Annotated in this window: 90 protein-coding genes, 1 tRNA gene and 3 pseudogenes; 58 read left to right on the top strand and 36 right to left on the bottom strand. The window is 61.8% G+C overall.

All coding sequences use genetic code 11. From position 1 onward, the window contains the following. Positions 1 to 1,007 (top strand): glycosyltransferase family 2 protein (locus BN2476_RS25240; RefSeq protein ID WP_328590365.1); only part of this gene is annotated, 1,007 nt, incomplete at its 5' end. Between the two features lie 146 nt (positions 1,008 to 1,153). Continuing rightward, on the top strand, positions 1,154 to 1,978 hold the full coding sequence (locus BN2476_RS25235; protein ID WP_087736890.1) for a phytanoyl-CoA dioxygenase family protein: 825 nt from the start codon (positions 1,154 to 1,156) through the stop codon (positions 1,976 to 1,978). Here BN2476_RS25235 and BN2476_RS25230 read toward each other — a convergent pair. Next, positions 1,975 to 2,766, bottom strand: a complete 792-nt coding sequence (locus tag BN2476_RS25230) for a class I SAM-dependent methyltransferase (protein WP_087736889.1) — start codon at positions 2,764 to 2,766, stop codon at positions 1,975 to 1,977. The two genes, BN2476_RS25235 and BN2476_RS25230, sit on opposite strands and share 4 nt — an antisense overlap. Positions 2,767 to 3,743: 977 nt before the next feature. Between BN2476_RS25230 and BN2476_RS49735 the strand changes: the two are divergent. The 3 genes and pseudogenes from BN2476_RS49735 to BN2476_RS25210 all read left to right on the top strand — a co-directional run. Next, a pseudogene (locus tag BN2476_RS49735) lies at positions 3,744 to 4,106 on the top strand (Ig-like domain-containing protein); the annotation flags it as partial. Positions 4,107 to 4,154: 48 nt separating this feature from the next. Further along, positions 4,155 to 5,144 carry a Kelch repeat-containing protein gene (locus BN2476_RS25215; RefSeq protein ID WP_235850955.1) on the top strand — a complete coding sequence of 330 codons (990 nt, stop codon included), beginning with the start codon at positions 4,155 to 4,157 and terminating at the stop codon, positions 5,142 to 5,144. A gap of 181 nt (positions 5,145 to 5,325) precedes the next feature. Further along, positions 5,326 to 5,682, top strand: a complete 357-nt coding sequence (locus tag BN2476_RS25210; protein WP_087736886.1) for an SOS response-associated peptidase family protein — start codon at positions 5,326 to 5,328, stop codon at positions 5,680 to 5,682. 83 nt (positions 5,683 to 5,765) lie between these two features. On the opposite strand, the gene BN2476_RS25205 is transcribed toward BN2476_RS25210, so the two are convergent. From BN2476_RS25205 to BN2476_RS48415, 3 genes are read right to left on the bottom strand one after another with little or no spacing between them, the layout of a single operon-like run. Beyond that, positions 5,766 to 6,062 (bottom strand): hypothetical protein, encoded by a 297-nt coding sequence (locus BN2476_RS25205; protein WP_087736885.1) that lies wholly within the window; start codon positions 6,060 to 6,062, stop codon positions 5,766 to 5,768. Between the two features lies 1 nt (position 6,063). After that, positions 6,064 to 6,765: a hypothetical protein gene (locus BN2476_RS25200; RefSeq protein WP_235850954.1), complete on the bottom strand. Its 702-nt coding sequence runs from the start codon at positions 6,763 to 6,765 to the stop codon at positions 6,064 to 6,066. Further along, on the bottom strand, positions 6,752 to 7,015 hold the full coding sequence (locus tag BN2476_RS48415) for a hypothetical protein (protein ID WP_235850953.1): 264 nt from the start codon (positions 7,013 to 7,015) through the stop codon (positions 6,752 to 6,754). The genes BN2476_RS25200 and BN2476_RS48415 overlap by 14 nt, the downstream gene beginning before the upstream one ends. 317 nt (positions 7,016 to 7,332) lie before the next feature. Here BN2476_RS48415 and BN2476_RS46570 point away from each other — a divergent pair. After that, positions 7,333 to 7,414: transfer RNA gene (locus BN2476_RS46570), tRNA-Ser, on the top strand. A 229-nt stretch (positions 7,415 to 7,643) separates the two neighbouring features. Here BN2476_RS46570 and BN2476_RS25195 read toward each other — a convergent pair. The 6 genes from BN2476_RS25195 to BN2476_RS25165 form a co-directional block, all read right to left on the bottom strand. Further along, complete coding sequence (locus BN2476_RS25195; RefSeq protein WP_235850952.1) at positions 7,644 to 7,946, bottom strand: site-specific integrase; 303 nt, start codon at positions 7,944 to 7,946, stop codon at positions 7,644 to 7,646. Positions 7,947 to 8,446: 500 nt separating this feature from the next. After that, positions 8,447 to 8,995, bottom strand: a complete 549-nt coding sequence (locus BN2476_RS25190) for a DUF1643 domain-containing protein (protein ID WP_087736884.1) — start codon at positions 8,993 to 8,995, stop codon at positions 8,447 to 8,449. Between the two features lie 817 nt (positions 8,996 to 9,812). Further along, positions 9,813 to 10,283, bottom strand: a complete 471-nt coding sequence (locus BN2476_RS25180) for a ribonuclease (protein ID WP_087736882.1) — start codon at positions 10,281 to 10,283, stop codon at positions 9,813 to 9,815. Between the two features lie 103 nt (positions 10,284 to 10,386). Next, the gene (locus tag BN2476_RS46565; protein ID WP_160111752.1) at positions 10,387 to 10,557 is read right to left on the bottom strand and encodes a hypothetical protein; all 171 of its coding nucleotides are present in this window, start codon (positions 10,555 to 10,557) and stop codon (positions 10,387 to 10,389) included. Between the two features lie 397 nt (positions 10,558 to 10,954). Continuing rightward, the gene (locus BN2476_RS25170; protein WP_087736881.1) at positions 10,955 to 11,857 is read right to left on the bottom strand and encodes an SDR family oxidoreductase; all 903 of its coding nucleotides are present in this window, start codon (positions 11,855 to 11,857) and stop codon (positions 10,955 to 10,957) included. 373 nt (positions 11,858 to 12,230) lie between these two features. Then, positions 12,231 to 13,196, bottom strand: a complete 966-nt coding sequence (locus BN2476_RS25165; protein WP_087736880.1) for a GlxA family transcriptional regulator — start codon at positions 13,194 to 13,196, stop codon at positions 12,231 to 12,233. 250 nt (positions 13,197 to 13,446) lie between these two features. Here BN2476_RS25165 and BN2476_RS25160 point away from each other — a divergent pair, with 250 nt between their 5' ends. Then, positions 13,447 to 14,145, top strand: coding sequence for a GNAT family N-acetyltransferase (locus tag BN2476_RS25160; protein ID WP_087736879.1), 699 nt, complete (start codon positions 13,447 to 13,449; stop codon positions 14,143 to 14,145). A 257-nt stretch (positions 14,146 to 14,402) separates the two neighbouring features. On the opposite strand, the gene BN2476_RS25155 is transcribed toward BN2476_RS25160, so the two are convergent. Together BN2476_RS25155 and BN2476_RS25150 are read right to left on the bottom strand one after the other, a co-directional pair. Further along, on the bottom strand, positions 14,403 to 15,047 hold the full coding sequence (locus tag BN2476_RS25155) for an FMN-dependent NADH-azoreductase (protein WP_087736878.1): 645 nt from the start codon (positions 15,045 to 15,047) through the stop codon (positions 14,403 to 14,405). Next, positions 15,044 to 15,481: a GNAT family N-acetyltransferase gene (locus BN2476_RS25150; protein ID WP_087736877.1), complete on the bottom strand. Its 438-nt coding sequence runs from the start codon at positions 15,479 to 15,481 to the stop codon at positions 15,044 to 15,046. Before BN2476_RS25150 ends, BN2476_RS25155 begins: the two co-directional genes overlap by 4 nt. A 90-nt stretch (positions 15,482 to 15,571) precedes the next feature. Between BN2476_RS25150 and pdxR (BN2476_RS25145) the strand changes: the two genes are divergently transcribed. Then, complete coding sequence (pdxR, locus tag BN2476_RS25145) at positions 15,572 to 16,996, top strand: MocR-like pyridoxine biosynthesis transcription factor PdxR (protein ID WP_087736876.1); 1,425 nt, start codon at positions 15,572 to 15,574, stop codon at positions 16,994 to 16,996. A 139-nt stretch (positions 16,997 to 17,135) separates the two neighbouring features. Here the strand turns inward: pdxR (BN2476_RS25145) and BN2476_RS25140 are convergent, their stop codons facing one another. The 7 genes and pseudogenes from BN2476_RS25140 to BN2476_RS25115 all read right to left on the bottom strand — a co-directional run bounded on the left by BN2476_RS25140 (position 17,136) and on the right by BN2476_RS25115 (position 22,185). Beyond that, positions 17,136 to 17,600: a DUF3331 domain-containing protein gene (locus BN2476_RS25140; RefSeq protein WP_087736875.1), complete on the bottom strand. Its 465-nt coding sequence runs from the start codon at positions 17,598 to 17,600 to the stop codon at positions 17,136 to 17,138. A 321-nt stretch (positions 17,601 to 17,921) separates the two neighbouring features. Beyond that, positions 17,922 to 18,617, bottom strand: coding sequence for a glutathione S-transferase N-terminal domain-containing protein (locus tag BN2476_RS25135; RefSeq protein ID WP_087736874.1), 696 nt, complete (start codon positions 18,615 to 18,617; stop codon positions 17,922 to 17,924). A 43-nt stretch (positions 18,618 to 18,660) separates the two neighbouring features. Then, positions 18,661 to 19,371: an SDR family NAD(P)-dependent oxidoreductase gene (locus tag BN2476_RS25130; RefSeq protein WP_087736873.1), complete on the bottom strand. Its 711-nt coding sequence runs from the start codon at positions 19,369 to 19,371 to the stop codon at positions 18,661 to 18,663. Positions 19,372 to 19,766: 395 nt separating this feature from the next. After that, complete coding sequence (locus tag BN2476_RS25125) at positions 19,767 to 20,312, bottom strand: carboxymuconolactone decarboxylase family protein (RefSeq protein ID WP_087736872.1); 546 nt, start codon at positions 20,310 to 20,312, stop codon at positions 19,767 to 19,769. Between the two features lie 188 nt (positions 20,313 to 20,500). Further along, positions 20,501 to 21,136 carry a nitroreductase family protein gene (locus BN2476_RS25120; RefSeq protein ID WP_087736871.1) on the bottom strand — a complete coding sequence of 212 codons (636 nt, stop codon included), beginning with the start codon at positions 21,134 to 21,136 and terminating at the stop codon, positions 20,501 to 20,503. A 167-nt stretch (positions 21,137 to 21,303) separates the two neighbouring features. Beyond that, positions 21,304 to 21,669: pseudogene (locus BN2476_RS45665) on the bottom strand (carboxymuconolactone decarboxylase family protein); the annotation flags it as partial. A 210-nt stretch (positions 21,670 to 21,879) separates the two neighbouring features. Beyond that, positions 21,880 to 22,185, bottom strand: coding sequence for a carboxymuconolactone decarboxylase family protein (locus BN2476_RS25115; protein WP_087736870.1), 306 nt, complete (start codon positions 22,183 to 22,185; stop codon positions 21,880 to 21,882). An 85-nt stretch (positions 22,186 to 22,270) separates the two neighbouring features. On the opposite strand from BN2476_RS25115, the gene BN2476_RS25110 reads away from it, so the two are divergent. Next, complete coding sequence (locus tag BN2476_RS25110) at positions 22,271 to 23,218, top strand: helix-turn-helix domain-containing protein (protein ID WP_087736869.1); 948 nt, start codon at positions 22,271 to 22,273, stop codon at positions 23,216 to 23,218. Positions 23,219 to 23,570: 352 nt separating this feature from the next. Here the strand turns inward: BN2476_RS25110 and BN2476_RS25105 are convergent, their stop codons facing one another. Beyond that, positions 23,571 to 23,987: a cupin domain-containing protein gene (locus tag BN2476_RS25105; RefSeq protein ID WP_087736868.1), complete on the bottom strand. Its 417-nt coding sequence runs from the start codon at positions 23,985 to 23,987 to the stop codon at positions 23,571 to 23,573. Positions 23,988 to 24,128: 141 nt separating this feature from the next. On the opposite strand from BN2476_RS25105, the gene pdxR (BN2476_RS25100) reads away from it, so the two are divergent. From pdxR (BN2476_RS25100) to BN2476_RS25080, 4 genes and pseudogenes are all read left to right on the top strand, one after another. After that, entirely contained in the window at positions 24,129 to 25,487 is a 1,359-nt protein-coding gene (gene pdxR, locus BN2476_RS25100) for a MocR-like pyridoxine biosynthesis transcription factor PdxR (protein WP_328590364.1), read from the top strand. 378 nt (positions 25,488 to 25,865) lie between these two features. Further along, positions 25,866 to 26,105: pseudogene (locus BN2476_RS25095) on the top strand (LysR family transcriptional regulator); the annotation flags it as partial. Between the two features lie 262 nt (positions 26,106 to 26,367). Next, positions 26,368 to 26,862 (top strand): GFA family protein, encoded by a 495-nt coding sequence (locus BN2476_RS49965; RefSeq protein WP_087736865.1) that lies wholly within the window; start codon positions 26,368 to 26,370, stop codon positions 26,860 to 26,862. A 393-nt stretch (positions 26,863 to 27,255) separates the two neighbouring features. Further along, positions 27,256 to 27,630, top strand: coding sequence for a hypothetical protein (locus BN2476_RS25080; RefSeq protein ID WP_143811035.1), 375 nt, complete (start codon positions 27,256 to 27,258; stop codon positions 27,628 to 27,630). Positions 27,631 to 28,732: 1,102 nt separating this feature from the next. Here BN2476_RS25080 and BN2476_RS45655 read toward each other — a convergent pair. The 5 genes from BN2476_RS45655 to BN2476_RS25060 form a co-directional block, all read right to left on the bottom strand. After that, positions 28,733 to 29,014 carry a hypothetical protein gene (locus BN2476_RS45655; RefSeq protein ID WP_143811034.1) on the bottom strand — a complete coding sequence of 94 codons (282 nt, stop codon included), beginning with the start codon at positions 29,012 to 29,014 and terminating at the stop codon, positions 28,733 to 28,735. A gap of 229 nt (positions 29,015 to 29,243) precedes the next feature. Further along, positions 29,244 to 29,684: a hypothetical protein gene (locus BN2476_RS25075; RefSeq protein ID WP_087736863.1), complete on the bottom strand. Its 441-nt coding sequence runs from the start codon at positions 29,682 to 29,684 to the stop codon at positions 29,244 to 29,246. Further along, complete coding sequence (locus BN2476_RS48405) at positions 29,665 to 31,722, bottom strand: hypothetical protein (protein ID WP_235850951.1); 2,058 nt, start codon at positions 31,720 to 31,722, stop codon at positions 29,665 to 29,667. The genes BN2476_RS25075 and BN2476_RS48405 overlap by 20 nt, the downstream gene beginning before the upstream one ends. Beyond that, entirely contained in the window at positions 31,719 to 33,356 is a 1,638-nt protein-coding gene (locus BN2476_RS25065; protein ID WP_087736862.1) for a site-specific integrase, read from the bottom strand. The genes BN2476_RS48405 and BN2476_RS25065 overlap by 4 nt, the downstream gene beginning before the upstream one ends. A gap of 9 nt (positions 33,357 to 33,365) precedes the next feature. Beyond that, positions 33,366 to 34,640: a site-specific integrase gene (locus BN2476_RS25060; RefSeq protein WP_218274539.1), complete on the bottom strand. Its 1,275-nt coding sequence runs from the start codon at positions 34,638 to 34,640 to the stop codon at positions 33,366 to 33,368. Between the two features lie 134 nt (positions 34,641 to 34,774). Here BN2476_RS25060 and BN2476_RS25055 point away from each other — a divergent pair, with 134 nt between their 5' ends. From BN2476_RS25055 to BN2476_RS24990, 14 genes are all read left to right on the top strand, one after another. Beyond that, a complete protein-coding gene (locus BN2476_RS25055; RefSeq protein ID WP_087736860.1) occupies positions 34,775 to 34,972 on the top strand; it encodes a Flp family type IVb pilin in 198 nt (65 codons plus the stop codon). A gap of 281 nt (positions 34,973 to 35,253) precedes the next feature. Beyond that, on the top strand, positions 35,254 to 35,802 hold the full coding sequence (locus BN2476_RS25050; RefSeq protein WP_087736859.1) for an A24 family peptidase: 549 nt from the start codon (positions 35,254 to 35,256) through the stop codon (positions 35,800 to 35,802). 100 nt (positions 35,803 to 35,902) lie between these two features. Further along, positions 35,903 to 37,306, top strand: coding sequence for a DUF8689 domain-containing protein (locus BN2476_RS25045; protein WP_087736858.1), 1,404 nt, complete (start codon positions 35,903 to 35,905; stop codon positions 37,304 to 37,306). Positions 37,307 to 37,362: 56 nt separating this feature from the next. Continuing rightward, entirely contained in the window at positions 37,363 to 38,211 is an 849-nt protein-coding gene (cpaB, locus tag BN2476_RS25040) for a Flp pilus assembly protein CpaB (protein WP_087736857.1), read from the top strand. Between the two features lie 101 nt (positions 38,212 to 38,312). Further along, on the top strand, positions 38,313 to 40,256 hold the full coding sequence (locus BN2476_RS25035; RefSeq protein WP_087736856.1) for a type II and III secretion system protein family protein: 1,944 nt from the start codon (positions 38,313 to 38,315) through the stop codon (positions 40,254 to 40,256). A gap of 21 nt (positions 40,257 to 40,277) precedes the next feature. Then, a complete protein-coding gene (locus BN2476_RS25030) occupies positions 40,278 to 40,580 on the top strand; it encodes a hypothetical protein (protein ID WP_087736855.1) in 303 nt (100 codons plus the stop codon). 89 nt (positions 40,581 to 40,669) lie between these two features. Continuing rightward, the gene (locus BN2476_RS25025) at positions 40,670 to 41,902 is read left to right on the top strand and encodes a pilus assembly protein TadG-related protein (RefSeq protein ID WP_160111751.1); all 1,233 of its coding nucleotides are present in this window, start codon (positions 40,670 to 40,672) and stop codon (positions 41,900 to 41,902) included. Positions 41,903 to 41,913: 11 nt separating this feature from the next. Further along, the gene (locus BN2476_RS25020) at positions 41,914 to 42,396 is read left to right on the top strand and encodes a TadE/TadG family type IV pilus assembly protein (RefSeq protein WP_087736853.1); all 483 of its coding nucleotides are present in this window, start codon (positions 41,914 to 41,916) and stop codon (positions 42,394 to 42,396) included. Then, entirely contained in the window at positions 42,393 to 42,863 is a 471-nt protein-coding gene (locus BN2476_RS25015) for a TadE/TadG family type IV pilus assembly protein (protein WP_087736852.1), read from the top strand. Before BN2476_RS25020 ends, BN2476_RS25015 begins: the two co-directional genes overlap by 4 nt. A gap of 26 nt (positions 42,864 to 42,889) precedes the next feature. After that, a complete protein-coding gene (locus BN2476_RS25010) occupies positions 42,890 to 44,068 on the top strand; it encodes a CpaE/TadZ family protein (RefSeq protein WP_087736851.1) in 1,179 nt (392 codons plus the stop codon). Between the two features lie 17 nt (positions 44,069 to 44,085). Continuing rightward, positions 44,086 to 45,453, top strand: coding sequence for a TadA family conjugal transfer-associated ATPase (locus BN2476_RS25005; protein WP_087736850.1), 1,368 nt, complete (start codon positions 44,086 to 44,088; stop codon positions 45,451 to 45,453). A gap of 65 nt (positions 45,454 to 45,518) precedes the next feature. After that, complete coding sequence (locus BN2476_RS25000; protein ID WP_087736849.1) at positions 45,519 to 46,496, top strand: type II secretion system F family protein; 978 nt, start codon at positions 45,519 to 45,521, stop codon at positions 46,494 to 46,496. Between the two features lie 39 nt (positions 46,497 to 46,535). Then, positions 46,536 to 47,510 carry a type II secretion system F family protein gene (locus BN2476_RS24995; RefSeq protein ID WP_087736848.1) on the top strand — a complete coding sequence of 325 codons (975 nt, stop codon included), beginning with the start codon at positions 46,536 to 46,538 and terminating at the stop codon, positions 47,508 to 47,510. Between the two features lie 17 nt (positions 47,511 to 47,527). Continuing rightward, a complete protein-coding gene (locus BN2476_RS24990) occupies positions 47,528 to 48,013 on the top strand; it encodes a MarR family winged helix-turn-helix transcriptional regulator (RefSeq protein WP_087736847.1) in 486 nt (161 codons plus the stop codon). Between the two features lie 93 nt (positions 48,014 to 48,106). On the opposite strand, the gene BN2476_RS24985 is transcribed toward BN2476_RS24990, so the two are convergent. From BN2476_RS24985 to BN2476_RS24975, 3 genes are read right to left on the bottom strand one after another with little or no spacing between them, the layout of a single operon-like run. Beyond that, positions 48,107 to 48,580: an Hcp family type VI secretion system effector gene (locus BN2476_RS24985; RefSeq protein WP_087736846.1), complete on the bottom strand. Its 474-nt coding sequence runs from the start codon at positions 48,578 to 48,580 to the stop codon at positions 48,107 to 48,109. A gap of 60 nt (positions 48,581 to 48,640) precedes the next feature. After that, positions 48,641 to 49,135: a lysozyme inhibitor LprI family protein gene (locus BN2476_RS24980; RefSeq protein WP_087736845.1), complete on the bottom strand. Its 495-nt coding sequence runs from the start codon at positions 49,133 to 49,135 to the stop codon at positions 48,641 to 48,643. Then, entirely contained in the window at positions 49,122 to 49,700 is a 579-nt protein-coding gene (locus BN2476_RS24975; RefSeq protein WP_087736844.1) for a lysozyme, read from the bottom strand. The genes BN2476_RS24980 and BN2476_RS24975 overlap by 14 nt, the downstream gene beginning before the upstream one ends. Before the next feature lie 220 nt (positions 49,701 to 49,920). Between BN2476_RS24975 and BN2476_RS24970 the strand changes: the two genes are divergently transcribed. Beyond that, the gene (locus BN2476_RS24970; RefSeq protein ID WP_087736843.1) at positions 49,921 to 50,193 is read left to right on the top strand and encodes a hypothetical protein; all 273 of its coding nucleotides are present in this window, start codon (positions 49,921 to 49,923) and stop codon (positions 50,191 to 50,193) included. A gap of 49 nt (positions 50,194 to 50,242) precedes the next feature. Here the strand turns inward: BN2476_RS24970 and BN2476_RS24965 are convergent, their stop codons facing one another. After that, positions 50,243 to 50,929 carry a DNA alkylation repair protein gene (locus tag BN2476_RS24965; RefSeq protein ID WP_087736842.1) on the bottom strand — a complete coding sequence of 229 codons (687 nt, stop codon included), beginning with the start codon at positions 50,927 to 50,929 and terminating at the stop codon, positions 50,243 to 50,245. Positions 50,930 to 51,239: 310 nt separating this feature from the next. Here BN2476_RS24965 and BN2476_RS24960 point away from each other — a divergent pair, with 310 nt between their 5' ends. The 7 genes from BN2476_RS24960 to BN2476_RS24930 all read left to right on the top strand — a co-directional run bounded on the left by BN2476_RS24960 (position 51,240) and on the right by BN2476_RS24930 (position 66,579). Then, positions 51,240 to 52,802: a multicopper oxidase domain-containing protein gene (locus BN2476_RS24960; protein ID WP_087736841.1), complete on the top strand. Its 1,563-nt coding sequence runs from the start codon at positions 51,240 to 51,242 to the stop codon at positions 52,800 to 52,802. 67 nt (positions 52,803 to 52,869) lie between these two features. Continuing rightward, the gene (locus tag BN2476_RS24955; RefSeq protein ID WP_087736899.1) at positions 52,870 to 54,459 is read left to right on the top strand and encodes a multicopper oxidase family protein; all 1,590 of its coding nucleotides are present in this window, start codon (positions 52,870 to 52,872) and stop codon (positions 54,457 to 54,459) included. Between the two features lie 19 nt (positions 54,460 to 54,478). Beyond that, positions 54,479 to 62,665 (top strand): cadherin-like domain-containing protein, encoded by an 8,187-nt coding sequence (locus BN2476_RS24950; RefSeq protein ID WP_087736840.1) that lies wholly within the window; start codon positions 54,479 to 54,481, stop codon positions 62,663 to 62,665. Continuing rightward, positions 62,662 to 63,210 (top strand): hypothetical protein, encoded by a 549-nt coding sequence (locus BN2476_RS24945; protein ID WP_087736839.1) that lies wholly within the window; start codon positions 62,662 to 62,664, stop codon positions 63,208 to 63,210. The genes BN2476_RS24950 and BN2476_RS24945 overlap by 4 nt, the downstream gene beginning before the upstream one ends. A gap of 39 nt (positions 63,211 to 63,249) precedes the next feature. Further along, entirely contained in the window at positions 63,250 to 64,059 is an 810-nt protein-coding gene (locus tag BN2476_RS24940) for a LolA-like protein (protein WP_087736838.1), read from the top strand. Between the two features lie 25 nt (positions 64,060 to 64,084). Continuing rightward, positions 64,085 to 64,906, top strand: a complete 822-nt coding sequence (locus tag BN2476_RS24935; RefSeq protein WP_087736837.1) for a LolA-like protein — start codon at positions 64,085 to 64,087, stop codon at positions 64,904 to 64,906. Between the two features lie 2 nt (positions 64,907 to 64,908). Further along, entirely contained in the window at positions 64,909 to 66,579 is a 1,671-nt protein-coding gene (locus BN2476_RS24930) for a c-type cytochrome (protein WP_087736836.1), read from the top strand. A 34-nt stretch (positions 66,580 to 66,613) separates the two neighbouring features. Here BN2476_RS24930 and BN2476_RS24925 read toward each other — a convergent pair whose 3' ends face one another. Together BN2476_RS24925 and BN2476_RS46560 are read right to left on the bottom strand one after the other, a co-directional pair. After that, a complete protein-coding gene (locus BN2476_RS24925; RefSeq protein ID WP_087736835.1) occupies positions 66,614 to 67,252 on the bottom strand; it encodes a lytic transglycosylase domain-containing protein in 639 nt (212 codons plus the stop codon). A gap of 125 nt (positions 67,253 to 67,377) precedes the next feature. Then, on the bottom strand, positions 67,378 to 67,608 hold the full coding sequence (locus tag BN2476_RS46560) for a hypothetical protein (protein WP_160111750.1): 231 nt from the start codon (positions 67,606 to 67,608) through the stop codon (positions 67,378 to 67,380). A gap of 200 nt (positions 67,609 to 67,808) precedes the next feature. On the opposite strand from BN2476_RS46560, the gene BN2476_RS24920 reads away from it, so the two are divergent. Continuing rightward, a complete protein-coding gene (locus BN2476_RS24920; RefSeq protein ID WP_087736834.1) occupies positions 67,809 to 68,600 on the top strand; it encodes a response regulator in 792 nt (263 codons plus the stop codon). Positions 68,601 to 68,666: 66 nt separating this feature from the next. Here the strand turns inward: BN2476_RS24920 and BN2476_RS24915 are convergent, their stop codons facing one another. After that, positions 68,667 to 69,809 carry a sensor histidine kinase gene (locus BN2476_RS24915; RefSeq protein WP_087736833.1) on the bottom strand — a complete coding sequence of 381 codons (1,143 nt, stop codon included), beginning with the start codon at positions 69,807 to 69,809 and terminating at the stop codon, positions 68,667 to 68,669. Between the two features lie 276 nt (positions 69,810 to 70,085). Here BN2476_RS24915 and BN2476_RS49960 point away from each other — a divergent pair, with 276 nt between their 5' ends. From BN2476_RS49960 to BN2476_RS24825, 18 genes are all read left to right on the top strand, one after another. Next, positions 70,086 to 71,090, top strand: coding sequence for an SCO family protein (locus BN2476_RS49960; protein ID WP_087736832.1), 1,005 nt, complete (start codon positions 70,086 to 70,088; stop codon positions 71,088 to 71,090). Between the two features lie 22 nt (positions 71,091 to 71,112). Further along, positions 71,113 to 71,805, top strand: coding sequence for a response regulator (locus BN2476_RS24905; RefSeq protein WP_087736831.1), 693 nt, complete (start codon positions 71,113 to 71,115; stop codon positions 71,803 to 71,805). Positions 71,806 to 71,958: 153 nt separating this feature from the next. Beyond that, positions 71,959 to 72,408, top strand: a complete 450-nt coding sequence (gspG, locus tag BN2476_RS24900; RefSeq protein ID WP_173819662.1) for a type II secretion system major pseudopilin GspG — start codon at positions 71,959 to 71,961, stop codon at positions 72,406 to 72,408. Positions 72,409 to 72,451: 43 nt separating this feature from the next. Then, positions 72,452 to 73,654 carry a type II secretion system F family protein gene (locus tag BN2476_RS24895; protein ID WP_087736830.1) on the top strand — a complete coding sequence of 401 codons (1,203 nt, stop codon included), beginning with the start codon at positions 72,452 to 72,454 and terminating at the stop codon, positions 73,652 to 73,654. A gap of 14 nt (positions 73,655 to 73,668) precedes the next feature. Beyond that, positions 73,669 to 75,420 (top strand): GspE/PulE family protein, encoded by a 1,752-nt coding sequence (locus tag BN2476_RS24890; protein WP_087736829.1) that lies wholly within the window; start codon positions 73,669 to 73,671, stop codon positions 75,418 to 75,420. Then, positions 75,401 to 76,354 (top strand): hypothetical protein, encoded by a 954-nt coding sequence (locus BN2476_RS24885; RefSeq protein WP_087736828.1) that lies wholly within the window; start codon positions 75,401 to 75,403, stop codon positions 76,352 to 76,354. The genes BN2476_RS24890 and BN2476_RS24885 overlap by 20 nt, the downstream gene beginning before the upstream one ends. After that, positions 76,351 to 76,881, top strand: coding sequence for a hypothetical protein (locus tag BN2476_RS24880; RefSeq protein WP_087736827.1), 531 nt, complete (start codon positions 76,351 to 76,353; stop codon positions 76,879 to 76,881). Before BN2476_RS24885 ends, BN2476_RS24880 begins: the two co-directional genes overlap by 4 nt. 11 nt (positions 76,882 to 76,892) lie before the next feature. Next, positions 76,893 to 77,459 carry a hypothetical protein gene (locus BN2476_RS24875; protein WP_087736897.1) on the top strand — a complete coding sequence of 189 codons (567 nt, stop codon included), beginning with the start codon at positions 76,893 to 76,895 and terminating at the stop codon, positions 77,457 to 77,459. Further along, positions 77,456 to 78,061 (top strand): hypothetical protein, encoded by a 606-nt coding sequence (locus tag BN2476_RS24870; protein WP_087736826.1) that lies wholly within the window; start codon positions 77,456 to 77,458, stop codon positions 78,059 to 78,061. The genes BN2476_RS24875 and BN2476_RS24870 overlap by 4 nt, the downstream gene beginning before the upstream one ends. A 98-nt stretch (positions 78,062 to 78,159) precedes the next feature. Continuing rightward, a complete protein-coding gene (locus tag BN2476_RS24865) occupies positions 78,160 to 80,388 on the top strand; it encodes a secretin GspD/PilQ domain-containing protein (RefSeq protein ID WP_438942900.1) in 2,229 nt (742 codons plus the stop codon). A gap of 3 nt (positions 80,389 to 80,391) precedes the next feature. Next, positions 80,392 to 80,937 (top strand): type II secretion system protein, encoded by a 546-nt coding sequence (locus BN2476_RS24860; protein ID WP_087736824.1) that lies wholly within the window; start codon positions 80,392 to 80,394, stop codon positions 80,935 to 80,937. A gap of 22 nt (positions 80,938 to 80,959) precedes the next feature. Then, the gene (locus BN2476_RS24855) at positions 80,960 to 81,352 is read left to right on the top strand and encodes a type II secretion system protein (protein WP_087736896.1); all 393 of its coding nucleotides are present in this window, start codon (positions 80,960 to 80,962) and stop codon (positions 81,350 to 81,352) included. Beyond that, positions 81,349 to 81,972: a type II secretion system protein gene (locus BN2476_RS24850; protein WP_087736823.1), complete on the top strand. Its 624-nt coding sequence runs from the start codon at positions 81,349 to 81,351 to the stop codon at positions 81,970 to 81,972. The genes BN2476_RS24855 and BN2476_RS24850 overlap by 4 nt, the downstream gene beginning before the upstream one ends. A gap of 289 nt (positions 81,973 to 82,261) precedes the next feature. Beyond that, entirely contained in the window at positions 82,262 to 83,662 is a 1,401-nt protein-coding gene (locus BN2476_RS24845; RefSeq protein WP_087736822.1) for a sigma-54 dependent transcriptional regulator, read from the top strand. 618 nt (positions 83,663 to 84,280) lie between these two features. Beyond that, entirely contained in the window at positions 84,281 to 85,324 is a 1,044-nt protein-coding gene (locus BN2476_RS24840) for a glycosyltransferase family 2 protein (RefSeq protein ID WP_087736821.1), read from the top strand. A gap of 252 nt (positions 85,325 to 85,576) precedes the next feature. Further along, positions 85,577 to 86,605, top strand: a complete 1,029-nt coding sequence (locus tag BN2476_RS24835) for a Gfo/Idh/MocA family protein (protein ID WP_087736820.1) — start codon at positions 85,577 to 85,579, stop codon at positions 86,603 to 86,605. A 155-nt stretch (positions 86,606 to 86,760) separates the two neighbouring features. Continuing rightward, positions 86,761 to 87,318, top strand: coding sequence for a carboxymuconolactone decarboxylase family protein (locus BN2476_RS24830; protein ID WP_087736819.1), 558 nt, complete (start codon positions 86,761 to 86,763; stop codon positions 87,316 to 87,318). 37 nt (positions 87,319 to 87,355) lie between these two features. Beyond that, positions 87,356 to 88,192 (top strand): helix-turn-helix domain-containing protein, encoded by an 837-nt coding sequence (locus BN2476_RS24825; RefSeq protein ID WP_087736818.1) that lies wholly within the window; start codon positions 87,356 to 87,358, stop codon positions 88,190 to 88,192. A 23-nt stretch (positions 88,193 to 88,215) separates the two neighbouring features. Here the strand turns inward: BN2476_RS24825 and BN2476_RS24820 are convergent, their stop codons facing one another. The 3 genes from BN2476_RS24820 to gcvA form a co-directional block, all read right to left on the bottom strand. Further along, positions 88,216 to 88,932 (bottom strand): GNAT family N-acetyltransferase, encoded by a 717-nt coding sequence (locus BN2476_RS24820; RefSeq protein WP_087736895.1) that lies wholly within the window; start codon positions 88,930 to 88,932, stop codon positions 88,216 to 88,218. 109 nt (positions 88,933 to 89,041) lie between these two features. Continuing rightward, on the bottom strand, positions 89,042 to 89,335 hold the full coding sequence (locus BN2476_RS24815; protein ID WP_087736894.1) for a muconolactone Delta-isomerase family protein: 294 nt from the start codon (positions 89,333 to 89,335) through the stop codon (positions 89,042 to 89,044). A 184-nt stretch (positions 89,336 to 89,519) separates the two neighbouring features. Beyond that, the gene (gene gcvA / locus BN2476_RS24810) at positions 89,520 to 90,440 is read right to left on the bottom strand and encodes a transcriptional regulator GcvA (protein WP_087736817.1); all 921 of its coding nucleotides are present in this window, start codon (positions 90,438 to 90,440) and stop codon (positions 89,520 to 89,522) included. Between the two features lie 139 nt (positions 90,441 to 90,579). Here gcvA and leuC point away from each other — a divergent pair, with 139 nt between their 5' ends. From leuC to BN2476_RS24790, 4 genes are all read left to right on the top strand, one after another. After that, the gene (gene leuC, locus BN2476_RS24805) at positions 90,580 to 92,010 is read left to right on the top strand and encodes a 3-isopropylmalate dehydratase large subunit (RefSeq protein WP_087736816.1); all 1,431 of its coding nucleotides are present in this window, start codon (positions 90,580 to 90,582) and stop codon (positions 92,008 to 92,010) included. Between the two features lies 1 nt (position 92,011). Beyond that, complete coding sequence (gene leuD / locus BN2476_RS24800; RefSeq protein ID WP_087736815.1) at positions 92,012 to 92,602, top strand: 3-isopropylmalate dehydratase small subunit; 591 nt, start codon at positions 92,012 to 92,014, stop codon at positions 92,600 to 92,602. Positions 92,603 to 92,642: 40 nt separating this feature from the next. Beyond that, a complete protein-coding gene (gene leuB / locus BN2476_RS24795; RefSeq protein ID WP_087736893.1) occupies positions 92,643 to 93,713 on the top strand; it encodes a 3-isopropylmalate dehydrogenase in 1,071 nt (356 codons plus the stop codon). A 99-nt stretch (positions 93,714 to 93,812) separates the two neighbouring features. Then, positions 93,813 to 95,231, top strand: a complete 1,419-nt coding sequence (locus tag BN2476_RS24790) for an MFS transporter (protein WP_087736814.1) — start codon at positions 93,813 to 93,815, stop codon at positions 95,229 to 95,231. 91 nt (positions 95,232 to 95,322) lie between these two features. On the opposite strand, the gene gspG (BN2476_RS24785) is transcribed toward BN2476_RS24790, so the two are convergent. After that, on the bottom strand, positions 95,323 to 95,732 hold a 410-nt coding region (gene gspG, locus BN2476_RS24785; RefSeq protein WP_143811033.1), incomplete at its 5' end, for a type II secretion system major pseudopilin GspG.

The following is a 95,732-nucleotide window of genomic DNA, read 5'->3' as shown; positions in this document are numbered from 1 at the left end:
GCCGGGTCGTCCCATGGCCATTCCGCAAGTCAACTCGATCAGAGGACATCACCCGTTTCATAAAGTTTCTTCTGAGACAGAACACTAGTGCTTCAGCCCGGCAGTTGGTGGGGACGGACTACGAGATCATTCTTGTGAACGACGGGTCACGCGACGATAGCCTTGATGTGGCCGTCAGGCTTAGCGAAATGGATTCCCATCTTGTGGTGATCGATCTTTCGCGAAACTTCGGTCATCACAAGGCCATGATGACGGGATTGGCTGCCGCGAAGGGCGAACGGGTATTTCTGATCGATAGTGATCTGGAGGAGGAACCTGAATGGATGCTCCGCTTTGCCGAGCAGATGGCTGCCGAGTCGAGTGACGTCGTCTATGGTGTTCAGGAGAAACGCAAAGGTGGTGCTTTCGAGGGAATATCCGGCGCGCTTTTTTATCGACTGTTTCGTCTGTTGACCGGGATAAGACAGCCGAACAACATTGTGACTGCGCGCCTGATGTCGCGTCGATACCTCGATGCGCTGCTGTTGCATCGCGAGCGAGAGCTTAATATAGGCGGACTCTGGATCATTACGGGTTTTAAACAATCGAGTCAGTTGGTGCGTAAACATGATACCAGTCCGACTACGTATTCCATTTCGCGAAAATTCAGTCATCTTGTTAATGCGGTGACCTCATTCAGCAGCCTGCCGCTTGTATTTACATTCTATTGCGGGATTTTAATATCGATTTCCGCATCGTTATACATCTTGTACCTTTTCATTAGATATTTCTTTATCGCGTCGCCGCCGAGCGGTTATACTTCGATCGTGGCTTCCATATGGCTATTTTCTGGGTTGATAATATCTTTTATTGGGGTGCAAGGTATTTATATTTCGAAGATTTTTGTCGAGGTTAAGGCGCGCCCTTATACGATTGTCCGGCAAATATACCAGCGCGGGCAGGAGCGGTCGTGTGAGAGAGGTGGCGACCTGGAGGCGCAGCCCCCCTTCGGAGTCGATCGAGAATAACTGATTTTCAAGCTTTGGCATCAACAGCCAACGTGCCAATCGCGCACCAGGACGGGTGGTGTATATGCTGGTTGTGATGCGATATGATCTGCTTGAATGACTGATCCTTTATGGTGTCGTTGAATCTGCAACTTAGAACCTAGCCGATGCCTCAAAACAAAAACCAACTCAGCTATGGCGTAACGGAACGCTTGCCTGCCGCCGACCTTTACGACGAAAGGGTCGCGGACTTGCGAATTAACGGCTACACCGTCTTGGATAGTGGCCTTGACGCTGGTTTCGTCGATGGCCTGAAAAGTCGATTGGACGGGGTCTATCAGCGGCAAGTAGAGGAAATGGGTGGGGAAAGCGTCCTTAAAGGAATTGGGGATTCCGATGTCGTACGCTGCGTCCTGTCTTATGATGCCGACTTCCTGCGAGTGGCGACTTCAGAGCCACTGCTGCAACTGGCACGGCGAATTTTCGGGACCGAATTTGTCCTGACTCAACAGAACGGGATCATCAACCGGCCTGACCGAGATAACAATCAGGGTAAGTGGCATAGAGATTTGCCGTATCAGCACTGGATCAGTTCGAAGCCGATCGCCATCAATGCGTTACTTTGCGTGGACGATTTCACTTTCGAAAACGGTGCGACCTTCGTCCTACCGGGCACTCATCATGTTGAGGAGTTTCCGACCGAAGGATTCATCGGCAGAAGCGAAAAACAACTGGCGGTGCCGGCCGGCTCGTACTTGGTGCTAGACGCGATGCTTTATCACCGGGGAGGTGCGAATCGTGTAGCGACTGCAAGGCGCGCAGTCAATCACGTGATTGGATTGCCGTTTCTGGCGCAGCAGATTGACATTCCCTCAGCGCTGCGAAGTACGGGACAAACTGTCCCGGACGACCCCGCAATTCGAAAATACCTCGGCTTTCAATGGACTCCCGCTGCGAGTGCCAAGGACTGGCGGGGACGTCGCGAATCCTAACCGCGATGCGGAACTGGATTGTGCAACGGCTCAGTTTCAACGTACAAGACAAGTGCACTATCCGATTTCACGAACAGCTTTTGCAGTAAATGCAGCGGCAACAGGCTTCGCTCATTCAGTAAAAATTTAAGAATCGTCGGAAATGTGGTTTTCATCGGCACGTTCCTAATGCCGGATTGTTTCGTGCGCTCGATCATGCTCAATGAAAGCTTTCGAGCCTCGCTTCGTCGAACCAAGAAGTTCGACAAAGGGAGTAAAACGTTCGAAACCGGAAAAGTGAGGCCTGCTGCGTGCTTGATTTGCCAGCCTGAAGCCGCGAATAATTCCGCCACTGATCGCGATGTGTAGCGTCGGAAATGCCCAGCGATTTCGTCTTCGATTCCCCAGTGTTTGGGCGAGCCGGGAACGATTGTGATCATCGTGCCATCGGGCGAAAGATTGCGCCGGGCAACATCGATGAATATCCGTTCCCCGGCGTCGTCAAAGTGCTCAAGGACCATGCAGGACAGCACGAGATCGAACTTGTCCGAACTATCGAGTTCCAGCCAGTTACCATGCACTGGTCTGTATCGACCCGATGCGATTTCCGTTGGGAACCGGGCTTCCAGGGCGGCGACTGTTGACGCCTCCAGATCATAGGCAACACCGGACCATCCGGCGTCAAGGAGGAGTGCCGAGATATGTCCGGCGCCTGGGCCAATCTCGACGAAGCGGCCTGGACGTAACCGGCGAAGCCGGTCTTTTAGGTACATGAGTTGAAGCAGAGTTCCAGGCGGCAGGATGGGCATGGATGGATGCACGTACGTTGACGCAAGATTTTATCAGTTTGTCCGTGGGGGCGAGCGATGCCAAGGGCGCGTCGCACTTAAGCACGTTGCCTGTTTGGATATGCAGCAATCTAGCCGCCCGCATAGTGCAAGGGCTCCGGCTATCATGTCGGCTCAAGGAGGTCGACGTGTGCACCAGCTACGAAGCCAATCCGAATGACGCTCGTTGGGACGTTTTCAGCCTGTTCCCGCGGACAGACTTCGATTACAAGCCCGAGATCTACACGCTTCCATCTTCTTAATCGCATTTGCCGCCAATGAAATTTCTCGACGCGCGGCGTCAAGTTTTTTCCCCATTAAGTTCTCGCGATATAGTCGTTTGAACTCGCGATTTCCGTCTAACATCAATCAATGCAACTCGCACTTGTGTGGGATTCGAATGCACAAAACTTATGCAGGCATTAGACGGTATTATCGGCTTGCCAATCATGGAGCGCTTCGCGGACGAGTGAAAGCCCGCATGGGGTGCAGGTGGTCGGAGGTTCAAATCCTCTCGCCCCGACCAGATGGACAAAAGGACTTACGGTGTCATGCCGTAAGTCCTTTTTAATTTGTGCCGCCCATTTGCCTGGCGCCGGCCCCACGCACGCGTTTCGGCAGTGACACTCTGAAGCTCGAAGCCGCAAGCGCATCGGTCTCCTGATTAACTTCGGGCGATCGTCGGCGTCACTTCCCCGCCTGAAACTGTGCAGGGGCGTGATTCTAGCAGAGGGAAGGGCCGCCGAATTCTTGCGTTGCATTGCAGCAATTTCATCCGCCCGACAGGTAGTCGGGCGCTAAACGGGCACCGCGCTACCAGCACTGCTATCATTTTGCCGACATCAGCCTCTGTCCCGGGGTGACGACGGAGGAGTGCATTAACATTGAGCTGGCAACGATGTGCCAGTGATGCGCTATCGCCCTTAGAGCACCAGAGCCAAAAGCGGCACGAGAGAGAAATGAGAGTTCCCCTTTTGAACACGGCGCAACGGTTTTGCCCGCAGATCACAGTCATGATCGCCCTCTTGCTGAGTGCGTGTGGCGGTGGCGATGATGCAGGGTCGGGAGGAGGATCTCCGCCTCCGGCGTCCGCTGTATTGCAATCGATTTCCGTCACGCCGGATCCTTTCACAACGGGGGTCGGGATAACACGTCGCCTAACGGCTACCGGCACTTTTTCCGACGGCAGCAAGGCCCTACTGGGTACCAACGCAACATGGTCGTCCCTCACACCCTCCATTGCAACGGTATCCGGCGGATTGGTCACCGGCGTGTCGCTTGGTGCAGCATCCGTCAGTGTCTCCTCTAGCGGGGTATCGAAAACTGTCTCGCTGAACGTGACAAGCAATGCCTGGGCGCCAGCGGGGACCATGCTTAAACAGTTGTCGGTGTTCCCGATGACGCTATTAACGAATGGAAAGGTGCTTTCTTCGGGCGGCGACGCACTTGCCGGCGACGCGGAAATTTACGACCCCGTCCAGGAAAGTTGGGCGGGGGCGGGCGCACCGATCGTGCGCGTGGGTCACAACTCCACGCTGTTGGCAAGCGGCAAAGTCCTGGTTGCCGGTGGTCAGAACCATACGCAAAACGTAGCATCCAGTACCACGTACGATCCGACTTCCAACAGTTGGTCGACACCGTCGGCGCCAATGTTGTCCGGACGAAGCGGACATACCGCAACGCTGCTGCCGGACAACAGCGTACTCGTTGCTGGCGGTGCCACTTTTCCTCTGGCGGCCGTGCCGTCTGAAGAGCGGTACAACCCGACCACCGATTCCTGGTCGGCGGTCGCGCTCATGGGAATACCCAGACTCTGGCATACAGCCACGTTGCTGAGCAATGGGAAGGTGCTCATTGTCGGTGGGCTTGCCCTTCCCAGTACCACGCTCGCAAGCTCCGAAATCTATGATCCGGTCGCGAACAGCTGGTCGCCGGCCGCGAGTCTGGCGGTTGCCCGCAACAACCACACGGCGACACTGTTGTCCGATGGAAGAGTGCTGGTCGTGGGCGGACAGGCGACGTCGGGAAATCCAAACGCCCCGCTTTCGAGCGCGGAGCTCTACGACCCCGCTACGAATACGTGGTCTCCCGCCGGCACCCTGGCGTCGGCGCGGTGGGGGCACGCAGCCATCGTCCTGCCGAGTGGAAAGGTCCTGGTAATGGGCGGGTCCGCCGCGACGCTGAATGGCGCGCTTGCCTCGGCGGAGCTGTACGACCCGGCAACCAATACTTGGTCCGCGGCGGCAAGCATGTCCACACCGCGCGCCACACCGGCTGCCGTTCGGCTGCAGAGCGGGGTCGTCTTTGTGTGCGGGGGCGGAACGCCGGGGCAGCCGACGACTTGTGACTATTATTGGTAGCGATACCGAGTAGGACGCGCACGGGCATGTCATTCGCGCCGAGCGCGTAGAACCGGTCAGCGTTTTGGTTGAGCGGACGTGGTGCGTAGGGAGCCTGACCTCGCGAGGCGATGATTTCTCACCCCCATTAGCGAGGAGCAAGTAGACGCCCCAATGTCGTGGGAATACCCCGGAAAAATCCGTGCGGTGGCGTATCGGGACGGCCGACAGATCGCCCCTCGCGATTGCGGGACTGTGGCGGCAATGGAAAGAGTCGGACGGATCGCCGTCGCTTACATTTACGATGCTGACGGTCAATTCAGACGAGCGCCCGCTGATGAAGCGGTTTCACAAGCCAATTGACGAAAAGCGCTCGGTCGTCGTCGTGCCGCCGACCGAGTACGGCGTCTGGCTCTCGTGCAGTTCGACCGACGAGGCGCGGTCTTTTCTCCAACTCTATCCGGCCGAAGCAATGCACGTCGAGCCGTACCCGTTACCACCGCGAAAGCCCAAGGCTATACCGAACGGTGGCGAAGTAGCCGATGGTCTCTTTGAATAGTCCGCCTGTCGTCGGCAAGCGCGCGCATGAACGGGCAAGTCGAGCCGCCCTTGCAAGGGGCGGCTTTTTCGTTGCGCTCGCGCTTAGTCGCGCGGTGGTGTCGGCGGGTTCCAGTCCACAGGCGTATCTGTCTTGAATTGAAGCCGCTCGCGTAAATCCGGATTGGAGAATCCTTGCATGAGCATCAGCATTCCGCCGAGTTTGCGGGCGTCTTCATCCGTTATCGGCTCCCGGGAATGCTCTGCCGCGTCGGGTGGAATGGTGACAGCCATTGCCTGGTCAATTGTCGATTGAACACGTGAGCGCAACACCGTGCACATCTTGAGTTGTTGTGTCTCTTCGTCATAAAAAACGATGCTTGCGCGTGGAGGCTTCGTCATCTCAGTATCCTCTGCATTGCTGGTATTTCTCGAATGCCCGTTGTGTGCAAAGCGCATAAGTACGGGAGTCTTTATACATCGCGCTCGCGACCTGGCATTGTTCCATATCCACCTCATATTCGGCGTAGCACTCGGCCTCGTGCACTTCGCTCACGCCGCGCGCCGCAACGCTCTCCGCTTCGTCGCTTGCCGCGTCCGGCCCGTACTCGAACGGCTGCCCATCGCCGAGCGGCGTCGATGCGTCGTCATCTGTACCGACGTCGTCCGCGAGGCTCTCAGCCATGTCGGGTGTGCCGTCGCCATCGTCATCATCCGTATCTGAATCGCCGCCGAGTACCGATCCGGCCACGGCTTCCACTACGCTGGACAGGCTACCGCCATCGTCGCTGCTGCCCGCACTCAACGCGGCGCGCGCAGCTTTCAACTGAGCCTCTACGGTAGAGGGATCGTATGGCCCTCTCAGGACCGGTTCACCATCCCAAATCAAAGGCCCCGGCCCCGCGTTCCTGAAGGCGGCCCACATCGTTCCGCCACCGCGGCCGAACCCGCCACCGCCTGATGTCGGCGGCCAGCGCAGCGGCGCGGGAGTAGGCCGGAACGTCATCGGAAGCGACCGCCAGTCACGGTTGATGACCGGCACAAGCATTCCTTTGCGGGCGGCCTGTTTGAGAGCCCGCTCGATACCCTCGTTATCGGTCGGCATCCCAATGAACGACGTTCAGATGATCTCTCAGGAATGATCGGATCGCGTCGATATCCGGGGCAATCGTTCTTCGGAAATCGTAACCGGGGCGGAAATGCCGGTCGAAGGTGCGCTTGTCGTCTTCGATTTCGCGCTCCCGTTCACGACGCGTGTCCCAGTCGGCAAAGCGGTCCACATATCCACCAGAGAGGCTGTAGAACTCCCTGGCGGGTACAAGCTTGCATTGCCACGTGCCAATATCGAGCGGCACATGAAGCGCGTTATACGACACCTACTCTCCCACAGCGTTGCATTTGGCTTCCTGTCGTTGTTTGCTGGGCGGGGTATATACGTAGCACGGAACCGGGGCGCGACCGGGCATCGTGACAATTTATGACACCAACTGCGTATGAAAATTGGCGGAAAGAGCAGGAAGGGCGGCAACGTGCCGCTACGCAGCGATGCAAGCGGCGGCAAGTGCGCCCAAAGTGTGCCCACAGCACACCGGATATCCCCCGAATCCCCCCAATATGAGCCCAACCGCGAGTTGACCGGCGCGTGGCAGAGCCTTTGAAAATCAATAACATAGGGCCGGTACGGGAAATTTCGGGCGCTCTCATAATCCGCCTCCGAAAGGACACCGTGGGTTCGAATCCCACCCGGCTCACCAAGCGATTCCGGCTTTTACACGCCGGATTTCTCGTTCCGCGAAAAACCCTCCGCTCCGCAATTCCTCCTATCGGGTCGGTCCGACCTTGTCGCCGGGGCGCTTACGAACATAGTGTTCGGTCATGCTGATCGAGCCGCGTCAGAGCTGCTTCTGGGCCTGCCTGATGTCGCCAGTCGAATCCGTCTTGTCCGTTCTCGCCTTCGCCCGAAGAAGCCTGAACTGGAACTCCTCAGATGGAATTCCAGCCGCTTCCCGGGCTGTCTTGAACGGGTACTGAGCGTGTACGTAGCGTCATGCGCTGACCGGTTTCGGTGATCTCCAGAGCTGCGCTGACCACCTTGTAAGTCGCTATGCGAGCCTTGATGCGGTCGATCACGGTCTTCAGTTCGCCCGTCACTTCCAACCTAAGCTTCTTCTTCGTCTTTCCAGGATCGATCAGCAGGAATCCATCGCGGATATCCCGCTCGTCACGATTGAGCGTGTCCTGTGGCCATTTGTGGGCGCACCGGGTCGACGACCTGGTAGCGTCCATCGATCACCGCACGAGCTATGATGGGGCGGTCGCGCGGAAACGTATCGGTCATTCGATACCCCCAGTGTTTTCTCGTTGTTTCGATTACACGTTGTGCTGCTCCAATGAATAGCGCGGTTCGAACTCGCCGCAAAATCCGTGGAAGCAACATGCTTCGTAACCGTTCCTCCATTTCGACCGGACAGTGCCATGAATAAGACGAAGGGACGACTGTCACAAAGACACGCGAACGCGAGGTCCATACGTACGCAGAACTTTGGCGCAGCGATAATGAGCTGCGAGACAAGGCCAATGAAGATCCGTCCGGGACTACATGGGTCTTCATGAGTTGTCTTCTGCTGTATGCGTTCTCCGTCGAGGCGTGTTGCAACTACGTCGGACCGATCGTGTTTGCCGAAAGATGGCCCGAATACGACCGCCTCTCTCCCATGGAGAAACTTGAGAGCATTGCGCAGGACGTGGGTGTAGTTTCCTTGGGATTGCACCGCGTCGACCGTTATTCAAAATCTCGACTCCTGAAGATCGTGGGTGTGGACTCGCGCCCTATCTCCTCGCTGACGGGATGCCTCGACCGGACACCATTCGACAAGCCGCTGATCTGAGCGCACATAAAGCGGGTGACGTGGCGAGCCGTCGCTAGTCGTGCCGAGGCACCACAATCGAGCACCGGCGTCAGTCAGGATGCTGGCGACGTGTGCGGCGCGCTCCGGCTTTGCATTCGAACCCCACGCGCAAACCACGTCGCCGCACTCGCGCGCGAAGTTCCGCAGGTAGTCGTCGTTATCTGGGCCGACGGGATCGGGATGCGACCAGAGCGCGGCAGGATCAGTCGAGCGCAGCGCGTAGAGATTTGCCACGGCGAGACCATTGCAGTCCCACAGCTTTGCGAAGCAGCGGCAGCGACGAATGGTCGGATCGTCGAGCGTCGCATCGGCCGTGCTCGGGTTCAGCATCACAAACAGCGCAGCCGACTTCGTAGGCGACATCGACTCGGCGTGACGCTTCAGGAGGTAGCGGTATTGTCCGCAAGGGCTAATGATCGCGCTCATGCTACGACTCCTCCGAACGATAGGGGACCATCACGGCCTTCGATCTCACGCAGCTCTGCGCGCGTTGTCTTCCGATGTACAGCGATCCGAGCTTCTCTGGCTCGTACTCGCACCTTGATACACAGGGTTTCGCGCGCGAACCTATTGGGCGTCGCATCCAGCCATTTTTCTGCCCGGAATGCGGCGCGGATTGGGTCCGTTCCGAAGAGACCGTCAGCGGCGACAAAGTCGCTTGGACGCTCGGCTGCCGGACAATCCTCGATCGTAGTTCGGTAGTTTTCCCTCATGCCTCATCTGCCTTTGCTGCGGATGCCGAGATAGCTGGAATGTCGTCGGCGCACGCCTTGCACGCGGCCTTCCGGATATGCGCCTGATCGCCACTCGCCTCGTAGGCGTTCTCTCGCAAATCTGCGCGGCACGCTCGAATCGATCGGCCGTTTCCGCTTCGACGCGATCTGTCTATATGGGCGGACGCCTTTGTCAATGCGATGGCGAGGCGAGGGCACAATGACGCCATTGGATTACGCGCCGCTCGCGCAGCGCGCGTATTCGACGCCGCCGGCGATCGGACTCGAAGCAAGCGCAGTGCGCGATTGTCGAAGGCAACGCGGTCGCATTCCCCAGCACGAATAACGCGTGTTGTCGCACCGACGAGACGCGGTATGTGGCGGGTCGATCGAATACGAGTGGGAAGAAGCGGCAGAAGACAGTCGCCGTTACCTCTGCCACGGATCGTGCCATCGCGGTACGGTCTCTGAGAACATAACGCCCCAACGTCTCCTTTATAGACGCCCCGGGGCGTTTTCAGTGGCTCAATTCAATCTGCGATGCGTTTGAAACTGGCGTAGTAATCGTCGGTGTAGTAGCAGTCGCCGGTCTGCCTGCGCGGGCCACCACATACGATCCGGCGCTGCCCGCGATCCGTCGAGCCAGGCGTGCGGACTGTGTATGTGTGGTAATAGCCGCGCGGCTGCTTCGGCAGCAAAAGCGCACTGTTACGGAACAAGACGCCGTCCTCGCTAAAAGGGAAAGGGCCGCCCGCTTTGATCAGCCGAAGTGTTTCGGCTGCTTCCCCAGGCAACTGTGTCCTGGTGACGGCGCCCAGTGCGCCCGTCCCTTGTGCGCCTGATGCGGCGGGTGTACCGCTCGCGCCCTGCGCTGGCTGACCCGGCGCCTGGCTCGCGGATGCGCCCGATGCCTCAGTGACGTTTCGCGATCCATCCTTGCCGCATCCGCCGAGGATCGCGCTCAAGGTGACAATGCAGGAGAAAGCCAACGCTCTCTTCACGAAACGGTTCTCCTCTCGTTGACCAGAATTCGACGACCAGGATAGGTGTAAAGGTATCGCTAATGGCAGAGCGAATCAATGTTCGGCGGGGAACAGGAATTTTTTACTCGGCAACCAGGCCGATGCGCGGTTCTCGGCGTTCGAGAAGTAAGCAAATCAAGCCGATTGCGGCGAGGCTCGTTGCATCGTCGAGTTGCTTCGGGAAACTTATGCGATGAAGCCTCGAAAGATCCATTGATTCTTTGGCCGCGTCTGGAGCAGCAATCGGACTCATCGCGGACATCCTTCACCGCGTGCACTTCACATCTATCGCATTTCAGATGGTCGAGCTAGAGCGTGGACTCATTACCGCTATGAGCACACGCCCTGGTTCGGTCCTGACCCAACAAGCGGTCAGTAGTCCCAGAAGACCGGCACCCAACGAAAGACGTCGCCGATGACCGCCACCCGGCCGACGGATGGGAACGGCAGGTGAGTGGCCACCCGCAGCTCGCCGGTTGCCGCCACGTCCCGCAACAGACGGACGTGAACGCCGAGGGACTCCTCGGGGTCATGTACGAACTGAGGGCACTGTAAGATCGGCCGGGCAGAAAACGACCCATTGGCACAGACCGGGCCTATCACGGCCCGCGACGTGACGGCCCTCCTTTCGAAGGCCGTCAGACAGTCACTCACTGCGCCTCGTCTTTTTTCAGGAGGCTCGGCGTAGAGTCGAGGTGGAATCCTTCGAAGGGCACGCTGTTTTTGTGCTCCTGCAACCTCCACGACCTGCGTGCGTTCGGTGCGCCACCGTCTACACGAATGCAGGTGCCAGTGATGAAGGACGCCGCGGGCGAAAGAAGGAATACGATTGCCGCCGAGAGTTCCGACACGGTTCCATAGCGCTGCGCCGGTATTGTCTTTGTGTAGTTCAGAAGCGTTTCAGCTGCCTCGCCAGAATAGTTGTCGAATCCGCTCGACGCGATAAGCCCAGGCGCCACGCTGTTTACCCGGACACCTGAAACCGCCCATTCGCATGCGGCGCTCTCGGTCAGGGAATGCATGGCGGCGCGCGCCGCTCCGGAATGTGCGACGCCGGGCAACCCGTTCCACATGTCCGCTGTAATGTTGACGATCGCGCCGCCGTGCTTTTCCATCCAGCGGTTGTACACCTCGCGCATGAAAATGAACCCGCCCACCAGATTGTTACGCACTACCGCTTCGAAGCCTTTCGTCGGAATGGCCTTCAGGTGCGCCCAAAACTGTCCCCCGGCGTTGTTGACAAGCGCATCGATGCGGCCATGGGCAGCCAGCACGGACTCGATGGTGGCGATCACGGCGGCATCGTCGCGAATGTCACAAACATACGACGACACGAGGCCGTCCGCGGCCTCAATCTCTGCCTTTACCTGTTCGAGCTTCTCTGGATTGCGACCAACGATCACAACTCGTGCACCGAGTGCCGCCAGTTCATGTGCCGTGCAACGCCCGATGCCGCTGCCGCCACCCGTCACGATAATGACCTGGCCTTCGAACAGTGCGTCCTTGAAGATCGACTGGTAGCTCGTGACACCGCCACGCGAACGATGAATCATAGGGTCCCCTGGTTTGTAGCGCGTCGCTCCTGTGTGATGGCACGCGCAGTGTTCCCGAAGCCGGATAAGCCGAGTTCCGGGAAGAAGCTCGAACGGCCGGACGATGTCTTGCCGTGTGCCGTTGCCGATCCGGGAAAGCTCAACGACCAGAATAGGGCTCCACACAAACAACGGCACCTGTCCGATCGAGGGGACTCTTAACGAAGCGTGGCGCAAGAGCATCCTCACGGACCTTGGCGACAGGTCGCCAGCAGTGCTACTGACGATCTGCATCTCCGGGCACTTCAAACGGACCCGGTCGAGTCGTCGTCTGGGGCGCGGCGCAAACGCAATGTCGAGTTGACGTGGCTCACGGTTGCCCGCTTACTGACGATCAGCGCGCATCGCGGCGCAATTCACGCACGCCTCGTCCGAGGCGTCTGCGAAGCAGTGTACGCAGCGTCACGCCATCGGCGTAGCCAACCTCAGCAGCGATCGCCTCGATATCCAGGTGAGTTGTTCGAATCAGGTGAAGCGCACGCTCGACGCGCAAATCCTGGAAGTACGACAGAGGCGATTTGCCAAGCACCGACTCGATACGACGCTGCAGGGTTCGCTTGCTCGTCGCCAGAGCGTCGGCCGCTGCTTCCAGCGAAAAGCCTTGCGCGAGCCGCGAACGGGCCCAGCGCTCAAACCGTTCGACAAGTGGATCAGCGCGCGCCAGATGCTCCGGGATCATGTACGGCGCCTGCGATGGCCGTCTGTCTACAAGCATATAACGTGCGACAAGAGCGGAAAGCTCGGGGCTCGACTGACGTATCAACCACAGTGCGAGGTCGAGATGCCCCATTGCGGCTCCCGCTGTAACGAAATCGCCCGAGGGAACCAGCATTCTCGATTCGTCGAGACGTACGTCCGGATAGCGCTGGCGGAACAGGGGGCTAAGCCACCATGTCGTCGTGGCATCGTGGTCCTGCAGCAGTCGCGATTCCGCCAGCACGAACGTGCCGATGCATGACGCCGCAATGCGCGAGCCACCGGCATGCCAGGCATGCAATCGGGCCATGGCGTCGACGACGTCGCGCCGCCCCAAGGCCAGCACCAACTCCTCGGGCTGCTTCGTGCTCAGCCCAGGCACAATGACCCAATCGGACCCGTCGGCTGCGCTCGCCGCCTCTACCGACATCCGCATCCCGAGCGCCGTGCGCACCTGACGCTTCATTCCCACCACACAAAGATCGAAAGGCCGCGCGTGCGGATCTTGCAGCGCCGCCAGCTCGTTCGCGGTGTTGAAGGCGTTCAGTACCGCAGTAAGGCCGGTATCGAACACGTTATCGAGGGCTAGGACGCTCAGCTTCATGGCGTAAACGCTATCAAAGTTGACATTTACCGCAATGGTACAGCGGGGACGCGGCACATACATTACTCGTCAACGAAACCCGTTTGACGAGCGAAGGCGCCCGAGTGGTGAGCGGACTCAGAGTAATTTTCCCTGCCGGGAAATTTGCTGACCATTGAGCTGCCGCCGGAGCTGCTCCTCCTGCCCGGCACGCTGATCAGCGCGGCTTAGCGGCATCCTCAAACACTTAACGCACGCACAAGGAATCGATATGAATTACCCGTCTCAACATATCCTGGACACCCCCATCTGGTCGGCCTTGGCGACCCGACACGGGCATCTCCGGCAAGGCGGTTCGTTTGCGCGTCGCTATCATCCGGAAATGGCTCCGTTCGCAGCCGTCGTGTCGGACACTGCGACGGCCTGGCGGGAGCTTCGCGAGCTTCTGCAGCCCGGCGAGCAGGCGAGGTTGATGACACCCGATCCCATAGAACCGGTCCAGGGACTGCAAGCCGAGCAGGTTGGCATACTCCATCAAATGGTGGCCGCGATTCGCGTGCCCGACAGCACGCATGATGCGGCGGTGCTCCGCCTGAGCCACCTCGATGCCCAGGATATGCTCGACCTCGCAACAATGACCAAGCCTGGTCCTTTCTCCAGACGCACGCACGAGACGGGCAACTACATCGGAATCCGCGAGCGAGGACAGCTCATAGCGATGGCGGGTGAGCGCATGCACATCGATGGTTACGTCGAGATAAGCGCGGTTTGCGTGCATAACGAGTATCGCGGCAAGGGCCTGGCAGGTCGACTCGTGAATGTCCTGCGCAGGGATATCGAGGCACGCGGGGATACGGTGTTCCTGCATGTACGCAGTGACAATCGAGCCGCGATCGGGTTGTATGAACGCCTTGGGTTCGAGTTAAGGCGGGCCTTTCACCTGACCAGGATTACGCTCGATTCGGCGTGAGTTTAAGGCACGCGGCATGAACCGCGCGCCGATCTTCGCATGCCGCGCATTATCAGTCGAATGGGTTTGCATCAACCGGCTGGATGCATGCCACCGCCACAGGATTCCACGCATTGATCACTGCCATGGCTCACGTCAACTCGACGATTTCAGCGTCACTGAAGTGCTCTCGCACCGCCTGGTATTCGGCGTCACGTTCCGAGTGAGCGTCCGCGAGGCAGGAGATGCGCTCCCGAAGCGATGGGTTAAACCATGAGTTAAACGATAGAAGGAATGGTTTGTCCGAACGACGCCTCGCGTAGCCACTGCCCCGCCTTCGCCTCCACGACGGAAAGCGGTTCGTCCGCAAATGCGAGGCCCGTGGCGTGTACGAACGTGATGTCCTTGAATCCGATCACGCCGAGCGCCGCTTTCAGATACGGACGGAAGAAGTCGGGCTGTAGCGTCGGCTCGCGGAACATGGCGCCGCCGGAAGTCACCGCGACGAATGTCGGCCTGTCGCGCAACAGGCCGACCTTGCCGTTCTCCGTCGTCTTGAAAGTCACGTCGCGACGAACCACGAGATCGATCCAGTTCTTCAGCACGGCGGGCACCGTGAAGTTGTGTACGGGCGCCGAGATCCAGAGTACGTCTGCATCATCGAGCTCCTGGATCAACTGGTCTGAAAGCGCGAGTGCCGGACCGAACCGCGCCTTCGCTTCGGCAATGGGCAACACCAGCGACTCCGCGTACTCGGCCGTGATCGGCGGCAGCGGCTCGGCACCAAGGTCGCGCCGGTTGACCTGGATGTCTCGCCCGAGACGCTCAGCCATTGCGGGCAGCAAATGATGGGTGAAATGCCGGCTCGTCGAGTTCTCGCGCCGTGGGCTGCAATCGAGTTGCAGCAACTTGAGACTGTTCATTGCAGATCCATGCTGAAGTGAAGACCGCGGGCCAACAAGCCAAAGCGGAAATAGAAACGTTGCGCCAGTGCATTGGCGAGCGCCGTGTCGAGCACCATCCGGTTGCAGTTGTCCGCGCGGCCAAGCGTGCGCAATTCTTCCAGCAAGCGCTCGCCATGCCCGCGGCCGCGCCCCGCCGCATCCGTGATCAGATCGTCGACATAGATGAAACGGCCGTGAATCAGGTTGTCGATGCGTCGATAGCCTGCGAGCGCCACGGGCTTGCCGCCTTCCCAAACGGCAAGCAGCCGATAACCCTGTGCGCGTTGCGACGCGACACGGGCGAGCAAGTCTTCGGATGATTGCAAATGCGGACGCAATTGCTGCATGACGCCGAAACACGCCATCACGTCGGCGTCTGTTTCGGCATGTCGGAGAATCGGGGCGTCTGTCATGATGCCAATGAACGAAGGTTGGTGTAGGCTTCAGTGTCGTCGTTCGGTGACATAGCTAACAGGGACATTTTCTTTGCTTTGGACCAGGCCATGACCCAGCCAATGGCCCGCGCGGCGGCGCCCATTCACGAGCAGATCTACGCGCGCTTTCGCTCGATGATCGAACAGGGGCAGCTGAGCCCCGGCCAGAAGGTGTCGTCGTTGCGAGCGCTCGCTACCGAGCTTGGTGTCGCGCGTGGCACGGTGCAGGTCGCCTACGACCGCCTGCTCGGAGAGGGCTACCTCGTTGCCCGAGGTCCTGCAGGGACATTCGTTTCGGAGCACACGGCTCCCGCCAAACCCGCTCACGCGAAGAAAGCGCCCGTCGCCGCACGCCCGTTGTCAGTGCCCGAAGCGGTCATCGAAACGGAAGGCGGCAATCCCGCGCCGTTGCAGATGGGCCTGCCGGCGCTCGACGAATTTCCGAGGAAGCTCTGGGCGAGGTTGACGGCGCGGCAGGCACGCAAGGTGGGATCGCTGAACAAGCCGCCCCCCGCGGGATACATGCCGTTGCGCGAGGCGCTGGCGGCTTATCTGCACCGCTCTCGCGGCATCGACGCGCACGCCGCGCAGGTCTTCGTCGTCCCGGCCTACACCGCGAGCCTTGCGCTAATCGTCGACGCACTTGGGCTGGCACGCGAGAGCGCGTGGATCGAACATCCGGGCTATCCGCCCACCGCGCAAACGCTAAAGCGCATGGGTCTACGAGTCTGCAACGTGCCCGTCGACGAACATGGCCTCGACGTCGGTTTTGGGCGAAAGCGATTCAAGAACGCAAGGCTTGCTGTCGTGACGCCATCGCATCAGAGCCCAACGGGTGTTGCCATGCCGCTGCAACGGCGCGTCGAACTTCTCGATTGGGCGGACGCGCACGATGCATGGATCGTCGAGGACGATTATGACGGTGAATATCGTTATCGCGGCCATCCGTTGCCCGCTTTGAAAAGCATGGACGCATGCGGTCGCGTGATTTATTTCGGCTCACTCAGCAAGGTGTTGTTCCCAGGACTTCGATTGTCATATGTGGTCGTCGCGCCGAACCTCGTGCCGCAATTCGAACTGGCGTGCAGACGTACCGTGCATGGCGGTTGTCCCGAACTCATGCAGGCGGTGGTCGCCGATTTCATCGCCGAAGGCCACTTTTCCCGGCATATCAAGCGAATGCGGACGCTTTACGCACGGCGGCGCGCGATGCTTGCCGAATCGCTCGCGCCTTATGCGGCAGATGGCTTTGTCGTTCATCTGCAGGACGGCGGCATGCATCTGCTGGTCGACGTGCGCGAAGATCTCGACGACGTCGTTCTCGCCAGCCGGGCGCGCGACGCAGGCTTCGCCGTGCGTGCGCTGACGACATGGCGCAACGGCTCGCCCGGGCGTCGCGGCCTGTTGATGGGATTCACGAACATCAACAGTCAGGCCCAGGCGCAGCGTCTGGTGACGGAGCTGTTTCGTGCATTCGGCCTGCGAGCCAGATAGCCAGTCTCATCGGTAAAGGAGGCGCTTCGCCGCGCGCCAATGGTTTCCGGTGGCAGCGGTTCCCGGCCGTCAGCCGAAGGCCATCGTGGCGCGGGAACGCAACGCAATTCACTGTATCCTTTCGTCTGGTTGCGCAACGCTAGGCCGCGCCTGATGCCTGTCGAGGCAACACACCGGCGCAGCAAAAATCATTCACGACGCAAGCAAGGATCATCCGATTGTATTCGTGAGCGAGAGAGCCTTGATGCGTCAGAGGTCGAAAGACTTTGTCGCCATATCGAATCCGTTTGCCAGTCAACAGGCAATACGAATCGATACGCGCACGTCCCAGTCGCCATGCCTGTTCAGAGCGGCCCAACGTCGCGTCGCTCCAGAATACGCTCACCGTTTCCGATGACAGCCGTTCGACAATGGAAATGCGAGCGGGGACCGGTTCGGCAACGACAGGCTCACATGTCCTGGTTGCAGCGCGACCGCTTTGGCGATACTTCTTTTTGCGGATGTGCGTGTTCGAAGTGGTCTCCGCCTCCGACGCAAACGGCTTCGGTGCCAAAAGAGCAATCAGTGCGCGTCGAACGATATTGTCCTCATTTCGACAGGTCATAGATTCACCTTTTCAGAAGTATTCTGCGCCATCGGCGCAGTCGCCGCGGGAAGTCACGATGAAGCCGACGTCGATAGACGTATGTTCGTCGGCGCGAATTTCATCGCATGAGCCGGAATCTCATCGCGCCGCGTGGATCGCTCGCCGGTGGTTCGGATCGACGTTCGGCACACTTGCCGACGCGTACCGCGCATTCCCTCCCGCACGCCCAATCCGAACCCTGCGCGTACAGTGAACGCGCTCCATTCGATCGACCCATGCGGTGAACAAGAAAGGGTTCACGTCCGAAAAGCCGAACGTGTCTGCTGGCGGCATCCCTTTTTAAGCCGCTGTCACCTCCAGCCCGCGCTGCGCCGCCGGCCGCGCGAGACCGCGGTCGAACCAGCGCTGAACATGCGTGAAGCGGTCGAAACCGACGATCTCGCGCGCCTCATAGAAGCCGATCAGATTGCGCACCCAGCCGAGCAGCGAGATGTCGGCGATGCTGTAGCCGTCGTCCATTACCCAGTCGCGGATCGCCAGCCGCGAGTCGAGCACACCGAGCAGCCGCGCCGACTCACTCACGTATCGGTCGCGCGGCCGCTTGTCTTCATAGTCCTTGCCGGCGAATTTGTTGAAGAAGCCGACCTGGCCGAACATCGGCCCGACACCGCCCATCTGCCACATCAGCCACTGGATCGTTTCATTGCGCGTGTTGGGATCAGTGGAGAGGAACTGCCCCGTCTTGTCGGCGAGATAGATCAGGATCGCTCCCGATTCGAACAACGCCAGCGGCCGGCCGCTAGGCCCATTGGGATCGTAGATCGCTGGAATCTTGCCATTGGGGTTGAGCGCGACGAAGGCCGGATCGTGGTTCTCGTTCGCCAGGATGTCGATGCGGTGCGGCTCATAGGCGAGGCCCGACTCTTCCAGCATGATGCCGATCTTCACTCCGTTAGGCGTCGGCAGGGAAAAGAGCTGGAGCCGATCGGGGTACTGCGCCGGCCAGCGCGTGAAAACTGGATGATTGAATGTCACTTTCTCCCTCCTTGGTGATTCCATCGATCAGTGATGGCGCATCTCAGCGACCAGCACTTTGCCCGCCATCGACGTGCAGGATCTCTCCAGTGATGAACGGTGCCGAGTCGAGAAAGAGGATGGCGTTAGCAATGTCGCTTGTTTCACCCATGCGTCCGATAGGGTGGAAAGCTCCCAGCGCTTCGTGAGTTTCAGGCGCGTGCATCGGCGTCTTTATGATCCCAGGAGCGACGGCGTTCACGCGAATGCCCTTCCTGGCGTACTCGATCGCCAGTGACTTCGTGGCCGCGTTGAGGCCGCCCTTCGTCAAAGCCGCCAGGACCGAGTAGATCCCGCTGATTGCAGCGTGGTCTATGCTGGCCGTGACGCTCACCACATGGCCACTCGAATGCTTTTCCATCTCGGCGATCGCGAGTTGCGTGATGTGATAGAAGCCCGCCATGTTCACATTCATCACGGCGGCGTAGTCTTCGGCGGTGTGTTCGGTGAAAGGCTTTCCGATGTAGATGCCGGCGTTGTTCACCAGCGTATCGATCCGGCCAAATCGTGCGACGCCTTCGGAAATGACACGTTGGGCGGTTGTGGGATCGCCGATGTCACCGGCGATGTTCAGGATGTTCTCGTCGTCCGACTGCTTGATCGAACGCGAGGTTGCGACAATGCGGTAATCGAGCTTTCGGAATGCCTTGACGACTTCAGCGCCGATGCCTTGTGACGCGCCGGTGACGACAACAACCTTCTGTGACTTGTCCATGCTCTACCCAGGAAAATATGGTTCAGCTTCAATCCCGATCGAACTGACGTCTTCGGACCCAAGCAAATGTAGACGCGTTGATTCAGGTTTCGCACAAACCTGAATCAACCGTTTTTGGCCTGCGCCGGTGAGTGGTCGAGCCTGATGCGGCGGATCTGCGCGTCGCCGGGCGGCACGGCGACTTTCCTCGACAAGGCCGCCGTCGTACCGCGCCCGGCGATTCCGTCACAGTGGAATCCTGATCTGGTGTGAAAGTGTCCTAACCTTGTCGGCGCGTACAAAATGCCCGAACACGTTCCCCAAAAACTCTCCTGGGCGCATCCGGGCTTTGGCGTCAGGCCTGCATCACATCAACCTCCCAGGCCCCGGAGATGGTCCATGCGACCGGATAGAGTTCAGATCGAGCCAGCCGGCGTAACGGCGGGAAAGTCCTTCTCGGGATCGAACACGTTATTGAAAAAGTTCGTCAGGGAGTACATGGCCACCAGCGCGACGATCTCCATGATGTTCGCATCCGTGTAGCCGGCGTCGCGGACGGCTTTCAGATCGGCGTCAGTGACCTGGCCGCGGGTCTCGATGACTTTGCGCGCAAACTGGACGGCGGCGTCGCGCTTCGGGTCGCTGGCATGGCCCTTCCGGGCGAGAATGATTTCATCGGCCGGCAACTGGGCCATATGCTTGGCCGTAAAGCTGTGAACCGTCAGGCAGTAGTTGCAGCCATTCACTTCGGAGACAGCGAGACCGATGCTGTCACGCGTCTTCACGTCGAGCGCCTTGCTCAAGGAGCCGAGCAGAGTGGCCCATGAGTTGAACGCGATCGGGCTCTGCGCGAAGCTCGCCATCATATTTGGGGTGAACCCGATGTTTTTGGTGAAGGCATCGAGAGTCGGCTTCGAATCGGCCGGCACCTGGTCCGGCTTTAGAACTGCAGTTCGTGGCATCCTGGTTTCCTTAAGTTACTGGTTTCACAAATTGGAGAGAAAGCCCATGTGGGCACCGTCGCTCGGCTTACTTCGTGCCGAGGTGTTCGGTCGTAGCTGGTAAAGCTTCAAGTCGGAGGTGGCTTGTGGTTGCCTCTCACCTGGTAGCCGTTTAACCGGTTGGCGCGATCACTGCTGCGGCGACGCGCCTATACCAGATCCAGCACATCGGCCACGGGACGGCGCGGCTTCTGCGCCCAGTTTCCCGGACGCTCCGTCCCTACGGACAGCAGCATGACGGGTACTTCGTCTTTGGCCAGTCCGAACTCGCGGTGCACCGCTTCGGCATCGAAACCGATCATCGGCGTCGAACCCAGGCCCAGCGAGCGGGCCGCATAGATCATCGCCGCCGCGCCGAAGGTGCCGGTGCGTACCGCCTCGTCGCGCTGGCGCTGCGGGTAATCCATGTACAGATCGCGTGCCGGGATTTCCCACTCCGGCACCATCGTTGCCGGCATGACGCCCGCTTCCACCAGCGGAGCGAGGCGCTCCGGTATTACGCTGGAATCGGCCAACTGGCCACAGACGATGAAGGTAACGGCTGCTTCGGTGATCGCGGGTTGATTCCACGCGATCGGACTTAGCCGAGCTTTAGCTTCCGGCGTGCGTACGGCGATGAAGCGCCAGTTCTGCAGGTGGAAGGATGTCGGCGCGGAGGTGCCGATTTGCACCAGTTCGCGGATCTGGTCGTCGCTCAAGGTGGCGGCAGGGTCGTAGTACTTCGCGGCGCTTCGGCTCAGGATGCATTCGATGACGGCGTTAGTCATGGTGGTTCCACTGCTCATGGTGATTCCTATGCGTGAAGGGATAAGTTGAGGTACAAGAGTGCTTTCGCTCTATGAGGACCTGCTTTCGTTCAAGGTGTTCGGCGACGTTGTCTCCTCTGCTTCTGCTGGTTGCTGAACGGATGAGTCTCTTGCAGCCGGCCCGCGGTACTTCGGCAAGCGCGGATGTTCCGGAAGCTGATTGCCGTACTGTTATAAGCGTTCATCTGGTTGATCGCGACCGTCAGATCCACGATTTCCCGCTCATAGAACGCTGCAACAGATACTTCGTAGTCCAAATCGTTAATATCAGTCTGCGTGACACGAATGACCGACTCGACTCACGCGAGGGCGGCACGCTCACACGTTCGTCAAACAGAACGGCGGCTTCCGCCCATGCTTGTAACACCGCCAGCTTTTCGACCTTTCTTCAGCAGATCGCGCGTATGGATGTCGAGGCAGTAAGCGCAGTTGTCGATCTGTGAGACATGAGGCTAAGCCAGTTCGACGAGAACAGGCGAATGGCCGCTCCGCATGACGAAGGACAATGGCATGCCAGGAATGTTGAGGATGGCATGCCCGAAGTTGGGCGTGACGGTTTCACCGGTCCTGTGCGCAGCGGGAAAGGACAGATCGAATGTTCATGAGGATGTTTCCTGATGGCCCTTGTATTGTGGCTGCGCTCTGGGCCACAAGTAAGAACCAGGAATGAACATTTTTTATGTACCATGACCGGATGACCAGGCCGCCGCACATTACCGGGCCTAACCCCGGAACAAATGTGAAGCGTGCGTGATGGCGCCGCCCGCACGAATGGCCGCCGCCACGAGCGCGGCTTCCGAGAGTTGCGCTTCGCTGGCGCCTGCGTCGCGCGCAGCTTTTGTGTGCAGTTCAATGCAGTAGGGACACTGCGTCGTCAATGCGACGGCGACGGCAATAAGCTGCTTCTGTTGCACACTCAACGCGCCTTCTTCAAAGACCGCCTTGTCAAATGCCCAGAAGGTTTTCATCGCTTCCGGTGCGTTTTCGTCCAGCTTCTTGAGTCGGCTAAGATGCTTCATATCGAACATGGGGTTCTCCTGTAATCATTGGCCTGCATGCTTATAGTAGAGAGGTGCCCGTTCTATTTGGTCTCGATTTGGTTCGAATTCGTCCATGACTAGTCGCGCTATCTTTGAGCTTCCCGTCCTCGAACGCTTCCTTGCCGCACTGGACATCGGCGTGGCGAATTTCACCCTGTGCGACATTCGCGACGGCTGGAGCGCCCGCTTCGACGCCTGCGCCACGGCAACCCTTCACTACTGCATGGAAGGCAGAGGCGCACTCGTGACGCAAACGGGCGAGCGCGTCGCGCTGAGTTCGCACAGTTTTGTGCTGTTACCGCCTGGCATCGCTTACGCGATCGAAAGCGGCAGTCCGTCGCCCAGCAACGAAACGAACCACGGACGTCTCACAGACTGGCCTTCGCGAGAAACCGTGCCGACAATCCAGGCGGGTGAAGGCGCGGGCGGCATCGCCACGGCATGCGGTGAATTGAAGCTCGACACGAATCACGGCACGGACCCATTCAGCGCGATGCGTCGGCCGCTGATCGCACAGTTCGACGGGCAGTCGGGTTTGAAGAACCAGTTCATCATGTTGCTGGCAGAATGCGCGCAGCCGGGGCTCGGCTCGCGTGCACTGGTGGAAGCACTGCTCAAGCAGTGCCTGATTATGGTGATGCGGCGGCAGATCGACGCCGGGGGAATAGAGCTGCCTTGGGCTGCGGGCTTTGCCGACAAGCGGCTCGCAGGGGCGCTCGAAGCAATCTTTGAGCGAGCGTCATCGCCGTGGACCGTGGAGCGGTTAGCCGATATCGCCGGCATGAGCCGTTCTGCGTTTGCCGCCCAGTTCATGAAGGCATTCGGGCAGCCGCCGATGAGCATGTTGAAGCTCGTGCGGCTACGAAAAGCGGCCGAATTGCTGGCGACGACCACGCGCCCCGTCGCTGAGGTCGCGAGGATGGTCGGATTCACGAGTCGAAGCAACTTCTCGCAGGCGTTCCACGCAATGCACGGCATGGACCCGACCGCTTTCAGGCGTCGGCCGGGCGCGGGGAACTAATCGGGCTACGGCCCTACGCCAGTCCGTCTCGTCTGTGCCGCGCTGATATCCGCTTTGCGTCGCGAGGATGAGTCATGGCGGACGGCATGTACGATGCCGCCCGCCATCACATTGCTGTTCACGAGCGCCTTCGCGGCGGCTGCCAGTGCAATCGCGACCATCGCGAATCGGCGCAGGGCTTCAAGCTACGGGTCCTGAATCGCGCCTCCGTTCCGCAACTTCTCAAGACGGCGTTGCGGTCGTACGCGCGCACGTGGAGGATGGAGTTGAAAGACCGGGGATCTGGTTCGTGGACGCAATCTGGTTGTAGTCGAGACGCTTGCTCACGTGTTTACTCCGTGATGTGCCTGATTTACTTGACGGGTGTAGTCAGGGTCTTGTCGTCGGAATCAACCACGAACACCGCCAGCAGTTTCGCGGGCCGGGTCTTGCTCGCGTTACGGCTCACACGATGAAGGGAACCCGGCTGCTCGAAGAAGCTTTCCCCCGCGTGAAAGACTCGCTTCGGGCCGTCGTCCACTTGTGACTCGATGGCACCCGAGACGACATAGGCGTAAATAAAGGCCGACTTTGCGTGCTCGTGTGACGGCGACGCTCCACCAGGGGCATAGTCGACAACCACGGCGGACAATGACTTGCCAGGAATGTTAGGGATGGCATGCTCGAAGTTGGGTGTGACGGTTTCACCCGTCCCGTGCGCAGTAGCAGGCATTGAGATGGTGAAAGCAACGGCCGCGCAGGCAGCAGCGAGGACAGATCGAATGTTCATGAGGATGCTTCTCCGTATGGCCCTTGTATGGTGACTGCGCTCTGGGCCACAAGTAAGAACCAGGAATGAACATGTTTTATGTACCATGACCGGATGACCAAGCCGCTGCAAATACAACTCGATCGGTCTGCGAAGACTCCATTGGCCGAGCAGATCCGCGAAGCAATCAGCACCGCAATTGAGAGCGGCGTACTTGCGGCGGGAGCACGTCTGCCATCGTGGTTGGACCTCGCAGCGCAACTTGGCGTTGCCCGGGGCACGGTGCGCCTGGCCTATGACCGACTTGCCGACGCGCAACTCATCATTGCTTCCCGGGCGACGGGAACGCGGGTGGCGGATCGGCCGCCCGCGCCCGTTCAGATGGAAGAACGGCCTGATCCGGGGTCGTTCATGGAGGTGTACGGGGAACTCACTGCAGGGCCGGCGATTTTCCAGATGGGCGTGCCCGCACAGGAAACACTACCCGCCAGACTTTTCACAAAAGTTCGGTCATTCGCTCTGCGCGCGGAATCCAGCACTTCAGTCGTTTATCCCGATCCCCGGGGCGAACTGGAACTGCGGCGCGAGATCGCTGCCTACCTCGCTATTTCGCGCGGCGTGACGTGCTCACCCGCCCAGATCATTATCACGAGCGGGTTTAGCGGCGGGCTCGGACTGACACTACGTGTACTGGGCCTCGAGGGCAAAAGGGCGTGGGTGGAGAACCCGGGTTTTCCATTCACCCGACACGGGTTGGAACTCGCGGGTATGTCACTTTCGCCGATACCGGTCGATGCGGAAGGGCTCAATATCGATTACGGCCTCCGACATGCGCCGAATACCGATCTCGTTGTCGTCACTCCCGGGCAGCAGGCACCGCTCGGTCCCACCCTCTCGCTGGCACGGCGTCTGCGCCTTCTCGACTGGGCTGCGAAAGAAGGAGTATGGGTCCTTGAAGACGACTATCTGAGCGAGCTGCAACTGACGGCACGCGCCGCGCCGGCGCTCGCGTCGCTTGATCGCGGCCAGCGCGTCATTCATATTGGCTCCTTCAGCAAAACGATCAGTCCTGCACTGCGATTGGGATTCGTTGTCGCCCCCTTGCCGCTTGTATCCCGGTTCGCGGAAGTGGCAGCATGCCTGGCTCCGGCGCCTTGGTTGTCTGTGCAACTCGCGACGGCGCAGTTCATGCGCGACGGACACTACATGCGCCATCTGAGACGGATGAAGCGCCTTTATGCCGCTCAACGCGACGCGTTGCTCAAATGCCTCGAGCAGCGCGCTTTCGAGACAACGACTGCCGGTTTGGCCGTACTCGTGCGGTTGCCCGACGGCGTCTCGGACATCTCCATTGCAAGAGCATTGCTGGCGTTCGGATTGGGTCCCCCGCCGTTGTCACCCTGGTATGCGTCGCCGGCCTCTGCGAGATCAGGACTTTTGTTGGGTGTCGCGACCTCACCGGAGAGAAACCTCGCGAAATCCTGCGACCGGCTGTATGAGGTGATAAGACGCTATGCATGAGTATCATCAATGCTATGTCAGTGTCGAATGCGCCAGCGGCCGCTTTTCGACTTCCTTCAGGCATCCGGGATATTCACGCCGCCAACGGCAAGTGGCCGCTTTTCGACTGTTGACGGCTCAAAAGAAGCGCCTCGCATCGACGGGTTTAGTACTCTCGTCATCCGTCACACTTCCGTCATCTACGGGCATCGACCGGATTTGAGCGCAATGGACGATAGTCAGCAGGCGTTCGGAATTTATACGATGGGCGGGCTTCCAGCGCGCTTACCCTTGGAACGCCACCGACATTGCGGAGGAAGGGCACGAAGCCGCAAGTGGGCGCGCGCGTTAAGTTCATGCACTGTCGCCATTCGAATCGCCCCGGCGAAGCGCAGTAACGTCTGCTCACCAGAGTTTCTCGGGAAGTATCGCCGCTTGCGCGGGCCGGCAGATCTGGCCGGGCTGACACTGATATATGATCTTTCTCTCGATCGTCAGATTGGCTTCGTCACTTGGGATGCGTGGCTCGAAACCGTTGGTACGAAAGCAATCACGGCTCGATCCGGGTTGAAGATCAACAATTCTGCCGCCGTGTTGCAAGCCGCAATCGATGGACGCGGAGTCGCGCTCGCGCGTAGCGAGATTCGTGGTCGATAGCAATGATTGGCCCTCGATCGGCTCACGCAATTGACACGGTCATAGCGGACGATATAGTCCAATTCACCCTAGGGCTGTACGGAGAGAGTGTCATGCGTATCCAGTTTGCGGAGCTTCCAGTCGTCAATGGGCTGCGCGCCAGGAAGTTCTATACACGGCACTTCGATTATCAAGTGGCAGATGATAGGCCAATGCTTCAGGGTAACGAGGACAATCGCTGGTTGATACGCGACGGACGGTTCCGATGATAACTACGCTCGTGTCATGCTCATGCGGCAAAGTGGAGTGCGAGGCAACTGGCACACCCATATTGACGGTCGTTTGCTACTGCGACGATTGCCAACGAGGCTCTCGACAGATCGACATGCTACCCAATGCTGCGCCCGTTCTCGGCGCAGATAGCGGAACCGCCTACGTGCTTTATCGCAAGGACCGCTTCGAGTGCACGAAAGGCCGCGAGTTGCTGCTAGACCTGCGTCTCGAGGAGAGGTCGCCGACAAAGAGAGTCGTGGCTCGGTGTTGCAATTCGGCGATGTATCTCGACTTCGAGAAGGGACATTGGGTGTGTGCGTACCGGACGCGCTTTCTGGCGGCGGTACCGCCGATACAAATGCGCATTCAGGCGCGGTTCAAGCCGCAACCGGACTCCGCACCCATCGATATACCTACTTACCGCGCGTTTCCTCCGCGGTTTTTTGCAAAGCTTCTTTTCGCCCGGATCGCGATGCTTCTTTCGTAGCCCATTGGAATTCGTTCCGTGCTAGCGCAGACTGCTATGCACGTCACCGCGCACACTATGAGTCGATCGGTGGCACGTCGTGACGTCCGCTTACGGGAATCGCAGCTACCACAACCGTCCAGATCGAACGACTTTACCAACCCGATCCGATGAGCGGGATCACGGCAGTCGCGGAGGTTCCGCGCACTCCCGGAAAATTTGCGAAGAGCCAAGCAAAGCCCCTCAGGAACTGCGCCCAGGCTGACGCCTATACCCGACGTCTCTTGCGTCAGATGAGCGCGGGACAAGGCATGTCGACACGTCAGAACACTTGCTTGGCACTTCGCCCTGAACTATTTTTCGCCATATCCCGCTGGCTTAGTGTCGGACATACCTTTTGAAGAGGCGCGCATCATGAGCAGCAATACCGCCAACTTGCCGGTCATGGTGTATGACTGGAATGACAAAAGAATCCGGGAGATCGCAGAGAACATCTGGCATGCCCAGAAGGCAGGCTGGCCTGACGTCCTGACGTACGTGTATCGGGGCGACAATGACATCCGGAGATTGTCACTGCGAGGCATTCCGCGAATCCAGAGTCGGGATGAATACCCGTTTGCCAGCACTTTGGAAAATGAGGGAAGCGTCTGGGTTGGCCACGCCTCAGTAGCGCAGCAGACCGTACAGCGCGACCTGATGAACAGTTTTTATCGGAGCAATGGCGCGTACAGGAAAGGGGCCACCTTCAGATTCCGCGTAAGCGTTATTAACTATCCCGTCCCCACGTGACGAACGACCGATCCGGGGCGGGCCTTCTTTTTGTCAAGCCGGTTGAGCCGCCTCGATCGCATTGCTCGGCCGCACCACCGCGCCTTGACGCGGACGGCCGTAGCGACTCTTCAGCACACCGGTGACGGCGCGACCTCGATCACGAGGTCGCCCTCATGTCGCGGCCCGCGGCGCTTGAGGATTTCCACAGCGACGCCAGATTCGGCTGCGCGCCGCCCGGGCCAACGCCGGGATGCACGGGGATTCTGTTCAATCCGCGGATCGGTGATATCGAGTCTCCCAGGTTCAACCGGCATCGCATACGGAGCTGGACCGTATCGCCACACCAAGCCTTATCGGCCAAGCTCAATCCGCCGAATGCATCGGGCCTATCGGCGTACGGTTTAAGCACTACGTTAGATCGTGCCGTCGTCCGCCGCGGGTTTCGACCCAGACCAGCAATGATTACCTCTCATGTATCAGTCCTGTAACGAAATGTGACGGTACGGGTTCGAGGTGGAGGACCCGGGCATAGAAACACGCATTCATCAGTGTAACTCCTAATAATCATACCAACTGGAAGCGCTCCCATCCCACTATTTCGGTAATAAGTATCCAAAAACGCTAACGGCCGCCGATCCAAGCCACCCTTTTTCAGCGAAATTTGCGTATCGGCGTTGTAACAATTTGTGACTCGCAGGTATTCTCGCGATCATCCCCGAACTGTGATTTTTCTCGCGATCGTTCCTTGCCCTAATAGTCGGGCTGAGCCTTGCAGGCGCTTGAATTGCCTTGTGGGGCGAATCAGTACTGCAACGCCGTCTGTGCGTTTCCTCAGACTTTTTCTGTTCGCCTCCACACATTAGTGTCTGCGCGACTCACGAACGCCGAGGCCCTGCCAATTTTCAGTTGTGAAACATTCGTCGTGGCGGCCGCATCAAGAGGTCGTTCATTTGGCTGAATGAACCAATGCCATCAAGCCTTTCGGCACAGATGGCACCGTTCTGGCTATATGTCCCGCACCGGCGACGCACATAGTTCTGGCAATAACAGCGTCCGGACTGCGGTGCCGCAGAACAGCTGACGGGGGAGTTGAGTTCTGCAGCGCCGGAAAACTTCGGCACTACCGGTTTTGTTTGCCGATGGTGGCGAAGTTCGAGGAACTGCGATGCCTGTCTGGATCGGCATACGGTTCCCGAAGAGAGTGGCGTTGGGGAGGGGGCGGGCTGGAGCGCATCGACGAGGCGAGGCGCTCCAGCACCGAACCGGTCAGCCAGGCCAAAACCGGCTGTGCAGCTTGCAGCCTTCGCCAATGTCCGGTCCCGATATACCGGTGAGTTGTCGGGACATGGACATCCGAAGTCCCAGTACTGGCGCGGTTGAAGGCTGAACTGATCATGTCCATGAACTTGTCGCTCCTGCAGGCTCCTGATGCAGGTTGTGTCCATACCCTTTTCCCATCCTCGGCGCGGGCAGCCGTCTTCTGCAAAACTTGCGACCATGAACGGTGAGCGTGCGCCCAGATGGAAGAAACGCGGGTTGCGGACGCGATCGTGACTTACGCATCCGATCGAGCATCGACCTGGCCGATTTGCGACAACAAGGCGTCATCCGGCTTCAGATTGCTGTCACGCTCAAACGTGGCGGATTGGCGCCACGTTTGAGGCCGGGAGCTTTGCTTGCAGCTCGGCAACGTAGTCGGTCAACTCGAGAATCCTTGCATTGGCTTCGTTGAGCAGGCATGTGACAGCATCGCGTTGCTTCGTGAGAGCCTCTATCCGATCGCGCAGGGTTCGATTGAGCTTGCGCTGCGCCTGCAGCGTTTGATGTCGGGACGGTGGACGATCATCGGCATGCCCGGCAACGTACTGCTGAATGTCTGCGATCAGCGTGGGGAACCGTGACTTCTTCAAGGCACTGGGATCACTGCCAGCTTCCCTGGCGACGTTGTTCTGGCTCACAGATGTTCCCTGCGGCAGACGTTCGGGCTTCCCCCGTTTCAGACGCTCGAACGCCTCGCGATACGATGATTCGGCCGATAGCCGCGAGCGGGAATCAGTCTGGTTTGACGACATCGAAAAAGCTCCTCACGCTGCGTTTCTGGGCTTCCAGTGACGCCCGCAGTGGACTGCCCGATGGTGCATCGGCGAGCCGCTCGTCGAGATGCCGCTCCAGAGCCTCGATCTGGTGAACCTTGGCCCGGTCGTACAGGACGTCAGGACAGGGCTTCACATCGTGGCCGGCATCGCCGCCACCGCAGCGGGCAACAGACTCGATGCCACCATAAGGGCATGGCTCGCGATTTGTACATACGCCAAGCAGAATCTCACGGCAGGCTACGCGTCCCTCGCTGGCGAACTTCGTCAGCTTCTTCACATCCGCGGCATCGATGAGCCGCACGATCTCCGCCTTGCGTGCCTCTCCGTGTGGACTGACATAACGGTCCGACGGCATGCGGGCGAGTGCCCGGCCGAGCGTCTCATACAGGGTTCGCACATAGAGCGCCTGAGCGTCTTCTTCAAGCCGGACGCGTGCATACCCACGGCCGTAATACAGACTCATCGCCCTCGAAACATGCTTGAGCTGGAACTGGAGAGACGCATCGGACACGAGTCCGGATGCCTGCATGTTGACCGCTCCCGTTCGCCTCAACTGGTGCCAGGCCAGTGGCCAGACCTTGCCCACAGCAAACCGCCCCGCATCGAGCGTGGGTGTGACGAGACGTGCCAGATCAAGATCCTGTTGTGTAATGCGCAGCCCGTCCGGATCAAGCAGTTTCGGATATCGACGCAGGACAGTGAGGTAACTGGGACTGACATGTCGAAGGTGGTAGTCGGGTGTGCGGCCAATGTTCCACGGCTCATGAACATGGGTCTGCAAAAAGGGATTGCGCGCGTGTTCCGGCGCGAGCCGTACGACTGGATTCGCTTGCGCACATGAGATCCGAAGCCGCGCAACAACGTTCATTGCTTCCACTGCGACCCTGACCGAAGGCGACGCAATCCAGATCGCCTCGTTGTCCTGCATCGTCTTTGTCGTCACGCCGCGCAACGTGCAGATCGGGCCGAAAACGGGATCATTCTCCATACGAAGGCAGTCTGCCCGGAGGTTCCATCCTTCCTCGATGCGCATCAGCGTAAAGTTCAGCAGGTAAGCAAGCCCGGCCCGACTGATCAGGGTCAGGTATCCGGAAAACGAATCCACACCGATCGATGCGTTGCCGTACTGGCGCCCGCGAGGTCCTACCCAGCGCTCAAGCAGTCCGTCAATACCGAACCTCGCGGCCGTCAGCGCAAAGGGGCCAAAATAGCGCTTGCCGCTTCTCGCCCCGGTAGCGGAATCTGGCTGGAAGAATGGATTGGCCGCCGACGACCTGCGCGCCTCAAACGCTGCGGAGAGCGAGCCGTAGTTCCGGGCATAGGCCTCGATGCAAAAGTGGAAGCATTCCTCAACACGTTCCCGGTGTGCGAGGAAATCGTCCAGGCATGTGCGTAGCCGGTCCACCTGGTATTGCCAGATGCGCGGGGGAATATAAGGCGTCTGCAGTGCCGCGTGTGCGGGAAGTGCGGCCTGCAAGCAGGCTATCCCTTCGCGGTCCAGGAGCGTGAAACCGAGATCATCGCGCTGCTCGTGGATGGCATGCAGAATTCCCGCAAGTTCGTTCGCCCCCGCTCGGGAAATGACCTCGGGTAACTGGTCGGCGACTCGCGGGAAACGCGTCAGATCGGACGCCAGGATGCCTTCGCGTGAGCACAGGGCGAATAGCGGTCGGATCAGGTCGAATCTTGCACACACCCTTCCTGCTGACCGCGCGCCGCGGGGTCCCCATATCCACCAGCCGACGATCATTCTCAGCAGGTCCGCGTTGGCCGGATCGATCGAAGCCGAGTTCGTTACCCGACCATCACCAAAATTGAGCGGAAGCGGTTTGCCTGCCCATGGATCCAGGCGCCACATTGAATCGCCCCAACGGCTCACGACCTTGCCCGCGGCATCGATGACGACTGGCCAGTCGTGTGCGGGCGGCCAGGTCAACGGACGGTAGTTGGATGCCGTGGGAACAGCCAGCGATGATTCGATCGCCAGTCCAAGACGCAAGGGATCGACACTCATGGACGGTCCCCGGCAAGCTGGATAAAGGCCCGCCAGGCGGGATGATAGGCTCCTTCCTCGATGCGCAGGAGCGCTTCGCGTACCCACTGTCCCCGGACCACGCTGCTGCGCTCATAGAACTTCAGCTTGGCGGCCAGCCGGGCGATGGCGAGTGCAGCAGGATGCAGGGCCGGCGATATCCTGCGGTCGGGAGGTGACGGATGGCCACGTGCCAGTTCGAGCGACTTCAGGTGGCGGAAACTGGCGAGCGACCAGACGTGGTCCTCGCTGTCGATGTCGCGGTGGTGAACACAAAACAGGCATCCTGCCGCGCTCACGCAGTCGGGCTGCGTCGCCTGTGGCGGAGTGCCTGGCAGTGCTGCCGGCACGGGTGAAACGCATCGTCCGGGTCCAGGCATCGCGATGTCCGGATCAGACTGCCGGTGAAAGCGCGAGATCTCCACCATGGCGACGTGCGCATTGGGTTCGAGGTAATCGCGCAGTAACGTCTGCTGCGCGTGCTGTGCCATCTCGGCGGCCAGCGCCGGATCGTGCAACTCGCGCAACAGCCAGTTGATCCTGAGCTTGCGCAGCGGTCGTGGTGACACGAAGGTGATGCCGAGCCTGCGGCATACCGTGCGGATGCCGGTGAATCGCGGAGGTGCGTCTTCCGCGCGGCCATGTCTCACGAACGGAAACAGCAGGCCGTCCGGGTCATCCGGAAAAATCGCTGCCCGCCACGTAAGGTAACGCTCGAACAGTTCACGGTACTCCCGGTAAATCTCGAACTCGACTTCGCCCTGCCTGCGGTGCTTGTATCGCCGTACCTGATAGCCGTCCAGGTGACTCGTGTAGTGGAAATGTCCGACTCTGGCCGTGTGGGCCTGGGACCTGTTCAGCCCGGTCTGGGCGATGAACAGCAGCAGCTCTGCTTCGATTCTGAGATTGATGAGGCGATATTGTGGCTGCCTTGCGTCGGCACGCGAGCGCACCGACCACTCTTCGAGGACCTTGCCGCTGCGCAATGGAATACGCACCGGCGGTGGACCGTGTATCGATTCCACCGTCAGGGCATCGCAGATATCCACCAGGGCGTGGCCGAAAACAAACGACTGCGCCAGGCTTTGCCTGTCTGCGCCGGTGTCCCGGGCCAGACGGTTATACCGTGGCTTGCGGATGCGCGTACTGGACAGGACGCTGATGCGCCGTTCCAGCACCCTGTCCAGTACGGCGGCGACCGACTTGGCAAGCTGGTACACACCGCGCTCGTTCAGATCACGAACGACGCGTTGCCGATGCAGCAGGTAGTCGGTCCAGTGAACGAATACATCGATGACCGTATCGAGGGTCATCGCAGCTCCGCCGTCATCCGCCCACGCGAAGAACCGGCGCACGCAATAGATGCGGGACCTGGCCGTCTCCTTGCCGCCACCACTCACAAGGACACTGGCAATCTCCGAGTGTATCCGCTGAACGAGTGCTATCCGCTCGGGAACGGGTATCCCCAGGTCTCCGCCGGCAATCAGGGCAGAGACATGATTCGGCCGGGCTGCGGCCCCTCCGCGATAAAGCAGGCCGAGTAAATCCCACGGCGTTTCCATCGTGCCGAGCCGAACCATCGGAAACGTCAGGTCCGGCAAGTCGGTATCACGCATCGCTACTCCTCATGACGTCGACTGGTTGACGATCCCGGTAAAAGCGGCCATGAATGCGCTGGCCGCCGCTTGCCTGGCCGATGTCTTCTCAAGGAACCTGATGTAGCGGAAGGACGTTGCCTCGTCCCGATGCAGCAAGGCATCCTTCACGATCGCGACGGCGTTGACAGCGCCGCCAGCCGCGATGGCGAGGCGCGCCAACTCCGTGGCAAATGTGCAACGGGTCTGATGCATGTGGAAGTGGCGCAGCACGCCGAGCCCGTCGCGCATGCCAGCCCGCCGCAGCGACGACATCTCGACATTGACTGCTGCCGACCGATCCGATCCGCGCCGGCCATAGCCGTTACCGAACCGTGTCAGGAACAGCAGGTTCCTGTCCTCCTGCGTTGCCCTGGCTTCCCGCATCAGACGTCGCACGCTTCCTGCGTACTCACGCAGATCGTCCAGCAGCGGCTGCGGAATCCAGATCTGCCCGGTGACAGCGAACTTGGTATGGACCGGAGGGGATGCGCCCGGTCCCACGGCGAGACGGTACAAGCCCGGCGCCAGGGGGTCCGGGACGGCACGCTCAAGCGTCTCGACCCTAAGGTCGCAGATTGTGCCCAGGCGCAATCCGGCAAAGAAGCCGAGCGACAGGATACGAAACAGCTCCGGGGTGGCGTTCTCGCGGGCGAAATCAAGGATCGCGTCACGGTCCGTGGCGGAAACCGGCAACAGACCGTCCTCCAGCCGCTCACCTGGCCGCGTGCGATTGGGAATCGCAAGGTCAGTCGTCAGTCTTGCAAGGGTCCGTTCAAAGCCGACCGAATCGAAATACCTGATGTACACGATCCTGTCGCGCCAGATGGGCGATGCAGGAGAAAAGAGTCCGCGCGCCTGTACCCAACGATAGAAATGAATGACCTGGCGCATCCGCATCGTCGCGGTCGACGGGCTGATCAGCCCATCATTGCGTGCTTCGACGAGTGCGCCGCGATACCGGACGAGGCAGCGCTCCTCCTTGCGTATGGGAAAGGCGAACCACTTAAGGTTCTGAGCTTCGAGAAACGCCGCGTAACTGGCAAGACAACGCAGATTCGATTCGATGGTCTCAATGGCTACGGCCTGGCGGGTGAAACGTTCTACGGCCCAAAGGTTAGCCTCCTTCCACGGTGTGTGATCGGCCCAGAAAATCTGGGGCAAGGCCTGAACCTCACGACCGCGACGCAGCGGCACGTAGTCCACCTTGCCGTCGGTAACCGCGCAACGGTACGGAACAAAGCGGATATGTTCGAGCGTAGCCACGGACACCTCCAGCAGGAAGTGTCCATACATTGCACGTCGAAGTTTACGCGCCTATGACAGGCATCTTGCCGTTACCGCAGCGGGCATGTTTAGTGTACCTGAGTAATACAACTTCTTTTTCAAAGGAGCTTCAAATGCAAAAAACTCTCGACCTGATCCGTGCCTTTGCGCGTGATGAAGATGGTGTGACGGCGATGGAGTACGGCCTGATCGCGGGGTTTCTCTCGCTGGTGATCGTTGCCGGTCTCACGCTAGGTGGCCCGGCTCTCAAGGGTATTTTCGACACTATCGGAAATCAGCTCGTGGCCGCACAGAAGGCGATGACGGCGTAACAGCGGGCTGATACGCACTAGGGGACGGTCCCGTGAGCGGGGCATTCTGGTACGGCGGAAGTTTCTGACCGTGCAGACCAGAAGAGAATGAGCATTTAAGCCCGCCACGGGGCGTTTTTCCGATGTGAAAATTTTCCAATAAAAATAAGTTATACGAAGTTAATTGCGATCGACGCGTTTTAAAAAGAAAGCAATGAACAGGTTATGCATTGAGTCCGCATGGTTTGACGGACAAAGAATAAACGCCATGCCGCAGACGACAGTGAGAGAAGGGGGACGTAATGCAAGCTTTCGAATTTCCGGTTGGTCTTTGCCTTCTAGCGCTCGTGACGACTGCTTCATGGACCGATCTGCGAGCACGTCGTATTCCTAACTGGTTAGTGCTGGCTGCGGCCGTACTCGCGTTGCTGGTCCAGTGCTACCTGCACGGGGCGGGAACGGGATTCAGCCAGTGGCTGCTGGGCATGCTCACGGGAGGAGCCCTGTTCCTTCCGCTGTATGTGGCTCGCGCAATGGGCGCCGGCGACGTCAAGCTGATGGCCGCGATTGGTGCCTTTGTAGGTCCCTGGGCGGGATTCGGAATCGTCCTACTGACTTTCAGCATCGGAGGAATCTGGGCGCTGATCCTGATCGTTGCCCGCGGGAAGACGCGAAGGGCCTTCGCGAACATCCGGGGAATGCTTCCCGTCAGGGGCCGGAAGCCGCAAAAAACCGATCCGGGAGCGGAACTCCCGAGGCGGGAAAGTGTTGGGAGCTTGCCGTTTGCCGTGGCCATTGCACTAGGTACGGTCGGTGCGATGGGTCTTCAGTCAGCACATGTGATGTTCTAAAAAACGACGGTTCGTTCAAGCCTGCCTTGCACGTCGACTGCGTGCTGCGGGCGTGAGCGATCGATCCGGATTCGGCGATATCCGACGGGGGAGTGACGTGATGGAGAATCAACAAGTGGCGACGGACATCGAGAAGGGCGGAGCCCGCCTTTTCGATCTGTTCCAGTCGCGCCCCGGCGGTCATCCCGCGGGTGACGCGCATCTCGTTCCGTCCCGGGCTCCGCGGACCATCGAGGAAACGGGCCTTTCGGAACCGTTCCTGCTGGAACTGGTCGCCAGATCGGCCTATGTGCTCGGGAAGGTATCGCTTTCGCGTCTGATCCGCAGGCTCAAGCTGGGCGCCAGCGTACTGGAAGACGTGCTGGCTTTCGCAATACGCGAGCGGATGCTGGAAAGGGCGGGAGGTCCAAACGACCTTGACCGGGAATTCCAGCTGACCGAAACCGGACGGCACCGCGCGGCGGAATTCATGGCGCGTTGCCGATACGTCGGGCCGGCGCCCGTCCCGCTTGAACAATACCAGGCATACCTGCACCGGCAACTGGCGGAGCAGCGGCATGTCACGCGTGCCGATGTGCAGCCCGCGTTCGCGGACATGGCGGTGACGCCCTCGCTGCTCGATCAGATCGGCGGCGCTGTCAACTACGGCAGGCCCATTATCTTTTTCGGTCCCTCGGGCAGCGGAAAAACTTCGTTAGCCGAACGGCTTGGGCGGCTGATGCCCGGGCCGGTCACCGTGCCTTTCGCGATCGCGGTCGAGAACGAAATCATCCAGGTGTTTGATCCGCTCATCCACAAGCCCTGCGAGCTGACATCCGTCGACGGCGGGTCCAATACCGCGACAGACGGCCGTTGGCAGTTGTGCAGAACGCCGACTGCGCTTTCAGGCGGCGAACTGACGCTCGACATGCTGGAGCTGTGCCACGACGCGACCAACGGCTACTACCAGGCACCGCCGCATATCAAGGCAAGCGGCGGCGTCTACGTCATCGACGATCTGGGTCGCCAGCGCGTCACGCCAGCCACTTTGCTTGATCGCTGGATCGTGCCGCTCGATCGGGGCTACGACCTGCTGACGCTGCGCACCGGCGTGCGTGTCCCGCTGCCCTTGAACGTGCGCATCGTCTTTACCAGCAACACCGCGCCGGCGGACCTGGGCGACGAGGCCTTCTTTCGCCGCCTTGGCGCCAAGCTGTACGTCGGACCGCTCGATGCGGCGGAGTACCGCGAGATTTACCGGCGTCGGTGTGGCGAGCTGGGCGTGCAGTCGAACGACGAAGCACTCGACTACCTGGTGCGCGAACTGCACAGGTTGTCGGGCCGCCCGCTGCTTGCTTCATATCCGGGCGAACTCTTGCGCATCGTGCTCGCCAATGCTCGTTATCTGGGGCAGCCCGCCGTGGCCGACGGTCAGAGCCTGGAGCGCGCGTGGAGCATTTATTTCGGGGCGGCCGAGCAAGACACTGCATCGGCCGGAATGGTTGAGGGCGGGCGATTCGTTTGAGACGGTCGACGAACTGACGTATCGACAACTGATTGGGTATCGGGGAGGGAAGGACCATGAAGAACATACGCGCACTGGTGATGTTGCTGGTTGCGGCAATCGCAGGTCTGGTCGGGGTGGCGATGGCCTCGCGATGGCTGCTCGACAGGTCATCGGGTATGACGGAAAAGGTCGCGGTCGCCGCGGTCGACATCAGTCTTGGTCAGCGCCTCAATCCGGAATTCATCAAGATGGTCGACTGGCCGTCGGGCAGCTTGCCGCCAGGCTCCTTTACCTCCGCCGAGAAGCTCGAAGGGCGCGTGCTGAAAACGAGTGCCCTACGCGGCGAGCCGATTCTCGAAGGCAAGCTGAGCCCGGTAGGCACCCAGGGCGGCCTTTCGGCTGTGATCGGGGAAGGGCGTCGAGCCATCACCGTGCGCGTGAATGACGTGATCGGTGTGGCCGGATTTGCACTCCCAGGCAATTACGTCGACATCATCGTCAGCACCCAGCAGGACAAGGGTAACGACAAGGGACCGAGCAGGGACGAGAGCATCTCCAAGATCGTGCTCGAAAAGATTCTGGTGCTGGCCGTCGCGCAGGAGGTCGGACGCGACGAGACCAAGCCCAAGGTCGTCAACGCCGTGACGCTCGAAGTAACACCGGAACAAGCGGAGAAGCTCGATCTGGCGCGCAGCGTGGGCACGCTGTCGCTGGTGCTGCGCAACCAGATCGATACCGCGACGCTGCCGACGGAGGGCGCGACCAAGTTCACCTTGCTCGGTACTCGCGCTCCGGCGCCGGCCTCGGCGCCCGCTGCGGCGCCCGTACGACCAGTGCGCGCACATTACGCGGCACGTCCGGCTGCGCCGCGCGACTGCATAGGCGTGCTGTCGGGCGTGCTGGGCAGCGTCGAATGTTTCTAGACCGGTTGCGGCTGCGTCTCACCAGCGCGCCGCGGCAGGCGAAAACAAGGCAGGAATGCAACTCTCGATTGTCCATATCGAGATCACGGGGGCATGACGAAATGAAAACGAAACCAGGATTCTCTTCCTGCGGCATCAAGCAACGTTGCTCACTGGGCCGCAAGGCGCTCGCCGCGATGCTGTGCTTTGGGCTGGTCGGTACGCAGACTGTCCAGGCACAGGAGGCGTTCGAATTCCCGATGCTGGCAAAGCACGGCGCGACTCCGCCGTTGCCGGGAGGTCGCGGCGCGACGCCGACGACGCTCGCAATGGGAGGGCCAGCTGGCGTTGCCGGCGCTGCCGGGGTTGCAAACGGACCTTTGCCTCTGCGCGGCCCAAGCTGCACGGGCGAAATCCGCGATGAAACGACTGTCAACGTGCCCGTCGGCAAATCGGTTCTCGTTCCCCTCCTCGAGCCCGCGCGCGCCCGCACGCTCGGCAATCCGACGATCGCGCAGGCCGCGCCGGTGTCGCCGCGTACGCTCTATGTCGTCGGCATGACGGTTGGCACGACCAACATGATCGTGCAAGGCAAGAGCGGCGGCTGCCAGATGATCAACGTCATCGTCAATATCGACGCCAATGGGTTGCAACAGGCACTCGGACAGCTGATGCCCGAAGAGCGCGGAATCCGCGTGTCGACGGCTGCCGGCAACCTGGTGCTCGGCGGTCACGTGTCGAGCGCGCCCGCTGCGCAACAGGCGATGCAGATCGCGCAGGCCTTCGCGGACTCGCAACCCACGCAGCAACAGCAGTCGGCCTCGGCAAACTCGGGCAACGGGTCGTCGAGCATGACCCAGCAGAGTTCGAGCACGACCAAGGCGGCCAGCGTGATCAACATGATGTCTGTCGACACGCCACAGCAGGTGATGCTCGAGGTCAAGGTGGCGGAAGTGTCGAAGACACTGATCAACCAGCTGGGCGCGGCCGTCAACATCCAGGGCGGCTTCGGCTCGTGGACGGGCGCGCTGGTGAGCAACCTGCTTGCCGGTGTGGCGAGCGCATTCGCCGTCAGCAAGGCCAACAACCGTCCGTTCAATCTCGCCGTCGATGCGCAAAAGACTGACAACCTGATCAAGATTCTCGCCGAGCCGAACCTCGTGACGATCAGTGGCCAGGAAGCTACCTTCCTTTCGGGCGGCAAGATCTTCATTCCGATTCCGCAAAGCAGTGGAAACGGTGTGTCGAGCATCACGCTGCAGGAGGAAGAGTTCGGCGTCGGACTCAAGTTCACGCCGACCGTCCTGGCGGGAGGGCGCATCAACCTGAAGGTGGCGCCGGAAGTGTCGGAACTGTCACCGACGGGTGTGACGGTCGCGTCTTCCACCAACAGCAGCTTTTCCATCCTGCCGCTGATCAACACGCGCCGCGCGTCGACGGTTGTCCAGATGAATGACGGCGAGTCGTTTGCAATCGGTGGACTGTTGAGCAACAACGTGACGGGCGCGCTGAAAGCCGTTCCCGGCCTGGGCGAAGTGCCCGTTCTCGGCGCGCTGCTTCGCAGCACAAACTTCCAGCAAGACCTGACGGAACTCGTCTTCATCATCACGCCGCACCTCGTGAAACCGATGCAGACCGCCAACCTTCCTCTGCCGACGGACAGCTTCTCGCAGCCGAACGTCGCCGATGTCTACGCGACGGGCAACATGGAAGGACGCCACGGCAAGACTTCCGCCGCGCCGGCAGGCACCGGGCCGGGCAATGCGCCAGCGCCGGCACCTGTGCCCGCACCCGCACCCCAGGCGCCCGCTGCGCCCGTGACGGATGCACTGCCGCCGCACGACACGCAGGCCACATCGAGCTCGCCCGCGCAGCCCGCCGCGTCCGGCACGGGAGCGCCGCCGGAGAAGGCCCAGCCGCCGGCTCAACCGTCAGCGCAGATCCCGGTGACGGATGAGCAGGCAGCACGGATCGCCCGCATCGAGAGTGCCGCCAGCCGGATCGCGGCACGCGAGGGACAGGGTGTCACGATCACTGATGCTTCAGGCCACGCGCTGGACCACTGAAGTCACGCCAAGGGGAATCTCATGAAACTCGAACATATTGCTTTCGCGCGTCGGGTAGCGCTGGTGGTGTCGCTCTGTGGCGCGCTGAGCGGATGCATGTCCAGTACGCCAATCTGGGATAAGCATATGGGCGAAGCGCTCAATGCGGTCAAGCAGGCGCAGATCATCGATCCGCATGCGGCAGAGCACGCGCCCTCCGCACAAGGCGTGGACGGCAAGTCCGCCGCCTCGGCAATGGCCACCTATGACAAGTCGTTCAAGGAAATCACGCCGACGCCGAATGCATACGTGATCGGTGTGGGCAACGGAAGCGGCGGTCAGTAATAAATAACGACAGGCTCGGGGAGATCGTCATGCGTCGCGTCAATCATTATCGTGCATACGGTGTCGCGCATCGGCGTGAGTGCGGCGTCGTGGCGATCATGGTCGCGCTCGCGATCGTGCTGCTGTTTGGCTTCACGGCGCTCGCGCTCGATTTGGGGAAGCTGTATATCGTGCGCAGCGAGTTGTCGAACGCTGCGGACTCCTGTGCGCTCGCCGCAGCGCGCGATCTCACAGGAGCCGTATCGCTGGCGACGTCCGAAGCGGCCGGAATCACGGTCGGAGGCGCCAACAAGTGGCTGCTGCAAAGCCATAACGTGTCGCTGGACGTCAATAAGAATGTCATGTACAGCAAGACGTTCGCCGGTCCTTATCAGACCAAGGACAAGTACACCAGCGCGGACCTCAAGAGCATCGGCTATGTGCGCTGCACCGTTGCTCAGGGCAATATCCACAACTGGTTCATGCAGGTCATTTCTGCGGCGCTGGCTCAATCGGCGGTAGCGGCCACCGCGGTCGCGTCAACCACGCAGGCGCAGACGACGTGCGCGCTGCCGATGTATGTCTGCCAGCCGCCGGCTCCAGCCACCATCAACATCTATGACTGGCTGTGCAGCAAGTCAGGACCAGGTTCGCCTGCACCGTGCGACAAGAACACCGGCAATTTCGGGTGGATCGATCTGGGGCAGGGCAGTGGCGCGAGTGCGACGGCAAATCTTTTCTCGGGATATGGGCAATGCAACCTGCCGACGTCGTCCACGCTGAATACTAACCCCGGGTTGCAAAATAACGTGCCCAACGCGTACAACACCCGCTTCGGAATTTACGCCGGCGGCCAATACAAGGGCCCCGCCAATGGACCGTCCGATTTCACGGGCCATGCCTATACGAGCGATTGGCTGGCGGCAGGCAATACGCAGCAAGGCAGCTGGACCGATTTTCTCAAGCAGCGCCTGAAATTTTCGCCCTATCAGGGCGACACCGCGGCCGGCGTGTACGCCACGGGAAGCGACACCCCGCCCGCGAGCAGCATTTACACGTCGGGTGCCGACAGACGGCTTGCCATTATCCCCATCGTCAGTAACTGCAGCTCTGTGGGCGGCAAAAGCCCGGTGACTGTCTCTTCGTGGGCGTGCGTGCTGCTGTTGCATCCGATGACCACCAATTCGAACAAGGACAAGATCGCGCCATCCCCGATGAATGGCGTGACGATGATCCAGTACCTGGGCTCGGCATCGGCGGCCGGTACTCCGTGCGCCACGCAGGGCATACCGGGCAGCACTTCACTCGCAATCGGGCCGAAGGTGCCGGTGCTCGTGCAATAGGAGAAGCGATCATGCGCAAGAAGGGTCTTTCCATTCGCCGCATGCGCGGTGCCGTCGCGGTCGAATTCGCGTTTCTCGCGATTCCGTTGACGCTCCTGCTGCTCGGAATCGCCGAGTTCGGCAATGCGTATTACCAGTACAACACGATCGACAAATCGGTGCGCGACGCGGCGCGGATGCTGTCGGCCTACAGTCCGTTGCAGGCCGACTATCCGGTCGCCGCAGCGCAATGTCTGGTTGCCTATGGCAACACGGGTTGTTCAGGTTCCCCACTGGTGGGCGGGTTAAAGACCAGCATGGTTGTGATCTGCGATCAGGTGAACACCACGGGCTGCACGGGGAATTTCAAGAACGTCCAGACCGACCCTAGCGGAGACACCATCAACATCGTTCAAGTGAAGGTCACGGGGTACGGGTATTCGCAGATCACGGGGTTCTTCAATCTGGGCGGATTGATCTTTGGCGATATTAGCTGCGTGATGAGGCAGATATGAGTACGATCGATATGAAGCATACGTCTCGCCGGCGGCGTGAGCGCGGTGTAGCCGCGGTCGAATTCGCGCTTATCGCGCCCATCTTCTTCATCTTGCTGATCGGGATCATGGAGATGGGACGGCTGTTCTTTTACTGGAATTCGGCGACGGAAGCCACGCGCCTCGGCGCCCGCATTGCAGTGGTATGTGACGTCAATCCCAGCCAGTCTGCGACCAACCCCGTGATCAAGAACATGCAGCGGCTGCTGCCGATCCTGAAGCCGTCCAACATCACAATAGCGTACTCGCCGACGGGTTGCGACGCCTCTTCATGCGTTTCGGTCACGGTCAGCGTGTCGAACGTCAACAACATTGGTACGGCAGTGCCCTTCTTGAAGCCATTTTCAGTTGGGATCCCGTCATTCTCGACAACGTTGCCGCGAGAAAGTCTGGACAGCCAGGGCGGCACCAACCCGAGCTGCAGTTAGACGTCCGATGCAAACAGGAAGCCAACATGACTAACATTCTCGCCATTTCACCGGAGGCCGCTCGCGCGAGCGCGATCGGCCGTGCGCTCGCGGTTGCTGATTCGCACTATCGCTTTCGCACTTCGGACACTTCCCTCGAGGACCTTTGCACCCAGCACGAAGAACTTGACGGGATCGATCTGTTGCTCGTCGACGGTGCGAAGATGACGATGCAGGACTTTACGACGCTTGCTTCGCTGACCTCGCAGCACGCCAGTCTGGCTTGCGTGCTGCTCACGCCGGAATCTTCGGCCGAGATCGCGATCTGCGCAATGCGCGCGGGCGTGCGCGACGTGCGGCCCTGGCCGGTGCCCCCTGAGGACCTGCAGCGCGCGATCGAGGAAATCGCGGGCAGGCTCCATGGATCGAGGCGCGCCGGCAAAGTGATTTCCTTCGTGTCGTGCAAGGGCGGCAGCGGCACCTCCTTCCTGGCGGCAAACCTCGGATTCGCAGCGTCGGCCGCCGGCAAGCAGGCGCTTCTGGTCGATCTGAGCCAGCAATATGGAGAGGCGGCGTTTCTGGTCACGGAAGCCACGCCGCCTGCCACGATCGCCGACGTATGCATGCAGATAGACAGGCTCGATCCGGCTTATCTCGATGCGTGCCTCACGCGTGTCAGCGACGGTTTCGATGTGCTGGCAGGCGCACCCGACCCCGCGCGAGCAAAAGAGATCAAGCCGGAGCACCTGCAACGGATCGTGAACCTCGTGCGCCATCGATATGACCTGGTCATCTTCGATGTTGGCCAGACGATCAGCAACGTGTCGATCGCGGCACTCGACGTCAGCGAAAGCATTTTCCCCGTGGTGCAACTGAGCCTTCCCTACCTTCGGGGCGCACGGCGGCTTCTGGAGATGTTCGGGTCGCTCGGTTACGGCAATGACAGGATCAGGGTCGTGGTGAACCGTTACCACAAGAAGGGTCCGCTCGGTCTGGCCGAGCTGGAGAAGACACTCGGCTTGCGCGTGCAGACGGTGATACCGGAAGACAGCGCGTCCGTGTCGGAGTCGATCAATCAGGGCGTACCGATCTTGCGACTTGCCAGGTCTAGCGGCGTGGCAAAAGGTTTGAGCGAGCTGGCGCATTGCATCTTGCCTGCATCGGAGTCCAGCGGCGGCACATTTCTGCAGAAACTGTTTCGCAAACCCATTCCGGCCAGAGCCTGATTCAGCGGAGAAAAGAAATGGAAAACGTGACTACATTGCGCGAGCAGTTTTTCGACAACGGCGATTCGTCCCTGAGCGAGCAGAGCATCTCACGGACGCGGACAGCCAGGAAGGCGTATCAGGAACTCCGAAGAAATGTTCACCAGTCAATTATCGAGCGCGTGGAGCTTGAAAAACTCCAACGTCTTTCGCACGACCAGATCCAGCAGGAGATCGCAGTGCTCGTCGAGCGCATCCTCGATGAAGACGCGATCCCCGTCAACGAACTCGAACGGCGGCAGTTGATTCGCGACGTGCGCGACGAAATGCTCGGTTTCGGGCCGCTGGAGCCGCTCCTCTCGGACCCGACCGTATCCGATATCCTGGTCAACACCGCCAGGCAGGTTTATGTCGAACGCCGCGGCAAGCTCGAGGTTACCGACGTCACCTTCTACGATGACGGTCACCTGATGAAGGTCATCGAAAAGATGGTTTCCCGCGTGGGCCGTCGCATCGACGAGTCGAACCCGATGGTGGACGCGCGTCTGCCGGATGGCTCGCGGATCAATGCGATCATCCCGCCTTCTGCGATCGACGGGCCGCTGCTGTCGATTCGCCGTTTTGCCGTCAACCCGCTAACGGTGGCGGACCTGATGGAGAACCAGAGCTTCACGCCACCGATGATTCAGGTACTGGAGGCTTTGTCCGCGGCGAAGGTGAACATGCTGATCTCGGGCGGCACGGGCAGCGGAAAAACAACGCTGCTCAACGTTCTGTCGGGCTTCATCCCGGCCTATGAACGTATCGTGACCATCGAAGATGCCGCTGAACTCCAGTTGCGCCAGGCGCATGTCCTGCGACTCGAAACGCGTCCGCCGAATATCGAGGGCAGGGGTGAGATCACCCAGCGTTCGCTCGTGCGCAACGCGTTGCGGATGCGGCCGGACCGCATCATTCTTGGCGAGGTTCGCGGCGCGGAGGCACTGGACATGCTCCAGGCGATGAACACCGGCCATGAAGGGTCGCTGGCCACCGTGCACGCGAACACGCCGCGAGACGCACTCACGCGGCTCGAAAACATGATTGGCATGGCTGGCCTGAACCTGCCTCCGAAAGCCGCCCGGCATCAGATCAGTTCCGCAATCTCGGTGATTGTCCAGGTGGCCCGCCTGACTGATGGGCGCCGGAAGATCACAAGCATTCAGGAGATCACGGGCATGGAAGGCGAGGTCATCAACATGCAGGAGATCTTTACCTTCAAGCGCGGCGGTGTCGATAAAAACGGCAAGGTGATCGGCCAGTTCTGCGCGACAGGCGTGCGCCCGAACTTCTCCGATCGCCTGCGGGAATTCGGCGTGCCGGTTCCCGATGACCTGTATGACCCGGCAAAACGCCACGTGGTGTAAGAACGGCGCCCGCAGGCCACGGCCTGCAACAGGCGCCGCAAATCGAGGACGTTGGGGGGATCGTCGTGAACTATCTATTCTATGGTTTCGTCATTCTGGTTTTCTTCTCGATCATCCTGATGATCGAGGCCGCTTATATGTGGTGGCAGAGTCACCATAGCAGCGCGGCAAAGCGTGTTGAAAACCGCATCCGGATGGTCGACACCGACAGGCAAGCAAGAAAGGATTCTGTCTCGATCCTCAAGCAACGTGCGCTGGCCAGCTCTCCACAAATGGAGAGAATACTGCTTCGGATTCCACGCATTCATTCACTCGATGGCTGGCTCGTCCAGACGGGCCTGGGATGGTCCGCGCAGAAGTTTGTGTTCCTCGTGGCGATTCCGCCCATTGTGGTACTGCTGATAAGCAGCCTGTTCTACGTTCCGTGGCTTATTGCCTGTGTCTTGATGATTCTCGCCGGAGCTGTTGCGCCATTCTGGGCACATCGAGCCAAGGAAAAGCGGCTCAAGCTGATCGAGGAACAGTTGCCCGAAGCGGCGGACATGCTCAGCCGGTCGCTGAAGGCCGGTCACTCGTTCACCACGGCGCTCGGCATCGTGGGCGACGAGATGCCTGATCCGATCGCCAGCGAATTCCGCATGGCGTTCGATCAGACGACCTTTGGCGTGCCGCTCGGCGACGCATTAGGCGAACTGGCGGCCCGCGTGCCGATCCCCGATCTTCGCTTTTTCGTCATCGCAGTGCTGATACAGCGGGAGAGCGGGGGCAATCTGGCAGAAATTCTGGGAAACATTTCGCAGCTCGTTCGTAGCCGCCTGGCGCTGCTGGGGAAAGTGAGGGCGCTTTCGGCGGAAGGCAGGCTGTCAGCGTGGGTTCTGGGCCTCATGCCGTTCGGGCTGGGCGGGCTGATGTCGATCGTGAACCCCGAGGTTTTGCCGATTCTCTGGAACGATCCGGCGGGCTTCAAGATGATTGAATTCTCACTCGTCGCGATGCTGTTCGGCTTCTGGTGGATGCGCAATATTGTTCGCATCCGCGTATAGGCCACATCCGACCTGCAACTTTGAAAAACGAGGTGAACCATGCCCCTCACGAGTGGTACACAACTGCTGCTACTGGTCGCCGTCTTCGCAATTATTGGCGTGGTCACGTTTGCGGCAATGACCATGCTCATGCCGACCTCCGTGCATCGTCGCCTTGACAAGCTTCAAAGCGACGACCAGATACCGTCAAACGCCCAGGCACCCGACGCCGAATGGGTCGAGAAGATCGCGCAGGCTTCCAGGCCATTCGCGAAACTATCGCTTCCCAAGGAAGGTTGGGAAAAGTCGGCGTTGCGCACGAGATTCACGCATGCGGGATGGCGCAGTCCGTCGGCCCCGGGACTCTACTTTGCCGCCAAGACCGTATTGATGGTCGGGATGGTCCTGGTCCCTCTCTTGAGCGCCGGATCGTATCTGGCAGGCGAGCACAGCTATGTGCTCATGGCGCTGGTTCTGGCGCTGGCCGCCATTGGCTACTATCTGCCCAACGTGGTTCTGGTTTATGCGATTCGCCGGCGCCAGCGCGCGATTTTCGAAGACTTCCCGGACGCTTTGGACCTGCTCACGGTATGTATCGAGGCGGGCCTCGGCATGGATGCCGCGATCGTGAAGGTATCCGAGGAAATACATATCAAGAGCCCGAAGCTGAGCGAGGAGTTTCAACTACTGACCCTCGAACTGAGAGCCGGGATGAGCAGGGACGATGCACTCAGGAATATGGCGATGCGCACTGGAGTAGAAGAGCTGAACGTGCTGGTAGCCATGCTGATCCAGGCACAACGCTTCGGCACCAGCGTGGGCGATTCCTTGCGTGTGCATTCGGAGAACCTGCGCCTGAAGCGGCGGCTGCGCGCTGAAGAGGCCGCTGGAAAGATTGCGGTAAAGCTGCTTTTTCCGCTCATATTCTGCATCTTCCCATCGCTCCTGCTGGTCTTGCTCGGCCCGGCTTTCATTCAGATTCTTCGCGTGCTGCTGCCCGCGCTCTCTCAGACAGGTGGCGGCGCGCCGCTGTAGTGATGGTTGGAGGAACCATGAAACATGCCACTGAAGAACGCGTCGATGTTGTCAGGCTCCGATTCCTGCTTGGCGTCAAGCTGGCGGCCTTCAACCAGTTTGTGGCGAGGCAACTGGGACTGAGCGTTACCGACCTGGAATGTCTCGAAGTCGCCTACTACGACGAAGTGCAACCCGTTACGCCGGGCCGGCTGTCGAAACTGATGGGGCTATCGCCAGGCAGTATCACGACTTCCCTGAAGAACCTCGAAAATGCCGGTCTGATAAGACGTGAGCCCGACCCGACCGATGGGCGGCGCATTCTGTTGCGCTTCATTCCAGGCAGCCGTGCAACGATCAATGCCTGGTTCGAACCTGTCAACCGCAACCTGGCCGATCTTGATGGAACGCTCGATAGTGAAGAACTCGCAAATATCAAGAAGTACTTCTTGGGCCTGTTGAAAATCATCGATGACTACATGGCCGACAACCAGCCGGTTTGCGTCACAATGCGGCGATCGTGAGTGGTCGCGGCTCTGACGTTGCGGATTCGGAAATTAAAGAGCCGCCGAAGCGGCGTGTGCGCATTCGGCACTTGCTACGCGTGAGTCGCGCTATTACCGTTCGAAGTTTTCTTTTATGTCGAAGGTTGCCGTAACCGCGCCTGCGTTGATGCCGGAAATATCCTGAACCTTGTATTCTTGCTTGACGCGTGAGAACGATAAGCTCACATGCTCGGCGTAGTGATCTTCATATATAACTGGCTCGACGGACGTTATAACAACGTCACCCATAGTTACTTTCAGGAATTCAAGGGGATTTCCCCCGGCTTTGCGTGTTGTCAGGATCACTTCGGGAATGTGTCGGCCCGTTAGGCAGTAGCGCATAAGGTTAGGGCTCGAACGGTCTATCTGGTGAACAAAATTCAGATCGTTAATTGTTGCCTTCCCTGCACCTCCCCCCGATCCCGACATCATCGAAGAAGGTTGCGACATTTTCCAGCGCCGGCTATCAATTTCAATTTCGTCTTTGTGTAGAGCATCATGCGATTCGCCAGAAATGCCGCTGATCTTCAAAAAGATGTCTGCCATATCAGTTTCCTTGTTTCATGTGTTCGAAGTGCCGATGTGTCGGAGTGCGCCGCGCGCGTGCTACATAGGGCTCTTCAGTAGCGCGTCCAATTCCTTCGTGTGGGCCTGCGTAATGGTAGTCATACATTCCCAAAAACTGACGTAGCGACTTGAGGCGGGGCCATTCTTATAGGCGACGCTGTAACAAGTTTCGTCGCGGTAGTTGATCCACGCGCTTCGAGCTTTTGAGATGTGTGGAAGCGCGAGCGGCTCATTTTCTTTTTCTGCTTCCGAATCAGACTTCCTGAACGCTGTAGCGACCGCATCGAACTTATGTAGCAGCGTCGCTTCTGCGCGCTCAAACTTCGCATGTGCGCATTGCTCCATGTCCGCGGTGGACGCATGCTCGCCCGTATCGCACAGGTGCGCGATTTCGGCGGGCGCATGACCTGCGAAATACCGTGAAGACGGCTGGAACGTGCGGTAGTCGAACTCGCCTGAGTAGATGGTCTCTGCCTGAACCGATCCAGAGAGAGCGAGAGCAATTGAAAGCACTACGGGGTCAGTGTGCCGCATCGTAGACTCCAGAAGCAAACAAGCGCGCTTCCTGAAACCGGCGACGTTTTAGATTCTTGTTGTGTCCGACGCGATACGGCAAGATGAAGTCAAACAATTTATTGTATTCGCCGCTATTGACTTTGGTAACGAGTGCATCGGCACCAGTGAAAGGGCCGCAATTGAAGACTATGCTAACCAGGGCGTCGTATTCAAACTGGTAAAGCGGCACCCAGATGTCGCGATTCAACCGGCCTTCCATACGGTCCAGGTCGGCTCTAAGCAGACTCTGCGCGCGTTGTAAAGTAATCTTGTCACCTACTTTAAGTTGGTCGGCGTCAACCACAAGGTGTCCGCAACCTACGGTCGGTAAGCCACGGTTATCTTTGTAGACTTCCAGTATGAATCCATCTGTGACCTGATGGCCCTGGAAGTTCTTCCCGTTGAGCACACCCGATTCCAGCACTGCTACAAATTCAAGCGCGTAACTTGACACGCTCCACGGTTTGCAATGCCGTGATGAATAGGCCGTAAATACTGAACCTGGGTCGTTGTTCGTGGTGCATACGCAAAGCGCTTCTGTCATGCTGCCCGCATTAGCTCTGCCACCGAAATTTTGTCAATACCGCCAACACACGCCAGAGTAAGGCCGGCAAACATTGCTGGCCCGACCCGTTGAGACGCGCCCACCGCGCGCGCTGAGCGCATCAATAGTTGCAAAGCGGTGTAGGGTGCCTTTATTGACTTCGTTATCCGACATGTTTTCTAGTCTCTGGTGAGTAGCGGGATGCACTACGGGCCAGTACATGGCCGGCAATGCCGACGCGCGGCTATTGCTGCTTGCCCCCCGCCTGATTGGAACGTATCGGGCCATTACGCGGTATCAGAAGAATTCGAAAAATGTGCAGGATTTTTCCTTGGCCGCAGGTTGCGATGGCAAGCCCGGTTGGGATGGTGCTGGCAAACCGCGATTCGATTCGGTGCATGGCCATTTCGCCTACGACGAGGGCACACGCTGGTGCGACAAACCGGGTTTGCTGCGCCGGTTTTGGTTTCGTGCGCGTACCGATACACTGTAAATCACCTCATGGTCTTCTGATCCACTTCAATGACCTCACCCGACCGGTATCAAATCCGTTTTAGCGCTTCTCGCACCGTTAGCGGAGACAGCGTCTGCATGTTGACCCGTACGAACTCACGTACGGATTTGTCATCCCATCTGGCGTAGTCGCGCAATGCCCAACCAATGGCCTTGCGAATGAAGAATTCCTTTTCGCCGGCCAATTGCTTCGCGTAGCGGAACAGGCGCTGCCTGTCGGTATTCAGTCTCCATCCACGCTGATGCAGCATCGCTGCCCGGCGGACCCAGACGTTTCCGTCCTGTACCCATTCGTCCATCGAAGCCTGGCCTTCGCCCGAGGCACGGTCACTCGCGAGCAGCACGGCACCGATGACCGAAGTGAGTCCGTCAACGGTCTCCCACCAGGATTCCTGCGCGAGCAATTCGCGCAATGTCGAAATATCGTCGATCGATAGTAAGCGATGGTGCCGCATGAGCAGATCGATGGCCGTGTAGCAGTATTCGCGCTCCCCCTTGTTCCACAGCTGTCGAGCCGCGTCGAGCAGGGAATGCGACGACGGCCAGTGTTGCGCGATCAGCGTCTTGACGGCAGCGCGCCGAACCGGCGCCGGTAGCCCAAGAAATACATAACGGTTCAACATGTACCGCTCCATCTTCGCTGCCTGTTCCGGATTTGCGAGCGGCCGGAATGCCGCCTCGATGGCATCTGCGAATTGCTTCGGTGTCGTGCTCACGCGCCCCTCGTTTTTCTGCTTGCCGTATTCATACGATCGACGCTATCACACTCGCCCGGCGCAGAGTCACGGCGCGGAGCCTCCCGTCGCGCGCGTCACCGCGCTCATTCCAGGCAGGTGCGTTGCCGCGTATTCCCCGTTCCTGTTGGGTCAACCCTACCGCAAGTGTAGGGAGGTGCCCCATCCCGCCGCCCGTTGGCCATCTGCAAAATCCAGATACGGGAAGGTGTGACGATGCACCTGGTCCCGTGATCGCAGAGCCCGACGGCAGCGCGCCCCCCGCGCTGACCGACTCCTCAGCGGAGGTCCTATGCTCAGTACCCTCGCATATCGCAACGGCGTGGCGGCGCTGTTGCTGCTGTTGTTCGCGTTGCCGTCTTTCGCGCAGTCGTTCCGGGTGCAATGTCCGCTCACCACCACGCTGCATCCGAATGCGTTGCCGTCAGGCGCGGGCGAACCTGCCTACACGGGCCCGTCCTTCACGGGATCGACCTCTCAGCCGACGAACGTCGTGAACGGCGCGATCAAATGCCAGCAGATCTCGGGCGGCGACGGCTATGCGACGATGGCCGACGGCACTCAGACGTATCTGTTCGCATTCGGCCCATTGTCCGGTCTTGCGGACATCAAGAAGGGACTGCCGGGCACCGAATTCGCGTCGGTGTTCAACGTGGTCGGCACGGCCGCCGATCCCAACTACAACGGCGCGATCGGTCTCGTGCCCGATCCGGAGTCGACGCCACCGGGACAGCTGACGGGCCACGTCGATCCGCGCCAGATCATGGACGTGGGCGTGATGAACGGCAACATGCCCGCGCCGACCATGGCCATCGACGAGGACGACGAGTTCTTCCTCACATTGACCAACGTCGGCATGATCATGCGGCCCGACCTGTTCGAGCAGCATACGGTGCACTTCCACGGCTATCCGAATGCGTCGTCGTTCTACGACGGCGTGCCGGACGCGTCGGTCGCGATCAATATCGGCGCGAGCTTCACGTACTACTACCTCGCGCCCGACGCCGGCACCTACTTCTGGCACTGCCACATCACGCCGCCTGAGCATTTGCAGATGGGCATGGTCGGGCAGATCTTCGTGAGGCCGCGCCAGAACCGCGTGGCGGGCGGCGCCAGGCTCTACGATGCACTGTTGCAGCAACAAAAAGATCCGCGCACGGCGTGCGGCAACGACATTCTCTGCTCGACGCCGCTGCCGCTGCCGAACGGATACATGCATGCGAACAACAAGAGCGGCACGCCGACGCTCTACGCGTACAACGACGGCGACGGCACGACGGCTTATGACGTCGAGTACCCGGTGCAGATTCACGGCTTCGATCCGAACTTCCACTTCGTGGGCATGACGTTCAATCCGGAGCCGTTCACCGATATGAAGGACAAGTACTTCCTGCTCAACGGCCGCAGCTATCCCGACACGGTCACGGAAGGTCCGATACAGACGCCCGTCGCCGACGGCTCGCAGCACTTCTCACAGCCGCTGCCCGCACTCATCAACATTCCGGCCGGCGGCAAGGCGCTCTTGCGGATTTCGGACCTCGACACGAGCGAATTCCAGACGCTCGCCTCGCTGGGAATTCCGATGCATGTGATCGGTGTCAACGCGCGCCTGCTGCGCGACCTGGCGGGCAACGACATGACCTATATGACCAACTCGATCACGCTCGGCGGCGGCGAGTCGATCGACGTGATTCTCGATGCGAGCGACACGAGCCGCTACGCGCCGGGCTCTGTCTTCTATCTGTACACGCCGAACCTCGATCACCTGTCGAACGATGCCGAGAACTTCGGCGGATTGATGACCGAGGTCCACATCTGTCAATCGGTGGACCCGACCACGAAGTCCTGCATCTAGGAGATGAGCCGTGGGCAACATCATCGACAACTTCTGGCGCGCAAGACACGCGCGCCGCCGCCCGGCGCTGCGTTTCACGCTCGCCCACGCGCTCTTCTGCGCGGCTCTCGTCACGCTGCTGTACTGTCTGAATGCGCACGCGGCCGCGCCCGGCATCACGGGGACGAGCTTCGATCTCAGCGCCGAGGCCAACCGCATCAGCCAGCCTGACGGAACGAGCGTCTACGCGTGGGGCTACGGCTGCCGCACCGCGCCGTCGGGCTTTTCTCCCGCCAGCATTCCCGGCGCGAACTGCCCGAGCATGCAGGTGCCGGGGCCGACGCTGATCGTGAAGCAGGGCGACGTCGTCACCGTCACGCTGACGAACAACCTGCCCGAAGCGGCGGGCAACACGTCGATCCTGTTTCCCGGCTTCCAGGTCTGCGCCGCCGCGCTCACAACGGACGGCACCTGTCCGACGACGCTCACGGGCGTGCCGGGCCTGCTCACGCGCGAAGCGACGCACGGCAACAGCGTGACGTACAGCTTCGTCGCTTCGACGCCGGGCACGCATGCGTACTACAGCGGCACGCAGGGCGATCTGCAGGTGGAGATGGGCCTGTCGGGCGCGATCATCGTGCTGCCGACTTCGGCGCCCGGCGCGCTCGCCGTGCCCGCCGGCTGCCGCGCCGTGCAGGGGACGCTGCCCGACGGCCAGCCCGACTTCCGCAATGCCGCTGCCGCGTATAACCATCCATCGACCTGCTACGACCGCGAGTACCTGTTCCAGTTCTCGGAGATGGACCTGCGCATCCACACGCAGGCGGAGCAGGAAGCGAGCAAGCCGTGCTCGCAGCCGACGGGCTGCATGTCCGTCGAGACCGAGCCGTATCACCCCTCGTATTTCATGATCAACGGCCGCTCGATGCCCGACGACATGGACCCGAACTACGCGCAGCAGTATCCGCATCAACCGTACAACGGCAATCCGCACATGCATCCAGGCGAACTCGTGCTGTTGCGCGTGATCGGCTCGGGCCGCTGGCAGCATCCGTTCCACGAGCACGGCAATCACGTGCGCGTGCTCGCGCGCGACGGCAATCTGCTGCTGAGCAAGACGGATGCGACGAAGCTCGCGGGTCCGCTGCTCTTCACGACGACCACGACGCCCGGCCTCGCGATGGACGGCATCTTCTACTGGACGGGCAAGGGGCTCAACTGGGATGTCTACGGCCATACAGCGGGCGACGGCAGCGTTTGCGTTCCCGATGCGAACGGCTACTACACCGTCAACAGCAATCCGCCCGCGCCGCCCAATGCGCCGAACTACTACGAGTGGTGCGCCGATCACGACAAGCCGCTCGAAGCGCATCCGTTCGGCAATGTCGGCAGCGGCGGCCCCGTGACGTTGCCCGATGCGCGCGTGCTGACGAACGGCCCGTGGTACGGCGGCAGCCCGTATCTCGGCCCCGACGCGACGATCCGCGCGACTTCGTTCACGGGCACGACGCCGCCGAGCGGCACGATCGCGAATCCGCCGACCTCCGAAGCCGGATTCGCCTACATGTGGCATTCGCACAATGAGCGCGAGATCACCACGAACAACATCTTCCCTGGCGGAATGATGATGATGATGCTCGTCGATCCGCAGGCGTTCACGATCAACGAAGGCAATTAGAGAGACGGGGAGAATCGCGATGAGATCCAGCGATTTCAACAGAACGCTTGCCGGCCTTGTGAAGTGCGCCGCGGCGGCAGCGCTGATGACGGCGAGCGCGATGGTCTGCGCGCAAAGCGTGACCCTCACTGCAAAGGCCCAGACGATTGCGCTTCCCGACGGACAGGTCGTGCCGATGTGGGGCTATACCTGCTCGATGCCGGCCGTTTCGCCCGCAACCTGCGCGGCGACGAATCCAGGCGCGGGCGCGAACTGGTCGCCCGTCGTGATCACGACGCCGCCCGGCTCGCTCACGATCAACCTCGTGAACGCTCTGCCCGGCAAGGTGCCGACCTCGCTCGTGATCGTCGGCCAGCTGGGCGGCGGTCTCGGCACCATACCTACGAGGACCGCGAGCCCCGTTCACCCGACGCAGACGGCGACCACCTGGCCCATTGCCGGTACAGGCAGCGGAGCGAGCTTCACGCCGCCCGCGCAACCTCCGCGCGTGCAGTCGTTCTCGACTGAAGTGAAGCAGTCGCCTACGGCGGTAGGCAGTGCGACGCCACTGACCTGGAACAACCTGCGCCCAGGCACCTATCTGATCGAATCGGGCACGCACCCGTCGATCCAGGGGCCGATGGGCCTCTATGGCGTGCTCGTCGTCACGACGCCGCCCACGGCGGGCTCGCCGCAAGGGACAGCCTATCCGAACGTCAAATACGATGCGGACCTGCCGCTCGTGCTGAGCGAGATCGACCCCGTGCAGAACCAGGCCGTGGCGACGGCCGTCGCCACGACGGGCTTCAGCGAGACGCGCGTGTGGTCCGGGCTGTCGGGCGGCTGCGGCGATCCCACGTCGGCGACCTACGGCACCTGCTATCCGCCCGCCGTGAACTACGATCCGCGCTATTACCTGATCAACGGCGTCGCATTCGATCGCTCGAATGCGAATGGCTCCGCGTTCCCCGTGACGGCGCCCGCATCGACCACAACGACGACTGGCCAGATCCTGCTGCGCTTCGTCAACGCGGGCCTGCGCATGCATGTGCCGTCCGTCGTCGGCGCGCAAACGGGCACGCCGCCCGTATCCGGCTTCTCGCTGATCGCAGAGGACGGCAACGTGCTGCCGGGCAATCCGCGCGTGCAGAGCGCCGTGTTCCTTGCCGCCGGCAAGACCTACGATGTCCTGATGAACTCGCCGACGGCGGGTGCGTTCGCGCTGCCGCTGTTCGACCGCCAGCTGAGCCTGTCGACCAACAACCAGCGCGACGGCGGCATGCAGGGCTATATCAGCGTGAACGGCGGCGCGCTGCCGACCTCGGCGGCGGGCAATGCGAACGCGAAGGCGAACCCGGACTCGTACTACCTCGTCGCGGGCAATACGCTCGCGGTCTCGGACCCCGGCAAGGGCCTGATTGCCAACGACGTGGGCGTCTACGGCGTGCAGATCAAGACGCAGCCGACGGGCGGCACGCTGACGCTGAATCCCAACGGCACGTTCACCTATGTGCCGAATTCGGGCACCACATCGGACAGCTTCGTCTATCAGGCCAACGGCAACCCCGCATTGACGGCGACGGTGACGCTCAACGCGTGCTCAGGGAGCCAGAGCTGCCAGTCGGGCCCGCCCATCGCGTCGGATGACGCGTTCAGCAGCAATATCGCGTCGCAACTGCATGTCGGCGCGCCGGGCGTGCTCGCTAACGACCATGATCCGGCGGGTCTGCCGCTCACGGCGTCCATCGTCGGTGGCGCGTCGGGCGGCACGGTGACGCTGAACAAGGACGGCTCGTTCAACGTCGCGCCCAATGCTCCGCCCGTCGGCAATGCGACGGCGACCGTGACGTTCCAGTACACGGCCGTCAATTCGCAGAGAACGGCGAGCACAAACCCGGCGACCGTCACCGTGACCTTCAAGGGCGGCAGCGGTCTCGTCGTCGCGGTCAAGGACGCGAAGGTGGGCACACTCATCAACGACTATCGCTGGATCATCGAGGAAGACCGCACGTTCCAGATCGATCCCGCCTGCCAGGTGAACTCGTCGACGACGCGGCCCGCGTCATGCCCGCCGCTGCCCGTGCCGAGCCTCGGCACGAGCTTCCACACGAGCTATATGCCCGTCGTCGCGGCGGGGTGCGTCGGCACCGTGTCGTGCGAGTCGGGACAAACCGTGTTCGATCCCGGCACGAACACGCACGTGCCCGCCGTGTGCGATGTCGGCAACGGCGTGTGCCGCACGGACGCGGCCCAGCAAGCGGCTGTCGATCCATCGCAGGTCGCGCTCGATCCGACGAAGCACTACTACCTGTCGATCCTGCCCGGCGACGCGGGCAACACGTTCACGGCCGGCGCGGGCGCACCACAGCCCGTCGACCCGAAAAATCCGGACGGCCCTCAGCGGCAGTTCGATATCGCGAAGGATTGCCCGTCCGGTCCGGGCGGCGCGGACTTCGCGCCCGGCACGGGCACCTGCGGACACGCGATGGGCGGCGCGGCGATTGCGCCCGCGCAGCATGCCGTCAACGTGCTGTTGCAGCAGACGCCGTTGCAGACCGCGAAGATCTCCGTGTTCGTGTTCGAAGACGATGCGCCCGTGAACGGCGAAGTCGACGTGAGCGGCGGCACTGACGCATTCGGCACGGCGCGCGAGCCGGGCCTCGGCGGCTTCGAAATCAAGCTCTTCGACGACGCGGGCGGCACGGGCGATTCGACGGGCCAGATGACCTACGACATGTTCAACATGCCGCTGTCGAATTCGCTGCAAGGGACGATCGATCCGAGCACCGGGCTCGACGCCTGTCCGATCACGAAGGCGGCGAACGACGGCCTCGTCGGCATGATCCCGACCTGCCCGAAGTTCGAATCGGACGGCAAGACGATGTCGCCGCTCGTGGGCCAGGCGATCATCGCGAACCTGATGCCGGGACGCTACGGCGTCGTCGCGACGCCGGCCGCCGATCGCATCGCGAGAGGCGAAGAGTGGCTGCAGACCAATACGCTCGACGGCCAGAAGGCTCACGACGCGTTCATCAAGGTGGGCGGCCCCGCATACTTCCAGGAGTTCGGACCGGCGGGCTTCCACGTGACGATCGGCTTTGCCAATCCGAAGATCATCAACGCGCGGCTGCCGGGCATCTGCAACGGCGTGGCGTGCAATAACGGCATCACGGGCAAGATCACGAATCTGCACTACAGCCGTCCGCCCAACGAAAACCTCTACAGCAGCGGCTCGCGCGATTCGCTGGGCTTCACGCAGTGCTATGTGAGCGTCGGCGATCCCGATCTCGAGGACGTCGCGTTCACGAAGTGCAACGCGGACGGCACATTCAGCATCAATGGCCTGCCGGACGGTCTGTTCCGCATCACGGTGTTCGACCAGTGGAACGACCAGATCGTCGACGGTCTCGCGACGGCCGTGCAGCTGAAGGGCGGACAGGTGCAGAACGTCGGCGATCTGCCCGTGCTGCAATGGCATACGAACCTCTATACGCGCACCTACATCGATACGAACAACGATGGCGTTTCGCAGGACAGCGAGCCCGGTCTCGCGCTCGTGCCGACCAATATCCGCTTCCGCGACGGCAGCTATTCGAACTTCAACAACACGGACCTGAATGGCTACGCGTCGTTCAACGAAGTGTTCCCGCTCTTCAACTGGTACATAGCGGAGGCCGACACGACACGCTACAAGCAGACGGGCGTGCATGTCGTCTACGACGCGGGCGGACCGCCTGACGGCACGCCTGGCGGCGGCAACTCGTCGATTGCGGCGAACTTCGCGAACACGCAGGAATCGTCGACGTCGCATCTGCCGTCCGACCTGCGCGTGCCGGGCGCGGTCTACTGCAACGACGCGGACTGCAGCGACCGCTCGGGCACGAACCCGTCGACGGGCCGCATCGATCCGCCATGGGTCACGACGATGGGCTGGCAGGGCTTCTCGGGCCAGAACTCGTTCATCGAGTTCGGCAAGGCGCCGTTCGGTGCGAACGAGAACGGCGGCATTCATGGCGAAGTGATCTACGCATCGACGCGCCCGTTCGACGATCCCGCTCTGCTGCTGCATACGAGCTGGACGCCCAACGTGCCGAACGTGACAGTCAATCTGTACGCGGAGGGCACGGCGCCCGATGGCACGCAAAGCCTGACGCTGGTCGATACGACGAAGACGAGCAGCTGGGACGACTGGGCCCAGGGCTTCCGTTCGGACGGCAAGCCGAACATGAACTGCCCGGGCCAGGAAACCACCGATCCGTTCTTCTTCACGCTGAAGAACAGCCCGCAATGGCTCGATCCGCAAAAGCGTCCGCTGCCTTATAACTCGCAGTTCAAGTGCTACGACGGCATGCACGCGTTCAACCAGCTCCAGCCCGCGCCGTACGACGGGATGTACCAGTTCCCGAGCGTGACGGGACGCGATCCGTCGAAAGGCACGCCGACGGGGTCCAACTGCGCGATCTGCAGCAAGCAGGCCGATGGCTCGTACATGCTGCCCCCGGGCAAGTATGTGGTCGAGATCATCGTCCCGCCGGGCTATGAGCTCGTGAAGGAGGAAGACAAGAACATCCTGATCGGCGACAACTACATCGCGCCCGTCACGCAGCAGTTCGGCGGGCTGGGCAACATCTTCATCCTGCCCGACCAGGCGGCCGTGAACTCCACGTACAACCGCAACAACGCGCAGAACCCGACCACCGATCTCGGCTCGTCGCCGCGTCACGAAGGCGACACGGGCAGCGTCGAGACGTTCTGGCCGTGCGTCGGAGCGCTGCGCGTCGTGCCGGATTACATCAGCCTGTTCCCCGGCTCGCAGGAAGTCGCGCCGTTCGCGGGCGCATCGCGGCACCTGTGCGACCGCAAGGAAGTCGTGCTGACGGACCAGATGTCGGTGCTCGCGAAGTTCTGGGTGTTCAGCTCGACGCATGTGGCCGCGCACTTCACCGGCTTCATGCTCGACGACTTCTCGTCGGAGTTCGATCCGTACTCGCCGCAGTTCGGCGAAAAGTTCGCGGTGCCGAACGTGCCCGTCTCGCTGAAGGACTTTGCGGGCAACGAAGTGAGCCGCGTGTATTCGGATCAATGGGGCATCTTCAACGGGATGAACTATTCGACGTGGGAAGTGAATCCGCCGAACCCGACGGGCTACGCGCCGACGATGATGGTCGCCTGCATGAACGATCCCGACATGCCGGACCCCGCGCATCCTGGGCAGACGATCCGCGATCCGCTGTTCAACCCCGCGTACAGCCAGTTCTGCTACGAGATACCGTTCATGCCAGGCCAGACGCAATACATGGATACGCCCGTCGTGCCCGTGTCCGCGTTCGCGGACGGCTACAACCCGCCCGATTGCGCGTATCCCGATGCGACGCCCGCGATCTCGTCGGTGACGGGTGACACGAGCAACGGTGGCGCGGGTCCTTGGGTGAGCGCGGCCAACCATACGCTGACGATCAAGGCGCTCGGCGACCAGCAGGTGCTGAACCACGCGTATGGCGGTCCCGCGGCGACCACGGCGCCGTACAACCAGAAGTTCGTCACGCGGCACTATGGCTTCGGCGCGCAGCAGGGCACCGGGTCGGTGACGATCGGCGGCGTGAATGCGCCTGTGACTTCGTGGTCGGATACGCAGATCGTCGTCAGGGTGCCGTCGCTGTCGGCGAGCCAGTCGAGCTGCACGATCCAGCAGCGCGGCGTCAACACGCAGACGCGCTGCGGCGAACTCGTCATCACGTCGGACAACGGCAAGAAGTCGATCGACACCGTGACGGTGACGATCGGCGGCAAGGCGCCGACCTATGTCTCCGGCGAGAACGCAACGAACAACGCGATCCAGACGGCCATCGACAAGGCGACGCCGGGCGACATGATCATCGTCGGTCCGGGCAACTACAACGAGATGCTGCTGATGTGGAAGCCGGTGCGTCTGCAAGGCGTGGGCGCGCCTAGCGTGGTCGTGAACGCGAACACGCATCCGTCGGGCAAGGTCGATCCGTGGCGCAGACAGGTCGACTGCGTGTTCGGCGTCGCGCTCAACGGCAGCCCGATCACGTCGGGCAATCCGTACGATCCGTCGGGAACGTACACATGCTCGGCCGCGATGCAACGCCAGGTGGATGCGATTCCGCTCGAGCCGACGGTAGGCTGGGACAACACGCTCAACGGTAATCTCGGCGAGCTGCTGATGGAGCCGACGCTGATGGGCGCGTACGAAGGCGCGGGCATCACCGTGCTTGCGAAGGGCGTGCGCGACGTGCGCGTGGGCGGCCAGTTGCAGCCCGATCCGAACTGCACGGCGAACGGCGTCTGCGTGCCGCTCACGGCCAGCAACGCGGATTGCAACACGTATTCGAGCAACTTCCTGTGCAATCCATCGCGTGTGGACGGCATCACGTTCACGAACAGCTCGCAGGGCGGCGGCGGCATCTTCCTGCACGGCTGGAACCACTATACGGAGGTGTCGAACAACCGTGTCTTCAGCAATGCGGGCACGCTGACGGGCGGGATCACGGTCGGCCAGGTCGAAGTGCCCGACGGCACGATCGCCAACGATGGCTTCACGCAGGAGCCGTTCGCGTACAACACGCATGTCAACGTGCACCACAACTCAGTGACGTCGAATGCGTCGTACGGCGACGAGATCAACTCGACGACGCCTTCGTCGGCTGCGGGCGTGACGTTCTGCTCGGGCGCGGACAACTATCACTTCAACTACAACTGGGTCTGCGGCAACATGAGCAGCGGCGACGGCGGCGGTGTCGCGCACTTCGGCTTCAGCTACAACGGCGACCTGTCGCACAACTGGGTCCTGTTCAACCAGAGCAACAACCCGACGCTGCCGACGTACGGCGGCGGTGTGATCGCCCAGGGCGTGCCGCCCGACGGCACGTTCTGCGAGAACAACCCGGTCGATATCGACTGCGCGCCGCAGCTCTCGGATGGCGTCGGGCCGGGGCTCGTGATCGACGGCAACCTGATCGTCGGCAACACGGCCGAAAGCGGCAAGGGCGGCGGCCTGCGGCTGCAGAACATCAACGGCACCGACGTGCAGCGCAGCCCCCGCACCCGCAACCGCTGGTACGAGGTGAGCGTAACCAACAACATCATCGCGAACAACGTGGCGGGCTGGTCGGGCGGCGGCGTGTCGATACAGGACGCCGTGCGGGTGAACTTCATCAACAACACGGTGATGTCGAACGACTCGACGGCTTCCGCTGGCGTGCTGTTCAATACGCCGCTGGCCGCGCAGGCCAACGTCGGTCCGCCGAACTGCACGACGGTCGGCTCGGAAACGACGTGCAGCCCGATCACGACGTCGACGATGCAGCCGTCCGGCCTCGAGACCGCGAAGCACACGCAGAACTTCCTGACCGCGTTCTCGGCGGGCAACGCGGGCTGTCCGACCGGGCAGGACTGCAGCCACTTCTCGTTCCCCGTGCTGAACAACGATGTGTTCTGGAAGAACCGCACGTTCTACATCACCGTGGGCGGGCTGAATCCGAACATCCCGGGCTTGCAGAACACCGTCGCGCTGAACCCGACGCTGAACCAGGCGGGACATCAGACGGGCTACTGCGATCCCAACGCCGTGTACTGGGATATCGGCACCTATGGCGATACGAAGCCGTCGGATCACTCGTCGGGCATGAGGCTCACGCCGCAGTACTCGATCCTCACGGATGCAGGCGACTATCCGAACGCGCACAACAGCGGAGCGGACCCGAACGTCGTGAGCATGTACTGCAACGGTGCACGCGTGCCGCCCGAAGGCGGAGGCAACGGCTTCGCGGTGCCGCCCGGCATTGCCGACACCGTGCTGCCCAATCCGCTGTTCGGCCTGCTGCCGTCGGCGACGCCGGATGAAGGCAACCAGTGGATCAACATGTCGTACGGACCGCTGTCGCTCTTCAACATGACGTTGGGTTCGGGCAGCACGGGCTATGGCGTGCCGCTCGGCAACTACTCGATCAAGACGGGGTCGCCCGCCGTCAATGCGGGCACGAACGCCGGCGCGCCGAATCACGACTTCTTCGGCACGCAGCGTCCGCAGAGCGGCGCCTATGACATCGGCGCGGTGGAGCTGCCGCGCACGGGGCTCTTCGCCGGCGGCAACCTGCCGTTCGCGCCGGGCGCGCTGCTCGACCTGCTCAACCAGGTCCTGGGCACTGGCGCGGCGGGAACGGGCGCTCCGCAGGCGAACGCGACCACGGGAGTCGTGCAATGAGACGCGTGGCGATAACGGCCGCGGCTGCGTGGCTCTGCTGTGCCGCATTGCCGGCGATGCCGGCAGCGGCGCAGCAGACTCAACCGGTGCAACAGGTGCAACAGGTGCAACCGGCGCAGCGGGTGCAGAAGGTGGGGATGCACGGCGGCGACCCGCACGCGTCGCACGCGTCGCATTACCTGCCGATGAAGCTGCCAGGTCACGCGCGCGCTTTCTATCAATCGGTGCGCGGGATCGACAACCTGAGCGTGCGGCGCACGGCGTCGGGCAATCTGTTGCGCTTCAGCTATCGCGTGACGGACCCGGCGCTCGCGAAGCTGCTCGGCGACAAGAGCACGACGCCTTATCTCTACGGCGAGGCCAATCATGTGCTGCTCGAAGTACCCGTGATGGACAACATAGGCCAGCTGCGTCAGACGGGCACGCTTCAGGTCGGCCAGGAATACTGGATGGTGTTTTCGAACAAGGGCAATGTGGTTAAAGCGGGGGACCGCGTCCACGTGCTGATCGGTTCGTTCCATATCGACGGGCTGGTCGTCGAATAATGCGCGGCGTGTGCGCGGCGCGACATTGAGGAGATCGACATGACTCGGGGCATTCTGATGGCGGTTTGCACGACGGGCGCGATAGCGGCGAGCGCGGTCTCGCACATCGCGCTGGCGGCGGGTGGCGGCGGCATGAGCGCGGCGCAGGTCGTCGAGCGCAACGTGGCCGCGCGCGGCGGATTGCAGGCGTGGCGCGCCGTCGGCACGATGACGATGAGCGGACAGATCGATGTCGGCGGCAAAAAGCCCGTCAAGCTGCCGTTCGTCATGACGATGAAGCGGCCTCACAAGAGCCGCTTCGAGCTGAACTTCGACAACCAGATCGCGTTCCAGGTCTACGACGGCACGCAGGGGTGGAAGGTGCGGCCGTTCCTCGGCCGCAATGTCGCGGAGCCTTATACGGCGGCTGAAGTGAAATCGGCGGCGGAAACGGCGGACCTCGACGGCCCGTTGATCGACTATGCGGCGAAGGGCAGCCAGGTCGCGTTGCGGGGCATGGATACCGTCGAAGGGCACCGTGCATACAAGCTTCTGCTGACGACCAAAGATCACGCGCAACGGCACGTGTGGATCGACGCGTCGAGCTATCTCGAGCTGAAGATCGAAGGCGATCCGCGCAAGCTCGACGGCCGGATGCATGCCGTTTCCGTCTACTACCGCGACTATCGCCGCGAGAATGGACTGATGGTGCCGCATCTGCTGGAGACGCAGGTGAAGGGCGTGAAGCAGAAGCATCAGATGACGATCGAGCGCGTCACCGTGAACCAGCCCGCCGACGATGCGCTCTTCGCGAAGCCGCAGTTGCCCGCGCAGCCGCAGTCCGCGCCCGCGAAGGTCGCGGGCAGATGACGTTGCGCGTTCGAGGGGGCCGATCATGAAACGCTTCACGTCATGGCTGCTGGCGGGCTGTGTGTCCGCGCTCGCATGGGCGCAGATGCCCGCCGCCGAGCAGTTGCTCACGGTCGACGAGGTCATCGCGAAGAACGCGGCCGCGCGCGGCGGCGACGAAGCCTGGCGCAAGGTCCGCACGATGATCTGGATGGGACATGTCGAAAGCGCCAATGCGCCGAATCCGAACGCGCCGTTCATGCTGGCGATGCGGCGGCCGAGCAGCACGCGCTTCGAGATCACGGCGATGAACCAGCGGATCGTGCGCATATTCGACGGCAAGGAAGGCTGGAAGATACGGCCGTCGTCGGGCGGCGCGCCGGATGTGCAGCCTTATACGCCGGCGGAAATCCGCTATGCGCGCGACGAGCAGGTGATCGACGGGCCGTTGCTCGATCACACGGCGAAGGGCATTGCGGTGGCGCTCGACGGCATGGATGCCGTCGAAGGGAAGAACGCTTACCGGCTTGCCGTGACCTTGCCTTCGGGCGCGCATCGGCATGTGTGGGTCGATGCCGCATCGTTTCTCGACATCAAATACGATCGCGAAGCGCCGAGCCTGTCGCGCACGCCCGTCACGATCGAAGTGACGTATCGCGACTTTCGCGAAGTCGATGGCTTGCAGGTGCCGTTCGTGATCGAAAGCGGCGTGACGGGCGCGGCGAAAAAAGACAGGCTCGTGCTCGAACGGGTCTCGGTGAATCCGCCGCTCGAGGACGCGATGTTCATCAAGCCCGCGTTGCCGGGGCGGCGCGCATCGGTGGCCGTGGGCGTGAGCGGCATGCCGGCGCTGCGTCGCGTGCCTTAGCCATGGCGCGCGGTCTCGTCGCGAGGGCGGATGCGTTGGCGCAGCGCCTGCTGCGTGTGCTGTTATCGAGCGCGCTCGCCGCGGGCTTGCTGATGTGCGCGCATCACGCTCGCAGCGCGCCGCCCATCGATGTCGGCGAGGCAATCTTTCGCGACGGCATCGCAGGCGATGGCCAACCCGTCGAGGCGACGCATCAGGGGCAAGTCGCGATGCGGGGCGCGACGGCGGCCTGCGTGAACTGCCATCGGCGCAGCGGGCTCGGCTCGAAGGAAGGCAACACGACGATCCCGCCCATCGCCGCGCAGTATCTGTTTCATCCACCCGCGCAGAGCCCGGACGAACTCACGATACCGTTCATCGACGGCGTGCGCACCAGCCGCGAGCCCTATACGGAAGCGACACTCGCGCGCGCGATCCGCGAGGGCATCGATTCCGAAGGCAAGCCGCTCGGTTATCTGATGCCGCAATTCGCGCTCGATGACGCGGATATGCATGCGCTGATCGATTACCTGAAGACACTCGACAGGCGCAGAGCGCCCGGTGTGACGGATACCGTGCTGCACTTCGCGACGATCATCACGCCCGACGCCGACCCGGTGAAGCGGCACGGGATGCTCGATGTCCTCGAACACTATTTCGCCGACAAAAACGCGGCGCCGCTCGGCGCGACGCCCGCGCTGCGCTCGTCGCGCAAGATGATGTTCATGGTCAATCGCCGTTGGGAGCTGCACGTGTGGGAACTGCACGGCGCGCCGGACACATGGCAGGCGCAGTTGCGCGAGCATCTCGCGCGGCAGCCGGTGTTCGCCGTGCTGTCGGGCCTGGGCGGCAGGAACTGGGGGCCCGTTCACGACTTCTGCGAGCGCGAACAGGTGCCGTGTCTGTTTCCGAATGTCGAAGTGCCCGTCGAAAGCGAGCACGATTTCTATTCGATGTATTTCTCGCGCGGCGTGCTGCTCGAAGCGGAACTGATCGCGAAGCGAATACGCGAGCCGTCGAGCTCCTCATCCGGGCGCCCCGTCAAGACGGTGATCCAGGTCTACCGGGCGGGCGACAGCGGCGAGGCGGCGGCCCAGGCGCTCGCTGCGGATCTCACGAAGCAGGGCGTTGCTGTCGAGAATCGCGCGCTACCCGTCAATGCGCGCGTCACGACGGCGCTGCACGGCGCGGCGCATGCGGACGCGCTCGTGCTTTGGCTCAGACCGCCCGACATCGCCGTGCTCGGCGATGCGCCGCCCGCTTCGACGACCGTGTACCTGTCCGGGCTGATGGGCGGGCTGGACCGCGCGCCGTTGTCTTCGCGCTGGCGAGACAGCGTGCGTATCGCGTACCCCGTCGATCTTCCGCAAGGCCGGCGTGTGCGCGTCGACTATGCATTCGGCTGGTTCGCGATACGGCACATTCCCGTCGTCGATGAACGCGTGCAGGCCGACACCTATCTCGCGTGCGGGCTCCTCGCGGAAACATTGAGCCATATGGTCGATGCGTTCGTGCGGGACTATCTCGTCGAACGCATCGACGACATGCTGGAGCATCGCATTCTCACGGGCTACTATCCGCGCCTGACGCTCGCGCCCGGTCAGCGCTTCGCATCGAAAGGCGGGTATATCGTGCGCTTCGCGCAAGCCGACCCGCTGCGCGTCGTCGCGGATAGCGACTGGATCGTGCCATAGCGCCACGCGTTGCGCGCGCCATCGCGGTTTGCGCTCAACTGCTGGCAGGCAGCATCCGCCGGTATTTTTCGAGCACGCGCGGCACGTAGGCGCGCGTTTCGGGAATCAACGGAATCCGATAACCGGCGCGTATCACCGCGTTTTCTCCGGCGTTGTAAGCGGCGAGCGCCAGCTCCATGTCGTCCTTGAACAGATCGAGCAGGAAGCGCAGATAGCGTGCGCCCGCGAGCACGTTGTCGCGCGGATTGAACATGTCGCCATCGGAGAAGCGGCGCGCGGTATCGGGCATCAGCTGCATGAGGCCCAGCGCGCCTTTATCGGAAACGGCGCGCGGGTTGTAGCGCGATTCCACGTCGATGACCGCGCGCAACAACTCGGGCTGCACGTGGAAAGTCTCGCTTGCCTCCGCGATCACGGTTTCGAACTGTGCGCCGTCGACGCGAGAGGATGAAGTGCTGCCTCGCTCTTTCGCGCGGCTCTCGGATGCAGGCGCGGCGACGATCAGCGACATGCCTGCCTTGCCGGGCGTATCGGTCAGCACGACGGCGCCCGTTTTGTCGACCTTGCCGAAGATGTCGGCGTGCGCAGGCTGCGCGAGCGCGAAGAACACAACCAGTACGGCGGATGGCGCGGACGCCGGGTGAGCTGGTCGTGTCGCTGCATGCCCGCGCATGATCGTTCTCCGCTGGTGCTCTGATTGTGTTGCGCGGTCCAGCGGGCAGCAATGGGGCGAGCCCCCCTTTTTCGGACGCGCAAGCGGAGGGCTTTCACCCACTGTACAGAAACGTTACAGGTAAGTCAGGTTTGGCGGAGGGCGTGCTTTGCCAGCGTATCGACGAGTGATGCGAGCATGGAAAGCAATTCAGGCGGCTCGAACCGGCTTGGGTGGAATCTGCCAAAAGACTCGCGGTTTGGCGTCGATTTTCTCTTTTGGCCGATCATCACGGAGCTTTGAAATCGGGAGGAACGAATCAGAAATGAAACGTTTTTGAGCGCAATTTTTACCGGCACTTGACGTTTCTTAAACAACCTGACACTGGTACAGGCCGCGCGAAACTGGCAAGAAGCTTGCTGTTTATGGGGCAAACGCGGGCCGGGACCGGGCTTGGGTACGCGTTGTCAGGTATACGAAATATATGAGTAATACTCACGAAGGAAACAATAGAAAGAAGAAGAATTTTGTGCTCGCTGCTCCATAGCCCGCACACTTCGGAAACGAGGAGCCGAACGTGAATATCAAACATCGGGTGATCATCGCAGAGGACCACGACCTGCTGCGCAATGGACTGCGTTCGATGCTATCGGCGCAGGGCGAATACGAAGTGATCGGCGAGGCGCGCGACGGGAAGGAAGCGTGTCAGCTTGCCATGACGCTTGCGCCTGACCTGATCCTGATGGATCTGTCGATGCGCGGCATGAACGGCATCGATGCGACGGCGGCCATCAAACGGCGATCACCGCTCGTGCGCATCATCGCGTTGACGGTGCATCAGAGCGAGGAGTACGTGCGCGAAGCGTTGCGCGCGGGTGTCGACGGATATGTGCTGAAGGACGTGTCGTTCGACGAATTGCTCTTTGCGATGCGTACCGTGATGCACGGCAAGAAGCATTTGAGCGCCGACGTCTATGGCTTCATGGTCGACTCGTTCGTGACGGGACGCGAGATCGCCTCGCCGAAGAAAGCGTGGGACCTGTTGACGGCACGCGAACGCAGCGTGTTGAAGCTGATTGCGGAAGGGCGGACCAACCGGCAGGTGGGCCAGTATCTGAATCTGAGTCCGAAGACGATCGAGAAGTATCGCGCGAGCGTGATGCACAAGCTCGCCATCGAGAACGTCACGGAACTGGTGCTCGCGGCGATCAGCATGGGACTGCTGACGTCGCTCGCATCGAAATGCGCGGAGCCGGAAACGGACGACAAGCTGTATCACCTGCCCGTCGCCGGCGCGCAGGCCGACGAGGATACGGGTGATGCGCAGAACGGCGCGATGCCGCGCCTGAGCGGCACGGCGGCGGGCTAGTGCAGTCCGCGCTGCTGCGCGTCGAGCAACGCCGCAAGCACGGAGTAAAGACGTAAAGACGCAGCACTAAAGACGCCAGCGCGCGGACACTTCGGTGCCGCCGTGATTGCATGCGTTCATCGTGAATGCGCCGCCTTGCGCTTCCACACGATGCTGCATGCCGATCAGGCCGAGCCCATTCGAACTGGCGTCGTCCGGGCGAAGCGGATGTGTGTCGTAGCCGGCGCCGTCGTCGCGTATCGATAGAAGCAGATGCGCGGCTTCGCGCTGCAACTCGATGCGGATCTCCGAAGCGGCTGCATGCTTGACGATGTTGTTGAGCGCTTCCTGCACGATGCGAAAGATGTCTGCCTTCAGATGCTCGGGGATTTCGCTATCTTCGACGCCGCACGACAGGACGACGCGCAATGTCTCGACGCTTTGCTCGACACGCCGGCAAAGCGTGCTCAGTGCAGCGGGCAGCCCCAGGCGCTCCAGCGCGAGCGGCCGCAATTCCCCGCATATCTGCCGCATTTCGCCAATCGTGTCACGTACCTGAAGCACTGCTGCATCGAGCAGTTGCGCGGCATCGTCGGCCTGTCCGCGTCGCAGACGCATGCGCGCATCCTCGACCATCAGCTTGATCAGCGTCAGCGCCTGGCCCATGCCGTCGTGAAGCTCGGCGGCAAGGCGTTCGCGTTCGCGCTGCTGGCCCCGCGTGAGCCAGATCGACCGCCTGTACGCATCCTTATGTGCCTCTTCGAGCGGCGTCGTTTCGCCATACGCGGGCAACGGCTCGACGAACAGCAAGAGACGCAGAGGCCGCAGATGCGTATGCGCATCGCCCGAGGCAAACGTCTGCTGATACACATGCAAGAGCATCCGATGGCCGGTTCGGCCTGCGAGCGTCACATCGAACGAGCGAAAGGGCTCATTTGCATCGACGACGTGCAGCTGCCGTTCGACTTCCGCGCGGTCCTCTTCGTGCGCGATGTCGGCGAGGCGCTTGCCGGCGAGTTCGGCGCCCGTGTAGCCGAGCAGCGCCGCAGCGCTGCGATTCATGCTGACGATGGCGCCGCCCGATGTCGTCACGGCAAGCGCTGCGCCGCGCGCATCGCTGACGTGCGCCGATTGCGGCTCGGTGTCGCGCATGGCTTTGCCCAGCTTGCGCATCGCGTCGATCAGATCGCGCAGCCTCACGGGCGGTTCAGGCGGCGTAGTGGCATCCATGGGCGCTCCCGGCTGGTTGACCCGAAAAACTCTGAAGCCGCTCGGGGATTGTAGGCTGCGAGCCGCACGCGCCGCAACGGGTCACGTGCTGCGATACGTACGGGGAATACCGTACCTCATGCGGCGGGTCATCCCGCAGGTGGAAGTCTCCTACCGTGCTTTGGGTAGCTTCATCCAATGACGCTCCCAACCCGATTGACGAGACTGAACGAGCAAGGGCGAATTGCGCGCCGGGCCCTGGTTCGCAGCCCGTTGCTTCATGAAGAGGAGGTTGCGATGAACACCCACAAGCTCGTAATCGGCGCGCTCGTCCTGACGGGCGCGGGACTGACCGCGCAAGCCGCGGTGAGCGCCGACGCGCAACAGACGCCCACGGCCGATGCGCAGATGGAGGCGCAACATCGCGACGCTTTGATGAACATGGACGAGGCCAACGCCGATGATGCCATTGCCGATGCCGTCGAGAACAGGCGTGATGACACGATGCAGGACAGTGCGTCGAAAAATGCCGCGATGGAAGGCCTGACGGCAAAACAGCGAGTGATGAAGGAGGCTGCGTCGGCGGGCATGGCCGCACAGGACACGACGACGGAAGAAGCCGCCCCTCATGCCCACGCGATGCCCGCCGACATGCCGATGGACGGGATGCCGATGCCCGCCGCGCACGACGCGACGGCGCCCGCCGACACGATGCCCACTCACGACGACCAGTCGAACGACAAGCTTCACTCGATGACGGACGGACACGAGATGCACGCTCATCATCACGACATGGCGCCGGGCACGACGCGCACGACGGCCGACTACACGTTGCCGTCCGTCACGCTCGTGCGCGACGACGGCAAAGCCGTGTCGCTCGTCGACGAACTCAACGACGGCCGCCCGGTCGTGCTGACTTTCATCTACACGTCATGCACGACGATCTGCCCGATGATCAGCCAGACCTTAGAGCAATTGCAGAACGAACTGGGCAGCGAGCGCGACAAGGTTCACATCGTGTCGATCTCCATCGATCCCGAAGAGGACACGCCCGCGCGGCTGAAGGCCTACGCGGAGCGCTTCGGCGCGGGTCCGCAATGGCAGTACTACACGGGCACGGTGGAAGCGAGCGTCGCGGCGCAGCGCGCGTTCAACGTCTATCGCGGCGACAAGATGAACCACACGGCCGTCGCATTCTTCCGCGCCGCGCCGGGCAAGCCGTGGCTGAGGCTCGACGGACTCGCGACACCCGACGAGCTGTTGAGCGCGTATCACGAGGTCGTCGGCAGCAACGGTTCTTGAACCCGCTGTGCGGAGGTGCAACGTGGAGAAGATCCACCGTGTGCTGATTGCCGAAGACCAGCCGCTGCTGCGCGGCGGACTGTGCTCGATGGTCCGCGCGCTGCCGCAATACAGCGTCGCCGGCGAGGCGAGGGACGGCGTCGAGGCGTGCAGTCTCGCCATGTCGCTGCTCCCCGATCTGATCCTGATGGATCTGTCGATGCCGGGCAGGAGCGGCGTCGAAGCGATCGCGGACATCAAGCGGCAGGCGCCGCAGATACGGATCATCGCGCTGACCATCCACGCGAGCGACATGCACATGCGCGAAGCGCTGGCAGCGGGTGTCGACGGCTACGTGCTCAAGGACACATCGTTCGACGAACTCGTCGAAGCGATGCGCGTCGTCATGCTCGGCCGGCCCAACGCGACCCTCGACGAATACGGCGCGCGGCACGGCGAGCCGCCCGGCCTCGCGTCGAACGTGCAGCACGCGCAGACCTGGAGCGCGCTGACCTGCCGCGAGCGCACTGTGCTGCGCCTCGTCGCGGAGGGCTGCACCAATCGCGAAGTGGGGGAGCAACTGCGCCTGAGCCCCAAGACCATCGAGAAACATCGCGCGAGTCTGATGCGCAAGCTCGGCGTATCGAATGCGACGGGACTCGTGCGCGTGGCGTTCGAACTCGGCGTGCTCGCGCTGCCCGAGGAAGCGGGCAATGGGGTGAACTACTTCATCTGAGCTGCGAGGAACTGGAGGGTCTTTACCCATCCGTTTGCACGAGTCTCCCTACTTAGCGCGCATGCGGACGTGAACAAGAATGCACTCAGGCGTCCTGGCCGCGCGAAGCGCGGCAGTCATAGGGAGAACAACAACGTGAGCGACATCCGGTTCATGTCCCCATGCGGCAAGCCCGGCGCCGCGCGTGCACGACAGGCCGCAAGCGAGGGCGGCTTCACGCTGCTCGAACTCCTCGTGGTCATGGTCATCATCGGTCTTCTGGCGGGCCTCGTCGCTCCGCGCTACTTCGAGCAGGTCGGCAAGTCGAATACGAAGATCGCGCGCGCCCAGATCGAATCGCTCGGCAAGGCACTCGATCAATACAGGCTCGATGTCGGCGCCTATCCGACCACGGAAGAAGGCTTGCAGGCGCTGATGACGAAGCCGCAGGACGCGCCGCACTGGAGCGGCCCCTATCTGCAGAAGGCCGTGCCGCCCGACCCTTGGGACCGCCCCTATCAGTACCGCGCGCCCGGCGAACACGGCGACTACGACCTGTATTCGTATGGCAAGGACGGCCAGCCGGGCGGTTCGGGTGAGAACTCGGACGTGATGTCCTGGTAAAGGGAACGGGGCGCCTGAGCAGGGCGATGCGAGGAGAAGCGACGTGAAGTACGTGCTGCGGGTCTTCGATACGAGCGGGGCGGTGCAGACAGTGCGCGTCGAAAGCGATTCGACGGCGGCTGCCGCAGCGCTCGCGCGCGCACGAGGATTGAGAGTCGTGTCGGTGCGCGGCGAACGCGGCGGTACGCAGTTGCGCATGCGCGCGCCTGCGCTTGTGCGCGGCAAGTTCAACGTCGAACTCTTCGCGCGCGAACTCGCGGCCCTGCTGTCGGCGGGCGTCGGTGTCGTCGATGCGCTGCGCACGCTCGCAAGCAACGAGCGGCGCGAAAGCTCGGCGGGCGTCTATCGCGGATTGCTGCGGCGTCTCGAAGAAGGGCAGTCGTTGTCGGCGGCGCTCGAACAGGCCAGCGACGTGTTTCCCGCCGTGCTCGTCGCATGCGTGAAGGCGAGCGAGCAGACGGGCGGTCTCGCGGACAGTCTCACGCGCTATTCGCGCAACAGCGCGATGCTGCACGAGTTGCGCTCGCGCGTCGTATCGGCGGCGATCTATCCGACGGTGCTGCTGGTGGTGGGCGCCGTCGTCGTGCTCTTCCTGCTGGGATTCGTCGTCCCGCGCTTCGCGACGCTGCTCGAACATAGCGGGCGCGAGCTGCCGCTTCTTTCGCAACTGCTGATCGCGTGGGGCAGCCTGGTTCACGCGCATGACAAGACGCTGGCGATCGCGCTCGCCGTGCTGACGATCACGGGCGCCATCATTCTGCGCCGTCCGTCCACGCGAGACTGGATCGCCGATCGCATGCTCGCGTTGCCCGGCATCGGCCAGTACTTCCGCGTGTTTCGCCAGTCGCAGTTCTTTCGCACGACGGCGATGCTCGTCGACGGCGGCATTCCCGCCGTGCGTGCGTTCGATCTGGCGAGAGGACTGGTCGGCCGTTCCGATCAGGTGGCGCTCGGCCGCGCGCTCGATCAGGTGCGCAACGGCTCGAAGATTTCCGATGCGTTCCAGCAGGCGTCGCTGGCCGACGCGATCACCTACCGGCTCCTGACCGTCGCGGAGAAGACGGGCGGTCTCGGCCCCGTGCTCGACCGGATCGCCGCGTTTCAGGAAGCGCAGGTTGCGCGCGCAATCGATCTGATTTCGCGGCTGATCGAGCCCGCGATGATGATCTTCATCGGCGTCGTGATCGGCGGCATCGTCGTGCTGATGTACATGCCGATCTTCGAAATCGCGTCGAGCGTTCAATAGCAGGCGAGGGCGTCATGGACACGGCGAGCATCGCGAACGGCATCGACGGCACAGGCAGCGTCGATCTGCGCGACGCGTTGCGCGTGCTCGCAGAACGGCATGGCTCGGGCGTGCGCGCGCTCGAGGACCTGCTCTCGCAAACAGCGGCGAGCCCGGATGAAGTGCTCGCGCGACTCGCCGCGCAATGTCACATGCAGCCCGTCACGATGCAAAGACTGAACGGCATGCAGCCGGACTTCGACATCGTGCCGTTCGTCGAAGCGACGACGCGTCTGTGCATCTGCTTTCGCGATCCCGAAGCAGGCGGTTCCGAAGCACACAATTCCGACGCACGACATGGCCTGCTGTTCGTGATCGCCGATCCGCTCGACCGGCGCACGCGCGGCAGCATCGAGCAGCGCATGCGCGCGCGGCCCACGGTGTCTTATCGCTGGGCGCTTGCGAGCGTCGGCGATATCACCGCGTGGCTCGCGGTGCGCGAGAAGGACGTGCGCGCGATGGACTCGCTCGCGCTTGACCAGACGAGTCAGCATGCCGCCGATCCCGCGTCGCTCGCGTTGACGCTGCAAGGCATCAGCAGCGACGACAGCGCCGTCGTGCGCCTGCTCAATTCGACGATCTACGACGCGCTGAAGATGATGGCGAGCGACATTCACCTCGAATGCCGCGCCAACGGGCTGATGATCAAATGCCGCGTCGATGGCGTGCTGACGGTGGTCGGGCGCGTCGAAGGAAGAGATGTCGCGGATCAGGTGCTGTCGCGCGTGAAGGTCATCTCCGAACTCGATATCGCCGAGCGGCGCGTGCCGCAGGACGGGCGTTTCAAGGCCGTCTACGCGGGCCGCGAAATCGACTTCCGCGTGTCGATCATGCCGAACCAGTTCGGCGAGGACGCGGTGTTGCGCATTCTGGACCGCTATCAGCTATCGCAGGCATCGGGTGGGCTCACGCTCGAAGCGCTGGGATTTCAGCAGGAAGACACGCGCTTCATGCGCACGGTCGCCGCGATGCCTTACGGCATGTTGCTCGTGACAGGGCCGACGGGCAGCGGCAAGACCACGACGCTTTACGCGATCCTCACGGAGATCAACGACGGCCTCGAAAAAATCGTGACCATCGAGGACCCCGTCGAGTACCAGTTGGGCGACATCCTGCAGATTCCCGTCAACGAGGCGAAAGGGCTGACCTTTGCGCGCGGCCTTCGCTCGATTCTGCGTCATGACCCCGACAAGATCATGGTCGGCGAAATCCGCGACCCCGAGACGGCGCAGATCGCGGTGCAGGCCGCGTTGACGGGCCACCAGGTTTTCACGACAGTGCACGCGAACAACGTGTTCGATGTGATCGGCCGCTTCACGAACATGGACGTCGATCCGTACAGCTTCGTGTCGGCGCTCAACGGTGTGATTGCGCAGCGGCTGTTGCGGCAGTGCTGCCCCGATTGCGTGACCGAGGACACCGTCGACGCCGACACGCTCGCGCGCTCGGGAATCGATCCGGATTCGGCGGGCGGCTATCTGTTCCGGCGCGGCACGGGATGCGCCGCGTGCCGTGGCAGCGGTTATCGCGGACGCCGTGCCGTCGCGGAGGCGCTGCGCATGGACGATGAACTTCGCCAACTGCTCTCGGAGCGCGCGCCGCTCACGCAGATCAAGGCAGCCGCATTCCGTCAGGGCATGAAGACGCTGCGCGGCGCGGCCGTCAAGCTCGTGCGGCAGGGCGAGACGACGCTCGAGGAGATCAACCGTGTCACCATGGTCGAATGATTCGTCCGGCAGGGGCGTCGATGTCGGCATCGGCACGCGCGAGATTGCCGTGAGTCCGCGCGCGTCGCGTTCGCTGCGCTGGATGCGTTTTCGCAAGGCAGCGCCGGCGAGCAAACCGCGCAGCGTGCTCATGCCCGACGCGCAGCACTTCACCGAGACGGGCGTATTCGACGCCTTGCGCGCCGCGCTCGATCCGTCATCCGATGACGGCGCGCCACCCGCAAAGCGGGCGCCTTCGCGAAACCGTGGCGCGCACATCGTGCTCGACGACTTCTGGGGCAATCACGCGATATTGCGCGGCGACTTCCGTACGCTGCGCACGCGCGAGATCGACGAGGTCGCGCGCGCGCATTTCGTCGATACGTATGGCGTCGATGCCGAAGCGATCGTCGTGCGCGCCTGCGTGCAGCGCGGCGGCCGCGCGGCGTTCGCGAGCGCGTTGCCGCGCACGCTGTCCGATGGCATCCGCGAGACGGGCACGGCGGCGGGCGTCGATGTCGAGGCGCTGAAACTGTGCCTGCCGGAAATGCTCAATCGCACGCTGAACAAAGTCCCTCAAGCAAACGCGATGCTCGTCTTCGCGGCCGATGCGCTGATGCAGGCCGTGCTGATCGAAGCGGGCCACTGGGTCGGCTACGACGCGCAGCGTCTGTTCGATGGCGACGCAAACGATCCCGCGCGGATCGCCGCGCTCGCCGAGCAGGCGTTCGAGCATTGCGCGGAAGGCTCGAAGGCGAAACGCCAGGACTGCGCGCTCGGCCTGTACGGCTTCGATGTCGACCTCGCGCCTCTGCAAGCAGGCTTCGCGAGCGTGACCGTGCTTGCATCATCCGCTGCGGATACGGGCATTGAGCCACGCAACGAAGGAAGCAACGAAGCAGGCGACAAGACAGGCCCGAGCTTCGCGTGCCGTCTGCTGGAGTACGCGAAATGATCGAGCCGCTTCGCATCGACTTCGCTCGCAACCGGCCGCGACTCGCGCCGGCGGGGCTCGTCATGCTCGGCGTTGCCGTCGCGCTGCTGCTCGCGAGCGGCGTGCTGCTGTGGCGTGCCTACGACGACAACGATCGCGTCCAGGAGCGGCTCGAAGAAGCGCGGCACCGGCTGTTCGCGAAGACACATCCCGTCAGGGCGCAGGCCACGCCCGCCGCGATGCATGCGGAAAAGCAGAGCCTCGCTGTATTGCGCGAGCTGACCGTGCCGTGGCAGGACCTGCTGTCGATCCTCGAAGACTATCCGGATCACGACGTCGCGCTGATCGGCATCGACCACAATCCCGTGCAGAGCCAGATACGCATCACGGCGGAAGCGAAAAACTTCGACGCGATGATCGCGTACCTGCGCTACCTGCAATCGAGCAAGCTGCTGCGCGAGGCCGTGCTCAACGATCACGAGATCGAAGCCAACGTACCGGGCACGCCTGTCCGGTTTCAGATCACCGCAGTATGGAGCCGTTCATGAACGAGCCGCTCATGAACGCCGATTCCGTGCGCGAGCGCCTTCTGACCTTGCGCTTCGAACTGGTGCGCCGCTTCGGCGTGCCGGGACTCGCGGGCGTCGTGTTGCTGTGCGCGGCGGCCGTCGTGGCGAACGGCGCGATGCGCATGCAGGCCGGCACGCGCGATCTGTCGAATGAAGTCAGCCCTGCGCGAGCCGCGAAGAAGCCGGACGTTGCCGGCGATGCGCGCGCATCCACCGATGCAGCGATGCTGGAGACCTTGCCGGATCTCTTTCCGCGCTTTGCCCATAGCGCGGACGACATTGCGGCGATACTCGCGCGCGCCAGCGAGAACAACCTCACCGTGGGTTCCGCCGAATACCTCGTCGTCGCCGACTCGGGTGGACGATACGTCCGCTATCAGATGCTGCTGCCCGTCAAGGATCAGTATGGCGCCATCCGGCGTTTTCTTGCGTCGGTGCTGAACAACCTGCCGAACGCGGCCTTGCGCGAGATACACGTCGAACGGCCCGCCGTCGACGGCAGCGTGCTCGATGCGCGGGTCCGGTTCGAACTCGTCTACGGGACGGCGCGGCCATGAACCCGAACCTCGTTCGCCGCGGAGTGCTCGGCCTGTGCCTGATCGCAACGATCGCACTTTCGGTGAAGGAGTGGCGTGCGTCGCAGGGTTCGGCGGCGATGGCGGCCGTGAACCCCGCGCGCCATGCAGCAACGCTGCCGTCATCGTCCGCGCGCGACGCGACGAAAGAGCGCCGTGCGAAAGCGCCGGGGAAAACGGCAAACGCAGCGAGCACGGCCACGCCGCTCGTATCGCATGCAGCGGATACGCTGGGCGCAAGGCTCGCGGCATTGCGCAAGCCCATGTCGCTCGAATCGCGCAACAACCCGTTTGCCGCCTCGTCGTGGCTGCCGCCGCCTCCCGTGGTGCAGGCGCCGCCCGAGCCGCCGCCCCCGCCGACCGCACCGCCCATGCCCTATGTGTACCTCGGCAAGCTGGATGGGTCGACGCTCAAGCCGCGCGTATTCCTGAGCAGTGGCGACCAGTTGCTGATCGTGTCGCAGGGCGAAATCGTCGATGGACAGTATCGTGTCGAGTCGATTTCCGATGGCGATGTCGTGCTGACCTATCTGCCGCTGAATCAGAAGCAGGTGATCTCCATACCAGGGGAAGGAAAACAATGACAGCCGCATGCAGCCGCGATGGGTGCCGCAACGGGGACAGCGGCTCGCCGACGCGCTATCCGCCCGATCCAGCGTCCCCCACGCGCCGTTCGCGAGGCGTGCCTCACGTGAAGCGGCAGGCCGCGTGCATCGCGCTGGCCGTGCTGGCGCTGGGCGGCTGCGTGACCCAGCCCGCGACGCGCCAGAGCGATCCCACCAACGCGCAATTGCAGATCGACTATCTGCACGACCGCGACGGGCGCGTGAATGCGCTGCTCGACGACGCGGAAGCGTACCGCGCGAGCTACCAGTACGACCTCGCCGCGCAGAAGCTCGGCCAGGCGTATCAGATCGATCCAACGAGTGAGCGCGGCCGCAAGATCGGCGCCGCGGTCGATCGCGACCGGCGCGATCTCACCGCCTTGCAGGAAGCCGACCGCATGATGCAGCGCGGCTCGTACGCGCTCGCGGAACAACGCGTGCATCGCGTGCTCGCGCAGAACCCGACCAATCCGATGGCGCAGCAGATTCTCAAGGAGATTCAGGACAAGCGCAATCAGCAGCGCGCGCTGAAGGAGGAGAAGATCGCCGCGTCGTCGATCATGCGTACGCCCGTCACGCTGCAGTTCCGCGATGCCAACGTGCGCATGGTGTTCGAAGCGCTGTCGAAAACGACAGGCCTCAATGTGATTTTCGATCGCGACGTGCGCGCCGACCTGAAGACGACGATCTTCGTGACGAACGCGACGCTGCAGGACACCGTCGACATGATCCTGATGCAGAGCCAGCTCGACAAGAAACAGCTGAACGCGAATACGCTCTTCATCTATCCGGCGACACCCGCGAAAGAACTCGAATATCAGGAGCTGAAGGTACGCACGTTCCAGCTGTCGAACGTCGACGCCAAGCAGATTCAGGGCTTGCTCAAGAGTCTGCTCAAGCTCAAGGAAGTCGTGGTCGACGAACGCGCGAACACCGTCACGATACGCGGCACGCCCGATACGATACGCGTGGCCGAGGAGATGATCGCCGCGCAGGATATCCCCGAGCCCGAGGTGATGATGGAAGTGCAGGTGCTCGAAGTCTCGCACGACCGCATGACCAACCTCGGCATCGAATGGCCGAATACGTTCACGATGGCGACGCCCGCGACGGCCAACACATGGGGCGAGCTGCATCATTTGCCCATCAACGCGCTGAACGTGAGCGGGCTGTCCGCGACGGCCAACTTCAAGCTCAGCGACACCGACGCCAACCTGCTCGCCAGTCCGCGCATCCGTGCGCGCAACAAGGAAAAGGCGCGCATTCTGATCGGCGACAAGGTGCCCGTGATCTCGAGTTCGAGCACGCCGAGCACGAGCGGGCCGTCCTATACGCAGATGGTCCAGTACCTCGACGTCGGCATCAAGCTCGAAGTCGAGCCGCAGGTCTATCGGGACGGCGATGTCGGCATCAAGCTGAACCTCGAAGTGAGCAACATCACAAAGGTGATTCAGAGCGACAACTCGCAGGCGGGGCTAACGACCCTCGCTTATCAGATCGGCACGCGCAATGCGTCGACGAGCTTGCGCTTGCGCGACGGCGAAACGCAGATTCTCGGCGGGCTGATTTCCGATCAGGACCGCGAGACAGCCGACAAGGTGCCGGGCCTCGGCCAGTTGCCCGTGCTCGGGCGGTTGTTTTCCAATCACAACGGCGATCACGTGAAAACAGAGATCGTGCTGCAGATCACGCCGCATATCGTGCGTCCGCAGACAGCCGCCGACGCGGATACGCAGGAAGTGTGGTCGGGCACCGACGTCAACGTGCACGCCGACCAGTTGCGGCTCGATCCCGTCGTCGCGGAACTGGAGCCGCCCGCGCCGAGTCCCGTGATCCGCAAGCCGGGCAGCGTGGGCGGGGGCACGACGGGAGGCGCGGCCGCCACGCCGCACGGCAGCACGCAGAATCGGCCGGGAACGTCGCCGCCCGCCAGCGCATTTGGCCAGCCGCCCGTGCAGCCGCGTACGACGCCGCCTCCGCAGCCTTACGGCGGGCGCTATTCGACCTTGCCTCCGCCGCCGCCGGCGGGCGGAGCCGCGCCGCCTGCCAACGAAGGCGCGCCGCCGCCTGCCGGGCAGGGCGCGGGCGAGGCGCCGGCGGGCAGCGAGAACAGCAACGTCAATGCAGGCGCGCCGTCAAACGCTTACGCCGCGCCATCGAACGCCTACGCCGCGCCCGCTGTGCAGGGGGCGCCTCCGCCACCGCCCGCGCCTGCCGCGCCCGCGCCGCCGCCGATGCTCGTGATGCCGCCTGGCGACATGCCCAGCGACAACCCGCTGCGCTCGATCCAGAACGGCGGGTACTAGACGATGTTTCGCGTCACGCGTCCCGACCGTGTACGCCGCACGGATCGAGCGGGGCAGCGCGGCTTCACGCTGATCGAACTCGTGGTCACGCTCGCGCTTGTCGGCATCCTCGCGCTCGCGATCGTGCCGTTTTCTCAACTGATCGTGCAGCGCGAAAAGGAACAGCAGTTGAGCGCGGCATTGCGTGAGATCCGTACTGCGCTCGACGCATACAAGGAAGCGAGCGACACGGGGCTGATCGAACGAGAAGCGGATGCGTCGGGCTATCCGCCGTCGCTCACGGTGCTCGTCGATGGCGTGAAGAACGTCAAAGACCCTAAAGGCGGGCTGCTGATGTTCCTGCGCCGCGTGCCGCGCGATCCCTTCTTTACGGGCGAGCCGGATGCGCCGCCCGAAGACACCTGGAACGCGCGCGCGTTCGGCGAGCCGCCTGCGCGTGCCGATGGCGCCGATCCGTCCGCGCCTGGCACGGCGGGCAAGGACGTGTTCGATGTCACGTCGAAGTCGGATCGCGTCGGCATCAACGGCGTTCCCTATCGACAGTGGTGAGCGGACAGTGGTGAGCGCGATCATGAAAGGCAACGCCATGCGCCGGTTTTGCGCCGGCTTCACGCTGATAGAACTCGTCGTCGTGATGGCGATCATCGGCCTCTTGCTGACCATCGCGCTGCCGCGCTACATGCATAGCATCGATCGCGGCAAAGAGCAGGTGCGCGCGCAGAATCTCGCGGTGATGCGCGATGCGATCGACAAATACTACGGCGATAACGGCGCGTACCCCGACACGCTCGACGAGCTCGTTACGCGCCACTATTTGCGCGCGATTCCCGTCGATCCCGTGAACGGCGACGACAAGTGGGCGGTCGTCGCTTCGCCGGACGACAACAAACCGGGCGTCTACGATATCCTGCCCGCAAGCAGCGCGCAGGGCGCGGCGTCGGATGCAGCGGGAGCGGGTCAATGAGCTTCATCGAGACGCGCGGCCATAGCGGACATTCGTCTGGCGCGCACGCCGCACGCGAACGCGGCCTCGTGATGCTGACACTGCTGATCGCGTTGATGTTGCTTTCGATCGCGCTGATGGGCGCGCTCGACGTATGGTCGTTTCAACGCAAACGGGAAACCGAACAGCAACTGCTGTTCGTCGGCAACCAGTACCGTCTCGCGATACTGCGCTACTACCGCGCAGGACGCGCGCTGCCCGCATCCATCGACGATCTGCTCAACGACACGCGCTTTCCCGAGCCGCTGCATCATTTGCGGCGCGCGTACGCCGATCCCGTCAGCGGGCAGAACGATTGGGTCTACCTGTACGAGGCCGGCCGGATAGCCGGCCTGCACAGCAGTTCGACGGACGCGCCGATCAAGCGCTCGCGTTTTCCCCGGCAATTCGAAGACTTCGAAGGACAGCAGACCTATGCGGGCTGGCAATTCTTCTATATGCCGCCGATGCCACGCTCCAACTCCAACCTCGATGCTCATCCAAAGAAGCCGAGATCCGGCTCGCTGGACGCTCCATTCGATCCGATGAACGATGGCCTGACGCGTTTCACTCCGCGCAGCATGGGCACGTCGAACTGGTGATCGGTATCAAGCTCATTGAAATGCGGCTTTAAGGATTCGCGCGTCATAGAATTGACGTCCGGATTCCATTCCTGACTCGCTCGCGCGCACATCCTCGCTTTGTTATGCGGTCTACCGCACAGTTCTCAAGCAATTTAGTCGCGAGAACGCCTTCTTTCACGGAATAAGAAAAAGATCTTAAGGCGTTCTTCAGCTTCGTTAGCCGACACTTCCTTTACAGCGAATTTTCTCTTTCTTATCGAAGCGATCAGTTTTCCTTTCTAGTTCGGTCTGGCCGGAGAGGCTTCATATGGACGCGGTGACGAGAAAGCTCTATCACGTTTGCCGTGGCAACCGCGCGTTGCCGGACGCGGTGCTCCCGCACAACGGGTGGAGAATCGACAGGATCGACGTCGGCGCGCGAACGAGGCATCGGACACGGCTTGCAGCCGGAGCGGGAGGACTGATCGATCTGGCGTCGATGAAGTTTCCGCGTGACATGGCAGCGCTCACCGACGTGATCGCCGCACGCGATGTGGGCTGGGTCGCGGCGTTGCGGCCCGGGCAACTCGAAGACCATGCGATCCGCTCGCTCGTGCGAGGCCGCTGCATGAGCTACATCACGCTGCCTACAACAGCCGACGAACTCGGACATGCGATAGGGCACGCGCGCGGCATGTGCTCGCTGGCGGAGCCGGTGGCCGCGCATCCGTGGACGGTCATGGATGGCGAGATGATGGGTTCGTCCGAGGCGATGATCCAGCTCTTTCGCACGATCCGCAAGGTTGCGATATGCAACGCGCCCGTGCTCATCCAGGGCGAGTCGGGGACGGGCAAGGAACTGACGGCGCTATCGATTCACCGCTATTCCGCGCGGCGGCATGCACCGTTTGTCGCGATCAACTGCGGCGCAATACCTGAGCATCTCGTCATGTCCGAACTGTTCGGCTACGAGCGTGGCGCATTCACTGGTGCAAACGAGCGTAAGACGGGACGCATCGAAGCGGCGGATGGCGGTACGGTCCTTCTCGACGAGATCGCCGATCTGCCGTTGAAAAGCCAGGCGAGTCTGCTGCGGTTCTTGCAGGAGCACAGCATCGAGCGGTTGGGCTGTACCGGCTCGATCGACGTCGACGTGAGAATCGTCTGCGCGACGCATGTGGATCTGAAGCAGGCAACGTCGGAAGGCCGATTCCGGGAAGATCTCTATCATCGGCTGAGCGTGCTGCAGATCGACGAGCCGCCGCTTCGCGCGCGAGGTGCCGACGTCGAGCTATTGGCGCGGCATCTGCTCGATCAGTTGCGCGCGGATTCGTGCCGCCGGATTCGTGGCTTTTCCGACGATGCGACCCGCGCGATGCGCGCGCACGATTGGCCTGGCAATGTCCGCGAACTGCGCAACCGCGTGTGGCGCGCTGTCGTGCTGTTCGACAATCCGGTGATTACCGCGAGCGACCTGGGTCTTGCGCACTATGTGGGTACGCGTGCGGTATCGCTCGATCAGGCGCGGCGCCGCGCCGAACAGCAGGCAGTCGAAAGGGCGCTGATACGAAATCGCGGAAGGGTCGCGGACGCGGCGCGCGAACTCGATATTTCGCGCGTCACGCTGTACCGGCTGCTCGAGTCGTATGGGTTCGATATAGCGGCTTTTCTGAGCGTCATACGCGCTGATGTTGCGCTGACAACGGTGCGACAGTCAGGCACTGTGTGAGAGTCACAGTTGAGAGCGGACACGCGTATTCCTTCGCGCCAGTCCAGTCTTGACGCAGCGCGGAAAAGACTCTGCCGACTCTGCCGCAGGGAGCAAGTGACACTCCCGCATAGAAAAGCGCCGCGCGTCGCAATGCGCTTCGACCGAAGCTGCATCGCAACACGTTCCGGCGCAGTGCGCACGATGTAGATCGCCCCGACATTTCGCAATGTCATCGCGCATATATGGGCACTCACTTCAGCGCCGCGTGAAAAACAGGCGCAAATGTCTGAGAGGAAGTCGCAAAACGTTGAGGTTCTCGATAGCTTGCCGTAAGGCCAGGTGCTATCTTCATAAGCTATGACTCACGCGTTTCCGATCGGCTTTGCGCGTTGTTGGCGTTGTTCTGTGCCCGCGCGGAAGGGGACATATGACATGTTCTGTACTACCTCGGTCCGGTAGACGCGCCGCATCGGAGGCAGTCGAGCGGACTTAGCTGGCTTCCCATCGCCACTTCGCTTGCTGACGTTCCTTCACATGTGGCATTCGCAGCGGGCTTGATCCCGCAAGGCGACCGCGAACGTTGAGCCGCTTTACGCTGCCGCCCCTTCCTTGCAACCCTGCTTCGGGACCGAGACCATGAGCTTAACGGGTGAACACACAACTTCAAGGAGCCCTCCACGCGAATTCGACCGCATCGAAGAACGCGACGCGACTCGCTTGATCTTTCCTGCGCGGGCGCATGTTCCTTCTGTCACTGTGGTCATGGCCAATTTCAATGGGGAGAGCTGGATCGGAGAAGCCATCGAGTCGGTCCAGAGACAGAGTCTGTCGGACTGGGAACTCATCGTTGTGGACGATGCGTCGACTGACGCAAGCGTGGAGATCGTCCGCGCCGCCGCCGATAGCGACCCACGTATCGTTCTGCTGACTTCGTCGTCCAACGCGGGGCCGTCGGTCGCGCGCAATCGCGCGCTGACGTGCGCGCGAGGTCGCTGGATCACAATCCTCGATAGTGACGACGCGTTCGGTGAAGGACGCCTCGCGTCGCTGCTTGCCAAGGCGGAAGCGGACGGCGAAGGGATTGCAGCGGACGACCTGCTCATCATGAACGAGAGCGGCTCGCTCACTGGACACTCGCTGCTTGACCTTAAAACCTCCAGGACTTTCGATGCGGTCGCGCTTGTCAACGCGCCACACCTCGGCTATCTCCAGCCTATGATCAAGGCTGAGCTTTTAGGGGAGCTTCGTTATGACGCGCGGGTTCGCTCTGCGGAAGATTTCGATCTTCTATTGCGCGTGCTGGTGAAGCACGATGCGCGAATGGTTGTCTATCCGGCGATGGGGTATCACTATCGGCGACGTGGTGGTTCGCTCTCCACTGACAAGTCCGCGGATCGACGAGCGCTCATGGGCATGCTCGACGCGAATGCCCGCTTTCGCGCGTCGCATGCCTTGTCCGGAAGGTTAGCCGACGCATGTGCGCATCGGCATCGATCACTCGAAACCTCGCTTCGCTGGCTCGATGTCACCGAGGCAATTCGTGAAAGGCGCTTCGCGGCAGCCCTCAGGCACACAATAGATCATCCCCGGGTCCTGAGTTGCGCGGTGCAATTCTTCAAGAAGCGCTTTTACCCTCTGGTACTCAGAAACAATCGCCGCGTTAAGACGTTAGGGTTGTGAGCAAAGAGTCGAGCGGGGCAGCATTCTTCCCGGGATGACGTTTTCTTTCGTGCCAGGACGAAGTGCCGAGGGCGCCGGACTTTCACGCCTGTCATGTGCACGCGATTGCCGCGTAGGTCCGCGCCCTCATGCTTGTCATGTGCTTTCGTTGGATGCGAAGACAAGAGCGCTGAGCGTAGACTGGCGCAAATGGAGATTATGGGTGCGCTCGTTCAGTCCAATTCTCACGTACGCAATTCGAAAGGGCATGTCATGGCAAAGGATGCAGTTGTCTGGGGAATCTTGGGCACGGCAAAGATCAACGACAAGGTCGTTGTGCCGATGCATAAAGCGCCGAAGTGTCGCGTAAAGGGCATCGCGTCGCGAAATCCGCAGAAGGCTCGGGACGCGGCGGCGAGATACGGCCTTGCTGTCGCGTATGACAGTTACGAGGCACTGCTGGCCGACCCGGAAATCGACGCGGTGTATATCCCATTGCCTAATCACATTCACATGGAATGGACGGTCAGGTCCGTCGAGGCCGGCAAGCACGTCCTGTGTGAAAAGCCGATCGGGCTGGATGTTCGACAGGCTGAGCGTCTTATCGCTGCGCGCGACAAGAGCGGCCGATACGTACAGGAAGCATTCATGGTTCGCACGCATCCGCAGTGGCTCAAAGTGCGAACCTTGATCGAAGAGGGCGCCATAGGCGAATTGCGGGCAGTGACGGGAGGCTTTACCTATTACAACACCGACCCGCGCGATATCCGCAATCAGAGCGAACTTGGCGGCGGCGGTCTTCTGGATATCGGTTGTTATCCCATCACGACTTCACGCTTCATTCTTGGGCGTGAGCCAAAGCAGGTGGTCGCGCTGATGGAGCGTGATCCGACGTTTGAGGTGGACCGGCTTGGCTCTGTGTTGATGGATTTCGACGGTGTGCAGGCGAGCTTTTTTTACTCCACCCAGATCCACAACTACCAGCGCATGCAATTTCACGGCACCACGGGCCGGCTCGAGGTCGAGATTCCGTTCAACGCACCGAATGATCGACCGACGCGTCTGTTACTGAGTGAACGCTCAAGCGCAGGAGTCGATACGCAACGCTGGCTGGAACTGCCGGTGTGCGATCAATATGGCGTGGCAGCCGCAGTATTTGCGGAAGCAATATTGAGCGGAGGTCCACAGGCTATTCCCCTTGAAGACGCATGCTCGAATATGCGGGTGATCGATGCTGTTTTCCGCTCGGCCCGGTCGAGCTGTTGGGTGAGTATTCAGGACAGTCAAGGCTCGTATGAATGAGCGCGGTCCCGAATTGCAGCGGTACATCTCCCGTCGATCGTCGCGTACCCGCAGCGCGGCGATTACATCCGATGTAATTGGTGTGCAGCACAACGTTCTCTACTCTTTGGCTGTAGCGCCACCAACCCGGTGGCGCTCACTGTCAAGGAGACACCATGTCCAGCTATCCCGTTCATACGATCGAATCGGCCCCCGCACAATCGAAGCCCGTGCTCCGGCAATTGCAAGAGGCTTTTGGTCTGATTCCGAACATCGCGGCCGCTATGGCTACATCGCCGGTATTGATCAACGGCTTCATCGGCCTGTTCGAGCGCGTGCATGCGAGTAGTTTGACGGAGCCGCAGATCCAGACGTTGCTGCTGACCAACGCGGTCACGAACGCCAGCGAGTGGCCCGTCGCGTTTCACACCGCACTCGCATTGAAGCAGGGCGTACACCGCGCCGATGTCGATGCGATCCGGCATGGCGAGCTGCCTGATGACGCCGGACTCGCCGCGCTGTCAATGCTGGCGCGCACGCTGATCGAAAAGCGTGGCCACCTTGCCGATGCGGACCAGCAACGTTTCCTGGAAGCCGGATTCAGCGCCGAGCAGCTACTCGAAATCATTGCAGTGGTGGCGGCATCGACTATCACGAACTATGTCGCCAGCGTGACCAGACCGGAACTCGAAGCACCGTTCGAGGAGTTCGTCTGGCGTGCGCCCATCGCGTGAGTCCGCTATAGTCGTTCGCGTTGATCGGGGAAATCCAATGAACGTCACCAGCCGCGATCGGAATGTGCCACCGGGCGAACTTGGCAGCTTGTTGCGCTATTGGCGCGACGTGCGCGGCGTGAGTCAGCTCGATCTGTCGCTCGACGCAGGTATCTCGCAGCGGCAAATCAGCTTCATCGAGAGTGGGCGCAGCGTGCCCGGCAGGGAGACCTTGCTGACGCTCGCGCAAACGCTCGATGTGCCGCTGCGCGAGCGCAATGCACTGCTGCTCGCGGCTGGATACGCGCCTATGTATTCGGAGGCGCCGTGGAACGCGCAGGAGATGCACAGCGTCATCCGCGCGCTCGAGCGGGTCGTTCGCCAGCACGAGCCGTTTCCCGCGATCGTGATGGACGGGCACTGGAATGTTCTGATGACCAACGATGCAGCGCCACGCTTTTTCAACTGCTTCTTTGACATGGCTTCACGCGAAGGCCCGCGCAACATGCTGCATCTGATGTTCGATCCACAGGGGATGCGTCCGTTCCTGACCGACTGGGACACCGTTTCCCGCAGCCTGCTACAGCGGGTGCACCGGGAATCGGTGGGTCGGGTGATCGACGGCGATACCGCGCGTCTGCTCGATGAACTGCTCGCGTATCCCGACGTGCCGCGCGACTGGAAGAGCTGGCACGCGCCTGCCGCCGCGCCCGCGATGCCCATGATTCCGCTCGGTTTCGTCAAAGACGGAGTCGTGCTTCGATATTTCTCGATGGTCACAAGCGTTGGAGCACCGCAAAACGTTGCCGCGCAGGAACTACGCGTCGAATGCATGTTCCCTGTCGACGATGCAACGGAAGCACACCATCATGCGATGCTCGCAGCGCATTCATAGCAACGCTGAGCGGATTACAGAGGTCAGCTTCGCGCGCGGTCGAGCACGGTGAGATGCATCTCACGCCTGTCGACAAAGCCCAGCGTGCGGTAGAGCGATATTGCGGTCCGGTTCGATGTGAAGACGTGAAGAAACGGCGTCTCGCCGCGCGCGGTGATGGCGGATATCAACAGCCTCATCAGGCCGGCGGCATAGCCTCGTCCGCGAAACGCCGCATCCACGCAGACGGCGCTGATCTCCGTGAATCCGTCGAGCCTCATGCGCTCGCCCGCCATCGCGACCAGCTTGTCCTGAGTGCGAATGCCAAAATAAGATCCGAGTTCGATGGTGCGCGGACCAAACGGGCCAGGCTCCGTCGCGGTGATAAGCGCGAGCATCTCGGGAACATCGGCAACGGCCAGCCTCACGTGCTGCAATTCATCCTGTCGATCGAGCATGCCTTGCCAGATCATTTGCAGCACGACGGCACGCTTTGTGACGGAAAAGCCGGACGGAGGAACGAGCTCGTCGGTCGTGACCAAGGCAACGGGACCTTGTGCCTCGATGAGAGAACGCAAAGCCGCAAAGGATTCCGGACTGTACCCGCCCATCGCAGCAAACGGCGCGACGTCGGTCGGATACCGGATCGCCCCGCCATCGCCGAGTGCAAAGCGTCGATGCGTCGCGACGAGCGCGTTCCAAACCACATCGTCGAGAGGATGCACTCCGCTCTCTTTCCTTTTTACTTCTGCTTCAGACATCGCTTTCTCCATCGAGGTGTGGGCAGCGCTCCCGCTCGCTCTTCCAGGTGTTCGATCATTGCGGCGCCGATCGCCCGGAGTTCGATGACGTCGACGCTGCCCCCAGCACTTACTTCTTCTGAATCAGGCGGCCCAGCGGCGCGAGCGGGCCGACAGGCGTCAGTTCGAATGTCATGAAACCGCCTTCCGTCAGCGGCAGTTCGTCCACTGTCGCCTTCGCTTCATCGATCGACTCGACATCCATCAGAAAGAACACGCCGGGTCGGTCCTGGCGAAACCAGAACTGCTCGATCTTTCCGTCGAGATAGAGCTGGAGAGTATGGGGGACTTCCTTCGCCATGAGCTGCGGCTGTTGTTCCGGTGTGGGCGGGGTGGTGATCATTCCGACAGCAAAAACCTTCACAGTGATCTCCTTTCGATGTTTCGTTGCGATGTGCAACGGTGATCACTCTAGCTTTCGGGCCCGGAAAACGATATCGTCGTAAATGACAACTTTGGGGTCATTCACGCCATGTACGCCATGCGCGCGATGTGCACGGCCACCGGAAAAACACTCGTGCGGAAAAAGCGGTCGAAGGATCGTTTCGCTAACCGCGATTCGCCGCAGCCAGGCTTCGCTCGTACGCCTCGGCTTCTTCCATCAACCACGCTTCGAACGCCATCAGTTGTGGCGACCTCGACGTGACGAGCGCGCATGCCAGGTAGTAGGCGCCGGGCGTGGTCACCTGCAGGTCGAACGGTGCGACGAGCTTTCCGCTCGTCAGATCGTCCTCGATCAACGCGCGCACCGCGATCATCACGCCGAGATTGTCGATGGCCGCCTGATAGGCCAGCGCCGCATTGTCGAAGTCGACGTGTCCCGCGCCGTCGAGCTCGGTCAATCCCGCCTCGACGAGCCAGCGCGACCAGTCCATCGGCCGGTTTCGCGACGACAGCAACGTGTGCCGCGCGAGGTCCCTGGGTTCGGCGAGCGCGGGCCCGCGTTGCAACAGAGCGGGGCTGCAAACGGGCATCAACACTTCGCGAAAGAGCCGCCGATGCCCCTGTCCCTCAGGCGGATACGGATGCGAATGCACGGACACGTCGATGTCCTCGAGCCGGAAGTTCGCGGGCTCGTGCGACGTGACGATCTGGATCGCGATCTTCGGATGGCGCGCGTGAAAGCGCGTCAGACGCGGCACGAGCCAGCGCATCGCGAAGGTCGGCGGCAGCTTGAGGCGCAGCACGGACCCGTCCGCTTCGTCACGCAGTTCGCGCGTCGCGTAGTCGATCTGATCGAACGCGCTGCTCAACGCGCGGATGTAGCTCTCGCCCTTGCGCGTCAGTTCGATGCCGCGCGGCGTGCGCAGAAACAGCTTCACGCCGAGCCAGTCTTCCAGAAGCGATACGTGACGGCTCACGGCGCCTTGCGTGACGAGCAATTCCTTCGCCGCGCCCGTGAAGCTCGAATAGCGCCCCGATGCTTCGAACGCGCGCAACGCATTGAGGGGTGGCAGTTTTCGTCGCATGTTTCGCCATGAGTTTTCTTGATGGTGGCCATGATATATCTGTCGTTGTAAAGATTGGGGAAGCGCCTAACATCGTCTCACCGATGCGGCTCGGGCAAACCAGCGCCCGTCACGCGGAGAAAAAACGGAGACGAACACAGTGACACGCACCGCTGGCGCACCCCGCACGCTGTTCGACAAGATCTGGCAGACGCATCGCATCTTCGAGCGCGAAGATGGCCAGAGCCTGCTCTACGTCGACAGCCATTTCATTCAGGACGGTTCCGCTCCCGCGTTCGAGATGCTGCGCCAGCGCGGCCTCAAGGTGCGCGCGCCGCAGCGCGGCTTCGCCACCGCCGACCACTACGTGCCCACGAACAGCCGCGATCTCGCCAGCATCGCGGACCCCGAAAAGCGCGCGATGGCGAATGCCCTTCGCAACGACAGCAACGAGCACGGCATTGCTTTCTACGGTCTCGACGATGCGCGTCAGGGTATCGTTCATGTCGTCGGGCCGGAGCAGGGCATGAGCCGTCCAGGCATGCTGATCGTGTGCGGCGACAGTCACACGTCCACGCATGGCGCTCTGGGTGCCCTTGCGTTCGGCATCGGCGCCACGGAAGTCGCACACGTGCTCGCGACGCAAACGCTGTGGCAGCGCAAGCCGCGCACGATGCGCATCGTGCTCGACGGCACGCTTGCGCCCGGCGTCAGCGCAAAGGATGTGATTCTCGCGATCATCGCGCGCATCGGCGCGGGCGGCGCGACGGGTCACGTGATCGAATATGCGGGCCAGGCCATCTCCAGCCTGTCGCTCGAAGGCCGCCTGACCATCTGCAACATGTCGATCGAAGCGGGCGGCCGCGCGGGCATGATCGCGCCCGACGACATCACGTTCGACTATCTCGCGGGCAAGCCGCATGCGCCGCAAGGCGAGCAGTGGGAGCGGGAAGTGGCGCGCTGGCGTGCGCTCGCGAGTGACGAGGGCGCATCGTTCGACAACGAAGTGTCGATCGACGTGAGCACGCTGCGTCCGATGGTGACGTGGGGCAACAGCCCCGAGGACGCGCTGCCCATCGACGCGCGCGTGCCCGATCCCGCGAGCGCGCCGAATGCGGAGCGCCGCGCCGCGATGCAGCGCACGATGGATTACATGGGACTTACGCCGGGCATGCCGCTCGATGGTATTACGATCGACCGCGCGTTCATCGGCTCGTGCACGAACGGACGCATCGAGGATCTGAAGGCGGCGGCCGCCGTCGTGAAGGGGCGCAAGGTCGCGTCGTCGGTGCAGGCGTGGGTCGTGCCGGGCTCGGGGCTGGTCAAGCGCGAAGCGGAAGCGCTCGGCCTCGATCGCGTGTTCCGCGACGCGGGCTTCGAATGGCGCGAAGCGGGCTGCTCGATGTGCCTCGGCACCAACGGCGACATCGTCGCGCCGGGCCAGCGCAGCGCTTCGACGACCAATCGCAATTTCGTCGGCAGGCAAGGCCCCGGATCGCGCACGCATCTGATGAGCCCCGTGATGGTCGCGGCCGCTGCGCTGAGCGGGCGTCTCACCGATGTGCGTCCGTTGCTCGCGGAGGCCCGCTGATATGGAACCGTTCGTTCGTCTCGATGCTGTCGCGCTGCCCATTGCTCGCCCGAACTGCGATACCGACCAGATCCTGCCCGCACGCTATCTGCAAAAGCCGCGCTCCGATGACTTCGGCGCCTATCTGTTCCGTGATCTGCGTGACCGCGCGGATGGCGCGGAGAACGAGTCGTTCGCGCTGAATCAGCCCGCGTACCGGCCCGCGCGCATCGTGGTGGCGAAGGAGAACTTCGCCTGCGGATCGTCGCGCGAGCATGCGGTGTGGGCGCTTTACGACTACGGCGTGCGAGCCGTCATTGCGCCGAGCGTGGGCGACATCTTCGCTTCGAACGCGGCAAAAAACGGCTTGCTGACCGTATTGCTTCCGGCTGACGTGGTCGACGGCCTGATCGACAGGATCGCAGCGGAACCGGGCCTGCACGTCACGGTCGATCTCGAAGCGCAGACCGTGTCGACGGCGGATGGCGACACGCACGCGTTCTCTATCGACGCGTATCTGAAGCGTTGCCTGCTCGAAGGGCTCGACGAACTCGGCTTCACGCTCACGCAGATGGAACGCATCGAAGCGTTCGAGCGCGACTACGCATCATGAAGCGACACCATTCACTCAACTGGAAAGCAAGGGAATGCACATGAAAGTCGCGGTACTCGCGGGAGACGGCATCGGCAAGGAAGTGACGGCACAGGCGCTCGAGATATTGCAGGCGGTCGTGCCGAAGAGCGCGGGACTCGAAGTGGAGCATGCGCCCATCGGCGGCGCGGGCGTGGAAGCAGCGGGCGATCCGTTGCCTGCCGCGACGCTCGAGATCGCGCGCCGCTCGGACGCGATTCTCTTCGGCGCGGCAGGTGAGCCCGGCGACGAAAAGATTCCGTTCGACATGCGTCCGGGTGCGAGCCTGCTGCGTCTGCGCAAGGCACTCGATCTCTTTGCGAACTTTCGCCCCGCGTTCCTGTTTCCCGAACTCGCGGATGCATCCAGCCTGAAGCGCGAGGTCGTCGATGGTCTCGACATCGTGATCCTGCGCGAACTCACGGGCGATCTCTACTTCGGCGAACCGCGCGGCGTGACGAACGAAGCGGGCGAGCGCATCGGCATCAATACGATGCGCTACAGCGAATCTGAAGTGAGGCGCATCGCGCATGCGGCGTTTCGCGCGGCGCGGCAGCGCCGGCGCAAGGTGTGCTCGGTCGACAAGGCGAACGTGCTCGAAACGATGCAGCTATGGCGCGACGTGATGACGGAAGTCGGCGACGAATATCCGGACGTCGAGCTCACGCACCTGTTCGTCGATGCCGCCGCGATGATGCTGATGCGCAATCCGCGCCAGTTCGACGTAATCGTAACGGGCAACGTGTTCGGCGACATTCTCTCGGACGCCGCCGCGATGCTCACGGGCTCCATCGGCATGTTGCCTTCCGCGTCGCTCGGCGAAGGCAGCTTCGGCCTGTACGAGCCGGTGCACGGCGCGGCGCCGGATATCGCGGGCAAGGACATCGCCAATCCGCTCGCGGCGATTCTTTCCGTCGAGATGATGCTGCGCCTGTCGTTCGGTCTCACCGACGCGGCCGATCGTGTGCGCCGCGCGGTGAGCACGGTACTGGCGCAAGGCTATCGCACGGCGGACATCTATCAGCCCGGCACACGCAAGGTGGGCACGCGCGAGATGGGCGAAGCGGTAGCGGCCGCGCTCGAACTGCATTGAGAACGACATCGACATAACGATGCGCGCAGCCCGCCGTGCGCGGGCTTCATAAGAAAGAGACATCGCGGCGGCCAACGAGCCTGCTGCGCGGAGACGACGATGACAGACATCTACGCGGACACAACGACCGTCAGGGTCGCGGACTCGTATGCCGGGCAAGTCGCGTCCCGGCTCGATCGCTTGCCCTTCACGCGCACGCTCTGGTGGTTCGTGTTCCTCATCTCGCTGGGCGGCGTATTCGAGCTCTACGATCTCTTCATGACGGCGTACATCGCGCCGGGTCTCGTGAAAAGCGGGCTGTTCAGCACGAACCCGGCTGGCTTCTTCAGCGTCAACGGCGTGGGCTTCTTCGTGTTCTGCACGTTCGCGGGGATGTGGCTCGGCTGCATGGTGTTCGGCTCGATCGCGGACAGGCTCGGCCGGCGCTCGATGTTCACGTTCTCGCTCATCTGGTATTCGCTCGCTACCGCGCTGATGGCGTGTCAGACGAGCGCGGAGGGTGTCGACATCTGCCGCTTCATCGCGGCCATCGGCGTGGGGCTGGAGCAGGTCACCATCGACACGTTCCTCACGGAGCTCGTGCCGCCGCAAGGGCGCGGCAAGGCGTTCGCGTTCTATCAGTTCATCGAGTTTCTGATCGTGCCCGTGGTCGCGCTGCTCGGCTGGCTGCTCGTGCCCGTCAGTCCGTTCGGCATCGATGGCTGGCGCTGGGTCGCGGGCATCGCGTCGGTGGGCGCGATCGCCGCGTGGTGGCTGCGTCTGGGCTTGCCGGAAAGCCCGCGCTGGCTCGCGCTGCACGGTCGCGACGAGGAAGCGGAGCGCATCATGCGCGATCTCGAAACGAAGATCGCGCGCGACGCGGGCGTGGCCGCGCTGCCGAAAGCGCCGCCCGCCGAAGCCGTCGTCGGCGACGGCAAGTTTTCCGAGCTGTTCAAGAGACCGTATGGCAAGCGCACGCTGGTGCTTTCGGTGTTCAATCTGATGCAGACCATCGCGTTCTACGGTTTCGGCGCGTGGGTGCCGACCTTGCTCATTTCAAAGGGCATCCACGTGACGACGAGCCTGCAATACTCGTTCATCATCGCGCTCGCTAATCCGGTCGGGCCGCTGCTCGGCATCTGGATCGCGGACCGCATGGAGCGCAAATGGCAGATCGTCAGCGCGGGCGTGGGTATCGGCATCTTCATGCTGATCTTCGCGCGGCAGACCGAGCCGGCGTGGATCATCACCTTCGGCGTGCTCGTCACGCTGTTCAACAACTGGATCTCGTTCGTCTTTCACGGCTTTCAGGCCGAGCAATATCCGACGCGTATCCGCGCGCGAGCGATCGGCTTCGTGTACTCGTGGAGCCGCGTGAGCGCGGCCGTCGCGGGCCTGCTGATCGGCTTCTTCCTGCATGAGGGCGGAACGCTCGGCGTCGCGATGTTCATCGGCGCGGCGATGCTCGTGATGATCGTCGCGGTGGGCGCGTTCGGGCCGCGCACTCGCAATCGACGTCTGGAAGATTTGTCGCGCTGAAAGACGGCCGGATGCCGTGGCTCCATGCGCGGCGTGCGCATGGAGCACTCGTTGCGTGTGTTGCCCCGCGAGTCAAAGAAATGAACGACGCCTACTGCCACGAGCCGGCATCGGCATCGTTGCCTTCGCCGCCTGGCTTGCCATCCGCGCCGTAACTGAACACGTCGATCTCTCCATGGACGCCCGGATTCAGGTACTGATACGTATTGCTCCACGGATCGTTCGGCAGACGCTCGAGATAGCCGCCGTCCTTCCAGTTGTTCGGGATCGGGTCCGTGGTCGGCTTTTCGATCAGCGCGCGCAGGCCCTGCTCCTGGGTCGGATAGCGGCCGTTGTCGAGACGATAGAGCTTGAGCGACTGCATGATGGTGCCGATGTCCTGCTTCGCGGCCACGTGGCGCGCTTCGTCCGGACGGCTCATGATCTTCGGCACGATCAGCGCGGCCAGAATGCCGAGGATCGCGATCACGACTATGATCTCGATCAGCGTGAACCCGCGTT

The sequence above is a fragment of the Paraburkholderia piptadeniae genome (assembly GCF_900007165.1).
Taxonomy (GTDB): domain Bacteria; phylum Pseudomonadota; class Gammaproteobacteria; order Burkholderiales; family Burkholderiaceae; genus Paraburkholderia; species Paraburkholderia piptadeniae.
This window is presented reverse-complemented; position numbering and strand designations above follow the sequence as displayed.

Excerpts from the sequence above, each read along its gene's own strand:
- BN2476_RS25235 (WP_087736890.1), top strand. The coding sequence starts at position 1,154 with ATGCCTCAAAACAAAAACCAACTCAGCTATGGCGTAACGGAACGCTTG.
- BN2476_RS25230 (WP_087736889.1), bottom strand. The coding sequence starts at position 2,766 with ATGCCCATCCTGCCGCCTGGAACTCTGCTTCAACTCATGTACCTAAAA.
- BN2476_RS25215 (WP_235850955.1), top strand. The coding sequence starts at position 4,155 with ATGCTTAAACAGTTGTCGGTGTTCCCGATGACGCTATTAACGAATGGA.
- BN2476_RS25205 (WP_087736885.1), bottom strand. The coding sequence starts at position 6,062 with ATGACGAAGCCTCCACGCGCAAGCATCGTTTTTTATGACGAAGAGACA.
- BN2476_RS25200 (WP_235850954.1), bottom strand. The coding sequence starts at position 6,765 with ATGCCGACCGATAACGAGGGTATCGAGCGGGCTCTCAAACAGGCCGCC.
- BN2476_RS25195 (WP_235850952.1), bottom strand. The coding sequence starts at position 7,946 with ATGGACGCTACCAGGTCGTCGACCCGGTGCGCCCACAAATGGCCACAG.
- BN2476_RS25190 (WP_087736884.1), bottom strand. The coding sequence starts at position 8,995 with ATGAGCGCGATCATTAGCCCTTGCGGACAATACCGCTACCTCCTGAAG.
- BN2476_RS46565 (WP_160111752.1), bottom strand. The coding sequence starts at position 10,557 with ATGAGTCCGATTGCTGCTCCAGACGCGGCCAAAGAATCAATGGATCTT.
- BN2476_RS25170 (WP_087736881.1), bottom strand. The coding sequence starts at position 11,857 with ATGATTCATCGTTCGCGTGGCGGTGTCACGAGCTACCAGTCGATCTTC.
- BN2476_RS25165 (WP_087736880.1), bottom strand. The coding sequence starts at position 13,196 with ATGAAGCTGAGCGTCCTAGCCCTCGATAACGTGTTCGATACCGGCCTT.
- BN2476_RS25160 (WP_087736879.1), top strand. The coding sequence starts at position 13,447 with ATGAATTACCCGTCTCAACATATCCTGGACACCCCCATCTGGTCGGCC.
- BN2476_RS25155 (WP_087736878.1), bottom strand. The coding sequence starts at position 15,047 with ATGAACAGTCTCAAGTTGCTGCAACTCGATTGCAGCCCACGGCGCGAG.
- BN2476_RS25150 (WP_087736877.1), bottom strand. The coding sequence starts at position 15,481 with ATGACAGACGCCCCGATTCTCCGACATGCCGAAACAGACGCCGACGTG.
- pdxR (WP_087736876.1), top strand. The coding sequence starts at position 15,572 with ATGACCCAGCCAATGGCCCGCGCGGCGGCGCCCATTCACGAGCAGATC.
- BN2476_RS25140 (WP_087736875.1), bottom strand. The coding sequence starts at position 17,600 with ATGACCTGTCGAAATGAGGACAATATCGTTCGACGCGCACTGATTGCT.
- BN2476_RS25130 (WP_087736873.1), bottom strand. The coding sequence starts at position 19,371 with ATGGACAAGTCACAGAAGGTTGTTGTCGTCACCGGCGCGTCACAAGGC.
- BN2476_RS25125 (WP_087736872.1), bottom strand. The coding sequence starts at position 20,312 with ATGCCACGAACTGCAGTTCTAAAGCCGGACCAGGTGCCGGCCGATTCG.
- BN2476_RS25120 (WP_087736871.1), bottom strand. The coding sequence starts at position 21,136 with ATGAGCAGTGGAACCACCATGACTAACGCCGTCATCGAATGCATCCTG.
- BN2476_RS25115 (WP_087736870.1), bottom strand. The coding sequence starts at position 22,185 with ATGTTCGATATGAAGCATCTTAGCCGACTCAAGAAGCTGGACGAAAAC.
- BN2476_RS25110 (WP_087736869.1), top strand. The coding sequence starts at position 22,271 with ATGACTAGTCGCGCTATCTTTGAGCTTCCCGTCCTCGAACGCTTCCTT.
- BN2476_RS25105 (WP_087736868.1), bottom strand. The coding sequence starts at position 23,987 with ATGAACATTCGATCTGTCCTCGCTGCTGCCTGCGCGGCCGTTGCTTTC.
- BN2476_RS49965 (WP_087736865.1), top strand. The coding sequence starts at position 26,368 with ATGATAACTACGCTCGTGTCATGCTCATGCGGCAAAGTGGAGTGCGAG.
- BN2476_RS25080 (WP_143811035.1), top strand. The coding sequence starts at position 27,256 with ATGAGCAGCAATACCGCCAACTTGCCGGTCATGGTGTATGACTGGAAT.
- BN2476_RS45655 (WP_143811034.1), bottom strand. The coding sequence starts at position 29,014 with ATGGACATGATCAGTTCAGCCTTCAACCGCGCCAGTACTGGGACTTCG.
- BN2476_RS25075 (WP_087736863.1), bottom strand. The coding sequence starts at position 29,684 with ATGTCGTCAAACCAGACTGATTCCCGCTCGCGGCTATCGGCCGAATCA.
- BN2476_RS48405 (WP_235850951.1), bottom strand. The coding sequence starts at position 31,722 with ATGAGTGTCGATCCCTTGCGTCTTGGACTGGCGATCGAATCATCGCTG.
- BN2476_RS25065 (WP_087736862.1), bottom strand. The coding sequence starts at position 33,356 with ATGCGTGATACCGACTTGCCGGACCTGACGTTTCCGATGGTTCGGCTC.
- BN2476_RS25055 (WP_087736860.1), top strand. The coding sequence starts at position 34,775 with ATGCAAAAAACTCTCGACCTGATCCGTGCCTTTGCGCGTGATGAAGAT.
- BN2476_RS25050 (WP_087736859.1), top strand. The coding sequence starts at position 35,254 with ATGCAAGCTTTCGAATTTCCGGTTGGTCTTTGCCTTCTAGCGCTCGTG.
- BN2476_RS25045 (WP_087736858.1), top strand. The coding sequence starts at position 35,903 with ATGGAGAATCAACAAGTGGCGACGGACATCGAGAAGGGCGGAGCCCGC.
- cpaB (WP_087736857.1), top strand. The coding sequence starts at position 37,363 with ATGAAGAACATACGCGCACTGGTGATGTTGCTGGTTGCGGCAATCGCA.
- BN2476_RS25035 (WP_087736856.1), top strand. The coding sequence starts at position 38,313 with ATGAAAACGAAACCAGGATTCTCTTCCTGCGGCATCAAGCAACGTTGC.
- BN2476_RS25030 (WP_087736855.1), top strand. The coding sequence starts at position 40,278 with ATGAAACTCGAACATATTGCTTTCGCGCGTCGGGTAGCGCTGGTGGTG.
- BN2476_RS25020 (WP_087736853.1), top strand. The coding sequence starts at position 41,914 with ATGCGCAAGAAGGGTCTTTCCATTCGCCGCATGCGCGGTGCCGTCGCG.
- BN2476_RS25015 (WP_087736852.1), top strand. The coding sequence starts at position 42,393 with ATGAGTACGATCGATATGAAGCATACGTCTCGCCGGCGGCGTGAGCGC.
- BN2476_RS25010 (WP_087736851.1), top strand. The coding sequence starts at position 42,890 with ATGACTAACATTCTCGCCATTTCACCGGAGGCCGCTCGCGCGAGCGCG.
- BN2476_RS25005 (WP_087736850.1), top strand. The coding sequence starts at position 44,086 with ATGGAAAACGTGACTACATTGCGCGAGCAGTTTTTCGACAACGGCGAT.
- BN2476_RS24995 (WP_087736848.1), top strand. The coding sequence starts at position 46,536 with ATGCCCCTCACGAGTGGTACACAACTGCTGCTACTGGTCGCCGTCTTC.
- BN2476_RS24990 (WP_087736847.1), top strand. The coding sequence starts at position 47,528 with ATGAAACATGCCACTGAAGAACGCGTCGATGTTGTCAGGCTCCGATTC.
- BN2476_RS24985 (WP_087736846.1), bottom strand. The coding sequence starts at position 48,580 with ATGGCAGACATCTTTTTGAAGATCAGCGGCATTTCTGGCGAATCGCAT.
- BN2476_RS24980 (WP_087736845.1), bottom strand. The coding sequence starts at position 49,135 with ATGCGGCACACTGACCCCGTAGTGCTTTCAATTGCTCTCGCTCTCTCT.
- BN2476_RS24975 (WP_087736844.1), bottom strand. The coding sequence starts at position 49,700 with ATGACAGAAGCGCTTTGCGTATGCACCACGAACAACGACCCAGGTTCA.
- BN2476_RS24970 (WP_087736843.1), top strand. The coding sequence starts at position 49,921 with ATGGCCGGCAATGCCGACGCGCGGCTATTGCTGCTTGCCCCCCGCCTG.
- BN2476_RS24960 (WP_087736841.1), top strand. The coding sequence starts at position 51,240 with ATGCTCAGTACCCTCGCATATCGCAACGGCGTGGCGGCGCTGTTGCTG.
- BN2476_RS24950 (WP_087736840.1), top strand. The coding sequence starts at position 54,479 with ATGAGATCCAGCGATTTCAACAGAACGCTTGCCGGCCTTGTGAAGTGC.
- BN2476_RS24945 (WP_087736839.1), top strand. The coding sequence starts at position 62,662 with ATGAGACGCGTGGCGATAACGGCCGCGGCTGCGTGGCTCTGCTGTGCC.
- BN2476_RS24940 (WP_087736838.1), top strand. The coding sequence starts at position 63,250 with ATGACTCGGGGCATTCTGATGGCGGTTTGCACGACGGGCGCGATAGCG.
- BN2476_RS24935 (WP_087736837.1), top strand. The coding sequence starts at position 64,085 with ATGAAACGCTTCACGTCATGGCTGCTGGCGGGCTGTGTGTCCGCGCTC.
- BN2476_RS24930 (WP_087736836.1), top strand. The coding sequence starts at position 64,909 with ATGGCGCGCGGTCTCGTCGCGAGGGCGGATGCGTTGGCGCAGCGCCTG.
- BN2476_RS24925 (WP_087736835.1), bottom strand. The coding sequence starts at position 67,252 with ATGCGCGGGCATGCAGCGACACGACCAGCTCACCCGGCGTCCGCGCCA.
- BN2476_RS24915 (WP_087736833.1), bottom strand. The coding sequence starts at position 69,809 with ATGGATGCCACTACGCCGCCTGAACCGCCCGTGAGGCTGCGCGATCTG.
- BN2476_RS49960 (WP_087736832.1), top strand. The coding sequence starts at position 70,086 with ATGAACACCCACAAGCTCGTAATCGGCGCGCTCGTCCTGACGGGCGCG.
- gspG (WP_173819662.1), top strand. The coding sequence starts at position 71,959 with ATGTCCCCATGCGGCAAGCCCGGCGCCGCGCGTGCACGACAGGCCGCA.
- BN2476_RS24890 (WP_087736829.1), top strand. The coding sequence starts at position 73,669 with ATGGACACGGCGAGCATCGCGAACGGCATCGACGGCACAGGCAGCGTC.
- BN2476_RS24880 (WP_087736827.1), top strand. The coding sequence starts at position 76,351 with ATGATCGAGCCGCTTCGCATCGACTTCGCTCGCAACCGGCCGCGACTC.
- BN2476_RS24875 (WP_087736897.1), top strand. The coding sequence starts at position 76,893 with ATGAACGCCGATTCCGTGCGCGAGCGCCTTCTGACCTTGCGCTTCGAA.
- BN2476_RS24870 (WP_087736826.1), top strand. The coding sequence starts at position 77,456 with ATGAACCCGAACCTCGTTCGCCGCGGAGTGCTCGGCCTGTGCCTGATC.
- BN2476_RS24860 (WP_087736824.1), top strand. The coding sequence starts at position 80,392 with ATGTTTCGCGTCACGCGTCCCGACCGTGTACGCCGCACGGATCGAGCG.
- BN2476_RS24855 (WP_087736896.1), top strand. The coding sequence starts at position 80,960 with ATGAAAGGCAACGCCATGCGCCGGTTTTGCGCCGGCTTCACGCTGATA.
- BN2476_RS24850 (WP_087736823.1), top strand. The coding sequence starts at position 81,349 with ATGAGCTTCATCGAGACGCGCGGCCATAGCGGACATTCGTCTGGCGCG.
- BN2476_RS24845 (WP_087736822.1), top strand. The coding sequence starts at position 82,262 with ATGGACGCGGTGACGAGAAAGCTCTATCACGTTTGCCGTGGCAACCGC.
- BN2476_RS24840 (WP_087736821.1), top strand. The coding sequence starts at position 84,281 with ATGAGCTTAACGGGTGAACACACAACTTCAAGGAGCCCTCCACGCGAA.
- BN2476_RS24835 (WP_087736820.1), top strand. The coding sequence starts at position 85,577 with ATGGCAAAGGATGCAGTTGTCTGGGGAATCTTGGGCACGGCAAAGATC.
- BN2476_RS24830 (WP_087736819.1), top strand. The coding sequence starts at position 86,761 with ATGTCCAGCTATCCCGTTCATACGATCGAATCGGCCCCCGCACAATCG.
- BN2476_RS24825 (WP_087736818.1), top strand. The coding sequence starts at position 87,356 with ATGAACGTCACCAGCCGCGATCGGAATGTGCCACCGGGCGAACTTGGC.
- BN2476_RS24820 (WP_087736895.1), bottom strand. The coding sequence starts at position 88,932 with ATGTCTGAAGCAGAAGTAAAAAGGAAAGAGAGCGGAGTGCATCCTCTC.
- gcvA (WP_087736817.1), bottom strand. The coding sequence starts at position 90,440 with ATGCGACGAAAACTGCCACCCCTCAATGCGTTGCGCGCGTTCGAAGCA.
- leuD (WP_087736815.1), top strand. The coding sequence starts at position 92,012 with ATGGAACCGTTCGTTCGTCTCGATGCTGTCGCGCTGCCCATTGCTCGC.
- leuB (WP_087736893.1), top strand. The coding sequence starts at position 92,643 with ATGAAAGTCGCGGTACTCGCGGGAGACGGCATCGGCAAGGAAGTGACG.
- BN2476_RS24790 (WP_087736814.1), top strand. The coding sequence starts at position 93,813 with ATGACAGACATCTACGCGGACACAACGACCGTCAGGGTCGCGGACTCG.